The organism is Pseudomonas sp. GW821-FHT09C09 (assembly GCF_059418105.1).
Genome location: NZ_JBWKPF010000008.1, coordinates 170,804 through 284,625, shown reverse-complemented (window position 1 = coordinate 284,625; position 113,822 = coordinate 170,804). Strand labels below are relative to the sequence as shown.

The window sequence follows — 113,822 nt, the reverse complement described above, 5'->3', positions numbered from 1 at the left end:
CGGAGTCCGGTGCATTCCCGTTCAGCGGCTGGCTGAAGGAATACATGGAAGGCGGCAAGGACTTCACCGCATTCAGCAAAGTCGCGGTCGAGCACCTGCAAAAACTGATGGAAGAGTCGAACCTGTCAGTCGGCGGCCATGTGCTGTTCGCCCACTACCAGCAAGGCATGACCGATTACCTGGCCATCGCCCTGCTGCACCACAGCGAAGGCGTGGCGGTAACCGATCAACTGGACGTGACCCCGTCGCGCCACCTGGACCTCGGCCAGTTGCACCTGGCGGCGCGGATCAACGTCTCCGAGTGGCAGAACAACAAGCAGTCCAAGCAGTACATCTCGTTCATCAAGGGCAAGAACGGCAAGAAGGTCTCGGAATACTTCCGCGACTTCATCGGCTGCCAGGAAGGCGTCGACGGACCGGGCGAGACCCGCACGCTGCTCAAGGCCTTCAGCGACTTCGTCGAGAGCGAAGACCTGCCGGAAGATTCCGCCCGCGAGAAGACCAAGACCCTGGTCGACTACGCCAGCAGCCAGGCCAAGCTCGGCGAGCCAATGGGCCTGGAAGAACTGTCGGAGCTGATCGATGAAGAACGCCCGAAGGCCTTCTACGATCACATCCGCAACAAGGATTACGGCCTGTCGCCGGAAATCCCGGCGGACAAGCGCACGCTCAACCAGTTCCGCCGCTTCACCGGCCGCGCCGAAGGCCTGTCGATCAGCTTCGAAGCGCACCTGCTGGGCTCGAAGATCGAATACGACGAAGAAGCCGGCACGCTGGTCATCAAAGGCCTGCCGACCTCGCTCACCGATCAGTTGAAGCGTCGCACCTGATGCTCGGCAATGTGCTGAAGAAGGTTGCACTGGTTCTACTGGTGGTCGTGGTCTATCAGAACTGGGGCAAGATCGAGCGGGTGTTCAACCCGTCGCAGATGGCGTCCGAGCAGGTCCGCGCCAACGCCAAGGTCGTGTTGTACACCACGGACTGGTGCGGCTACTGCAAGCAGACCAAACGCTTTCTCGATCAGAAAGGCATTCCGTTCAAGGAATTCGACATCGAGAAGGACGCCGAGGCGCGCAAGGCCTACGAAGCGCTGGGCGGGCGCGGGATCCCGCTGATCGACGTCAATGGCACGTTGATTCGCGGATTTGATCCGGACGACATTCTCGCCGCACTGAAATGAACGAGGGAGCCAGTCGGCTCCCTCAGTTGTTTCAGCGCTTCTCGATCCGGAAACCGAAACGCGGGAAGTGCACATGCACCACGCCACCGCGTTCGTCTTCACGGCGCAGGATCAGCTCTTCGCGACCTGCAAATACCAGCTCTCCGGCAACCGGATCAACGCCATAGTCAGTGGCCGCGATCACGACTTGTTGGCCCGCTTCAAACCCGTTCGGATCGACAAATACTTCTTGCGGCAACGCCGCCGGGGTCGAACTGCGCGCAACTTCCAGCGCTTCTTCCGACGTCATCGCACTCGCCGCACCATGGCCGAAGCCCAGCACCCGCCCAAGCCACGCAGACACCGCCGGATAGTCATCCACCAGCGGCGCCGTCACATGCGTAGCCTTGAGGAACCACAGCGGATGCGCCATGGCGAAGTCGGCTATCGACGGCTCACCGAACAGGAAGTCACCGTCTTCACGCTGCAACTGCTGCTCCAGACGCGCCATGATGGTTGGCCAATTGTGCTTGGCCTGCTCGGCCGAAATTTTGGTCGCGCTGCCACCACTGAACAGTCCGGCACGATCAGCGAGGAAGGCCTTGATCGCTTCCGGCGGCAACTTGCCGAAACGCACCGCCACAGACTCCGGCTGAAACACCAGGCTCACTGCGTGCTGGAACACCACAGAATCGGCCCAGGCGGCGAAACTGGCGGCGATCATTTCCTGACCTTCCGGGAAGAACGAAGGCTGGGCCTTTTCCTGCTCGAGACGACGGGCGATCAGCGCGGTATCGCAATAGATATCGGCACCGATCTGCAGCACCGGGGTCTTGCGGTAGCCGCCGGTCAGGGCGGTCAGATCCGGTTTTGGCATCACCGGCGAAATGTGCACCGAACGCCAGGACAAGCCCTTGAAACCCAACAACAGCCGGGCCTTTTCGGCAAAGGGAGAGGTCGGGTAATGATGGAGGATCAACTCGGACATGCTCGGCTCCGCCGCACAGGAAGTGAACCCGCAGCTTAGCGCGCAATTCGTTCGCAGCCTACGGATCCGGCTGATGGGAACTGATCAGTCAGGTTAATAAAGCACTCGAGAGTTTTCGAAAAAAACCGTCTCAGCCGAAACCGAGATGGTTTTCCCAGTGCAATGGCCTTACATCCGGTCATCGAAGTGATCTCGCAGGAACTCGTAAAAGCGAAACGCTTTGAACGACCTCCATACGAGGCTCAGAGTACGCAGCAAAAGCTTCATACGTTTTGGCCTCCGGTTGGGGGCCAAACCTCCAGCGTGCTTACCGGACCACGTACGCCTTCGGAATACACGCCAATGTATCCAATGAGGCGGCCGGTTGTGATCCCCCTGAAAAATCATTCCGGCACGGGAGCAACCCCATGTCAGAGGGCATGAAACCGTTACGTCGATCAGCCAGACCTCAAAAGCTGCATTGGCATGCGAGCGGACGAATAGTAATCGGATTGCTATACCGTCATTTAAACAAATGAGCTCAAAATCGCATTCTCTGGAATGGGTGTTTCAAGGCTTGCCTGGTGACGTAAAGACGAATACTCTTGGTCTGCGCCAGTGTATCCAGTGAGATGCTAAACCCCGGCCGCAAACCGAGGTTTACAGAAAAAACCGCCTACAAGGGCGGTTTTTTCTTGCCTGTCGTTTATGCAACGTGTCGCCTCTACGGAAGGGATATCTACAAGGCTTGAGGGCTTATTCAGTCCGGCCGATAAGACGCCACCAGACACTCCTTCGCACTCTTTCTGAGTTTCTTGATCAACCGTTCCTGGCGCAACGCATCACTCTTGTCGCGGCACAGCTCGGTATAGACCAGCGCCATCGCCGGGCTCGAGAGAAAGAACCGTGCACCTTTACCGCTTTGATGTTTGGCAAAGCGGCGCACGGGATCATCGCTGATCCCGCAGTACAGCGAACCGTTGGCGGCGCGAACGAGGTAGACGAACCAGGACTTGCTCACTGGAACGTCGGCTTCGGGAGGATTTTCGCTGAGGCTGGTCACGGGGCAATTCAGGCGCAAGGGAAACAGGCGGCGATCTTATCAGCGACTCGCCTGAAATGCCTTCAGCCCTTTCAGCGCCTGGGTGCGGACGGCGTTGCGCACCAGCGGCGTCCAGCCCAGCAGCAGGCCCTTGAAGCCCAGTGCCTGACGAGACCAGCGCCACAGGTCGAAGTGGTCGTGGTGTTCACAGATCTTGCCGTCGCGGAAGACGAAACGCGCCTGGATGTCGTTGATCACGACGTTGCCGGTCTGGCTGAACAGGTAGGTCGCCACCCAGTGGGCACCGCCGCTGCGCTCGTCGGCGCGGACGTTGTCGAAGGTCAGGGAGAAGTCCTTGGCCCGGGTGGTGAGCATGCGCCACATGTCGCCGGCATCGCGGCCGCGCAGCTCGCCGAAGGCCGGATCGCTGAACACCACGTCGTCGGTGTAGCAGGCGGCCATGGCCTCGGCGTCGAGGCGCTGGAAAGCCTGGTAGAAACGGGTGATCAGGGCGCTGTGGGCTTCTTCGCTCATGGGCAATCTCCAGGAAAGGTACAGATTGCCAGCACGATAATCCGCAAACGCCCGAAACACTATCGGCATTCGCATTCCGAATACCGACAGTGTCGTGCGCATCAGACCTTTTCGCTTTCGACCTGCACGTAAAGCGCACGCCCGGCACCGAGGCCGGCAAGGATCGCACCCGCCCCGACGATGCCGAAGATCCAGCCCACGGCGTTCCAGCCGCCGGTCCAGTCGTGCACCACGCCGACCGCGAACGGCCCCATGGACGCGAGGGTGTAGCCGAAGCCCTGGGACATGCTCGACAGGTTCGCCGCGACATGGGAGTCCCGCGAGCGCAACACGATCAGGGTCAGCGCCAGGCTGAACGTACCACCCTGCCCCAGGCCCAGCAGGATCGCCCAGCCCCAAAGGCCTTCAATCGGCGCGTAAAGGCAACCGAACAGTCCGCCGAGGGTCAGCGCCATCACCACCACGATCGCCAGTCGCTGATCCTTGCCGCGAGTGGCCAGCCACGGCGCCGCCAGCGAACTGGCGAGCTGGATGATCACCGAACCGGACAGCACCAGACCGGCCTGGGTCGGGGTTAATCCACGGCCGATCAGGATCGACGGTAACCAGCCGAACACGATGTAGGCCAGCGACGATTGCAGGCCCATGTACAAGGTCACCTGCCAGGCCAGCGGATCACGCAACAAGCCACGCACCCGATAGGCGACGTTGTGCGCGCCGTGTTTCTGGCCGATTTGTGGCAGCCAGAACACCGCCGCGACCAGCGCCGGAATCACCCAGAAGCCGAGGCCCATGGCCCAGCTGTGATCGAAGTGCTCGCTCAACGGCACGGTCGAACCCGCCGCCATGGCCGCGCCCAGGCACAGGGCCATGGTGTAGACACCAGTCATGGTGCCGGCGTGTTTGGCGAAGTCGCGCTTGACGATGCCCGGCAGCAGCACGCCGATGATGCCGATACTCGCGCCACCCAAGACACTGCCGGCAAACAGGCCGATTTCACCGAAGTTGCTGCGCAGGATGATGCCGCCAGCCAGTGTCAGCAGAATCCCCAGCACCACCCGCTCGGCACCGTAACGTCGCGCCAGCACCGGAGCCAGCGGAGCGAACAGACCAAGGCACAGCACCGGCAACGTCGTCAGCAACCCCGCCTGAGCGGCAGACAAGCCAAGGCTTTTCGACACTTCACTGAGCAGCGGCGCCATGCTCGACAGCGCCGGGCGCAGGTTCAACGCCACCAGAATCAGCCCCAGCAGCAACAGCCACGGGCGCCGCACCAGCGGATGACTTTGCTGCACCTGCTCGTCATCGGCCTCGGCATCAATCAGCAGTTCCTCCAGTTCGGCGGTGCGCTTGGGGGCGTTGGCGGTTTCAGGGCGGGACATGGTTTTCTCGGTTTCAGGGTTCATTGATCAGTTGCCTCGACAGGGCCTTGGCCCGTTCCGGATCGCGCTGTTCGACGGCTTCGAACAAGGCGATGTGCAAATCGAAGACTTCCTGTCGACGAGGGACGATGTTCAGGGTCTGGCGCAATTGCGCGCCGACGATGCTGGAAAAGTAGCGATACAGCTCGCTGAGGGTCGGGTTGTGCGCGGCATCTACCAGTCGGCGGTGAAACACCAGGTCACAGGCGATGTAGCTGTCGAGGTCACCGTGATAATGGCTGCCGGCAACGCCAAGCGCCTCGCGCAAACCGGCCAGATCCTCATCGGTGCGACGTAACGCCGCCAGGCCGATGGCCTCGACTTCAAGGATGTGCCGGGTTTCCCGGGCCTGATCCAGCGAGCACCTGGACAGCGCCTTGAGCGTGTCCATCGGATCGACCACCGCCCGCAGGTAACTGCCGTCGCCCTGGCGGATTTCGATCAGCCCGGAGAACGCCAATACCCGCATCGCCTCGCGCACGGTATTGCGGCTGATGCCGAGTTCGGCGCACAGCTCGGGCTCGGTCGGCAAACGCTGACCGACCTGCCAGGTGCCGTCGGTGATGCGCTGACGCAATTGATCCAGGGCCTGGTCGACCAGGGATCGCTTAATGAGTGGAGAAATTTCTGACATAGGATTCGCCCTTTCATCCAATCATGGGATGAATTTGCTGACAGAGTAGTCAGATTCTTCAAACAGGGCAATCGGTAAAATCCAGGCAAAAATAAACCCGGAACTGAGTCCGGGTTTATTTCAATGCCTGAATCGGATCAATGCAGAATCTGACTCAGGAACAACTTGGTCCGATCATTCTGCGGATTGTCGAAGAAGTCGTTCGGTGCCGCCTGCTCGACGATTTCGCCCTTGTCCATGAAGATCACGCGGTTGGCCACGGTGCGGGCGAAGCCCATTTCGTGGGTCACGCAGAGCATGGTCATGCCGTCTTCGGCCAGGCCTATCATGGTGTCGAGAACTTCTTTCACCATCTCCGGGTCGAGCGCCGAAGTCGGCTCGTCGAACAGCATGATTTTCGGTTTCATGCACAGCGCGCGGGCAATCGCCACACGCTGCTGCTGACCGCCGGACAGTTGCCCCGGGAACTTGTGCGCCTGCTCCGGAATGCGTACGCGTTCCAGGTAATGCATGGCGATTTCCTCGGCCTTGCGCTTGGGCATCTTGCGCACCCACATCGGCGCCAGGGTGCAGTTCTGCAGAATGGTCAGGTGCGGGAACAGGTTGAAGTGCTGGAACACCATGCCGACTTCACGACGGATCGCTTCGATCTGCTTGAGGTCGTTGGTCAGCTCCACGCCATCGACCACGATGCGGCCCTGCTGGTGTTCTTCCAGACGGTTCAGGCAGCGGATGGTGGTGGACTTGCCGGAACCCGACGGGCCGCACAGCACGATACGCTCGCCCTGTTTGACGTTGAGGTTGATGTCTTTCAGCACGTGGAACTGGCCGTACCACTTGTTCACGCCCTGCATCTGAATGATGCCTTCAGGGCCCACTGGCTTTTTGATTGCTTCGCTCATCGAAAAAACTCCTAACGCTTGTGGCCAGTGTCGAGCTTGCGTTCCAGATGCATGGAATAGCGCGACATACCAAAACAGAAAATCCAGAACACCAGGGCGGCGAACACGTAGCCTTCGGTGGCCATGCCCAGCCATTTCGGATCGGCAGCGGCTTGCTTGACGCTGTTGAGCAGGTCAAAGAGGCCGATGATGATCACCAGGCTGGTGTCCTTGAACAGCGCGATGAAGGTATTGACGATGCCGGGAATCACCAGCTTCAGGGCCTGCGGCAGAATCACCAGGCCCATGGCACGCCAGTAACCGAGGCCCATCGCGGCAGCGGCTTCGTACTGGCCTTTGGGGATCGCTTGCAGACCGCCGCGTACCACTTCGGCGACGTAGGCCGACTGGAACAGGATCACGCCGATCAGTGCCCGCAGCAGCTTGTCGAAGTTCATGCCTTCAGGCAGGAACAGCGGCAGCATCACCGAAGACATGAACAGCACGGTGATCAGCGGCACGCCGCGCCAGAACTCGATGAACGTAACGCAGACCACACGAATGGCCGGCATGTTCGAGCGTCGTCCCAGCGCCAGCATGATCCCCAGCGGCAACGCGCCGGCGATACCGACGGTGGCGATCACCAGGGTCAGCATCAGACCGCCCCACTGGCTGGTGGCAACGGCGCTCAGGCCGAACACGCCGCCATGCAGCAGGCACCAGGCAACGATCGGATAGATCACCAGGAAGCTCAGCCCGTACACCGCTTTGCGCGGCACACGTTTGATGAACAGCGGCGCCACGCCGATAACTGCCAGCCACACGGTCAGGTCCACGCGCCAGCGCAGATCCGCCGGGTAGTAGCCGTACATGAACTGGCCGAAACGCTGCTCGATGAACACCCAGCAGGCGCCCGCCTTGGTGCAGTCGGCGCGGGTGGTGCCAACCCAGTTGGCATCGAAGATCGCCCAACTGAGCAACGGCGGAATCACCAGGTAAATCAGGTAGAACGCAAACAGGGTCAGCAGGGTGTTGAGCCAGCTGGAGAACATATTCGCGCGGATCCACGCCATCGGGCCGAAGACCTTGGCCGGCGGTGGCATGTCAGGTTTGAAAGTATGAGTACTCATGCGCTATTCCTTACCGCTCGATCAGCGCAATGCGCTTGTTGTACCAGTTCATCAGCAGGGAAATGCTGATACTGATCGCCAGGTACACGCTCATGGTGATGGCAATGACTTCGATCGCCTGACCGGTCTGGTTCAGCACGGTGCCGGCGAACAGCGAAACCATTTCCGGGTACCCGATACCCGCCGCCAGCGAAGAGTTCTTCGCCAGGTTCAGGTATTGGCTGGTCAGCGGCGGAATGATCACGCGCAGCGCTTGCGGAATGATCACCTTGCGAAGGGTCGGGCCGTTGCGCAGGCCGAGGGAACGGGCCGCTTCGGTCTGGCCGTGGCTGACCGACTTGATCCCCGAACGCACGATCTCGGCGATGAACGCCGCGGTGTACACGGTCAGGGCCAGGGTCAGGGCCAGCAGTTCCGGGATCAATACCCAGCCGCCGACGAAGTTGAAGCCTTGCAGCTTCGGCATTTCCCAATGCAGCGGAGCGCCGAAGATCAGCGCGCACAGCGTCGGGATCACCAGGAACATCGCCAGGCCGACCCAGAACTTGTGGAACGGCTCGCCGGTTTCCTCGAAACGTTTGTTGGCCCAGCGGCTCATCAACACGATGGCAACGATAGCCACCACGACGCTGACAACGAACGCCCAGAAGCCGTCGGCCATTTGCGCGGCCGGCATGTTCAGGCCACGGCTGCTGACGAAGAAGGTGTCGCCGAAGTTGTGACTGTTGCGCGGCCCCGGCATGGTCAGGAACACCGCGAAATACCAGAACAGGATTTGCAGCAGCGGCGGAATGTTGCGGAAGACTTCCACATACACGGTCGCCAGTTTGCTGATGATCCAGTTCGGCGACAGCCGCGCCACACCGATGATGAAGCCCAGCAACGTTGCCAGGATCACGCCGATGAAGGTCACCAGCAAGGTGTTGAGCAGGCCGATCACGAACACGCGGGCATAGCTGTCCGCTTCGGTGTAGGAGATCAGGTGTTGAGCGATGCCGAACCCGGCACTGCGCTCCAGAAAGCTGAACCCGGACGTGATGCCCCGGTGCTGCAGGTTGGTCTGGGTGTTGTCGAACAGATACCAGCCCATGGCGACCACCGCCACGACGGTGATAATCTGGAATAGCCACGCACGCACACGCGGATCGCTGAGGCTGAACCTCTGCTTTGGTGCGCCGATTGAATTTTGCATGAAGTGCCCCGCAAGAAATGGAACAGAACATCACCCGGCGGTTGGCCCGCCGGGTGATAGAACCATTAGCGCACTGGTGGTGCGTACTGAATGCCGCCGTTGTTCCACAGCGCGTTCAGGCCACGGTCGATTTCCAGCGGAGTGCTCTTGCCGAGGTTTTTCTCGAAGATTTCGCCGTAGTTACCCACCTGGGAAACGATTTTCACCACCCAGTCCTTCGGCAGTTTCAGGTCCTTGCCGTACTCGCCGTCGCCACCCAGCAGACGGGCAACGTCCGGGTTCTTGGTGGATTTGGCTTCTTCGAGTACGTTTTTCGAAGTGATGCCGGCTTCTTCAGCGTTGAGCAGCGCGTAGCCGACCCAGCGAACGATGGCCAGCCACTCGTCGTCGCCGTTACGCACGACCGGGCCCAGCGGTTCCTTGGAAATGGTTTCCGGCAGAACCACGTAGTCCTTCGGCGAAGCCAGCTTGCTGCGCTGGGCGAACAGTTGGGACTTGTCGGAGGTCAGCACGTCGCAACGACCGGATTCCAGCGACTTGGCGCTTTCATCGGAGGTGTCGAAAGTGATCGGGGTGTACTTCAGGCCATTGGCGCGGAAGTAGTCGGAGACGTTCAGCTCGGTGGTGGTACCGGCTTGAATGCAGATGGTTGCGCCGTCGAGTTCCTTGGCACTTTTCACGCCCAGCTTGTTGTTGGCCAGGAAGCCCACGCCGTCGTAGTAAGTGATGAAGCCAGGGAATTTCAGGCCCATGCCCGCGTCACGGGAGCTGGTCATGGTGGTGTTGCGCGACAGGATGTCGATCTCGCCGGACTGCAGCGCGGTGAAGCGCTCCTTGGCGTTCAACTGACTGAACTTGACCTTGGTCGCATCGCCGAACACGGCAGCGGCCACGGCACGGCAGACGTCGGCGTCGATGCCGAGAATCTTGCCGGTCGAATCCGGTACGGAGAAGCCTGGCAGACCGTCGCTCACGCCACACTGCACGAAACCTTTCTTCTGTACCGCATCCAGGGTTGCACCCGCCTGAGCGAACCCGCTGACACCCAGTACTGCAGCAGCAGTCACGATCGCCAGCGTGGATTTCAACATCTTCATTCAAACCTCCAGTTTTGCTCTTGTTGTGTCGGAGCTTGAGTCCAGTCGCACCCTTTTGAGGCGTTGTTGACCCGTGTTGGCTTTTTATGGGGTCAACCGACGCAGGACCTTCGCTATGAGTCTAGTAGGAGAAAATCCACATCATGGACAACTCACTTCTCACCAGTCGGCCGAACGGGCGGTAGCCCTTTCACGTTCGCGAAGCCCGTTGCGGCCATTGGCGAACATCCATCACCGGATTCTTTGCTATCCCGTCGCCGGGCGTTCACTGATAGTGTTACCGCCAGGCGCGAGATCGATTGCACGACTACCTCATAGCAAAGCCCGTACCACACCGCTCGCTGAAGCGATTGAGCGACAGGTCAATAGCAAAACTTGTAGCCTTGCGACATCTTCTTAACGGATCAACCGGGCGCGCACCCCAATCACGCACTTAATGAGAGCGCCCGCACATTTTTGGAGCAGCCATGACCGAGCCCTTGATTCTTCAGCCTGTTAAGGCAGCCGACGCCTGCGTGATCTGGCTGCACGGCCTCGGCGCCGACCGCTATGACTTCCTGCCGGTGGCCGAGGCCTTGCAGGAAAGCCTGCTGAGCACGCGCTTCGTCCTGCCTCAGGCGCCGACCCGTCCGGTGACCATAAATGGCGGATATGCCATGCCGAGCTGGTACGACATCAAGGCCATGAGCCCGGCCCGGGCCATCGACCGCGATGAGCTGGAAGCATCCGCTGATCACGTCATCGAATTGATCGAACAACAGCGCGCCAGCGGAATAGACGCTTCGCGGATTTTCCTCGCCGGTTTTTCCCAGGGCGGCGCCGTGGTCTACCACACCGCTTTTCTGAAATGGCAGGGACCGCTGGGCGGCGTGCTGGCGTTGTCGACCTACGCGCCGACGTTCAGCGACGAACTGGAGCTGTCCGCCAGCCAGCAACGGATTCCGGCACTGGCGCTGCACGGCCAGTTCGACAACGTGGTGCAGAACTCCATGGGCCGCACGGCGTATGAGTATCTGAAGGCCCATGGTGTCACCGTGACATGGCAGGAATACCCAATGGAGCACGAAGTGTTACCCGAAGAAATTCGCGACATCGGCGTATGGCTGAGCGAACGTCTGCGCTGATCGTCCGGGGCTCGATTTTCCGGTGGTCGGGCCCCTTTGATCATCCCACTACGCCGCGCCCGTTTCTTGCATTACACTGGCCGGCGTACATTCCTTAACCAATTGATGAGATGACCGTGCTCAAAGCACTCAAGAAGATGTTCGGTAAAAGCGAGGCTGAGCAGCTCGCGCCCGCTCCCAGTGCGCCGTCGCACGCCCCCGGCCATCGCAGCGATGGCAAACAGGCCGACCGCCAGGCTCCCGTAGCCACACCGAAACGCGAACCGAAAACCGACCCTGTCGCCGCACCGGTCACTGAACCGGCCCGCAGCGAAGCACCAAAACCGGCCAGGCCACGCCGCGAACCGAAGCCCAAGGCGCCGGTCATTCCCTGGAAACTCGAAGATTTCGTCGTCGAGCCGCAGGAAGGCAAGACCCGTTTCCACGATTTCAAACTCGCCCCGGAACTGATGCACGCCATCCACGACCTGGGTTTCCCGTATTGCACGCCGATCCAGGCCCAGGTGCTGGGTTTCACCCTCGCCGGCAAAGACGCCATCGGCCGCGCCCAGACCGGTACCGGCAAGACCGCCGCGTTCCTGATCTCGATCATCACCCAGCTGTTGCAGACCCCGCCGCCGAAAGAGCGCTACATGGGCGAGCCTCGGGCGCTGATCATCGCACCGACCCGTGAGCTGGTGGTGCAGATCGCCAAGGACGCCGCCGACCTGACCAAGTACACCGGCCTCAACGTCATGACGTTCGTGGGCGGCATGGACTTCGACAAGCAGCTCAAGCACCTCGAAGCCCGCCACTGCGACATCCTCGTCGCGACCCCGGGCCGTCTGCTCGACTTCAACCAGCGCGGCGACGTGCACCTGGACATGGTTGAAGTGATGGTGCTGGACGAAGCCGACCGCATGCTCGATATGGGTTTCATCCCGCAGGTACGGCAGATCATTCGCCAGACCCCGCCGAAAAGCGAACGCCAGACCTTGCTGTTCTCCGCGACCTTCACCGATGACGTGATGAACCTCGCCAAGCAGTGGACCACCGATCCTGCGATCGTTGAAATCGAGGTCACCAACGTGGCCAACGAAAACGTCGAACAGCACATCTACGCGGTGGCCGGTGCCGACAAATACAAACTGCTCTTCAACCTGGTCAACGACAACGGCTGGGAGCGGGTCATCGTGTTCGCCAACCGCAAGGACGAAGTGCGGCGCATCGAAGAACGTCTGGTACGTGACGGCATCAACGCCGCGCAACTGTCCGGCGACGTGCCGCAGCACAAGCGGATCAAGACCCTGGAAGGCTTCCGCGAAGGCAGGATCCGCGTATTGGTCGCCACCGACGTGGCCGGTCGCGGCATCCACATTGACGGTATCAGCCACGTGATCAACTTCACTCTGCCGGAAGTGCCGGACGACTACGTGCACCGCATCGGCCGTACCGGTCGCGCGGGCGCCGATGGCGTGTCGATCAGCTTCGCCGGCGAAGACGACTCCTATCAGTTGCCGTCCATCGAAGAAAAACTCGGTCGCAAGATCAGCTGTGAAACCCCGCCGACCCATCTGTTGCGGGCAGTTGAGCGCAAGCGTCCTCAGTAAACGACGCCATAAAGAGAAGCGCAGCCGGCAACGGACTGCGCTTTTTTTTCGCCCGGATATTGTTCAACAAAACTAAAAGTCCATAATGGACAAATTAGTTTAGAAACAGTCTCCGGAGTCCGACATGTCCAGTACGCCGTACGTGATTGATCAAACCCAGGCCCGCGAGCTTCTGGCCCGGATCGATGTGCCGCAGATCCTGCGCAGGCTATTCCGCGATCTGGCGGCCGGACATGCGGTGCAACCGGCACAGCAACTGGTGGAGTTTCCCCGGGGCGCCGGGGACTTCATCAACTATCTGGGCGTACTGGCCGAGGACGGCGTGTACGGAGTCAAGACCTCGCCGTACATCGTCCGCGAACAAGGCCCGCTGGTGACGGCGTGGACACTGTTGATGTCGATGCAGACCGGCCAGCCATTGCTGCTCTGCGATGCCGGCGAACTGACCACCGCGCGCACGGCTGCAACCACAGCTGTCGCGGTCGATGCCCTGGCCCCTTCGAACGCAAAACGCCTGGCGATCATCGGCAGCGGCAAGGTTGCCCAGGCACACCTTCATTACGCCAAGACATTGCGCGACTGGCAGAGCATCAACGTGTACTCGCCCTCCTTGAGCGAAGACGGGGCAACCGCCAGCCTGCTGCAAGCCCTTGATCCGCGCGTGCAAATCACCGACAGCCGCGAAACCGCCATTGCCGACGCAGACGTGATCATGCTCTGCACCTCCTCCGCAGGACCTGTGATCGCCCCGGCAACCCTGAGCAAACCGGCACTGATCACCTCGATCAGCACCAATGCACCGCGCGCCCACGAAGTGCCGCCGCAGAGCCTCAACGACATGCAGGTGTTCTGCGACTATCGTCTGACCACACCGGGCTCGGCCGGTGAGATGCTGATCGCCGGCGAACAGCATGGATGGGACAACCACGCGATCATCGGTGACCTCGCGGACCTGCTCAGCGAAAAAGTGCAGCGTCCGGATTACAACCGTCACGTGTTCTTCCGCTCCATCGGCCTGGGCCTGGAAGACATCGCCCTGGCCAACGCCGTCTATCAATTGCAGCGCTGACATCGGAGATTTTCATGAGTCATGCAGATTTCATCATCATCGGCGGCGGGATTGCCGGCGCTTCCACCGGTTTCTGGCTGTCGCAGCACGGCAAGGTTGTTGTGCTGGAGCGCGAATCGCACCCGGCCTATCACTCCACCGGACGTTCCGCTGCGCTGTTCACCGCCGCTTATGGCACTCCACAGGTTCGGGCACTGACACAGGCCAGCCGGGCGTTTTTCGATCACCCGCCCAGTGGCTTCTGCGAACATCCGCTGCTGACCCCGCGCGGTGAAATGACCGTGGATTTCACCGGTGACGCCGCCGAACTGAACAATCAATACCTCAGCGCCAAAGCCACGGTGCCGGAGATGCAACTGCTCAGCGCGGAAGAAGCCTGCGTGCGATTGCCGATTCTGCGTCGGGAAAAGGTCCACGGCGCAATCTACGACCCGACCGCCAGCGACATCGACACCGACGCGCTGCACCAAGGCTATCTGCGCGGTATCCGTCGCAACAACGGGCAAGTCCTGACCGATTGCGAAGTGCTCGGGCTGAGCCGTGATGCCGACGGCATCTGGCAAGTACAGACCAACGGCCAGACCTTCAGCGCTCCTGTCGTGATCAACGCGGCAGGCGCCTGGGCCGACAAGATCGGCGCCCTCGCCGGTGCGCGGCCGCTGGGTCTGCAACCGAAACGCCGCGCCGCGTTCATCTTCGCCGGCCCCGAAAGCGTGGATATTCATCATTGGCCGATGCTGGTCAGCCTCGACGAATCGTTCTACATGAAGCCCGACGCCGGGATGTTCCTCGGCTCCCCGGCCAACGCCGACCCGGTCGAGCCCCACGACGTGCAGCCGGAAGAACTGGACATCGCCATGGGCATTTATCAGATCGAAGAGGCGACGACCCTGACCATCCGCCGCCCGACCCGCACCTGGGCCGGCCTGCGCAGTTTCGTCGCCGATGGCGATTTGCTGTCCGGGTTCGATCCGCAGGTGCCGGGGCTGTTCTGGGTCGCGGCCCAGGGCGGTTACGGCATCCAGACCTCGCCGGCGATGGGTCAGGCCAGTGCAGCACTGGTGCGCGGTGAGTCGTTGCCCGATCACCTCAAGCAGTTCGGCCTGAACGCCGCCATGCTCTCCCCTGCCCGCCTGTCCTGACCGCCCACCCGGATGACTCGCCCAACGGATTGCGGCACACTCGCAACGCCCCCGGACCACGGGGGCATTGACGTTGCCTGGAGCTCCACAGTTATGACCGCCCCCGAACAAACGCCCGAGCCGAATGACGCCGCGCTGGATAACTACCACGCCATCGCCGATGCCATCGCCACCCTGTTCTTTCCCCACGCCGAAGTGGTGCTGCATGACTTGCGCACACAGAAGGTCGACTACATCGCCAACAACCTGTCGAAACGGGTGATCGGTGATGAATCGTCACTGGAAGACATGCTCAGCGACGACGTCAGCGAACGGAACATCGGCCCGTACGAAAAGCTCAACTGGGACGGCCAGAAGATTCGCAGCCTGAGCACCGTGCTGCGCGACAGCGAAGGGCGTCCGCTGGCGGTGCTGTGCATCAACCTGAATATTTCACTGTTCGAGAACGCCAAGGCTGCGCTGGATCTGTTCCTCTCGCCGAGCAAACTGATTCCGCAACCGGACTCGCTGTTTCGCGATGACTGGCAGGAGCGCATCAACACTTTCCTGCACGCCTGGCTGCGCGAGCGGCAACTGAGCCTGAATCTGCTGACCCGCGATCACAAACGCGAACTGGTGCTGGCGCTGCACGCCGAGGGCGCGTTCAAGGGCAAGAGCGCCTCGAACTACGTGGCCAATGTGCTGAACATGGGGCGGGCGACGGTGTACAAGCATTTGAAGGAATTGAAGGGCTGAAGATTTGCGGTGAATGTTACGGCCTCATCGCTGGCAAGCCAGCTCCCACAATTTCAACGCCGTTCACAAAATATGTGTTCACCGTTGAACTTGTGGGAGCTGCGGTGCGACGACTCGACTTGCCAGCGATGGCGGACTATCAGTCGCCGTAGATGTCCGACTTGAAGTACTTCTCGGAGATCTTCTGATACTCGCCACTGGCGCGAATGCCGTCGATGGCGGTGTTCAACTGGCTGACCAGTTCGGTGTTGCCCTTGCGCACCGCGATCCCGGCGCCCTCGCCCACGTATTTCGGGTCTTTAAGCTCAGGCCCGACAAAGGCGTAACCCTTGCCGCGCGGCATCGACAGGAAATCGGTCAGCGGAATGGTGTCGGCGAAAATCGCGTCGAGACGCCCGGCCGCCAGGTCCATGTAGATTTCTTCGTTGTTGCCATAGCGCTTGACGTTGATGCCCTTGGGCTCGAACACCTCGGTGGCATAACGGTCGGTGGTGGTCGCACGCTGCACGCCGACGGTCTTGCCCTTGAGGCTGGCGTACTGGTCATCGACGGTCGCGCCTTCCTTCATCACCAGCCGCGACGAGGTGAAATAGTACTTGTGGGTGAAGTCCACGGACTTCTTGCGGTCTTCATTGATGGTCATGGACGACAGCGCCATGTCGATTTTCTTCACCTTCAGGGAAGGAATCAGACCGTCGAACTCGCCCTCGACCCACACACATTTGACCTGCATCTGCGCGCACAGGGCATTGCCGATGTCGTAGTCGAAACCGACGATTTCACCTTGGTCAGTCTTTGAGGCGAAGGGTGGATACGCCGCTTCGATACCGATGCGCAGGGTTTTCTCGGCGGCAAACACGCTGCTGCACGCCAACAGGCTCAGCGCCAGACCGGTGATGAGGGGGAGTTTCTTCATGTTCGTTCTCTCGCGGGTTGTTGTTGGTTTGGCAAGACGAAGAAGAGCAGCTGCAAGCGGCAAGCCTGGAGCTTCAAGCATGAGACTATTTTTGTACTTGGAAATCCATATTGGACTTTCATGTACAAATCGTCAATCGGGCAAAAGCCATCGGCACCAGCCAATGGTCGGCTGATGCACTAGAGGGGATAAAAGAAGATTTACTGCTTCCAGCGATCCGCCGCCGCATGATCGCTGTCACGACCTTCGACCCAGCGCGGGCCGTCGCTGGTGTTCTCTTTCTTCCAGAACGGCGCGCGGGTCTTCAGGTAATCCATGACAAAGGCACAGGCATCGAAAGCCGCCTGACGGTGGGCGCTGGCGGCGCCGACGAACACGATCGGTTCGCCCGGTTCCAGCGCGCCGATGCGGTGCAGCACTTCCAGCTTCAACAGTGGCCAGCGCTGTTCGGCCTCGACGGCGATCTTGCCCAGAGCCTTTTCGGTCATGCCCGGATAGTGTTCGAGGAACATTCCGGCGACATCAAGGCCGTCGTTGAAGTCGCGCACATAGCCGACAAAACTCACCACCGCGCCGACGCCGACATTGGCCGCGTGCATCGCGTTGACTTCAGCGCCGGGATCGAACGCGGTGGACTGCACACGAATCGCCATGCCTTAGCCTCCGGTCACGGTGGGGAAAAACGCCACTTCGTCGCCATCGACCACTGGCTCGTCGAGCTGGCACAGGTCTTCGTTGCGCGCGCACATCAGGTTCTGTTCGCTCAGCACCTCGGCGCCGTCACGTTTGGCGAGCAAGGCGCGTACGTCCTCCACAGTCGCGAATTCACCTTCGATCTTCACCGAATCCACGCCCAGCGCCTCGCGGTAACGGGCAAAAAACTTCACGGTCAGGTTCATGGCTGCTCCGCCTGGAAATGCCCGCTCTTGCCGCCGACTTTCTCCAGCAGGCGCACGCTTTCGATGGTCATGCCGCGATCCACGGCCTTGCACATGTCGTAGATCGTCAGCGCGGCGACGCTGGCGGCGGTCAGCGCTTCCATCTCGACGCCGGTCTGCCCGGACAGCTTGCAACGAGCCACGATGCGCACAGCGTCGTCGCCTTCAGCGCTGAGTTCGACCTTGACGCCGGTGAGCATCAGCGGATGGCACAGGGGAATCAGGTCACTGGTTTTCTTCGCCGCCTGAATGCCGGCGATGCGCGCCACGGCGAACACGTCGCCCTTGGGATGGCCGCCGCTGACGATCATCTGCAGGGTGTCGGGCAGCATGCGCACCAGCGCTTGGGCCGTCGCCTCGCGGAACGTCACGGCTTTTTCGGTGACGTCGACCATGTTGGCGCGACCTTGGGAATCGAGATGAGTCAGCACGGGGTTACTCCTGATCAGGAGCGTCGATTGTAAACCCGAGGGTCAGAATTGCGCACACAAAAAACCGGGCGACTTTGCAGTCGCCCGGTTCCTTTGGCGGGTTACAGATGGGATTCGGCGTATTCGGCCAGAATCGAGCGAGGCACCCCTTGCAGGGTGATGTGCACACCGTTGGGGAAATCCTTGAAACGTTCGGTCAGGTAGGTCAGCCCGGAACTGGTCGCGGACAGGTAAGGGGTATCGATCTGTGCCAGGTTGCCCAGGCACACCACTTTGGAACCGGCGCCGGCCCGGGTGATGATGGTTTTCATCTGGTGCGGCGTGAGGTTCTGGCATTCGTCGATCAGGATCAGGCTCTGCTGGAAGCTGCGACCGCGAATGTAGTTGAGCGATTTGAACTGCAACGGCACTTTGCTGAGGATGTAGTCGACGCTGCCATGGGTGTTTTCATCATCCATGTGCAAGGCTTCGAGGTTGTCGGTGATGGCGCCCAGCCAAGGCTCCATTTTTTCCGCTTCGGTGCCGGGCAGGAAGCCGATTTCCTGATCCAGGCCCTGCACGCTGCGGGTGGCGATGATGCGGCGATAACGCTTGCTGACCATGGTCTGCTCGATCGCAGCGGCCAGCGCCAGGATGGTCTTGCCGGAACCGGCGGCGCCGGACAGGTTGACCAGGTGAATGTCCGGGTCGAGCAAGGCGTACAGCGCCAGGCTCTGATAGATGTCACGCGGCTTGAGGCCCCAGGCTTCCTGATGCAACAACGGTTCCTGGTGCAGATCGAGGATCAGCAGACGGTCCTCTTCAATCTCCTTGATCCAGCCGACAAAGCCCTGCTCATCGATGATGAACTCGTTGATGTGCACGGCCGGCAGGTTGTCGATCAGTTGCACCTGGTGCCAGGTGCGGCCATGGTCCTGACGGGTTTCGACCTTGCTCACGCGGTCCCAGAAGGAGCCGGTCATGTTGTGGTAGCCGTTGGGCAGCAGGGACACGTCATCGACCAGTTGGTCGGTGCTGTAGTCCTCGGCGTCGATCCCGCAGGCCCGCGCCTTGAGGCGCATGTTGATGTCTTTGGTGACCAGCACCACCGGTTTCTTCGGATCGCGGGTGTGCAGGTCGATCAACTGATTGATGATTTTGTTGTCGTTCAGGTGCTCGGGCAGAATCAGGTTCGACTCTGCCTGTTTGCTCATCAGAATTGACAGCAACCCTTTAGGCCCGCCCTTTCCGCGCTGGATCGGCACCCCTTGCTCGACGTCTTCGGGCGAGGCATCGCCCAACGTCTTGTCGATCAGCCGGATGGCCTGACGGCATTCGGCGGCCACGCTGTGATGCCCGCTCTTGAGCTTGTCCAGCTCTTCAAGCACGGTCATCGGGATCGCGACGTGGTGTTCTTCGAAATTCAGCAGGGCGTTTGGATCGTGAATCAGTACGTTGGTATCGAGTACATAAAGGATTGGCTGGTTGGAGGAAGGGCTACGTCCGTGATCATCCATACTCGGTCACCTTTGTGGGAGCCATTCGACGCAATACCTGGGCGGTGCTGCGCCTCGAAGTGACTGCCGAATCCACCTGCGAAGCTTTTGTTCGGAATAGCAGGTGAATTGCACACAAAATGGGTCTTGGAAGACGCCACCTGTGTTGCAGGTTTCGGCGGTCTGACTTCGTAATACTCCAAAACCCGTGACAGAAAAAAGCACTTTGACGCTTTTTTGAAGTTTATTTTGCAAAGTGACGAAAAGCCCTTGGCGGACCGCCGCGCCCCCGTTAGAGTCGGAAGTCCGCCTGCATCGAATCCTGCAAAAAATTCACCCCAAGCCCAATGTTTACGGGCTCTTGCCGTTTGTCAGCGAAACGCGTCCTGACAATCTTCCCAGCCGATGCCGCTTTGCGCGGTCTGCGTGATCAGCCACGGCAACGCGGTCTTCACCGCGTCCTGCTTCATGTTGAAATTGATCACCCCATGCCGCCACAACAGCATCAGGGTCAGCACCCGCTGCGCGCTGGGATTGCCCTTGAGCTTGCCGGCGCCGTCCTGGGCATCGATGTCCCACAGCGCCACTTGCAGGCCCTGATTGCGCAAGAAACTGCCGGCATCACTGCGGCGCTGCCCCTCCGGTGGACGGAACAGCGGCACGTAGTTTTCCGGCAGCTTGCTCTTCACCAGATCGCTGCTGCGGCGCACCGACTCCTGCCAGTCCTGCCAGTGGCTGTGGGAGCGGAATTCCCAGCCCTGCACGCCCACGCAGAGTTTCGAGAATTCCGATTGCAGGTTATTCACCGAGCGATCCGCCAGCCGCGCCTGCACATCCTTGCCCAGCAAAAAGAAGGTGCCGCTCAGACTGGATTTGCGCAGATAGTCGGCGATCCAGTCGGTGTTGTCCGGCTGCAGGTTCGCGGCACTGTCGAAACTCAGCAGGAACAACCGGTCGTGCATCTCGTCGCCGTTGCGTTCGTAGTCACCGAAATGATCGACTTCGCTGGTGGTCTGCGGCGACAGCGCCGCCTTGCGCAGCAGTTCATCCAGATACTGCTGATGGAAGATCCGGCTCGGCTCGGCCCACTTCGTGTAATAGCTTTCCTCGCTGACCACGAACTTGGCTGCCTGCTCGCGCAGGGTCGGCAGGTCTTCGACGAGGAAGCAGAACGAGGCGTCCTGATCGCAGCTCTGCTGGGCGTAGTTGTAGCTGGTCAGCAACCGCTGCCACAGACGCTCGCGCAGGCTGTTGATCGCCTCCAGATTGACCGTGCGCAGCCCCAGACGCTGGGCCAGCGCGGCCTCATCCAGTGCTTCACTGCCCAGCAGGCCCCGGGCGAACATCAGGACTTCCGCCCGGGAGGCGACGTCGAACAGGGTCGGGTTGTCGAGTTTCTCCGGCCAGGTGCTGCGATCGAGCGTGGCAATATCACCCGGCGCCGCGACGGCCCCGAAGCTCAACAGCCACACGGTGAATAAAAGAACAATGCGCAAAGGGGTGTCTCCATAACAAAACCCGCGCGGCACTATAGCCGATCCGGCTGGCGAACCGCCGATCACCTATGGACCTGATAGCTGGAGTCATGCGCCCCAACCCCCTAGAATCGCCCCCACGATTAAAGGAGACGACTTCATGCTGATGGTGATTTCCCCCGCCAAGACCCTCGATTACGAAACACCGCCGGCGACCCAGCGCTTCACCCAGCCGCAATACCTCGACCATTCCCAGGAGCTGATCCAGCAGTTGCGCGAACTGAGCCCGGCGCAGATCAGCGAACTGATGCACGTTTCCGACAAGATCGGCGGCCTCAATGCCGCACGTTTCGGTAGCTGGACACCGGCGTTCACCCCGGCCAACGCCAAGCAGGCACTGCTGGCCTTCAAGGGCGACGTCTACACCGGGCTCGACGCCCAGAGCTTCAGCGAAGCCGATTTCGATTACGCGCAACAGCACCTGCGCATGCTCTCCGGCCTCTACGGTCTGCTGCGCCCGCTCGACCTGATGCAGCCGTATCGCCTGGAAATGGGCACCAAACTGGCCAACGCCCGGGGCAAGGACTTGTATGCGTTCTGGGGCACCCGCATCAGCGAATGGCTGAACGAAGCGCTGGCCGACCAGGGCGATGACGTGCTGCTGAACCTGGCCTCCAACGAGTATTTCTCGGCGGTCAAGCGTACGGCCCTGAACGCGCGGATCATCAACACCGAGTTCAAGGACCTGAAGAACGGCCAGTACAAGATCATCAGTTTCTACGCCAAGAAAGCCCGTGGCCTGATGAGCCGCTTCGTGATCCAGGAACGCATCAACGATCCGGCGGCCCTCAAACAGTTCGATGTACAGGGTTATCGCTTCAGCGCCGAGCAATCAAAACCGGACAATCTGGTGTTTCTGCGCGATCACGCACCCGAATAAAGCATGCCCATTGCACGACTCCTTATATAAAGAGTCGTGCACCTCGCACGACGTCAAAAAAACCTCCCTTCTTTTCGCCGACTTATTGGCGCCATAAAAACATCACCCTCATTTCTATCTTTTCTTTCACTCGACAGTTGTCATTTTTTTCAGTAGTGGCACCCAAATTTTTTCCGGGTAGTGGCACAAAACCATCTAACGCGATTATCTGCCTATTAATAAAGGGCGAAATGGAAAGTGCTATCAATATGAGAGCAGTGCCATCTTTCTCAATATTTCAAAAAATTTCAGATTTCACGATGAGCGGACAGGAACTATGTCCAAATGCATAGCTCATACCACCGGTAACGATTCTCGCCGAATATGTACGAGATAACTTACGCAGAGATCAAAACCATGTAACCAAGTTGTCACAGCAACTTGCCTGAATGGATAACAACTCTGGACAACTAGCGAAGGACAGGAGATACGCACCATCAATATCCCCTACAAGGCCAAGGCCGCGCCCTTATAAACGTGCTCGCCTGAGCACCCAACCGCCCGATCTACAGGCCTGCGCCTGACATCGGGCGCGCAATACGAGATTGCACAAGAGTCCTCTTGCCAGAGGATCCGCTGCATAACAGGGCATGTCACAACAATAAGGCCTGGTTGCGCACATCTTGAGTGCACTTATTTAGACACTCGAAACTTAGTATGCCTGCACACGGCATTGTGACGCCTGCAAGTCACACTTTCGAGTGCACTAAGACCGCTGAACACCATTAACTCCGGCCCTCTAACGGCCTGATATATACAGAGGTAATTGCGATGCGCATCAGCATATTTGGTTTGGGTTACGTCGGTGCAGTCTGTGCCGGTTGCCTGTCTGCACGGGGCCATGACGTGGTTGGCGTCGATGTTGCCAAAGACAAGATCGACATGATCAACGCTGGCAAATCCCCCATTGTCGAACCGGGCCTGGGCGAGTTGCTGGCGCAAGGGATCGAGACCGGTCGTCTGCGCGGTACGACCAACTTCGCCGAGGCGATTCGCGACACCGACCTGTCGATGATCTGCGTCGGCACGCCAAGCAAGAAGAACGGCGACCTGGAACTGAACTACATCGAAGCGGTGTGCCGCGAGATCGGTTTTGTCCTGCGTGAAAAATCCACCCGTCACACCATCGTCGTGCGCAGCACCGTGCTGCCGGGCACCGTGGCCAACGTGGTGATCCCGATCCTCGAAGACTGCTCCGGCAAGAAGGCCGGTGTCGATTTCGGCGTGGCGGTCAACCCTGAGTTCCTGCGCGAATCCACCGCAATCGCCGATTACGACCTGCCACCGATGACCGTCATCGGCGAGTTCGACAAGGCTTCGGGCGACGTTCTGCAATCGCTGTACGAAGAACTCGACGCGCCGATCATCCGCAAAGACATCGCCGTCGCCGAGATGATCAAGTACACCTGCAACGTCTGGCACGCGACCAAAGTGACCTTCGCCAACGAGATCGGCAACATCGCCAAAGCGGTGGGTGTCGATGGACGTGAAGTGATGGACGTGGTCTGCCAGGACAAGACCCTCAACCTGTCCCAGTACTACATGCGCCCGGGCTTTGCCTTCGGCGGCTCGTGCCTGCCGAAGGACGTGCGCGCCCTGACCTACCGCGCCGGTTCCCTGGACGTAGAAGCGCCGCTGCTCAACTCACTGATGCGCAGTAACGAATCGCAAGTGCAGAACGCCTTCGACATCGTTGAAAGCCACGACAAACGCAAAGTCGCCCTGCTCGGCCTGAGCTTCAAGGCCGGCACCGACGACCTGCGCGAAAGCCCGCTGGTGGAACTGGCCGAGATGCTGATCGGCAAGGGTTACGACCTGAGCATCTACGACAGCAACGTCCAGTACGCCCGTGTCCACGGCGCGAACAAGGATTACATCGAGTCGAAGATCCCCCACGTGTCGTCCCTGCTCAATGCGGATTTCGACTCGGTGATCGACAACTCCGACGTGATCATCCTCGGCAACCGCGACGAGAAGTTCCGCTCCCTGGCTCAACAGGCACCGCACGGCAAACAGGTCATCGACCTGGTCGGCTTCATGGCCAAGGCCACCGATGCCGGCACCCGCACCGAAGGGATCTGCTGGTAACGCAGCAGCAAGCCTCGAGCTTCAAGCCGCACGCCGCGAATCGGCGGGCGGCCTGAAGCCCCCATCACCTTCGGATGACGGTCATGTCCAAGCTCAAACATTTTTTTCTGCAATCCGCCGGCTGGCTTTTGTTTCTGAGCCTGCTGATGGGCCTGGCCCTGATGCTGCCCGAGTCCACGTTCGACTCCGAGTCGAAGGACTTCATTTTCCTGATTGGCGCCGTGGGTATCTGGCGCTACTCGATGGGTGCAACGCATTTCGTGCGCGGCATGATCTTTCTCTACATCGTCTACCCGCACCTGCGCCGCAAGGTTCGCAAGCTGGGCAAGGCGGCGGACCCGTCCCATGTGTTTCTGATGGTCACCAGTTTCCGCATCGACGCGTTGACCACCGCGCAGGTCTACAGCTCGGTGATCCGCGAAGCCATCGACTGCGAACTGCCGACCACCGTGGTCTGCTCCATCGTCGAAATGTCCGATGAACTGCTGGTCAAGGCGCTGTGGGCGCGGATGAATCCGCCGGACCGGGTCAAGCTCGACTTCGTGCGCATTCCCGGCACCGGCAAACGCGATGGCCTGGCCTACGGCTTCCGTGCGATCTCCCGTCACCTGCCGGACGACCGTGCCGTGGTGGCCGTGATCGACGGCGATACCGTGCTCGCCGAAGGCGTGGTGCGCAAGACCGTGCCGTGGTTCCAGATGTTCGGCAATGTCGGTGGCCTGACCACCAACGAATTCTGCGAAGTGCGCGGCGGCTACATCATGAGCGAGTGGCACAAGCTGCGCTTCGCCCAGCGCCACATCAACATGTGCTCGATGGCCCTGTCCAAGCGCGTGCTGACCATGACCGGCCGCATGTCGGTATTCCGCGCCTCGGTGGTGACCAACCCGGACTTCATCGCCGACGTCGAAAGCGACTCGCTGCAACACTGGCGTCTGGGCCGCTTCAAGTTCCTGACCGGCGACGACAAGTCGAGCTGGTTCAGCCTGATGCGCCTGGGCTACGACACCTTCTACGTGCCGGACGCCGCGATCAACACCGTTGAGCACCCGCCGGAAAAGAGCTTCATCAAGGCCAGTCGCAAACTGATGTTCCGCTGGTACGGCAACAATCTGCGGCAGAACTCGCGAGCGCTGGGCCTGGGTGTGAAACGCCTCGGCGCCTTTACTTCGGTGGTGCTGTTTGACCAGCGCGTATCGATGTGGACCTCGCTGCTGGGTCTGACCGTGGCGATCATCGCCAGCTTCAAATACGGCGGCGCGTTCATCCTCGCCTACCTGCTGTGGATCGGCATCACCCGCCTGATTCTGACGCTGCTGCTGTCGTGCTCCGGTCACCGCATCGGCCCGGCCTACCCGGTGATTCTCTATTACAACCAGATCGTCGGTGCGCTGGTGAAGATCTACGTGTTCTTCCGCCTCGACCAGCAATCCTGGACTCGCCAGCCCACTTCCCTGACCCGTGATCTCGCCAGCTTTCAACGTTGGTTCAACACCTGGTCGTCTCGGACCATGACCTTCTCCGCCGGCAGCATTTTCGTCGCCGTGCTGCTGATGATGGTCTGACCTGCCCCTCTTGAATTAACAAGGAAATCGCCCCCATGAATACCGCCGTCAACGTCAACGTAGTGCATGAATCCGAAGCCCAGCGTCAGCACGCCCGAGTGAAAATCCCGGCCAAGCTGCGGTTCTTCGGCCCTGACCGCGCACCGGTCGAAGCGCGGGTCATCGACCTGTCCGCCGGTGGTCTGGCGTTCAACGCCGGGCAACTGCCGCTGACCGTCGGCCAGGTGTACAAGGCGCGCCTGCAATTCGTCATCGACAACCTCGGCATCGCCATGGACGTTGAACTGCAAGTGCGTTCCTACGACCGCCAGACCGGCCGCGCCGGTTGCCAGTTCCAGAACCTTGAGCCGCAGGACATTTCCACCCTGCGCCACCTGATCACTTCGCATCTGGCCGGCGACATCGTCAGCATCGGCGAAGTGCTGGCGACCCTGCAGCGCGACAACTTCACCACGGCGCGCAAGGCCAAGGACAGCGGCCACGGCATGACCCCGTTCGGGCGTCTGAAAGCCGTGACCTTCAGCGCCGGCATTTTCGCGATCGGTCTTGTGGCGGCGGGTTTCGTTTTCAAATCGGTGTACAGCATGTACTTCGTCAGCCATGCCCAGGCCGGTCTGGTCAGCGTGCCGGGCATGAACATCACCATGCCCCGCGACGGCACCGTACAGAGCCTGGTGAAGTCCGACGGCGTTGCCGCCAAAGGCGCACCACTGGCGACGTTCAGCACCAGCATGCTCGACGTGCTCAAGGGCCATCTGGATGAAGATCAACTGCAACCGGCCAAGGTCGAGGAACTGTTCGGCAAGCAGATGACCGGCACCCTCACCTCGCCGTGCGATTGCACCGTGGCCCAGCAACTGGTGGCTGACGGTCAATACGCGAGCAAGGGCGACGTGATCTTCACCCTGGTACCGCGCAACACCCAGGCCACCGTCGATGCACGCTTCTCCTATCGCCAGTTCGGCGACGTGCGTCCGGGTACTCCGGTGAGCTTCCAGATCGCCGGCGAAGACAAGACCCGCACCGGCAAGATCATCAGCAGCACCAGCCTGAAAAGCGCCGACCTGTCCTCCGACATCCGCGTGCAGATCCAGCCGGACGAGCCGCTGGACAGCACCTTCGCCGGCCGCCCGGTGGAAGTGAACAGCGACCGCGGTCCGAACCTGAACTGGCTGATCGACAAAGCCATGGCTGCCGGTCTTTAAGTCGAGGACATGCCCGTGACGAGCCCTATCAGAATCCTGCCGGTCCCGCTGACGCTGGCCATGGCAATCGCTTTGGCCGGTTGCGCCGGCCTGCCCGACCAGCGTCTGGCCAACGAAGCGCTGAAGCGCGGCGACACCGCGACCGCCGCGCAAAACTACCGTGCGTTGGCCGATCTGGGTTACAGCGAAGCTCAGGTGGGTCTGGCCGACATCCAGGTCGACAGCCGCGACCCTGCGCAGATCAAACAGGCCGAGGCGACCTATCGCGCAGCGGCCGATGTGTCGCCGCGTGCCCAGGCCCGACTCGGCCGTTTGCTGGTGGCCAAGCCCGGCTCCACCGAGGCCGAGCATCACGAAGCCGAAACCCTGCTGAAGAAGGCCGCTGCCAACGGCGAAGGCAATACGCTGATCCCGCTGGCGATGCTGTACCTGCAATACCCGCACAGCTTCCCGAACATCAATGCCCAGCAGCAGATCGACCAGTGGCGCAAATCCGGTTACCCGGAAGCAGGTCTGGCGCAGGTGCTGCTGTATCGCACCCAGGGCACTTACGACCAGCATCTGGATGACGTGGAAAAGATCTGCAAGGCCGCGCTGCACACCACCGACATCTGCTACGTCGAACTGGCCACGGTCTATCAGAAACGTGCCCAGCCAGACCGGCAAGCCGAGCTGATCAAGCAAATGCAGGCCGGTTACAGCCGTGGCAGCGTCACGGCCCAGCGCGTGGACTCCGTTGCCCGTGTGCTCGCCGATTCGACCCTCGGCAAGACCGACGAAAAAACCGCGCAATCGCTGCTCGAACCGATCGCACCGGGCTACCCGGCCTCGTGGGTGACGCTGGCACAACTGCTCTACGACTTCCCGGAACTGGGCGATGTCGATCAGTTGATGAAGTACCTGGACAACGGCCGCGCCGCCGATCAGCCCCGCGCCGAGCTGTTGCTGGGCAAGCTCTACTACGAAGGCAAACTGGTGCCGGCCGACGCGAAAGTCGCCGAGGAACATTTCCAGAAAGCCGTCGGCCGCGAAGTCGCCGCCGACTACTACCTCGGCCAGATCTACCGCCGTGGCTACCTGGGCAAGGTCTATCCGCAGAAGGCTCTCGACCATCTGCTGACCGCTGCGCGCAACGGCCAGAACAGCGCCGACTTCGCCATCGCCCAACTGTTTTCCCAAGGCAAGGGCACTCAGCCAGACCCACTCAATGCCTACGTGTTCAGCCAATTGGCCAAGGCGCAAAACACCCCGCAAGCGGATGAACTGGCGACCACCCTCGCGGCGCAATTGCCCCCCGAGCGCCTGGCCGAAGCCCAGCGCCTGTTGCAACAGGAACAGGCCAGCCGTGGCGCCCTGAATCAGAACACGCTGCAACTGCACGCCCTGCAAGAAGAAGACGGCGAGGAAAAATTATGAAGTTGAATCCATTCGTGAAGGCCGGCATTGGCCTTACGTTCGCGCTGATCTGGTCTTGCCCGACACTGGCCGCGATCACTGAAACCAAGAACTTCGGCCTCGAAGTGAAAATCACCGGCCAGTCCGAAGACGACCGCGACCTCGGCACCGCGCCCGGCGGCGACGTCAACGGCGTCGGCCTCGACCTGCGTCCGTGGATCTACGGCGAAAGCGGCGCGTGGAGTGCCTATGCCATGGGCCAGGCCGTGACCTCGACCGACATCATCGAGACCGACACCCTGCAACAGTCCGACGGCGCCGAAACCACCGACAGCGGTGATCGCAAGACCAAGAAAAATTACCTGGCAATGCGCGAGTTCTGGGTCGGCTACAGTGGCCTGACGCCCTACCCCGGCGAGATTCTCAAGTTCGGTCGCCAGCGCCTGCGCAACGACGACGGCCAGTGGCGCGACACCAACATCGAAGCGCTGAACTGGACCTTCGACACCACTCTGTTGCGCGCCAACGCCGGTGTCGCCGAACGCTTCAGCGAATACCGCACCGACCTGAAAGAGCTGGCGCCGAAAGACAAGGATCGCCTGCACGCCTACGCCGATGCGGCGTATCAGTGGACACCGGGCAACTGGGTCGGCATTCGTGGCCATCACACCCACGATAACGGCAAACTCGATTACGCCGAGCCGGGCGTGCCCCGCGACACCCTCGACAAAACCCAGAACGGCGACATCAGCTGGCTCGGCCTGACCGCCGACAGCGACGCCTACAACTGGCGCAACACCAACACCGTCAACTATTGGGGCAGCATCACCGGCATGAGCGGTGACCGCGATACGGTCAACCCGCTGAATGCCGACGGTACCCGCCCGGCGCAGGCCAAGCGCAGCGAAGACATCAACGGCTGGGCCACCGACATCGGCGTGCGCCTGCGCCTCGATCCGCAGTGGCAGGTCGGTGCGGCCTATGCCCGTGCCAGCGCCGATTACCAACAGAACGGTCTGGAAAGCAACCGCTCCAACTACACCGGTACTCGCTCGCGGGTACACCGCTTCGGTGAAGCGTTCCGTGGCGAAATGAACAACATGCAGACCGCCACTTTGTTCGGTTCCTGGATGCTCAACGACCAGTACGACGCCAGCCTGATCTACCACAAGTTCTGGCGCGTGGACGGCAACAAGCCGGTGGGCAACAACGGCATCAACGCGGTGGAAAACAACACCGACGACGTGACCGGCGCAATCCTCTCCAGCACCTCGTTGCCACTGCAGGACGGCAACAAGGATCTGGGCCAGGAAATGGATCTGGTGGTCACCAAGTACTTCAAGCAAGGCCTGCTGCCGGCGGCGCTGAGCCAGTCGATCGACGAGCCTTCAGCGCTGGTGCGTTTCCGTGGCGGCGTGTTCAAGCCGGGTGACGCCTATGGCAGCCAGGTCGATTCGTACATGCACCGCGCGTTCATCGACGTGATCTGGCGCTTCTGATGCAAACCGCGAAGGGAGTGCCCGACATGAACAACCCAAGGAAAGGCTCGCTCAGCCTGTTGGCCGGCGCGATGCTGCTGGCCTCGACTGGCGCCTTCGCCACGGTCGAACCGGCGGCCCCTCAGCCAGACAAGCCGGTCACCATCGCCAAGGAGCTGCAACAGGCCAAGACCTACACCGTCAGCAGCGCGCCGACCGAGGCGCTGGAGCTGGCCAAGCCGAAACTGCCCGACCTCTCCGGCTTCACCGCCGAGGCCGCTGCCGCGAAGATCGTGCGCAGCAAACCGGGCAAGATCAGCGTGCGCCGGATGATGCAGGAAGACGCCCTGAAGGACTTTATCGGCGGTGACAACAAGATGGCCGAATGGGTGGTGCGTCAGCACGGCATCCCGCAGGCGATCTTCGTCGACGACGGTTACATGAACCTGAAAGAGCTGGCGCAGAAACTGCCCAAGCAGTACTTCAGCGAAACCTCGCCGGGCGTGTACCTGGCGAAATTGCCGATCGTCGTGGGCCGCAAAGGCATCCTCGAAATCGACGGCCAGACCCAGGAATTGCGCCTGTCCCAGGAGGCCGGTTCGTTCCTGGTCAACGACGGTCAACTGTTCGTGCGTGACACCAAAGTCACCGGCTGGCGCGAGAAGGACAACGGCCCGGCAACGTTCCGTTCGCCGAAGGAATTCCGCCCGTTCCTGCTGGCCTGGGGCGGCACCGAGACCTACATCGTCAACAGCAAGATGGCCAGTTTCGGCTACGCCAACAGTAAGTCCTACGGCGTGAGTATTTCCCAGTACACGCCGAACATGGCCAAGGTGCTCAAGCGTCCCGAGCCGACCGGCTGGATCGTCGGTTCTGAGTTCTCGGACATGTGGTACGGCTTCTACTGCTACGAGACCCGCGACTTCGTGGTCAAGGGCAATACCTACAAGGACAACATCGTCTACGGCATCGACCCCCACGACCGTTCCCACGGTCTGATCATTGCCGAGAACACCGTCCACGGTACCAAGAAGAAGCACGGGATCATCATTTCCCGTGAGGTGAACGACAGCTTCATCTTCAACAACAAGAGCTTCGACAACCACCTCTCCGGTCTGGTGATCGACCGTAACAGCGTGAACAACATCGTCGCCTACAACGAGATCTACAAGAACCACACCGACGGCATCACGCTTTACGAGTCCGCCGACAACCTGCTGTGGGGCAACAAGGTCATCAGCAACAAGCGCCACGGCATCCGCATTCGTAACAGCGTGAACATCCGCCTCTACGAAAACATCGCCATGGCCAACGGCCTGACCGGCGTCTACGGCCACATCAAGGACCTGACCGACACCGACCGCGACATCAAGCTCGACCCGTTCGACGCCCAGGTTTCGCTGATCGTGGTAGGCGGTGAACTGGCGGCCAATGGCAGCGGCCCGATGGCCATCGACTCGCCGCTGAGCGTCGAGTTGTACCGCGTGTCGATGCTGGCACCGACCAAATCCAGCGGCATCAGCTTCAACGGCGTGCTGGGTGATCGTCAGGATGAAATTCTCGACCTGCTGGTGCGCCAGCAGAAAGCCGTGCTGATCGACCCTGTCGAACGCCAGACCGAAATGCGGGACTGAGGATAATTTTATGCACCCACACCTGATCAAATTACTCAGCCTGTCGGCCCTGACCGTGGGCATTCTGGCGGCCAGCAACGGCGCCCGCGCGGATGAAGTCCAGGCACCGAAATTCACCGCCGAACCTTGCTGCAGCCTGTGTCCGGCCGCCCATGACGCGAAGAACTACACCACGCGTTATCAGCAGAACTTCACCACGCTGGTGCAAGCCCAGGGCGACTGGCTGTTCCGGACCCAGGAAGACCTGCGCACCGAGTTCAACACCACCCCGGCCGGCTACAAACGCCTGCAACAGTTGCACGATGCGTTCAAGGCCAAGGGCGTCGAACTGGTGATCGTCTACCAGCCGACCCGTGGCCTGGTGAACCGCAACAAGCTCAACCCGGCGGAAAAAGCCGCGTTCGATTACGAGAAAGCGCTGGGCAACTACAAGACCATGCTCGGCCGTTTTGCGCAGATGGGTTACGTGGTGCCGGACCTGTCGCCGCTGACCAACGAATCGCTGCCCGACACCCTGCCCGCCCACGATTTCTACTTCCGTGGTGACCAGCACTGGACGCCGTACGGTGCGCAGCGCACGGCGAAAATCGTCGCCGAGAAGGTCAAGCAGATCCCGGCCTTCGCCGACATTCCCAAGCGTGAGTTCGAGACCAAACGCTCCGGACGCATGGGCAAGACCGGCACCCTGCACAACATGGCCGGGCAGTTGTGCGGCACCAGTTACGCGATCCAGTACATGGACCAGTTCACCACCGAGCCGAAAGGCGAAGCTGGCGACGGCGATCTGTTCGGTGACTCCGGCAACCCGCAGATCACCCTTGTGGGTACCTCCCACAGCGGCAAAAATTACAACTTCGCCGGCTTCCTCGAAGAAGCCATCGGCGCCGATATTCTCAATGTCGCCTTCCCCGGCGGCGGTCTGGAAGGTTCGATGTTGCAGTACCTGGGCAGCGACGAATTCCAGAAGACGCCGCCGAAAATCCTCATCTGGGAGTTCTCGCCGCTGTATCGCCTCGACCAGGAAACCATCTATCGCCAGATGATGTCCCTGCTCGACAACGGCTGCGAAGGCAAAGACGCACAAATGTCCGCCAGCACCACGCTCAAGCCCGGCGGCAAACAGGAACTGCTGGTCAACAGCAAGAACCTGAACCTGCAGAACAGCGGCCATCAGGTCGACATCCGCTTCGCCGACCCCTCGGTGAAGAAACTGCAAGCCACCCTCTGGTACATGAACGGTCGCCACGAGGACATCAAGATCGAGAAACCGGAAACCTCCGACACCGACGGTCGTTTCGCCTTTGAGTTGCGCACGGACGAAGACTGGGCCTCGCAGAACCTGCTGGCGGTCGAAGTCCAGGGCCCGGATGCGGGCACCGCGCCACAGAAAGTCGAAGCGAAAATCTGCAAACGCAACGTATTCCCGGGTGCTGGGCAACAAACCGCTCAGGTCGGGCAATGAGGTCTGCCATGCGAAACCGAACGATCAAACACCTGCTTGCGCCTTCCCTGCTGACCCTGGCGATGTTCGCCGGGGCCACTCAGGCCGCCGCGCCACTGCGTCCGCCCCAGGGCTACTTCGCCGCCGTGGATAAATTCAAGACCGGCGACAAGAGCGAAGGCTGCGACGCGATGCCGGCGCCCTACACCGGGCCGCTGCAATTTCGCAGCAAATACGAAGGCTCGGACAAGGCCCGCGCCACGCTGAACGTGCAGTCGGAAAAGGCCTTCCGCGATACCACCAAAGACATCACCACCCTGGAACGCGGCACCGCCAAGCGGGTGATGCAGTACATGCGCGACGGTCGCCCGGAACAGTTGGATTGCACGCTGAACTGGCTGGCTACTTGGGCTCGGGCGGATGCATTGATGTCCAAAGACTTCAACCACACCGGCAAGTCGATGCGCAAATGGGCGCTGGGCAGCATGGCCTCTTCGTACATCCGCCTGAAATTCTCCGACTCCCATCCGCTGGCCCAGCACCAGCAGGAAGCGCAGTTGATCGAAGCCTGGTTCAGCAAGATGGCCGATCAGGTGGTCAGCGACTGGGACAACCTGCCGCTGGAAAAAACCAACAACCACTCGTACTGGGCAGCGTGGTCGGTGATGGCGACGTCCATCGCCACCAACCGCCGCGACCTGTTCGATTGGGCGGTCAAGGAATACAAGGTCGGCGTCAATCAGATCGACGCCGACGGCTACCTGCCGAACGAGCTCAAGCGCCAGCAACGCGCCCTCGCCTACCACAACTACGCCCTGCCGCCGCTGGCGATGATCGCCAGTTTCGCCCAGGTCAACGGTGTCGATCTGCGTCAGGAAAACAACGGCGCGCTGAAACGTCTGGGTGACCGGGTGCTGGCCGGCGTGAAAGATCCCGGGGACTTCGAGAAGAAGAACGGCAAGGAACAGGACATGACCGACCTGAAAGAGGACATGAAATTCGCCTGGCTTGAGCCGTTCTGCAGCCTCTACACCTGTTCGCCGGATGTGATCGAGAAGAAGCACGGGATGCAGCCGTTCAAGACGTTTCGCCTCGGCGGCGACCTGACCAAGGTCTACGACCCGTCCCACGAGAAAGGTAACAAGGGCAGTTAGTCGCAGATCGTTTCACCCCTCCAATTCCACGGGGGGTTTGGGGGGGCTTTGGCCCTTGACTGTTGGTTCAAACATGGAGAGATCGGGATGGTATTTTCATCCAACGTGTTCCTGTTTCTGTTCTTGCCGATCTTTCTCGGCTTGTACTACCTGAGCGGGCAACGCTATCGCAATTTGCTGCTGCTGATCGCCAGCTACGTGTTCTATGCGTGGTGGCGGGTGGACTTCCTGGCGCTGTTCGCCGGCGTCACCCTGTGGAACTACTGGATCGGCCTGAAAGTCGGCGCCGCCGGCGTGCGCACCAAACCGGCCCAGCGCTGGCTGCTGCTCGGCGTGGCGGTGGACCTGTGCATCCTCGGCTACTTCAAGTACGCCAACTTCGGCGTCGACAGCATCAACGCGATGATGACCTCGGTCGGTCTCGAGCCGTTCATCCTGACCCACGTGCTGCTGCCGATTGGTATCTCGTTCTACATCTTCGAGTCGATCAGCTACATCATCGACGTCTATCGCGGCGACACCCCGGCGACCCGCAACCTGATCGACTTCGCGGCGTTCGTGGCGATCTTCCCGCACCTGATCGCCGGTCCGGTCCTGCGTTTCCGTGACCTGGCCGACCAGTTCAACAACCGCACCCACACCCTCGACAAGTTCTCCGAGGGCTGCACGCGGTTCATGCAGGGTTTCATCAAGAAGGTGTTCATCGCCGATACCCTGGCCCTGGTTGCCGACCACTGTTTCGCCCTGCAAAACCCGACCACGGGCGATGCCTGGCTCGGCGCGCTGGCTTACACCGCGCAGCTGTATTTCGACTTCTCCGGTTACAGCGACATGGCCATCGGCCTGGGCCTGATGATGGGTTTCCGCTTCATGGAAAACTTCAAGCAGCCGTACATCAGCCAGTCGATCACCGAGTTCTGGCGTCGCTGGCACATCAGCCTGTCGACCTGGCTGCGTGACTACCTGTACATCACCCTCGGCGGTAACCGTAAAGGCACGCTGATGACCTATCGCAACCTGTTCCTGACCATGCTCCTCGGTGGTCTGTGGCACGGCGCGAACATCACTTACATCGTCTGGGGTGCATGGCACGGCATGTGGCTGGCGATCGAGAAAATGCTCGGCCTCAATACCTCGCCGCGCAGCCTTAACCCGATCCGCTGGGCGCTGACCTTTCTGCTGGTGGTCATGGGCTGGGTGATCTTCCGCGCCGAGAACCTGCACGTGGCCGGGCGCATGTACGGCGCGATGTTCAGCTTCGGCGACTGGTCGCTGTCGGAACTCAATCAGGCCAGCCTCACCGGTCTGCAGGTCGCAACCCTCATTGTGGCGTACGTGACCCTGGCGTTCTTCGGCCTGCGTGATCTGTACACCAATCAGCCTCCGGTCAAAACCAAACCTGCGGTCAACGTCGAGTCCGATGGCCCTGCCGCAGCAACCCCGGGCCTGATCAAGGCTGCCCCCGGCGAAAACCCGGCGAGCATCCACGAACCTGGCTACACCGTCGGCGTCGACGCCCAGGTGCAACCGGCGTACTGGACGGCGGACTGGTCGCGCTACGTGATGCGCGGGCTGATCCTGCTGCTGTTCATCGCCTCGATTCTAAAACTCTCGGCGCAAAGCTTCTCGCCGTTCCTTTACTTCCAGTTCTGAGGGATCTGACATGACCCGCTCATTACGCATCTTCTACATCGCGCTGTTTCTGGTGACCCTGCTGGTGCTCGGTCTGTGGTCGGTGCGCAGCTTCTTCGGCTTCAGCACCAATGCCGACGCGACGGTACTCAACGGCCGCTGGACCAAAGCCGTGGAAACCCACTACGACGATGAATTCCCGATCAAGCGTCTGGGCACCAACCTCTGGGCCGCGCTGGATTTCAAGCTGTTCAACGAAGGTCGTCCGGGCGTGGTGCTCGGTCGCGATCAGTGGTTGTACAGCGATGAGGAATTCAACCCGATCGTCAACGAAGAGCTGAACCTGCAAGGCAACTACGCGCTGGTCGAAGGCGTGCGCCAGACCCTGAAAGAGAAAGGCGTGAAACTGGTGATGGCGATCGTGCCGGCCAAGGTTCGCCTGTACCCGGAACACCTGGGTGAAGTGAAACCGGCGAGCATCCACGCCAACCTCTATCAGGACTTCCATGCCCGTGTCGCGGCCGACAAGATCCTCGCTCCCGACCTGCTCGGCCCGCTGCAAAAGGCCAAGCAGAACGGTCAGCAAGTGTTCCTGCGCACCGACACCCACTGGACCCCGGAAGGCGCGGAAATCGCCGCCAACACCCTGGCGAAAACCATCGCCGACAAGTTTCCGCTCAGCGGCGAGCCGCAGCGTTTCGTCACCACTGCGGCGGAGAAAGTCACGCACAAGGGCGACCTGCGTCTGTTCCTGCCGCTGGATCCGCTGTTCGAAAACCTGATGCCGGCCAAAGAGCCGCTGCAAAAGCGCAACACCGTGGCCGCCGCCGAGCAGCCTGCCGGTGACGACGCGCTGTTCGCCAACAGCGAAGTGCCGGTCGCGCTGATCGGCACCAGCTACAGCGCCAACCCAAACTGGAACTTCGTCGGTGCGCTCAAACAAGCGCTGCACAGCGACGTCGTGAATTACGCCGAGGACGGCCACGGCCCGATCCTGCCGATGCTCAGCTACCTGAAAAGCGATGACTTCAAGAACAGCCCGCCACAGGTGCTGATCTGGGAGTTTCCTGAACGATATCTGCCTGTGAACAACGAAATCGGCGACGCCGACCCGCAGTGGGTCGCAGAGCTTAAACAAGCCGGCGCGCGCCAACAAAACGTAGCGGTAAACACTAAATCCGAGACGCCCGATCGGGCGCAAAACTGAAAGAGAGGTACACCATGACTTTCACTACAACTCCTCGTCGTCTCGCCAAACGCATTGCTCTGGTCGCTGGCCTCAGCGTGCTGTCGGTCCAGGCCTTCGCCGGTGGTGACGCTGCGCTGTACGGCCCGACCGCACCGAAAGGCTCGACCTTCGTGCGGGTCTACAACGCCAGCAACGCTGAAGTCAGCGCCACCGTCGGCAGCACCAATCTGAGCGACGTCGCGCCGCTGGCCAGCAGCGACTTCAGTTTCATGCCGGGCGGTGACTACAGCGCCAAGGTCGGCAGCCAGACCCTGCCGGTGAAACTCGCCGGTGACCACTACTACACCCTGGTCAACAACGCTTCCGGCGCGCCGCAACTGATCGAAGAACCGCCGTTCAAGAACAAGCAGAAATCCCTGGTCCGCGTGCAGAACCTCAGCGACAAGCCGCTGACCCTGAAGACCGCCGACGGCAAGACCGACGTGGTGCCGAACGTGGCCGCCAAGGGCCGTGGCGAGCGTGAAATCAACCCGGTGAAAGTCAGCCTGGCGCTGTACGAGGGCGACAAGAAAGTCGGCGACGTGAAACCGGTCGCCCTGGAACGCGGTGAAGCCGCGGTGCTGTACGTCACCGGCAACGGCAGCAACCTGTCGCCAGTCTGGGTGAAGCGCCCGGTATCGACTCGCTAAGCACATGAAACCGGGCAGCCGTCGCTGCCCGGTACGGAATAACAACAAGAGTGAAACGACACAACGTTCGTGGCTCTGACCCAATCGATTTTATGGAGTAAACAATATGATTCCGGTGATCTTGTCAGGTGGTAGCGGTTCACGTCTTTGGCCGCTTTCGCGCAAGCAGTTTCCCAAGCAGTTCCTCGCCCTGACCGGCGAACACACACTGTTCCAGCAAACCCTCGAGCGTCTGGTGTTCGAAGGCATGGACACCCCGATCGTGGTCTGCAACAAGGATCACCGCTTCATCGTCAACGAACAGCTGAGCAACCGGAACCTGGAATGCCAGCGCATCCTGATGGAGCCGTTCGGCCGCAACACCGCGCCGGCGGTGGCGCTGACTGCGATGATGCTGGTCAATGAAGGTCGCGACGAACTGATGCTGGTGCTGCCGGCCGACCACGTTCTCGAAGACCAGAAAGCCTTGCAACGTGCGTTGGCCCTGGCCACCGTGGCGGCAGAAAACGGCGAGATGGTGTTGTTCGGCGTGCCGGCCACCAAACCGGAAACCGGTTATGGCTACATCAAATCCACCGGCGATTCACTTCTGCCGGAAGGCGTCAGCCGCGTCTCGCACTTCGTGGAAAAACCCGACGTCAAACGCGCCACCGAATACGTCGAGTCCGGCGGTTACTACTGGAACAGCGGCATGTTCCTGTTCCGTGCCAGCCGCTTCCTCGAAGAGCTGAAAAAACACGACCCGGACATCTACGACACCTGCCTGCTGACCCTGGAGCGCAGCACTCAGGACCCGGACACCATCACCTTCGACGAAGCCACCTTCGCCTGCTGCCCGGACAACTCCATCGACTATTCCGTGATGGAAAAGACCCAGCGCGCCTGCGTGGTGCCGCTGACCGCCGGCTGGAGCGATGTCGGCTGCTGGTCGTCGCTGTGGGAAGTCAACGAGAAGGACGCCAACGGCAACGTCAGCAAGGGCGACGTGGTGATCCAGGACAGCAAGAACTGCATGATCCACGGCAACGGCAAACTGGTGTCGGTGATCGGTCTGGAAAACATTGTCGTGGTCGAGACCAAGGACGCCATGATGATCGCCCACAAGGACAAGGTCCAAGGCGTCAAGCAGATGGTCAACACCCTCAACGAGCAGGGACGCAGCGAAACCCAGAACCACTGCGAGGTCTATCGTCCGTGGGGCTCCTACGACTCGGTGGACATGGGCGGGCGTTTCCAGGTCAAGCACATCTCGGTCAAACCGGGCGCGTGCCTGTCGCTGCAGATGCACCACCACCGCGCCGAACACTGGATCGTGGTCAGCGGCACCGCCGAAGTGACCTGCGATGAAAACGTGTTCCTGCTCTGCGAAAACCAGTCGACCTACATCCCGATCGCCTCGGTGCACCGTCTGCGCAACCCGGGCAAGATCCCGCTGGAAATCATCGAAGTGCAGTCGGGCTCGTACCTGGGTGAAGACGATATCGAGCGCTTCGAAGATATCTACGGTCGCTCCACCCCGATCGAACGCGGCGTGTCGGTGAAAACCATCGCGCAGTGATCGCTCTGTAATTAAAAGCCCCTGTCCAGCCTGCTGCGTCCCCTATCCGCAGTGGGTTGGGCGGGGGCTTTTTGGGCTTCAGCTGTACGACTGCTGCCGGGGTGCAGGAGACTTCGCTCGAGCCCCTCGTTTGACCGAGTGCCGATTACCGGCATAGGGCGTCGGCCCAACCAGCGCGATGAAGTCCTGACTCCTGTTCAGCGCCTGAACAACGACCGGAGTTTGCGCAGACAGCTCGGAAACCTTTTCGAAGATCTCCTCAGTTACATTGCTGGACACAGCCAGTTCGTCCTTGATCGCCTGTGTTCTGAATTCCAGCATGTCGATCACCGCTGGCGTTTGTTCGTAAGCTTCGCTCAGTGCTTCTGCATTCAATCCTTGCGAGGCACGGTAGAACTCAATTCCGGTTCTTATCAGGCCCGGCACCTCCGAACCCAGCTTGCCACCCACCTTGTCAATCGTTTTATCGACCGCCACTCTGGTGAGCCGGGCGCGTCCTTCTGGTGTACGTGGATCCGATGCCGCGAGTTCGAATCCTAGCGTTGCCAGACCCGGCCTCTTTTTCGGCTCGACGCTTTCGATGAAAGCCCTGGGATTCATTTCATTGCCTTTGAAATTGATCGCGCGATCCAGTTGAAAGGCGTCCACCACTCTGGACACAAGGCTGCCTGCTGCCATTGATGCAGCCTTTTCCCCGGCAACGGTACCCAATGTCGCACCAGCCGGACCAAACAGCCCGCCAATGGCGCCCCCTGCGACGGAGCCTGCCGCGCTGGCGCCGGCGCTGACTGCGGAACTGCCCAATTGCGTGATGACGCGTCTGCCCAGCCCCTGAAAACGTTGACGGGCATACAGGTGATTCATGATGGAGTTGCGGGTGTTCGCAACAGCCGATGACACTGCTGACAACAAGGCCTGCTGTTTGTCCACGCTGCTGTTCAATTCATCGGCTTCGGTTTTGCCTCCCCCGTCGCTGTCGAAAAAAGTGACCGGCGAATTGGCGACCATACGGTACAGATTGAGCCCGTCGATCATGCCTTTGGGGTCCGGATTCAACCAATGCTGCAACCACGGGATGTAGTAGCGCAGACCGAAAGAGTCGAGCCCGGTCGCATCACGCTCCTTGCCCGAGTAACGGATGTATTTGTAGCTGAATTCGCCGTCCTTCCAGGCACTGGTACCGTATGGGTGAAACGTTTCCCGGCTGATCACCGCACCGTCATCGGCGGTTTCCAGACTGCCCGAACCCAGGCGATCAACATGCTGGTATCGAAATTGAATGTCGGCGCCCCAGGGCGGCGGACTCTCCCAACGCAGTACCCGAGCATTGTCGGCAATGATGACCTGCAACCGTTCGCCGGAACCGTTGTCGGTTCGCAACTCCAGCCCGGGCAAATAGCGCACATCGGCAACCAGGGTTCGGGCATTGGTTAACAAAGAGCGGATCTTGCGTACCCGCTGACTGCTGCCATCGTAGAGATAGACCTCGTGGTCGTTGAGCCCGGAGGCACGCGCCACCGGGCTGACCGATTGCAGTTGGTTGCGCAGGTTCCAGCTCAGCACCCGCCCCGCTTCCAGCTCCAGCAGGTTGCCTCTGCGGTCGTAGGCCGCTTCGATTTGCGGATCGCCGGGAATGACGTCCGTGTAAGGCAAAGTGTGGTTGCTGTAACTCGCCGGTTGCAGTTTGCGCCCGTGGCTTTGTGGCCCGACATGAATCAGGTTGCGCAGGTTGCCGCCGGGATCATATTCGTAAGTCTGCTGATAGTTGCTGACCGCCGCCGGATCGATGCGCCCCATCGATTGCGGGCCCTGATTGACAGTACCCGCTTCCCAGCCGGACGCCTTGGTCAGCTGATAAAGGCTGTCGTAGACAAAGCGGCTGACCGGCTCGATGCGCTGGTTGGCGAAGTAACGTATCGGCAGCGTCCTGTCTTCGATACTCAGGACATTGCCCACCCTGTCGTATCCATAAATCAGGTGTTGCAGCCCGAGACCGTGAGCGTCTTCGGACCGAAGGCCCAACAGGCGATCGTCTTCGGGGCGATAGGTCCGGTTGGTGTGCACACCGTTGCCGGCAGTATGCTGCGTGACATTGCCTTGCGCGTTGTAGCGGATGTCAGTGACCAGGATCTGCTCAGGCTCCCCTTTCAACTGCAAACGGCGCTCGTGCAAGCGGCCATCGACGGTCAGCGCGAATGCATGTCGGTTGTCTCGGGCATCCGTCTGTTCCAGCACATCGCCCAGCGCACCATGGCGCCACTGCGATGTTGCACCGACGCCAGGCTCCAACAGCCGCTGACGATCCGCCTCCAGCTCCGGCCAGTGGGGTGTCAGCGGGTCCAGCGTGAAATGGCGGGTGTCCTCGGTGCATGGGCCGCTGATGGCAAACGCGTTGAAAAGCACGCTGCCGGCCGGATGATCATGACGAATCAGCTGACCGAACTGGTTTCGCGACTGATTCCCGCTGCCGGGATGACCGTAGGTCAGGCGCTCGACACAACGCCGAGGCTCGCCCGTTCCTTCTTCGAATATCGCGACGGGGCGCAGCAGATAGTCGTGCTCGATCTCGCGCTGTGTCTGACGGCTGTCCCAACTGAACACCGTTTGCGTGGCGAGCCCCTTCAACTCGATTTGCGTGCCGGCATCGACGCTGTCCGAACGTATGACCGAGGCGTCCAGTACAAACACCTGCGTCAGATTGGCCGGCGTCAGCGGGTCGCCGGCCTGTGACAGCCAAAGCCGCGGATCCCAGTGTTTCACCGCATTCCCTGCCGGATCGTGAAGCGTGCGGTTAATCCGGAGATCGACCGGGCCGCCCTCGACGGTTCGACAATAGTCGACCGTGCGAACCGGCAAGCCGCGCGGGTCGACCACAGACACCCTCGGCGTATTGATGTGCAAGCTCATGGAGCGCGCTCCCCCGCAACCGGCACTCGTTGTGACTCTGGCATCTGAGCAAGCTCAGCGCTATTTCGGCTACTGTCAGAAATTACAGTCACGACCAACGGCGCACTCGATCAATCCGCGAATGTCCATTCCCGCGCCCCTTCGGTAGGATGGTCATCACGAGTTCAAGGAGCGTTCGAACATGTTCATCGGCGTCTTGCTGGTCATCACCTGGCTGATCCTGCTGTTGCGCTACCCGGCCAAAGCCTTGCCGGTGTCCATGGCGGCCGCCGTCGGCCTCGGGCTGGTGGCAATGTGGGTGGTGTGGCTGGACAACCGCGAGATCAAGCAACTGGCGCGGCTCGAGTTGCGCATCACCTATGCACCTGAGCAGTGCCCGGCGGATCGTCCGCTGCAATTGAAGCTGAACAACGGCAACGACGTACCGCTGACCGAACTGCGCTGGCGCATCGCGGCGTACGCGCCGGGCGACACCGTGAATCTGGCCGACAATCAATACGCCGCCCCGCGCTATCGCGGCCCCGGTGAACTGCAGGCCGGTGGCAATTGGGAAGACTGCTTGCCGATGCCGCCACTGCGTCCCGGTTATCGCCCGCAAACCCTGGAGTTTCGCGCCGAGCGATTGCAGGGTAGTTTCTCCGACTGATCCCCTCTCCCACTCTTTTGCACAAGGAATGCGCCATGCCCGTTGCGTTGATTACCGGTTGTTCCAGCGGCATCGGCCGCGCCCTCGCCGAGGCCTTCAAAGGCGCCGGTTACGAGGTATGGGCCAGTGCGCGCAAGGCTGAAGATGTCGCGGCACTCGCCGCTGCCGGGTTCACGGCGGTGCAACTCGACGTCAATGACAACTCCGCGCTGGAACAACTCGCCGAGCGAATCAACCAGCAACACGGCGGCCTCGATGTGCTGATCAACAATGCCGGTTACGGCGCCATGGGGCCGCTGCTCGACGGCGGCGTTCCGGCCATGCAGCGCCAGTTCGAAACCAACGTGTTTTCGATTGTCGGCGTGACCCGCGCGCTATTCCCGGTGCTGCGCCGGGCGAAGGGCCTGGTGGTGAATGTCGGCAGCGTCTCCGGGGTGCTGGTCACGCCATTTGCCGGGGCCTATTGCGCATCGAAAGCGGCGGTGCATGCGTTGAGCGACGCATTGCGCATGGAACTGGCGCCGTTCGGGATTCGCGTGATGGAAGTGCAGCCGGGGGCAATTCAATCGAGCTTCGCCAAGAATGCCGGGCATGAGGCCGAGCAATTGATCAACGAACAATCGCCGTGGTTTCCATTGCGTGAAGGCATTCGGGCGCGGGCCAAGGCCTCACAAGACAAGCCGACACCGGCCAGCGAATTTGCCGCCGAGCTGCTCAAGGCTGTGCAGCAGAGCAAGCCACCACGACTGATCCGCATCGGCAATGGCAGCCGGGCGTTGCCGTTGCTGGCGACGCTGTTGCCGAAAGGGTTGTTGGAGTCGACGTTGATGAAGCGCTTCGGCTTGCGCGGGCAACTCTGAAACCGCGTCAGCCCCAACCTTTCATGAAATCAATGAACGCCCGCACCTTCAGCGGCAGGTGCCGGGTGTCCGGGTACAGTGCGTACACGCCTTGTTGAGCGAAACGGTAATCCGGCAACAAACGCTGTAACCGCCCGGCATCCAGGTCTTCCTGAATCAGCCACTGCGGCAGAATCGCCACGCCTTGCCCGGTCAGTGCAAAGGCACGCAGGGTCGCCGAGTTGTCGGCGACGATGGCGGTTGTGCCCGGTTTAGGCTGGTAGAAATGCTCGGTGCCGGCCGGGTCGGTGACCGTCATTTCCGGCACTCGCCCATGCCCTAGTGTCGGCATCGATTCCAGCACCGCCAGAATTTCTACCGGTGCAAAATTCTCGACCAGCCCCGGTGCCGCCACGGCAAACACCTCGAACGTCGACAACTGCACCGCCCGCAGATTGGAGTCGTGCATGCGGCCCAGGCGGATCGCCATGTCAAAGCGTTCGGAGATCAGATCGGCATGGGTCGAAGAGGTGGACAAGTGAATGTTCAGTTGCGGCTGCTGTTGTCGAAACACCTCCAGCGCCGGCACCACCTGAGCCAGCGCGAACTCCACGGTAGTGGTGATGCGCAGCGTGCCCTTGAGCTGCGAGTGTTCCGAACGGGCCTCTTCGATGGCCAGCCGCGCTTCGTCGAGGGTGCGCAGACAACGTCGGTAAAAACGTTCACCGGCATCGGTCAGGGCCAATTGTCGGGTGTTGCGGGTGAGCAAGGTGACGCCCAACTCTTCCTCCAGCCGCTTGAGGTTGAAGCTCACCACCGCCCGCGTCTGCCCCAGCGTATCGGCGGCTGCGGTCAGCGAGCCGGCCTCGACCACGGCTTTGAAGGTATCGAATCGATCCAGGCTGACCATGTTCCGCTCGTCCACTGTCAAAATAGTTTTGACAAACTAGCAGTCAAACCAGCGTATTTCTATCGCCGCCAGCGCCCTACCCTGCACGCTTCATCACAGGGAGCTGCCATGGCCTATCGCTCGAAAGTCGCGCTGGTGTATTTGCTGGGCTTCGCCCTCGATTTGCTGAACATGTTCGCCGCCAGCATCGCCTACCCCGACATCGCCGCGCAGTTGCACGCTTCGGTGACGCAACTGGCGTGGATCACCAACGCCTACATGCTCGGGCTGACGCTGATCATTCCGATGAGCGTGTGGCTGGCGGCACGGGTGGGCGAGCGACGGCTGATCCTCGGTTCACTGCTGGTGTTCGGGATCGCCTCCGGGCTCATCGCCCAGGCGAGTTCGATTGAAAGCCTGATCGGCTGGCGACTGCTGCAAGGACTCGGTGGCGGGTTGTTGCTGCCGGTTGGTCAGGCCTTGGCCTATCGAGAGTTTCCGGCAACACAGCGCGCGCACTTCACCGGTGTAGTTCTGCTGGTGGCGCTGATGGTGCCGGCCCTGTCGCCGGCGGCGGGCGGCTTGATCGTAGAAGCGTTGTCTTGGCGCTGGATTTTCTACCTGAACTTGCCGGTGGCGCTCGTGGCTTTCGGATTGGGCCTGCTGTGGCTGAAACCGGATCAGGCAAGCAGCGAACGCCCGACACTGGACGCACGTGGCCTGCTGCTGGCGGTGTCGGCCCTGAGTCTGTTGTTGATTGCTGTCAGTCTGGCGAGCGAATCCGCAACCCGATATATCGCGGGCGGTGTCCTGCTACTCTGCGCCCTGAGCCTGTGGATCTACCTGCGTGATGGCTGGAGTAAACCGGGTGCAGTTCTTGATCTGCAACTGATCAGGAACCCGTCACTGCGCCTGGCGATGCTGATCTATCTGTTCGTGCCCGGCATCTTCACCGGCACCAACATGATCGCCGTGTTGTACCTGCACGATCTCGGTTTCGGCGCAGCACAAACCGGAGCGCTGATGCTGTCCTGGGCGGCCGCCTCGGGCGTGGCGATCATGCTGGGCAAACGCAGCTTCAACCGGATCGGCCCCAAGCCATTGCTGATTGCCGGGATGCTGCTGCAATGCCTGGGCATTGTCGTGCTGATGCAGATCGACCACCCCGCCAGCGTCCCGTTGATTTTCGCCTACGCCCTGATGGGGCTGGGCGGCAGTCTGTGCAGCGTCACTGCGCAGACCCTGGCGTTTGTCGGCATCACGCCGGAAAAAATGGGCCACTCCAGCGCCCTGTGGAACATCAACCGTCAACTCGGCTTCTGCCTCGGCGCGGCGCTGCTCAGCTCATTGCTGGGCGCGTTGGGCGCCAACGGTTTCCAATACTGCTTTCTCGCCGCCGCGTTGCTGACGCTGTTGCCGATGGCCGCCGTGCTGCGTTTCGATTCAACGAAAGTGCTCGCACTGCTGAACTCACCTGCCCTTCAGGAACAATCCACATGACTGACTACACCGCCTATTTTGACGAAGTGATCCAGGCCCATGAGGCCATCGAACGATGGTTTGCCGTGAAGGAGGAAGAAGCTGCACTGGAACGATTGCTGGCGCGTTTTTCGCCACGGTTTTCCATGGTGACGCCGCTGGGGCGTGTGCTGGATTTCGAGGCCTTGCGTGCGCTGTTTCAAATGGCGGGCGGCAAAAAGAGCGGGTTCAGGATCGAGCTCGGCGAGCTTTGCGGGATTGCTCTGCACGAACGCGGTGCGACGGTGAGTTACCGCGAGCAACAGAGCGATGCGAGTGGGTTGCAAACGGATCGACGTTCAACCGTGGTGTTTGAAAAAAACGAATCCGGGCAGGTGATCTGGCGGCATTTGCACGAAACGTTTTGCCAGGGCTGACAACAAGCCGATCCGGCGAGGGAGCATGCTCCCTCGCCACAAGGATTACTCGACAGCGTCCTGCTTCACCACCACGGTGCAGGTGATCCCCGCCGCCAGCAGCACACCCTCCGGCACCACATCGATATGAATCCGCACCGGCACCCGTTGCGCCAGACGTACCCAGTTGAACGTCGGGTTCACATCGGCGATCAGCTCGCGGCTTTCCGGGTTGTCACGGTCGTAGATCCCTCGGGAAATACTTTCCACGTGGCCCTTGAGGACTTCGCCACTCATCAGTTGCATGTCGGCTTTGTCGCCAACCCGCACGTGAGGCAGTTTGGTCTCTTCGAAGAAGCCGTAGACCCAGAACGAGTTCATGTCGACCACGGCCATTTTCGCTTCGCCAATACGGGCGTAGTCGCCGCGATGGACGTTGAGGTTGGTCACATAACCATCCACCGCCGCCCGCACTTCAGTGCGTTTGAGGTTGAGTTCGGCGGCTTCCAGTTGCGCTTGGGCCTGTTGGTAATCGGCCAGTGCGGAGTCGGCGATATTGCTGGCGTCGTCGCGATTTTCCTTGGAGATCACCAGCGCGTCCATGTCGGCGCGGCGGTGGGCGTTGACCCTGCGCATCTCCCACGTGGCCTTGCGCGAAGCCACCAGCGACTGCGCCTGCTTCACCGCCAGGCGGTAATGCTCGGGGTCGATCTGCATCAGCAGATCACCTTTCTTCACCAACTGGTTGTCGCGTACCGGCACATCGACCACTTCACCGGTGACGTCGGCAGCGACGTTGATGATGTCGGCGCGGACCCGACCGTCGCGGGTCCACGGGGTGTTCATGTAGTGCTCCCACAACGTGCGGCCGATCCACAGCGCCAGGGCCAGCACCAGCAGGGTCGCGAGCAGGCTGAAAAACTTTTTCATCAGAACGTTCTCAACGGTAGACAGTCAGCGCCATCGCGCCGAACAGACAGGTAAACAGGCTCAAACGCAACAGCGCCGGGTGCCAGAAAAAGCGGTACAGATCGAACCCCGACAGAAACCGGTCCAGCGCCCAGGCCAATGCCGCGGCGACGAAAAACATCAGGGTCATGGTCGGCATGTACACGCCGTGGAAGGCGATTTCACGAGGCATGGGCAAGTCCTTCGGGCTTGGCGATGGCGTACGCAGCAAGGGGCGATTGCGGGTCGAGCAACGAGGTGCGGATGAAGTGCAGGTAGCTTTTCACCCGCCGCAGTGCGGAGGTATCGAAATGCGGCGCAAACGGCTCATCGGTGGCGGCGACACGGCTGATCGCGTGATCAACGGCGACCAGTGCGCGTTCCAGATTGCTCGCATTCGGTTGCAGGAACAGCCGCACCAGCGAACGCCCCATGACCCGGATTGCCTGACGCCACGGTTGCGATTCGGCATAGGCCGGGTGCACCGGCAGGATCGCCTGTTCCTTGCGCAGCTCGATGATCGCGTGACCGACCTCCAGCACCACGAACATCCAGCGCAGCAGGTTTTTCTGCACCTGCGGCTGACCGGCAGCCAGACCGTAAGCCTGATGCATCAGGTCGCGGGTACGGCTTTCGAAGCTCGACGCCAGGCCCTTGAGCTTGCCGCTGATCGCGTACACCACTTGCCCGCGCAGGTCCTGCTCCAGGCGCTGCCACAACCAGCGGCTGTTCGGCGGCAGAATGATCGCGCCCGCGGCCGCGCAAACCAGCATGCCCATGACCATGGCGATGTAGTCGTTGATGAAGGTGTAGGGGTTGTAGATCGTCAGGTTGTCCGGCACGGAACCGGTGCTGAAGAAGATCAGCAGACCCAGGCCGACACCGGCGTACTGCGGCCGCGAGGCGAGGAACGAGCCGAGCACGATCACCGGCGCGAGCATCACGCACAGCAACGGAAAACCATCGATCCACGGGAAGATGAAAAACATTTCGACGAAGCCGATCAACGCCCCGAGGAACGTGCCGCAGGCCATCTGGAACGCCATGCGTTTCGGGTTCGGCGTCGCCGCCGACAGGCCCACGGTGGCGGCGGCAATCAGGGTCATGGTCGCGCCGCTCGGCCACGCGGTGGCGACCCAGTAACTGCCGAGTACGACGAGGATGAACGTGGCACGAATCCCCGAAGCTGCTGCAGCCCACCAACTGGTCTGCGGGGTGAACGGCTCGTCCCAGCGCTCACGTTCGTGGCTGTGATCGGCCAGCGAGGCGTGGGTCTGTGCATAACCGTGCAGGTCATCGACGAAGCGATAGAGCAGTTCGTACGCGGTGTGAAAATCCAGCAGCTCAGCGTCGCTCGGCCCACTCTCCTGGAAGGCCGCCCGCAGACTGCGCACCCGCGCCGGCAAACCTTCCTTGTACGCCGTCAGCGCCGTCACCAGACGCGCCGCATCCGGGCTGGTCAGGGCACGACCACTGAAGCCGTCGAGCACTTCGGCCAGATCCTGCAGGCCCGGCTTGATCGCTGCCACGACATGCTCTTCGCCATTGACGCGCAGGCGCTCCAGTAACTGGTGCAAGGCGTTGAACCGGGTGGTGATGCCCATGAACTCGCTGTTCAGGCGACTGAGCCGACCGTTGCGTCGACGCATGTGCGGGTCTTCGAACACGGTCACGCTGCGCAGCCCTTCCAGCCCCACCGCTTCGGCGATGAAGCGCACGTTGCTGGCCTCGAACGACTCTGGTTTGCTGCGCCCGCGCAAGCCATCGGTGACGAACAATGCAAACACACCGAAGCGCTGATACAAGGCGTTGCGCATCGCAGCGCTGGCGGTTTGCGGCAGGATCGCGGCGCTGACCAGGGTCGAGCAGAGAATCCCCAGCGAGATCTCCAGCACCCGCCACACTGCCGCCATGAACGCGCCATCGGGGTGGGCAAGCGCCGGCAGGCCGACCATCGCTGCCGTGTACCCGGCCAGCACAAAACCGTAAGCGCGGAAGTTGCGGCAACGGGCGGCGCCGGCCGAGCAGATGCCGACCCAGATCGCCAGCGAACCGAGGAACAGTTCGGTGTTCTGGGCGAACAGCGAAATCAGCGTGACCATCATCGCCGACCCGGCCAGGGTGCCGAGGAAGCGATAGAAACTCTTGGCGAACACCTGGCCGCTCTGCGGCTGCATGACGATGAACACGGTGATCATCGCCGTGCGCGGTTGCGGCAACTCCAGACGCATCGCCAGCCACAGGGTCAGGAACGCGGCAATCAACACCTTGAAGATGTACACCCAGGTCACGCCGTCGCTGCGCGCCCAGTCGAAGAAACCCCGGCGCCATTCCAGGGAGTAGAGCCAGCGCAAAGGTGCGGGCAAGGGAGTCATTAAGGCTTGCTCAGTGGTTGAGGGCTTGAAGAAGGGCCGGGGTTTTCGGTGCGGCGGTCTGTTCGGCGGTCGGCACGTCTTTACCCGCACCAAGGCCACCGCCCAATGCCGTCACCAGTTCCGCATGGGCACTCAAGCGCGCGGCCTGCACCTGCTGCTGAACCTGTTGCTGCTTGAACAGCAGGGTCTGGGCGTTGAGCACGTTGAGGTAATCGGTGAGGCCGCGCTGGTAGGCGATCATCGCGATGTCGTAAGTCTTTTGCGCGGTGGCCACGGACTCGGCGGCGAAGGTCTGCTGCTTGTCCATCGACTCGCGGCGGATCAACTGGTCGGAGATGTTCTTCAGCGCATTGACCAGGGTCTGGTTGTAATGCGCGACGGCGATGTCATAACCCGCCGAGGCTTCACCGAGTTCGGCACGCAGTCGCCCGCCGTCGAAGATCGGCAGCGAGATCGCCGGCCCGACGTTGTAGTTGAGCTTCTTGCCGGTCAAAAACTCCAGCGCCCCGCCACCGGTGGCCATATAGCCGAGGCTGCCGACCAGATCGACGTTGGGGTAGAAACCGGCATGCGCGACATCAATCCCGCGTGCCTGGGCCGCCACTTGCCAGCGACTGGCGACCACGTCCGGACGCTGGCCGAGCAATTCAGCGGGCAACGCCGACGGCAGTTTCAGTGGCGCACCGAGGGACAGGGTCGGACGCTGCAATTGCGCACCGGCGCCTGGGCCTTTGCCGGCCAGTGCCGCGATCTGGTTGCGGCTCAGGGCGATTTCTTCGTCCAGCGCATCCAGTTGCCGATGGGTTTCCGGCAGCGGGGTTTCGGCCTGGCTGACTTCGAAGTGCGTGCCGATCCCGCCGTTCAGGCGTTTCTGCGCCAGTTCGAGAATCTGCTGTTGCTGCTTGAGCGTCGCCGCGACGATGTCGCGCTGGGCGTAATGCAGCGACAGTTCGATGTAGGCGCGCACGATGTTGTTCTGCAACTCGAGCTGCGCCTGCCGCGCCTCGGCAGCGCTCATGTGCGCCAGATCGACGGCACGCTCGGTGCTGTTGCTTTCACGGCCCCAGAGGTCGAGGGCGTAACTGAAACCCAGTGCGGCGTTGTTGTCCCAGGTGGTGCTGTTGGCCAGCTCACCGGGGCCGTAGAACTGGTCGGTCGGCCAGTTGTGACGCTTGAGGGTCGACTCGCCATTGATCTGCAACGACTCGGCGGCTTCGGCGACACCGGCCATGGACCGGGCCTGACGCACTCGCGCGGCGGCCATGGCCATAGTCGGGCTGCCTTGCACGGCCAGGTCGATCCAGCGATTGAGTTGCGGGTCGCCGTAGGCTTGCCACCATTGAGCGGTGGGCCAGTTTGCGTCACGGGCGGCGTGGGCGATGGCCTCGTCGGTGGCCAGTTCATTGGCGTCCAGAGCCTTGCCCTGCGGGGCAATCCCTCCGGTTCCGATGCAGCCGCTGAGACCTAACGAAATAGCCAGAACACTGAGCGGCAAAAGCGCTCTGTTGATGCGACGCGGCACTGCTGCGAATTCCTGAGGTGGGGGATGTTTCGAGGTGGGCGCAATTCTAGGGGGCGCCCTGAACGGCGATAAGCTGGGTTTTCTGCGAATCTTTGTTACGGTTAACGAGATAATCCCTTGGTCGGGGGTCTCAGCCCCTGAAACTTCGTGTCACAATTTGCCATCTCCCTTGAGAGCACCCCATGGACACTTTGCAAAACATGCGCGCCTTCAGTTGTGTGGCCGAAGCGGGCAGCTTCACCGCCGCCGCCGTGCAACTCGACACCACCACCGCCAACGTCTCGCGCGCGGTCTCCAACCTTGAGGCCCACCTGCAAACCCGCCTGCTGAACCGCACGACCCGGCGCATCGCGCTCACAGAGGCCGGCAAGCGCTACCTGCTGCGCTGCGAGCAGATCCTCGCCTACGTCGAAGAGGCCGAAGCCGAAGCCAGCGAAGCCCACGCGCGCCCGGCCGGTCAGTTGAAAGTGCACACCATGACCGGCATCGGCCAGCACTTCGTGATCGACGCCATCGCCCGCTACCGCAAGACCCACCCGGACGTGACCTTCGACCTGACCATGGCCAACCGCGTGCCGGACCTGCTGGACGAAGGCTACGACGTGTCCATCGTCCTCGCCCGCGAACTGCCGGATTCGGGTTTCGTCTCGCAACGCCTGGGCATCACCTACAGCATCGTCTGCGCCTCCCCGGCCTACGTGAAAGCCAACGGCTGCGCGCAAAAACCCAGCGACCTGCTGAACCACGCCTGCCTGCGCCTGGTGAGCCCGGTGATCCCCCTGGAAAAATGGGCCTTCGATGGCCCGGAAGGCCAGGAAATGGTCACCATCAACAGCTCACCCTTCCTGGTGAACTCCGCCGACGCGATGAAAACCGCGATCACCAGCGGGATGGGTGTCGGTGTATTGCCGGTGTACGCCGCGATTGAAGGCTTGCGCAACGGCTCGCTGGTGCGGGTGATGCCGAACTACCGCTCACAGGAACTGAACCTGTATGCGATCTACCCGTCACGGCAGTATCTGGATGCGAAGATCAAGACCTGGGTCGAGTATCTGCGTGGGTCGTTGCCGGAGATTCTGGCGGGGCATCAGGCGGAACTGGCGGCTTATGAGATGAGTGGGAGTCTGGCGGGGGTGCGGGTGGCGAATTAATAAATGTATAGAAGTCAAATGGCGTACTTCGGATCAAAAAAACTTCTATGATGCAAGCCTTAATAACTACACGATCTAAAATACTGTCAAAACTGACAGTGGTCGTTTCAGGGCAGAACGTGAAAACTGTCTCCTCGAAACATAAACCCACTGTTAAGGAAAATGACATGAAAAGAAGTGCAAGCGGGACATTCAATTTAAAGTTCCACAATAACTTTAAATTCCCCACCTATAACGGAATCGTATTTTTTTTCTATAACACGCCCCCCAACATGGTTCTACTGAGCGAAGAGGACCTTAATCAGACCGAATCAAACTCCATCGGACTCACGCTCTCAAAAGCCATTCCCGTGGGCAGGCACGAAATCCATCCCGGCAACCAATTCCTAAAAACTCTACCCGACTTTTTCGAAAAGTACGAAGACGCAAATGGCGAAGTTATTGTAAGGGAGAAATATCCCGCAAAAAATAACGCAGGTTATATTGTCGTTAAAGAAGTCGACGCTGACGCCGGTATTTTAGTCGCAGACATCAGCTTCACGATCGAATCAAAGTCTACGGGCGAAACCTATCAAGCCTCTGGCAAAATTGACGTGCAGGGCTGGACAGTTCCGTAATTACATAATTGCCGACCCACTCGCCAGCCGTTCAGAAGAAGTATCCAAATCTTTCCGAATGGCTGGTGAGACTTTACGTAAATGCACTCTCGCAGAACGCGGCCGAAGAATGTTAGCTTGCTTGGCAATAAAGCCCCGAAGCCGAGCCCATAGCGATGAAAAAAACAGTCCTGGCCTTCAGCCGCATCACCCCCCCCATGATCGAACGCCTGCAACAGGACTTCGACGTCATCGTCCCCAACCCGAAAAACGGCGACATCAACGCCCAGTTCAACGAAGCCCTGCCCCACGCCCACGGCCTGATCGGCGTCGGTCGCAAACTCGGCAAGGCCCAACTGGAAAACGCCGCGAAACTTGAAGTGGTCTCCAGCGTCTCCGTCGGTTACGACAACTACGACCTCGCCTACTTCAACGAACGCGGGATCATGCTCACCAACACCCCGGACGTGCTGACCGAAAGCACCGCCGACCTGGCCTTCGCCCTGATCATGAGCAGCGCCCGCCGCGTCGCCGAACTGGACGCCTGGACCAAGGCCGGCCAGTGGCAGGCCAGCGTCGGCGCACCACTGTTCGGTTGCGACGTGCACGGCAAGACCCTGGGCATCGTGGGCATGGGCAACATCGGCGCCGCCGTCGCCCGTCGCGGACGCTTCGGCTTCAACATGCCGATCCTCTACAGCGGCAACAGCCGCAAGACCGAACTGGAACAGGAACTCGGCGCGCAATTTCGCAGCCTTGACCAACTGCTGGCCGAAGCCGATTTCGTCTGTCTGGTGGTCCCACTCAGCGACAAGACCCGCCACCTGATCAGCCATCGCGAACTGGCACTGATGAAGCCCGAGGCAATTCTGGTGAACATCTCTCGTGGCCCGGTAGTCGATGAACCAGCACTGATCGAAGCCCTGCAAAACAACCGCATTCGCGGCGCCGGCCTTGACGTCTACGAGAAAGAACCGCTGGCCGAATCACCGCTGTTCCAGCTGAAAAACGCTGTGACCTTGCCGCACATTGGTTCGGCCACGAATGAAACCCGTGAGGCCATGGCCAATCGGGCGCTGTCCAATCTGCGCAGCGCCCTGCTTGGCGAGCGGCCGCAGGATCTGGTCAATCCGCAAGTCTGGAAAGGCTGATAAAAAAGGGGCAGACGTCGCCAGACGTCTGCCCCTTTACCGCCAGAACAGTCAGGCCAGTTTGCCGTGACTCGGCAATAGCGGCGCCTTGGGTTTGCGAAACACCAGCACATTGCCCAGCATCACCAGCACCAACCCCGCCAATGCCGGCGCCGTCCATTGATAACCTTCGGCAAACGCCGAAACGTTCAACGCCACCACCGGGAACAGCACCGTGCAATAGGCTGCGCGCTCCGGCCCCATGCGACCGACCAGCGTCAGGTACGCGGTGAAACCGATTACCGAGCCGGGAATGACCAGGTACAGCAGCGCGCCGATGTAGCGCGACGTCCACTCCATCTCGAACGGAATGCCTTTGACCAGACACCACACCGACAGCATCGCTGCGCCGTAGGCCATGCCCCAGGCGTTGGTGGTCAGCGGTTTGAGGCCGGCCTTCTGTTGCAGGCTCGACAACATGTTGCCAGCCGAGAAGCACAGGGTGCCGCAGAGCGCCAGGCCGAGGCCGAGCAGGGTTTGGGGAGTGGCGTGATGCCCAGCCAGTTCCGGCCAGAACAACAGGCCCAGGCCAAACAGCCCCAGCGCTCCGCCCATCAACACATTGCGCGCGATGCGCTGGCCGAAGAACACCCGCGCATTCAGCGCGTTCCACAAGGTCGCGGTGGAAAACACCACCGCCACCAGACCGCTCGGGATCCATTGGCTGGCGGTCAGGAAACACATGAAGTTGACGCAGAACAGGCACAAACCCTGCGCCACGCAGATCAGATGGCCGCGCCGGTTCATCGGTTGCAGTCGGCGGCTGAGCAGCAACAGCGCAAACAGCACCAGCGCGGCGAGGCCGAAGCGATAGACGATCGACACAGGAATCGCGACCACGCCCAGTTGCCACTTAAGAGCGATCCAGGTGGTGCCCCAGATCAGTACAGTCAACAAATACAACGACAGGTTCATGGCAGACACTCCTTGATTGGGTTTCAGTGTCCGCCCCAGCCATCTTCCAGCGCTTGCATAAACTTGCGCTTTTATCGGGCCGCAGGCTGGCAGCGCAAAATCTACGGAGTAGGATGCAAGGCGTTGAAGAGAACCGACTGACCATGGCCGCCATCGATACCCTGCAAGTCTTTCAAGCGTTGAACAGCTCGCCGAACGCACGTCTTGTGCACAGTGCCGAGTTGGGCGACGGCTTGTCTGCCGCTTTGTGGACCAACCACCACGATGCGCAGGATTATGAAGCGCCGAGCCATCACACCCTGTCCTGCTACATCGCCGGCGGCACCGGCACATTCCGTCGCGATCAACCCGGGCAGAAAGGCGGGCCGGACAAGCTCTGTATCCTGCCGGCCGATCACGAATCGGGTTGGGTGATCAACGGCGATATTCGTCTGGCCCACCTGTATTTCAGCGCCGAACAATTTGCCCTGGGGTGCGTCACGCTGCTGGATCGCGAGCCCCGGGAAATGCAGTTGCGCGAACAGACTTTTCTCGAAGATCCGCAACAGGCCCAGCGGTTTCGCCAGTTGCTCACCTTGAACTGGGACGAGCCTGCCGAGCGCTTGCTGACCAGCAGCCTGGCCCACGAATTGATCAGCCATACCTTGCTCAGCCAGGTCGGCGTGCGTGAGGGCTTGCGTCTCAAGGGTGGTTTGGCACCGCACCAGCGCCGGCAATTGGTGGAGTTCATCGACAGTCAACTGGCCGAGCCGATCAGCCTCGGGCAACTGGCGGGGTTGTGTGCGTTGTCGGAATACCACTTTGCGCGGATGTTCCGGGTGAGCTTCGGCTTGCCGCCGCATCAGTATGTGCTGGCGCGGCGCCTGAGCCGGGCACGGGAGTTGTTGCGCGGGACTGCGTTGCCGTTGGGGGAAATTGCCCTGGCGTGCGGGTTTGCCAGTGCCAGTCACTTCACCAACCGCTTTCGCCAGGTGCTGGGTGGAACGCCCGGCGAGTATCGCCAGGCGTTTTTGCGCTGATCAGAACTCCAGCGTGCTCGACAACGAAATCTGCCGCGAATCGCCCATCGACACGAAGAACCGGCTCGCCGCCGAGGTGTAGTAGGTGCGGTCGAACAGATTCTTCACGTTGAGCTGGAACTTGACCTTCTGCCCTTCCACTTTGGTGTCGTAGGTGGCAAACGCATCGGCCACGGTGTAGCTCGGCAGTTCGAAATCATTCACTGCGTTACCCGCCCGCTCACCGACATACCGCGCGCCCGCGCCGACCCGAAGTTGATCGCCACCGATCACGCTGCCGAAGTCGTAGACCGCCGACAGCGAGCCGGTGTTCTTCGCCACGTTTTGCAGCTTGTTGCCTTTGTAGTCCGGATCTTCCGTGACCTCGGCGTCGGTGTAGGCGTAGCTGCCGATCATGCTCCAGCGGTCGCTGAGCTGGCCGGTCAGGTCCAATTCCAGACCACGGGAACGCACTTCACCGGCGGCACTGTAAATCGTGGTCGGGCCTTCGGCATTGGCCACCAGCACGTTGCGTTTCTTGATGTCGAACAAAGCGATGTTGCCGGTAACGCGGCCCGGAATATCGAGGCGCGCACCCAGCTCCCAGGACTTGGCTTCTTCCGGCGCGATGCTGCCGTCGAGCACGGTACTGCTGCCGCTCAACGGGGCGATGGTCGAGTTCGGCTTGAACGACTCGGTGTAGCTGCCGTAGAACGACAACGCGTCGGTGTAGCGATACACGAGACCGGCGCGCGGCACCCATTTCTGCCCGTTGCTGTCGGTGTTGGCCTTGAACGGTACGCCTTTGCCGGCGTACTGGTCGTATTCCTGGAAGCGCCCGCCGGCCACCAGAATCCACTGGTCGTTGAGGTAGATCGAGTCCTGCAGGAACACCGAGTCGCTGCGCAGCAGATCGGTCTGCGCACTGTCTGCCGGGCTGACGGTGGAGCCGGCAACTTCACGACCGTACACCGGGTTGACGTAACTGAAGGTGCTCAGGCTTTTCTGGCGGATCAGGTCGGCGCGGTAGATCTTGCGGTATTCGTCGTCGACGCCGAACACCAGGTCATGTTGCATGCCCAGCACGTTGACCTTGCCTTCGAGGCTGGCGGTGGTGAAACGGTCGGTACTGATCGCGCCCTGGGTGCCGTCCATGCTGCGGGTCAGGGTGCCTTTTTTGGTGTCGATGGCGGTCACGCGGACCTGGCTGGCGTCGTAGGTTTCGCGATTCCAGCTGTAGCCGAAATGGGCTTTCCAGTCGTCGTTGAGTTCGTGGTCGGCCTCGAAGTGGTAGAGATCCGAGCGCCCTTCCATGTCGTTGAATTTCTCGTCCAGACGTTCGTTGCGCGAGATGTCCAGCGGATGGTTGGTGCGCGGATCGATCAGGGTTCCACGATCGAATGGGGTCAGGAATTCGCGGTGCTCGTAAGCGAACAACAGCTTGGTGCGCTCGCCGTACCAGGCCAGCGACGGCGCGATCAGGCTCTCACGGTGGGTACCGAAGTTGCGCCAGTAATCTTCGTCTTCGTGATCCAGCACCATGCGATAGGCCAGGCCGGAATCACCCAGCGCACCGGTACTGTCGAACGAGCCGCCGCTACCGTTCTTGCCATCGCCGTAGGTCGAGCCGCGCAGCGTCAGGGCGTTGTACTGGGTCAGTTCAGGCTTCTTGCTGACCATGTTGACCACGCCGCCCGGGTCCTGAATCCCGTACAGCAGCGAGGCCGGGCCCTTGAGCACTTCGACGCGATCCACGGTGGCGTTCATGCCACGGCCCTGCACCACCGGCATGCCGTCGCGCATGATCGAACCGTTGCGGTTGTCGCCGAAGCCCCGGGTCATCACCGAATCCTGGGTGCTGCCCAGCGTGTTGCCCTGGGTGATACCGCTGACGTTGGCCAATGCATCATCGAGATTGCGCGGTGCCTGGTCGCGAATGACCTGGGCCGGGATCACGTTGACGGTCTGCGGGATTTCCTGAAGCGAAGCCGAGGAACGCATCACCGAACTGGTTTCCGGCGGCTGGTAACTCATCGGTTGGTCGATGACCGAGGTGATGTTCGTCGCGCCGAGGTTCAGCGCACCTGCGGTCGGTTGTGGTTCGAGGGCCAGGGTATGGCTGTCGGTGCGGCGGAAGGTCAGGCCGGAACCGCTGAGCAATCGTTGCAGTGCCTGTTCGGCACTCATCTGCCCGCTGACCGCCGGTGCATTGAGGCCGTAAGGCGCTTCGACGGTGTAGACCACGCTCTGGCCGGTCACGCGACTGAAATCGCTCAAAGCCTGCGGCAGCGGTTTGGCAGCCAGGGAAAAACTGAACTGTTTCTGTGGCTGGCTGCTGTTGCTTTCAGCGGCCTGCGCCACGCTCATCGGCAGCAATGCCAACGCCGCAAAACCCAGCGCCGAGGCGCCGAACCACTGTTTGACCGAACCCGATTTTGCCCTGGACTTCATTGCTCATGACCTGTGTAGAACCGCAACGGATGCGAATGACTCGCAGTTTCAGTCACTACACGGATGGCGTCGGGATTTACCTCACCACAAATCTGAAAATATTTTCAGCGCAGGATAATCAGCTTGCCCAACACCTGATGCTGCTCGAATCCCAGAACCCCTTGCAGCGAATTCAACACCGCTTGCGGATCCTTGCTGGGGAAACTCCCGCTGACCTTGCGCGCGCCCAGTTCGTCATTGAGCAACACGATGCGCCCCGGGTAATACCGCCGCAGATCCTGCACCACATCGGCCAGTGTCGACTTGTAGTAAGTCAGCCAGCCCTGACGCCAGGCCAGTTGCGCCTCGCTGTCCACGGTGTGCAGTTTTTGCGCTGAACCTTCGCCATACGCCACCTGCTGACCGGCGGTGAGAATCTGTTGTTCGGCATCCCGCGTTGCCGTCACACCGACGCGCCCGGACAGCACAGTGACTTGTGCGCCGTGAGGTTGCAGGCGCACTTCAAACTGCGTGCCCAACACTCGCGCCTGGCCCTTCTCGGCCTCGACCACAAATGGATCGCCCGTATGAGTCACGCTGAAAAATCCGGCACCGCGGCGCAATTGCACATGTCGCTCGCCGTGACTGAAATCCACGGCGATAGCGCTGTCGGCGTCCAATGTCACTTGCGATTGATCGGCGAGGGTCACCGTGCGGATCTCACCCGGTGCCGAAACATAGTCAGCGCCCAGATCTTCAATCCAGCGCTGCGGCTGCCAACCGGTGCCGAGGCTGATCATCAACAACAGACAGGCCGCCATCGCCAGCGCTCCGGCCCAGCGCCGGACCTGCGGACGGCGCGGCCGATCCATCGCATTCAAATAGCCCTGCAAGGCGAACGCCTCTTCATCGGCCAGTGTGCGGGCCGGCCCTTCGCTCAATTCCCAGATGACTTGCGCCTGGGCGTAAGCCTCGGCGTGGGCGGGATCGGCATGCAGCCATTGGCTGAAGGTCAGTTGATCGCCGGTGCTGGGGCGGTCATGCAACAGGCTCAGCCAGGCAAAAGCCGCCTGTTCCTGAGCAGGCGTCGGCGTGACGCGGTCGGTGTGATTCACGGTGCTTTCCCTGGCAGGCGTGGCGCGGGTTCGCGCAGGCTGGCCTTGCAGGCCTCGAGGGCGCGCATCATATGTTTTTCCACAGCGCTTTGGGACAGGCCCATGGCTTTGGCGATCTCGGCGTACTTGCGCCCGTGGATGCGATTGAGCAAAAAGATCTGCCGCGTGCGCTCGGGCAAGGCGCGCAACGCCGCCTCGACGTGGCGCAGATCGTTGCCCGCTTCGAGCGCGGCTTGCGGTTCGCTGGCGCTGCTGTCCGGCTCATCCGGCTGCCAGCCTTCATTGACCCGCACTCGCGTGCCTTCACTGCGAAGATGGTCGATGGCGATGTTGCCGGCGCAACGCAACAGGTAGGTGCTGAGCTCTTCGACCTGCACCAGCGGCCGGCGCCAGAAACGCAAGAACAGATCCTGTACCAGGTCCGCCGCGGTTGCCCGGCAGCCGACGCGGCGGTTCACCAGGGCTTCCATTTGCGAACGCTGGGACAGAAACACCTGCAGAAAATGCGCACGGGCGCCGTGGGGTTCGTCGTCGCGGGACTCGGGGGGATGGCTGATCAGCATGTCAGTTCAAGAACCCTGCGACAGAGAGCGGCAGCGGGCCGGTCATTGCCTGCGCTAAACACTCGTTCATGCGTAACCCAGCCCACGGGCAGCGCCGGAGATGGTCGCCAGAATCACACTCGGCACCAGCAGACCGACCCACGCCGACCACGCGCTGCGACAGGCGAAACACCAGAGCACCGCCACCAGATAGACCAGGAACGAGACGGTCATGCCGGTGACGACCGCTTCGGCACGGTTCAGCGGCAACCAGAGGGTCAGCGTGACACTGGCCAGCGCCGCGACCAGATAGCCGCCAAACACCGCCGCGAGCACCCGCGACGTGATGGCCAGACGATAGGACATGGGGAGTGCGGCGAGTTTGGCTTTCATGTTTCGGCCCTGAAACGGTTAACGCCCGGCCAACGAGCCGAGACGACAGATGAGCGATATTAATGATAAATATTCTCATACGCAAAAGAGTCTGATTGCCGGCATGCACTCGCAGCCCTACAATGCGAACCATTCTTGTTCTCTCACACATCCGCATGCGCCCGGAGTGATGCCGTTGTCGTCCGCCCACCCTGTCGAATCGCTGTATCAGGCCCATCACAGCTGGCTCACCGGCTGGCTGCGGCGCAAACTCGGCTGCCCGGACAGCGCCGCCGATCTGGCCCAGGACACCTTCATCCGGGTGCTGACTGCTCGCGAACCGCCGGTGATCATCGAGCCGCGTGCATTCCTCACCACATTGGCCAAACGCGTGCTGTTCAACCATTACCGTCGCCAGGATCTGGAGCGCGCCTACCTCGACACCCTCGCGCAGATGCCGGAAGTGGTCGCGCCTTCGGAAGAAGAGAAAGCGATCATCCTGCAAACCCTGATGGAGCTGGACCAATTGCTCGACGGTCTGCCGCGCGTGGTCAAGCGTGCATTTCTGCTGGCACAGGTCGACGGCCTGACCTATCCGCAGATCGCCGCTGAGCTGGGCATCTCCGTGGCCACGGTCAAACGTCATCTGAACAAGGCAGCGATGCGCTGCTACTTCGCCCTGTGAACCCGCCGATGGATTTTTCATCGCAGGTCGCCGAGCAAGCGGTTCACTGGCTGCTGGAGATGCAGCAGGGCCCGTTGAATCCGCGCCAGCAACAAGCCTGGCAACAATGGATCGACGCCCACAGCGAACACCGCCGCGCCTGGGAACACATGCAGCGAGTCAATTCGCGGTTGCGTGGATTGTCGTCGCCACTGGCCCATGCCGCGTTGAACGCGCCGAAGTCCGGCAGCCGGCGTCAGGCGCTGAAGTTGCTGCTGATTCTCGGCGCTGGCTCGGCGGTCACCTGGGGAATGCGCGAGCACAATCCATTGCCATCGCTGCTGGCCGATTACCGCAGCCCGATCGGTCAGCGCCGCAAGATCTCGCTCGGCGCCGGCGGACAGTTGCAGCTCAACACCGCAAGTGCGGCGGATGTCCGGGGCGACGGTCTGATCCGCCTGCTCGAAGGCGAAATGCTGCTGACCGCCACTCAATCCTTCGAAGTGCAAACCGCCCAAGGCCTGCTGAAAACCCAAGGGGCACGGATCAATGTGCGGCAGTTTGCCGACCGCACGCAGGTTGCATTGTTTGAAGGTCGGGTCGAGTTGAGCACACAGGGTCGCGCACCGATGTTGCTGCCGGTCGCCCGGCAATTGATTTTCAGCGCTAACTCCATCGGTGAAGCCAAACCGCTGGACGCCAACAGCGGTGCCTGGGCCGACGGCATGCTGGTGGCCGCGCACATGCGCCTGGGTGACTTCCTCGACGAACTCGGCCGCTATCGTCACGGGCAGCTCAATTGCGATGCAAAAGTCGCAGACTTGCTGATCTCCGGGACGTATCCACTGGACGACAGCGAGCGGATTCTCGATCTGCTGGAAATCAGCCTGCCGGTGAAAGTTAAGCGCTTTACCCGTTACTGGGTGACGGTCGAAGCCAAGGTTTGATCCATCGCAAAAAATAAATGAGCCGTTTTTCAGATCTGGCGTGACAGAGAAGGAAAGCCCCCTTGATTCAACCTTCTCAGGACCGTCCTCCATGCACCCCACTCGCCTCACGCCGCTGGCCCGAACCCTGCGCAACCTTGTCCTCGGCGCCAGCCTGAGCTTCAGCGCCCTGCCCCTTGCTCAGGCCGACGACACCAAGGCTTACCACATTGCCCCGTCGTCGCTGGAAAACGCCCTCAACCAGTTCGGCCGTGAAGCCGGCGTGCTGATTTCCTTTGGCTCGCAGGTCACCAGCGGTGTGCAAAGCCGTGGCCTGGAAGGCAGCTACACAGCGGAACAAGGTTTGAACGCGCTGCTTGAAGGCACTGGTCTGCAAGCTCGCGCCGAAGGTGGCAATGCTTTCAGCCTGCAGCCGTCGAGCGATACGGCGCTGGAGCTGGACACCTCGAAAGTGGTCGGCGACTGGCTGGGTGAAGCCGCGCAGGTCAACGTCTTCGAACACCCCGGTGCCCGTGACGTAATCCGCCGCGAAGAATTCGAACGCCAGGGCGCGACCCAGGCCCGAGACGTGCTCAATCGCATCCCCGGGGTCAATGCCCCGGAAAACAACGGCACCGGCAGCCACGACATGGCGCTGAACTTCGGCATTCGCGGCCTCAACCCGCGCCTGGCTGCACGCTCGACGGTGTTGATGGACGGCATTCCGGTGCCGTTCGCGCCTTACGGTCAGCCGCAGTTGTCCTTCGCGCCGATCAGCATGGGCAACATGGACGCGGTGGACGTGGTGCGCGGTGGAGGCGCCGTGCGTTACGGCCCGCAGAACGTCGGCGGCGTGGTCAACTTCGTGACCCGGGCGATTCCGGACGAGCCGACCGTCAAGGGCGGCTTCCAGACTGAAACCAGCCCATCGTCCAGCCATGACGGCTTCAAGACCAGCGCCAACCTGCTGGCCGGCGGCACCAACGAGAACGGACTGGGCGGTGCGCTGCTGTACTCCGGCACCCGAGGTGGCGACTGGCGCGAACACAGCGACACGGAAATCGACGACCTGATCCTCAAGGGCAAATACCAGCTCGACGAAGCCAACAGCTTCAACGCCATGGCCCAGTATTACGAAGGCAAGGCCGACATGCCCGGCGGTCTGAATGTCGCCGACTACGATGCCGATCCGTATCAGTCGACCCGCCCGAAAGACCAGTTCTGGGGTCGTCGCACGATGTTCAATTTCGGTTACCGCTATCAGGAAGATCGCCGCGAATTCACCGCCAACACCTTCTTCACCAAGACCCTGCGCAGCGGTTATCTGGATCAGGGCACGTTCCTGTCGCTGTCGCCGCGCGAATACTGGGTTCGCGGTCTGGAAACCCGTTTCGCTCAAGGTTTCGACCTCGGCCCGACCAGCCATGAAGTCGGCGTCGGCTATCGCTACATCAATGAGGCCGGCCACGAGTTGCGCTATCGCACCCCGATTGCCAGCAACGAATACCCGACCACCAACAGCCGCAACGACCGCGACACCCGTGGAGGCACCGAGGCCAACGCGTTCTTCGTCGATGACCGGATCGACATCGGCAAGTGGACGATCACGCCGGGTGTGCGCTACGAGATGATCGAATCGCAGCAGACCAACAACCTGACCAACGTCAAATACAAGGGCGACTACAACACCGCCCTGCCGGCGTTGAACGTGCTGTATCACCTGACCGACACCTGGAACCTGTACGCCAACACCGAAGGTTCGTTCGGCAGCGTGCAATACAGCCAGATGCCCAACCGCGTGAGCAGCGGCGAAGTGAAACCGGAGAAGGCCCGCACCTGGGAACTCGGCACCCGCTACGACAACGGTGCGCTGCGCGCGGAAATCGGCGCGTTCCTGATCAACTTCGACAACCAGTACGAAAGCAACCAGACCAATGATTCGGTGATCGCCCGTGGCGAGACCCGCCATCAAGGCATCGAGACCAGCGTCAATTACGCGCTGGATGACTTGAGCCCGGCACTGGCCGGCTTCGATGTCTACGCCACTTACGCCTATGTCGACGCGACCATCCGCGAAGACGGCCCGAACAAGGGCAATCGTGTGCCGTTCTCGTCGAAACACAAAGGCACAATCGGCGTCGGTTACACCGAAGGGCCGTGGAAACTGAACCTGGACAGCAGCTTCCAGAGCGACCAGTTCGCCGACAATGCCAACACCTCGAAAGAAAGCGCCGACGGCAGCACCGGCAAGATCCCCGGCTACATGCTGTTCAGCAGCCGCGCCGGGTATGACTTCGGCCCGCAGCTGTCGGACCTGAACGTGGCAGTGGGAGTGAAAAACATCTTCAACACCCAGTACTTCACCCGCTCGTTCGATGACAACAACAAGGGCAAATACGTGGGTGAGCCGCGCACAGTGTATGTGCAGACATCCGTTGCCTTCTGAAAACAACATGCACCTTGCCCTCTCCCCAAGGGAGAGGGGTTTCAAACCCGCCACAAACAAAAACGGGCCTGCAATTGCAGGCCCGTTCTCATTGGGTGACTTATAAAATCAGCGCATCAACTGTTGATCGCTGCCTGTTCGTTTTCCAGAAATTCTTCCTCCAGCAACCGGTCATTCGCCTTTCTTTCGAACGGCACCACAGCGGCTCGCGGTTTGCCCCGCAGTTTGCCAAACAGGTGCTCCAGCGCGTGCTCCAGTTTTTCGGCTGCACCATCGATCGCCAGCTCCAGCGAATCGGCTTTGTGGGTGACGGAAATCGGTTGATGGCCTTTTGGCCGCGCTTCCAGCTGGCAGCGCAAGTCATGGGGACCCGGTTTGTCACCGTTCTCGTCGCTCAAATGGACTTCGACACGGGTCAGGTCTTCCTCATAACGGTCGAGCGTGCTCTCAATTGTGGTTCGTACCCACTCCTCCAGTCGTTTGCTGCTTTGAATATGGTTGTCGCTGTTGACTTGGATTTGCATAGTTCATCCCTTATTTCAGCTAGCTCGCAAGAGGCCTTGAACAGGATTTCGTGACCTCTTGATTACAACAATCGGCCCGCTTGACGAACATTTCAACCCCTGAAAAAAGATAAATATTCATACGCAAAAAAAGCCGGACAACCGAGTGAAGCGCTGGTAAGGTCGGGAGTTGGGTCGCCCCGCCACCCTGAAAAATCTGCTCACAATTGGCCATCACCCAACGGGTGCAGGCTGCGGAAAATCCCCGCCTCTTCCACCAGCCAGTCATGCACCGCGCGTACGCCCGGATGGCTCAAGGCCCCCGGCGCATAGAGCAAGACATAGCGCTTGTGATTGGGCACCGAAATCCCGAACGGCACGATCAATGTCCCCCGCTCCAGCTCATCGTTGAGCAGCGTGCGCCGGGCAATCGCCACGCCCATGCCGGCAATCGCCGCTTCAATGGTCAGGTGATTGCGGTTGAACGTGTGCCCGCGCCGCACATCGGCGCCCTCAAAACCGACAGCGTTGAGATAGAACTCCCACTCCGCGTACTCATAACTGCCGCGCCAGGCCGTGATGTCGTGCAACAGCGGGAAATGCACCAGATCCGCCGGCCCGTGCAGCGGCGGGCGCCCCCGCAGCAGGCCCGGCGCGCACACCGGGAAAATCTGCTCGTCGAGCAAGGCTGTGGATAACAGGCCCGGATAACTGCCGTCGTTCAAGTCGATGGCCAGGTCGAAATCACCTTCATGCAACGGAACGCTGCTGTCCTCAGCCACCAGCCGCAGCTGGATGTCCGGGTAACGCTGTTGCAGGCGCGGCAGACGCGGAGTCAGCCATTTGCTGAGAAACGATGGAATCGAACGGACTCGCAGAATTCCGCTGATCATCCCCGCATCGAGACGACGCAACTCCGCATCGATGCTGCCGTAAGCCTCGTTGACCGTAATCGCCAGTCGCTGCCCTTCCGCGCTCAGCTCCACACCCCGTGCGCGACGGTGAAACAGGCGAAAGCCCAGGCGCTCTTCCAGTTGTCGGATTTGTTGGCTGACCGCTCCCGGCGTGATGTGCAGTTCTTCGGCACAACGGGTGAACGACAGGTGCCGCGCGGCACAGGAAAACACCTGCAGCCAGACGTAAGTCTGGGCATGCAATTGACGGCTCATGGTTTAGTCCTGCTAAAGGCTTACTTAGGAAGTTTCGTTAGTCACGCTGAAGCGAGGTAGGCAGTATCGCCGACATTGCGCTTGTCCTACAAAAAATGGCGGCGATTCCTACTCCATTGCTTGTAAGGCTTTAGCATGGCTATCAGTGTTTTCGATCTATTCAAAGTCGGCATCGGTCCGTCCAGTTCCCACACCGTCGGCCCGATGCGCGCCGCCGCGACCTTCGCCCAGGCCCTGATCGACCAGCATTTGCTGCTGGATGTGAAGCGGGTGGAAATCCGTTTGTATGGCTCGCTCTCGGCTACCGGCGTCGGTCACGCCACCGACCGCGCAACGGTCATGGGCCTGATGGGCGAATGGCCGGACAGCATCGATCCATCGACCATCGACCCGCGCATCCAGCAACTGCGGGAAACCGGCCAACTCTGCCTGGCCGGGCAGCGAAACATTGCCTTCAACTGGCAACACGATCTCCTGCTGCTGGACGAGAGCCTGCCCTACCACCCCAACGCCATGTCGCTGACAGCCTTTGGCGAATCTGCCGAGCTGTTCACGCAAACGTACTACTCGGTCGGCGGCGGTTTCATCATCGAAGCGGCCGAAGCCGAATCCGGCGTAGCACCGGCAGGTGACGTCGAATTGCCCTACGACTTTTCCAGCGCCGTCGAACTGCTGGCGCTGTGCAAGCAGCACAACCTGCGGGTTTCCGAACTGATGATGGCCAACGAACGGGCCTGGCGCAGCGATGCCGAGATCCGTCAGGGCCTGCTGCACATCTGGTCGGTTATGCGCGAGTGCGTCGAGCAGGGCCTGCGCCACGAAGGCGTCCTGCCCGGTGGTCTGAATGTTCCGCGTCGTGCGGCGAAATTGCACCGCAGTCTGCTGGAAATCGGCAAGCCGAACGTCATCAGTTCGACCCTGTCGGCAATGGAGTGGGTCAACCTGTTCGCCCTCGCCGTCAACGAAGAAAACGCCGCCGGCGGGCGCATGGTCACCGCGCCGACCAACGGTGCGGCCGGGATCATTCCCGCCGTCCTGCACTACTACATGAAATTCAATCCCGACGCGTCCGACGATGACGTGGTCGCGTTCTTTCTGGGCGCCGCTGCCGTCGGCATCCTGTGCAAGAAAAACGCCTCGATCTCCGGCGCCGAAGTCGGTTGCCAGGGCGAAGTCGGCTCCGCTTGTGCGATGGCCGCTGCGGGCCTCGCCGATGTTCTGGGAGCCACGCCGGAGCAACTGGAAAACGCCGCCGAAATCGGCCTGGAACACAACCTCGGCCTGACCTGCGATCCGGTCGGCGGCCTCGTGCAGGTGCCCTGCATCGAGCGCAACGCCATCGCTGCGGTGAAGGCGATCAACGCTACGCAAATGGCCCTGCGCGGCGACGGCAAACACTTCATTTCCCTCGACCGGGTAATCCGCACCATGCGCGATACCGGCGCCGACATGCATGACAAATACAAAGAGACTTCACGGGGCGGCCTGGCCGTGAGCTGGGTGGAGTGCTGAGGAGCGCTCCCTGACCGCCTGTAACACGTGAGCCCGAGCAAGAATAATAACGAGGCAAAAACGATGACCGATGTACGTACACCTGCTGCCGAAAATCCTGCTGTAGACCGCACACGAAATAACGAAACCGCCCACAAGGGCTGGAGCAAATTCGACACCACCTGGATGCTCGGCCTGTACGGCACGGCCATAGGTGCCGGCACCTTGTTCCTGCCGATCAACGCCGGTGTCGGCGGCTTCTGGCCGTTGCTGATCCTGGCGTTGTTGGCGTTCCCGATGACCTTCTTCGCGCACCGGGGCCTGACCCGCTTCGTGCTGTCGGGCCGCTCCGGTGACATCACCGAAGTGGTGGAAGAACACTTCGGCATCGGCGCCGGCAAACTGATCACGCTGCTGTATTTCTTCGCGATCTTCCCGATCCTGCTGGTGTACAGCGTGGCGCTGACCAACACCCTGAGCAGCTTCCTCGAACATCAGCTGCACATCGCTCCGCCGCCGCGCGCGGTGTTGTCGCTGGCGTTGATCCTCGGTCTGATGGCCATCGTGCGTTGCGGTCAAAGCGTGATCGTCAAAGCCATGAGCGTGCTGGTGTATCCGTTCGTCGCCGCGTTGTTGTTGCTCGGTCTCAGCCTGATCCCGAACTGGAACGGCGCATTCTTCGCCAGTGCTCAAGAACCAATGGAAATGTCGGTGTTCCTCAAGACCCTGTGGCTGGCGATCCCGGTGATGGTGTTTTCGTTCAACCATTCGCCGATCATTTCCGCCTTCGCCGTCGAGCAGAAACAGCGCTACGGCGACCAGGCCGAACGCAAGAGCAGCGGCATCCTCGCCATGGCCCACGGCATGATGGTGGTGACGGTGATGTTCTTCTGCTTCAGCTGTGTGCTGGCGCTGTCGCCAGCCGACCTGGCAGCGGCCAAGGCGCAGAACATTTCGATCCTGTCGTACCTGGCCAACCACTTCCAGACGCCGGTCATCGCCTACGCCGCGCCGCTGATTGCGCTGGTGGCAATCACCAAATCCTTCCTCGGCCACTACATCGGCGCCAGCGAAGGCTTCCAGGGCATGATCGTCAAAAGCCTGCGCGGCCGGGGCCGGGTGATGTCGGCGAGCTGGCTGAACCGTGCGACTGCGCTGTTCATGATCCTCAGCTGCTGGGCCGTGGCGACGTTCAACCCGAGCATCCTCGGCATGATCGAAACCCTCGGAGGGCCGGTGATTGCCTGCCTGTTGTTCCTGATGCCGATGTACGCGATCCGCCGCGTGCCAGCCTTGCGCCAGTATTCGGGCCAGGTGTCCAACGTGTTCGTGGTGCTGATCGGCCTGATTGCACTGTCGGCGATCATCTACTCGGTTCTGCCCTGAAACGGGCCGTAAACGAAGAAGGCGAGCCATGGGCTCGCCTTCTTTTTGGCCGGTTATGTTGTTCGACAATATTCCCGGCATGTCCCTTGCTACATCGCTGAGGAGACAGGACCACGGAAGGGCCGACGGTCAGGTTTGGCGAACCAACCCGATCAAGGCCGGTCAACAACTGCACGTTCAATCAGGCGGTGACGCATCATGGACAATCCTTTTCAGATCATTACCGATGCCTTCGCGCCGGACTATCAGATCAACCTGAGCATTCAGGGCCTCGACGGCAGCATCATGCTGACCCTTTCCAACGGCGGCCGGATCGTCGCCAAACGAATGATCAGCGCCGAACAGCGCAACGACCCCAAACGCCTGAAACGGCTGGTGCAAAGCATTCAGTTCGGCATCGCCATCGAACAAGGCCACAGCGCCATGGCGATCCTCGAAGCCATGACCCGCGGCGACGGGCTCACCCCGCCGCCGCAGCGGAACAAGGGCCAGCATCGGCCCTCGATCGGTCTTTAAAGCTCGCCCTTCTCGATCTCCGGGTGTTCACCGGAACCCGCACCGAGCTTGCGCTGCGGCTTCTCGATTTTCACCGAAGGGAATTGCGACGAGGCGTAGCGCACCACCAGGATCGAGAACGCCAGCAGCAGAATCCCGCCGCACAGGTAGATGATGCCCATGTCCGGCGGGTTGTGGTGCGAGACGTTGGAGATCAGCAGGCGCGTCAGAGCGGTGATCGCCACATAGATCAGGAAGCGCACCGGCATGTGGTTGGTCTTGAAGTAAATCCCGACCATCGCTCCCAGTTCGAGATAGATGAACAGCAACAGAATGTCATCGATCTTGATGTGCCCTTCCTCGAGCATCCCGAGAAATTCCATCACCGCCGCCCAGGCGGTCACCGCACCAATGGCGAACAGGGCCAGGTAGTGGAAGGTCTCGACGAACAGGTTGCCCAGGGACTCGGCCAGTTGATGCACGTTTTGCCGCAGTTTCTCGGCCCAGTTGATTTTCACGATGAAGGTTCCTTAGCCCGGTTCGAGCGGATGTTGCGTGCTGGACGTGACGGTTATTGCGCACGTACACGGATGCATGCAGAAAAGAGGCCACGCCATCATGGCGAGGCGCCGCAAAACCTGCGCCGTGGCGTTTGGTCGCACCTGCGCGGCGCAATCGGACTGACAAACTCCGAATCCGGTCTACATTAAAAAGCCACTACCCAAAGCGCAGGGATTCGCTTATCCTTTTCGCTGTATATAGATACAGTAGTCGCAAAGACAACTTAATGTGAAGGCATGTGAGGTGGTGAATGGCCGTCGAAGTGGTATACCGCAGCAGCCGAGATCTGGAGCGCTTGTTCATGGATAAAGCCGAAGCTGACCGTCATGACAAAATGCTCGAACTGGCCGAACTGTTGGCCGAAGTGCTGGAAAAAGCCGTTCCTTCGTTGAGCGAGCAGCAAGTGGAAGAAGTCGGGATCTACATGGCGAAGAACCGCGATGTGTTTGCCCGGGCGTTCAAGAGCCAGCCTGATGCCCTGTCGGAGCTGATCAACGCACCGGCCGCACCGGTTGTAGCGACCGAGACGGCGGACGCAGCCGAACCTGCAGAAGCCCCGGCCAAACCCGCCAAGGCGGCGAAGGCTGCAAAGTAAGCGACACTTGAATTGAATAGCCCCTGAGTTGAAAGACTCAGGGGCTTTTTCATGTCCGGGGAAAACTCAGCGGTACAACACCTTCTCCGCCAGCTCGTCTGCCACCCGCGCCGGTGAACGTTTTTCCGCTTGGGCGTGGGCGAAGACTTCCGTCAGCCGCGAACTGATCTTCGACAGATGCGCGGTGATAGTCGTCAGCTCTTCGCCCCGATGCTTGAGGGAAACGTAGATCAGCCCACCGGCATTGATCACGTAATCCGGCGCATACAGGATGCCACGCCGCTCCAGTTGATCGGCCACATCCAGATGCGTCAGTTGATTGTTGGCCGAGCCTGCCACCGCCGAGCAGCGCAACTGGGTGACGGTGTGGCTGTTGAGCACACCGCCCAGGCCGCACGGTGCGAGGATGTCGCACGGTGTGCTGAGCAAGGCGTCATTGGCAATCGGATGAGCATTGAGCTGTTCCATCGCCAGTTGCACCTTGCCGTGATCGATGTCGCTGACCAACAGTTCGGCGCCCGCCGCGTGCAGCTGTTCAGCGAGGGCATAACCAACATTGCCGAGTCCCTGAATCGCCACGCGCAAACCTTCGAGGTTGTCGCTGCCCAGCCTTGCCATGGCCGTGGCGCGGATGCCGGTGAACACGCCCATTGCCGCGTGCGGCGCCGGGTCGCCGGCGGACGTGGTGCTGGTGACATGCTGGGTCTGCTGGGCGATGCAGTCCATGTCCGCCACCGAAGTGCCGCTGTCGATGGCGGTGATGTAGCGGCCGTCGAGTTGATCGATGCAACGACCGAATGCTTCAAACAGCGCACCACGATTTTCCACATGGGCCGGCCGCACGATCACGGCCACCCCGCCGCCCTGGGCCAGACCGGCCAGCGCCGCTTTATAGCTCATGCCTTGGGCCAAGCGTATGGCGTCCGCGACAGCGGATTCATCGTTCGGATAGGCAAGATAACGACACCCGCCCAGGGCTGGCCCGAGGCGACTGTTATGGATGGCAATGACCGCCTTCAATCCGGAGACCGGATCAACGCTAAGGTGCAGCGATTCCAGGCGAGTGCTTTGCATGAGAGCGAACATCGGCAGGCTCCCGAATCACTTCTGGTAGTCGCCAGTATAGGCTTGCGCCCAAAAATTGCTGAAGCGCACAGGAATAAGGCCCTGCAGCGACCGATGCGTTGCGGCATAACCCGATGGCAGAGCGGCGCGGTACTGGACGAATGCAAGAGACGGGGCTAAAACGAGGCATTCTCCGGAGATTTTGATGAGTCCGCGCCAACGTTTTTTCGAATGCCTGCACCGTTCACCGCCTGCGCTGCTGGAGGCAGCGTTGTGGATGGCCGCCGAGCACGATAAGCACGTCGATCCCGATGCGCTGTTGCAGGATTTCATCGAGCTGCAGCAACGGGTCAGCTTTGGCTTGCCGTTGTTGCCGGTCAGCGAGCTGGCGCAACCGCTGCTCCGGCGCATGGTCGAGCTGGGCTTCGCGCAGGATGATTTTGCGCCAGTGCGCCCGCAGGCTGCTCTGCTGAACAAGGTGTTACAGACCCGCCGCGGTCAACCACTGGCCCTGGCGCTGATTGCTCTGGAACTGGCCCGAGGCCTGGAAATTCCGCTGGTGGGCGTGAACTTCCCCGGGCATTTCCTGCTGAAGGTTCCCGGCGCCGATCACCTGCTCGATCCGTGCGGTGGACGACGCCTGTATCCGAACGATTGCCGCGAACTGCTGCATCGCCAATATGGCCACCAGATGCAACTCAAGGCCGACCACCTGCTGACCGCCACCCCGCTGCAAATGCTACAGCGCCTGTCGCGCAACCTGCGCCAGTTGCATCTGACCCACGATGACTACATCGCGGCGCTGATCGATGCCGAACGCGTGCTCGAACTGGGCAATGCCAGCGTCGCTGATTACCTGGCCCGAGCCAGCCTGTATCAGCGCCTGGACTGCCCGAACGCCGAACGCTTCGACCTGGAACACGCGCTACTGCTCAGTGACGACCCGATTCAGCGGCTTCGCCTGACGGAACGGTTGGGGCATTTGCCACCCAATTCGGTTGTGCACTGACCGGCGAACGCACCTGAATGATCAACAACGCCGCGATCACTGCCGGAATCGCGCAGCAGAAGAAAATCTGCTCCACCGGAATGTGCATCGCCAGCAGCAGGCTGCCGAACAGCGGCCCGAGAATCGAACCGAACCGCCCTACTCCCAACGCCCAACCGGTGCCGGTGGCGCGCACGTGGGCCGGATAGAAATTGCTGGCGAAAGCATTCAGCGTCAGTTGCCCGCCGATGATGCAGAACCCCGCCGCAAACACACAGGCCACCAGATAACGCGGATTGTCGTGATTCAGGCCCAACAGAATCGTGCACAGCGCTGCACCGGCCAACACACCGGACAGCAGACGCACTTTGCTTTTCAAACGGTCGGCGAACCACGCCATGCAGATCGCGCCCAGCGTACCGGCGAACAGGAACATCGACGTCACCAGGTTCGCTTCATTGAGCTTCAGGCCACTTTCCAGCAACAACGACGGCAGCCAGCTGATCATGAAATACAGCAGGATCAGGCTGACGAAAAAGGTCGACCAGATCAGCAAGGTCGGGCGTGCGTAACCATTGCGGAACAATTCAACCACGGTCAGTTTGCTGCCCTGCTCCCGCTCGTTTTGTTCGACCGATGCGGCGGGTGGTTGCCAGTCCGGCAGCATTCGCGCGGTGACCTTGCGCAGGCGCGCATACGGTGGCGCATCGCGCAGCAGACGCGGCAAGGACTCCGGCAGCATCCACCAGAGAAACGGAAACAGCAGCAACGGCGTGACACCGCCGGCGAGGAATACCGCCTGCCAGCCGAACCGGTCGATGAACCCGGCCGCGACAAAACCGCCCGCCGCCCCGCCGAACGAGAAGCCGCAGGCCGCCAGCGTCACCATCAGCGTACGCAGGCGTGGCGGTGAATATTCCGACATCAACGCCATGGCGCTGGGCATTGCACCGCCCATGCCGATGCCGCAGATGAAACGCGCGATCATCAAGGTATTCAGGGAATCGGCGAACACCATCAGCACGGTGAGGCTGGCATAGATCAGTACACAGGCGAGCAGAATCCGCCGTACGCCGAAGCGGTCGGCCAGCGGCGTCACGGCCAGCGAGCCGAGGGTCAGGCCCAGCAGGTTGGCGCTGAACACCGGGCCGAACGCCGATTTCTCCAGGCCCCAGTCCTGCGCCAGCGCCGGGACCACGTAACCGAGCACCTGGGCGTCATAGCCGTCGGTGACCAGCAGCAAGGCGAGAAGAATCAGGAGCAACCACTGAAAGCGGGACACAGGACGGGCGTCGAGTGCCGCCCGGAAGCTGGCAATCTGGTTATGCATCGCAAGGTACCTGTTTTGTTTTTATGATTTTTTGCGGGTAACCGGAATGGCTCCCGTGCGTTGCACGGGAGCCATCAATTGCTACTTCGGCGTGTCCGGCTGGTTCGCCGGATGCGCCGCAATGAACGCCGGATGTTCGGCCGCCAGTGCCGCCACCCGACGAATCCGTGGGTAGGCCTCAAGCGAAACATTGAAACGCTCGGCCGCGTACAGCTGCGGAATCAGGTACACATCAGCCACGCACGGCCACTCGCCGAAACAGAAGCCGCTGTCGCCGATCAACTGCTCGACCGTTGCCAGCCCCTGACCGATCCAGTGAGCGATCCACTCGTTGACCTGCGGTTCGTCATGGCCCAGACCGCGCAGGCGATTGAGCACGCTGACGTTGTGCAGCGGATGCACATCGCAGCCAATCACCGCCGCCACGCCGCGCACCTGCGCACGGGCAACGAGGTCTTCGGGCAGCAACGGCACCTGTGGATAACGTTCCTCCAGGTACTCGATGATCGCCGGCGACTGAATCAGCAACTTGCCGTCGTCAGTACGCAGCGCTGGCACACGGCCCTGGGGATTGATCGCCAGATACGCCGGTTGTCGATGTTCGCCACCGGGCGGTGCGATCAGGTTGACCGGCAGCGCCTGATAGTCGAGGCCCTTGAGCGCCAGCGCGATCCGCACCCGGTACGACGAGGTGGAACGGTAATAGGTATAGAGATCCATGAGCCGCTCCTGTCAGCGTGCCGCCAGCACGGTGCCACGGCAATCGCCGAAACCGATGGAGGCAAAACCGTCGCGGGCGCAGCGAGCGCGCAGGATGATTTCGTCGCCGTCTTCAAGGAACTTGCGCACTTCACCGGACGCCAGTTCGATCGGCTTTTTGCCGCCCTCGGTGATTTCCAGCAGGCTGCCGAACTGACCGTTTTCAGGGCCGGACAGAGTGCCCGAACCGAACAGGTCACCGGCCTGCAACTGGCAGCCGTTGACGCTGTGGTGCGCGACCATTTGCGCGACGGTCCAGTACATGTAGCGGGTGTTGCTCAGGGTCAGGCGATGGGCCGGCAGGTTCTGCTCGCGCATTTTCTCGGTGAGCAGCAGCACTTCCAGCTCGATGTCGAAACCACCGCCATCCTGATCGCGCTTGTCGAGCAGGTACGGCAGCGGCTGCGGGTCGCCTTGCGGACGCGCCGGTTGCGCGGTGCGGAATGGCGCCAGCGCTTCGGCGGTCACCACCCATGGCGAAACGCTGGTGATGAAGCTCTTGGACAGGAACGGCCCGAGCGGCTGGTATTCCCAGGCCTGGATATCACGGGCCGACCAGTCGTTGAGCAGGCAGAAACCGGCAATGTGTTCGGCGGCATCACCGATGGCAATCGGCTCACCCATCTCGTTGCCCTGACCGATCCAGATCCCCAGTTCCAGTTCATAGTCCAGCCGCGCACATGGGCCGAAGGTCGGCTCGGTCGCACCCGCCGGCAGGGTCTGGCCTTTCGGACGGCGCACGTCGGCACCGGAAGCACGCACGGTGGACGCACGACCGTGGTAGCCGATCGGCACGTGTTTGTAGTTCGGCAGCAGCGGGTTGTCCGGGCGGAACAGTTTGCCGACGTTCTGCGCGTGCTCGATGCCGACGTAAAAGTCGGTGTAGTCACTGATGCGTGCCGGCAGGTGCAACTGGCAATCGGCGGCCAGCGGCAGCAGTTTCGCGCCCTGGGCTTCAATGTTGCCGCGATGGGTACTGCCCTCGCTGAACAGTTCCAGCAGACGCTCGCGCAGGGCAACGCGAGCGTCGCGGCCGAGTTCGAAGAAGGCGTTCAACTGACCGCCGTGCATGGCTTCGACTGCGCTGCGCGCAACGCCGTCGAACAGCCCGGCCTCCAGCGCAACCTGCAGATCGAAGATGTGTTCGCCAATCGCAACGCCCGCGCGCGGTGCCGAACCGTCGATGCTGAACACGCCCAGCGGCAGGTTCTGCAACGGGAAATCGGTGTGGCCGTTGGCCGAAGCGACCCAACTGCGGGTGATGGAATTCTGAGTCATGGGTTATCTCCGGGTCGGGTCGAACGTGGCGGGCAGCGTGGCCCAGCAGGCATCGTAAGTGGATTGCAGTTGCGGGCAGTCGAGGGCGAAGCGGCTTGGGCGCAGCACCTGGCTGGTCTCGAACATGAAGGCCATGGTGTTGTCGATCTTCGCCGGTTTGAGGTCCGCGTTGATGGCTTTGGTACAGGTCTCGCCGTCCGGGCCGTGGGCGCTCATGCAACTGTGCAGCGATGCGCCGCCGGGCACGAAACCTTCGGCCTTGGCGTCGTACTCGCCCTGGATCAGGCCCATGAATTCGTTCATCAGGTTGCGGTGGAACCACGGCGGACGGAAGGTGTTCTCGGCCACCATCCAGCGAGGCGGGAAGATCACGAAATCGAGATTGGCCAGACCGTGGACGCTGGTCGGCGAGGTCAGCACAGTGAAGATCGACGGGTCCGGGTGATCGAAACTGACGGTGCCGATGGTATTGAAGCGGCGCAGGTCATATTTGTACGGCACGTTGTTGCCGTGCCAGGCGACCACGTTCAGCGGCGAGTGATTGAGTTCGGTGCCCCACAACTGGCCGAGGAATTTCTGCACCAGGGTGGTCGGTTGTTGCAGGTTTTCGTAGGCGGCGACCGGGGTCAGGAAGTCCCGCGGATTGGCCAGGCCGTTGCTGCCGATCGGTCCCAGATCCGGCAGGCGCAGCGGCGCGCCATGGTTCTCGGCGACGTAACCGCGCGCTTGCGGGTCGAGCAGTTCGACGCGGAATTTCAGGCCCCGTGGCAAAACGACGATTTCCAGCGGCGCCACTTCCAGCACGCCGAGCTCGGTGGCGATACGCAGACGGCCCAGTTGCGGCACCAGCAGCAATTCACCGTCGGCGTTGAAGAAAACGCGCTCCATCGAACGGTTGGCGCAGTAGTGGTAGATGCTGATACCGGCCGGTTTTTCGGCGCCGGAGTTGGCCGCCATGCTCACCAGACCGTCGACGAAATCAGTCGGCTCGGCCGGGATCTCCAGCGGGTTCCAGCGCAGGCGATTGGGGGTCACTTCGCCCAACGGGCCGCCCGCCAGTTGCCGCTCCAGTTTGACGAATGCCGGGTGATTGGCCGACGGCTGGATCCGGTACATCCAGGTGCGCCGCGCTTCGCTGCGGGTCATGGTGAACGCGGTGCCGGAGAACAGTTCGGTGTACAGACCGTACGGGGCTTTCTGCGGGGAGTTCTGGCCGACGGGCAGTGCGCCGGGCAATGCTTCGGAGCTGAATTCGTTGCCGAAACCGGACTGGTAAGCCAGGGCTGAATCGAGGTTCATGGAGCCTCCTGAACAGGGAGTCGGCATGGCCGGACGCTCTGGATCAGAGGTCTTGGCACGCCGGGGTTATTTTTATCGTAATTCAATTACGCATAACGTAATTTGCTCGCTATCCAGCGTCAAGCTATAAAGACGCCCATTCGTTCCGGGACACGGCAGCACCATGGAAAAAACCAGCGACAGCAACGGCAAACAGAAAGTCCGCTCCGCCGAAGTCGGCACCGACATCCTCAAGGCCCTGGCCGAGTTGTCGCCGTCCACTTCGCTGTCGCGTCTGGCCGAACATGTGCAAATGCCGGCGAGCAAGGTTCACCGCTATCTGCAGGCCTTGATCGCCAGTGGTTTCGCCGAACAGAACACCGCCACCAACCACTACGGCCTCGGCCGTGAAGCGCTGCGGGTGGGCCTGGCCGCACTCAACAGTATGGACGTACTGAAAGTCGCCGCCCTGCCGCTGGCCGAACTGCGCGACGAACTCAACGAAACCTGTTTCCTGGCGGTGTGGGGCAATCAGGGCGCGACCGTAGTGCACATCGAGCCGGCGGTGCGCGCGGTGACCGTGGTGACGCAAGTGGGTTCGGTGCTGCCACTGCTCAGTTCTTCGACAGGCCTCGTGTTCGGCGCCTATCTGCCGCACCGGGAAACCGACGAATTGCGCGAACAGGAAATCGCCAGCGGCGGCCATCCGCTGGCGGACGAAAAAGCTTATGCAGCGTTGTGCGAACAGATCCGCGAACGCGGTCTGCATCATGTGCACGGATTGCTGATGCCCGGTGTCGATGCCCTCTCGGCACCAGTGTTCAACGCCCTCGGGCAGGTCGCGGCGGTATTGACCATCGTCGGCCCGACGTCGCTGTTCCACGCCGACGAAAACGGCCCGGCGGCCCAGCGGTTGCTGGCGGCGACGCGGGCCGTGAGTTGGCGGATGGGGTATCAACCCGCCTGATGGATTGAATGATCAGCCGACAATGTGGGTCCTGCTGTCCGCAATCGCATGGGGAGAAACCGCCGCGGTGATGTAACCGATCCCGACCGGCACGCCGGTCGCGGTCGATACGATGTCCGCAATATCCTTGACCCGCGACAACGCGTCCACCGCCGAAACCGATCCACCAACACCCGCGATCACACCGACATACAGGAGAATGGAACTTCTCCAGGCCGAGGCGAGATGATTCCTGCCTGCGTCGTCATCCCCCAGGCTGTAGGCAACGATGCCTTGAACAATCGACTGTGTGATCCGTACGATACTGGCGACCAGCCCCACTGGCGGGACAAACAGCGAGACGATATCCACCGCCAGCTCCGTGACCACCAGCACCGTGTTCCAGAAACGTTCGGCAGGCGTGGTCGTTTGATGATCGACATCGCTGAGCACCCGCGAAATCATGCTGTCGAACTCGAACTTGAAATGAGTCACGGCGTAACTGTTGTTCAATGCAGGTGCAGGGAGGGCGTTTGCAGTCTGCTGACAACGCGTGACGAAATTCTGCACGACAGCTCGGTGCTCCAGCGTTGCCAGTGCAATGACGTGATTGCCCAGGCTGCCGCCCTTGAGCCCCAGCGTCAGCGATTCGAGCGGGCGAAAGCTCAAACCGTCCGGCGCCTTGGGAATGTAGACCAGCAGTTGCAACTTCCCCGCCACACGGCGTCCGAACGTGTAGGCACCCTCGATGCGCCGACCTTCAAGGGCCAGCGTATAGATACCTTCCTGCGGGGTGGTTCCGGTCAAAAACGGAACCAGCGTGTGAGGGCGGTCATGATCCAGCCCTTCAATCAATCCCGCCAGCCAATTGAACTGCTCGGAGGACAGGGAGCCCTGCATCTTTTGGGTCAATGCAGCCTTGAGCATTTCGTTTTGCTTGACCTTGCAGAAGAGCTTCGCCTTCAGGCTCTGCTTCGGGGAGTTGGCGAAATGGTCAACCAGATGCCACTCATACGCCATGGCCGGTTTCAGGCTGATCAAGGATCCCACAACACTCGCATTCAGGGCTCCCAGTGAAGCACCATTTCCGGAGGAAAATGCCACCTGACCATCGCTCGGCCAGAGCTGCCATTGAATGAACAGTTGGGTGAGCGTCATCCAGTCTTGTCCACGCACCTTGACGTTCACTTGGTCAGGATCGATCAGGGGGTGTTTCGGGTCAGACCGTCGCAGATGACTGTTCAGCCTTTCCATCACCAGGTCTCGCGAAAACGACACCATCGTGGGGATATTCAGCTCATCTTTTGACACTTCGTAGATCGCCTTGAACTCCGTATTCAGCCGGGTGAGCAGCTCACGATCCTGTGCCGCCGCGTTCCGGTACCAGACGGGTGTGGCCACTTTTTCCTCTGCGACTTCCCAGTCGATGATCCTGTGGACGGCCCCCATCAGCGGGCCATCATCCAGCCCTTGAGCCCACTGCACCAATGTCACGCCCTCCCACCACCATGGCTGGAATACCGGGCCCGGTTCGCTGAAGGAAAGGTAGTATTTCTCGAATTCCGCACGATCTTCACTGAATGCCTGACCGATCAGGAAGTCACGGTCACGCGGCTCGAATCCCCAGGCAATGAACTGTCGCTTCAGTGCCGTCAGATCGGTGAACTCGAACCACTGCTGCCCTGTCGGGGCGCCGGGTGCATACAGGACATGCCTCGAGCGATCAGGCTCTGCGCCTCTCGCACGAAAGGCAAGCATGTCCTTGAACGGTTTGTAGTAACGCCGGAAAGCAACACCCGAAGCCTCCATTCCCGGGTCCCCAAGCAAATACCGCTGCACCATATCCTGCGCCTGCGGGCTGATGTGTTTTTGCAGGATCGCGGCGAAGTTACTGACGGCAATCTGCTGCGCCAGCACTTCACGCATGGCTTCTCTGACCGACGCCCGTCCAAAGCGGTCATTGCGTTCATTGGCGTATTGCACCCGCAGATCAAACTGGCGGATGGCGCGTTCGATATTGGACGCGGTCAGTCGCGGGTTGTTGTGAAACGCCTCGAACTTGATCGAGTACGCAGCCCCCTCGTCATGCACGCCGTACATGAACAGCTGGGTCAGGTTTTTACGCTCGATATGCTCGATACGCCGGTTGCCCATCCGCAGCGAATGTTGCACCGTCACCCAGACCGCATCAGGGTTCACGCGTTGGGTATCGCCTGCGGAAATATGAGTTTCGACGACACCGCGCACATACTCCTGGAATGAAGACACCCCGCCCATGGACTCATGCAATGCCACCTGACTTCTGAACAATCCCTTTTCCATCGAGGCGAAAACTTCCTGATGGGTGGCGGGAGCATCCTTGAGCCATTGCGGCCGATTTTTTTTGTTCATCAAGACCAGGAGGTGGGCAATGCGTCCCCTGGCGACATCGATCACTGTCTGCTGACGATGCACCGATTCGATGGAATGAATGACGGCCTGCAGATCCACGCCGGTTTTTTCCAGTTGGCGAAGGTGCCAGGTGACGTCTCTTTGCTGCTTTTCAAGCAACTGGGCCGTGAGGGTGTGAAAGAGTTCTCCCTGAATGTTCAGGTAACGGATGTCCGGAACATGCCTGACCTGAGCGGCGTCTTCCAGGGCAACACCCTTGAGCAGTTGCAGCCGGCTGTCCGGGTTGCTCAGGCGCTGCTCCAGAACACGCTGCATCATGGTCGATGTACGGAATGTTTCCAGGCCGTTCACGTGAGTGAAAAGAACGACCCAATCGTCCTCGCCCGGTACCAATTCAGAAACCGATCGACCATTGAGGTAAGTGACAAAGCAACCGGTCAGCGTCGCGAATCGGCCGTTTTCCAGTTGCAGAGAAACGCTGTAGGCCGGCGTCATGGATGCGCCCCTTATGAAGACGGCAAAACTTTCCTCTACTTCCGGCCGCACGCCTTGCAACTGCACTGTCGCACTCAATTCCTGCCAGAACAGCGCTGCACAGGCATCCTGCAGCTGGCGGCTGCGCGACGGCAGCTTGCGCCCCTTGTCATCCTTGCCCGAAGAAGCGGCCCAGTATTGCGCCAGCAAGGGCGGGTACTTTTGTGCCAGCGAGCCCAACACATTGCCGATCACCGAGCCGACGGCAACCACATCCAGACCCTGGATCAGATCCTCTTCATCCGTGGAGTCGCGCCAGTCGTAGACGCCGTATTGGCTGGCGTCATACACAGGTGCCCGGCCCAGCGCCAGGCACTGCATGAATACTTCCATGACCAGCCCGGTCGGTTGCGGATTGACGATTTCCTGACTTCGGGCCGTGATGTAGGTCTTGCTGATGTAAATGTCCGGCAGCAATCTCTGAAGTTCTTTTAACACCACATCCTGCAAAAGCGATTTGAACGAAGGCAACCCTCCCAGCATGCGTTCAAACTCTACAAAACCCTGATCAACCTTACTCAGACCTGTTTCAAACGAAATCTTTTCCATGGCACTCATAAACAAACTCCGCAAATACACTTTACAATCAGGCAATACAACATCACCCGAACCGTGCAATTAACGTAGCTTGAAAAGCACCAACACAAACACCCACCACATTTTACGAAGTATTAAAAACTTCCGACTCTCAACATGCCCCACGAACTTATTAACTGGCAATCAACTGCACAACCCCAGCATTCTCGCAAGCGCCACGGCATGCGTCCGACGTTCCACGCCCAACTTGGCGTGAATTCGCCGGACATGAGTTTTAACCGTATGCAACGAGATGAACAACTTGTCCGCTATTTGTTGATTGGAGCTTCCCGAAGCAATCAACTCCAGAACCTGAGATTCTCGCAAACTCAATGAACTTCCATCGCCACTTTTATCAGAAAGTTTCTTTTCCTGTGCCCAATCAACCCAGGCATCCGACACTTGTTCTTCAAACTTCAGCAACAGTCGCGACAAATTGAAATGGCTGGCCAATGTCCGGCCTCTTTCAAAATACTGTCGGGCCGATTCCCGTGCATCGAGCAACGAAGCCACCTCACCCATTGCCAGTAACAGCTCGGCTTCAAGAACTATCATCCGATTGGCTTGAGCCTGTTCGAACAGGCACTGCAGACGCGCCATGGGTTGCAGTGCCAAGTGCAACCGGGTCTCGGCCAGAATCAGCAAACACTCGATGCGTGGGACAAGCTCCAGCGTCGCCGGCGGTGCCTGTCGTGCGTGGGGGCCACGATAGTGCCGAAGTACCCGAGCCAAGGCCTCCCGGGCCCGTTCTGGCCGCCCTTGTTGCAACCAGAATTCGCTGCTGACCTGCAACAGGACGCCGCGATAAACCGTGTCCGGAATCTGTCGCTGCTGCATCAACCGTTCAGCATCGCGCAGGCGCATGAAAGCCTGTGGGTAATCGCCCTGATCGGCGGCCAGTTGCGCCTGTCCGAGAAAGCCGTAAAGCACCCGTTTGTCAAAGCTGCGCAGACAGTCGTCGAGCCCCTGCTGAAAGTGCTCGGCCGCTCGTTCCTGTTGCCCCATGCTCAGCGCCAGTCGCCCTCGACGCAGGGCAATGCGCCCCAGCAGCGGCGTCGGTCGCTCGACGGACGAGCCGAGCATTTCGCAAAGGCTGGCCAGCAGTTCTTCGGCTCGGGCCGACGCCCCTCGCTGTTCCAGCAATTGGGCGTGATCAAGTTCCAGCAATGCCTCGAACAGCAATGAACCCTCTGCCCGGGCCAGGCAAAGGGCTTCACGATTGATCGAATGCGCCAGCTCCAGATCGCCACACAGCAAAGCCTGCTGTGTACGCCCCGAGAGACACAGCAGGCGCGCTGTCCAGGCCTTCGGCGACAGATCGCTCAACGCTTGCTCAAAGTGATCCCGCGCCTCGTCCATCCGTCCTTGCAGGTGCAACAGCCAGCCTTGCTGAGCCTGCCAGCGGGCGATCAATTGCCGTTGCTGGCCAGCCGACGGTGGCGGCAAAAAACGCGACAGTTGCCCGATGCAATCCGCCGCCTGGGCAAAGCGCCCGGCGAACAGCAACGCAGCCGTGACCAAGCCGACCAGTTGCGCCGAACCCAGCAACAGTTCCTCGCCGTGTTGTTCATAAAGACGTAGCAACAGCGCGACCGTCTGTTCCTCGAACAGATGCTCGAAACTGAAATGCTGTAGCAGACTCACCGCGACCTCGTACTCTTCGGCCAGCAACGCCTGCTCGAAGGCGCATTTCCAATGCTGCCCGGCAGCAAACCACTGACAGGCCCGGCGATGCCAGGAGCGCCCGGCAGGCCAAGGTTCGTCACGCATCAAACGCGACAGTGGAGCACATACCTGCAACCAGTCCGGAGATCCATGCCAGGGTTCGATAAAGCATCCCAGGGTTTGCAGACTGCGCATCCATTGCGCCCCGTCCCCGGCACCGAACAGGTGATCGCACAGGCTGGCATTGAAGCGCGGCAAATGCGCCAGCACCCGCCAGGCTTCGGCCAGCTCCGGGCTCAGGCCGCTGAACAGTTCGTGTTGCAGATAATCGAGCAAGGTGTCCATGCGTTGCTGCGGCAAGGTCCTCTGCGACCAGTCGCATTTTTGCATCATCAGCATCCGTACCCCGGCGCACCAGCCGCCGCTGCGCTGATGGATGCGAGCAGCGATGCTATCGGCCTGGGCTGGCGGCAAGTGACGCAACACTTGGGCAATTTCATCCCTGTTCAGCGCCAGCGCCGCGCCTTCACATTCGTACAGTGCGTCATCCAGCAGCAGGCGCGGCCAGTTGCAGGGTGGACGCCGCCGCGTACCGATCCACCACGTCAGGGCCGGGCTACTGATCGCCAGCATCCGGTCGAGCAATGCATCCAGCGCAGCTTCCGGACTCCGGCAGTAATCGTCGATCAACACCCAGGTAGCCGAAGATCGTCGCGCCAGTTCATAAAGCAGCGAAGCCTCGTCCGAGGCAGTCAGTCCCATCGAACGCGCAAGCCGTTCGCAAAACTCGCCGACGCTCAAGGACGCCCCTGCCAGCGGCAACCAGCAGACGGTGCAATTGACCGGAGCCTGCAGCAGGCACTCGGTGAGCAGCGCGGTTTTACCGCTGCCGGCCGGCGCGCAGATCAGTTTGACCCGAGCCGCCGAGTCGAGCAGTGCCTCGTAAAGGCGCGGGCGTGGCAGATGATGGGGAGACAGTCTCGGGAGAAAATCCGGTCTATCCAGACAGGGTGTCATGGCGGTCATCGGGTGCGCCTTTTTATCGTTGTACGCTCACCCTAGCCCTCTCCCCGACGCTTGTTGACGAGTATTCAGTACGCTGATCGCAGCCCATAAAAAAGGCGACCACCCGGTCGCCTTTTGTCTTGCCGGTGTATCGAAAACCCTAGCGCACGCCCTCGGCACGCAAGGCTGAAGGGGTGAAGTCGGCGACCTTGGCTTCGAAGCCGAATTCGAAACTGTGCTTCTCTTCGTTCTTCATCCCAAGGGCGATGTAGCGACCGGCGATGATGTCGTAGAGCGCTTCCAGCGTGTAGGCCTGAGCCTGGTGATCGTAGTAGTACTGGGCATGCCCCTCGGCCACCCGCCACAGCTGCCCGCGACCATCGTAGTGATCAACCAGTGCCACCTGCCAGCTGTCCTCGTCGATGTACATATGGCGCTTGGCGTAGATGTGTCGCTCGCTCGGCTTGACCGTACCGATCACTTCCCAGACGCGATGCAATTCATAGCGGGTCAGGTCCTGATTGATGTGCCCGGCCTTGACGATGTCGTCGTACTTGAGCTTCGGCGAATCGAGCTTGTAGCTGTTGTACGGAATGTACATTTCCTTCTTGCCGATCAACTTCCAGTCGTAACGATCCGGCGCGCCGGAGAACATGTCGAAGTTGTCCGAAGTCCGCAGGCCATCCGCCGCAGTGCCAGGCCCGTCATACGCCACCTGCGGCGCACGGCGAACCCGACGCTGGCCGGCGTTGTAGATCCACGCCAGACGCGGTTCTTTCACCTGGTCGAGGGTTTCGTGCACCAGCAACACGTTGCCGGCCAGGCGTGCGGGAGCGGTCACCGACTGTTTGAAGAAGGTCAGCACGTTGGCCGCCTGCTGCGGGTCCAGATCCTTCATCAACTGCGGCACGGCGATTTCTTCTTCGAAGCGGATCGGCGTGTAGCTGCCATTGGTCTGCGGTGTCACCTGGGTGATGATCCGCCGCAGATTGCCGCCGTGATAACGGGTGATGTGGTTCCACAACACCTCGACGCCGCTCTTTGGAATCGGGAAGGCGTAGTAGCGATTGCCGGTGAAGTTGGCCAGGCCGTTGCCGTCGTTGATTGTGGTCACGTTCAACGCGCTGCGCTTGGCCGATTCGTAGATTTCCGGCGGCACGGCGACGGTGCGGTGGGTCGGGTAGACCGGAATCCTGTAGGTTTCCGGGTAGCGTTTGAACATCGCCACCTGCCCCTCGGAGAGTTTGCCCTTGTACTGGTCGACATTGGCGGCTGTGATGGTGAACAGCGGTTTTTCATTGGCGAACGGGTCGGCGAGAAAGCCCTTGCTGTCCACCGCCCCGGCGTTTTTTGGAATGCCGCCGGTCCAGGCTGGAATCGAGCCATCGGCGTTACCGGCCTTCTCGGCGCCGAGCGGCGTCAGGCTGGTGCCGAGCTTGTCGGCCTCTTGCGGCGACACCGCCGCGATCACGTTGGCGGCCAGCAGACTCAAGGCCAGGACACCGCATTGCAGAATCATTTTGCGCATGGATTTCATCCTTCTCGGGCAGATCAGAAGTTCACGCCGAAGCTCAGGGCCACGAAGTCACGGTCGGTGAGGACGTTGTAATCGCCGCCAAAAAAATCGGTGTAACTGAGGCTGGCGGTGTAGGTGTTGCGGTAGTCGGCATCGACCCCGACGCTGATGGCCTTGGCGCCCTCGTTGAACAACCCGTTGGGGCCATAACCGGAAACGTCGTGGGACCAGGACAGGTTGGGCTTGAGGTTGATCCCGCCGATCACATTGGCGTAATCGAGGATGGCCCGGGCGCGATAACCCCAGGAAGTCGACGTGACGAAACCACCGGTGTCACCGCCGAAACCGTACTGGCCGTACACCGAGTCGCGGCCGTAACGCAGCTTGCTGCGCGACTCCAGCCCACCGACCCGCACCACCGCCGCCTCGCCGACCACGGTCAGGCGTTCGGCACCCAGCACCTGATCGAAGAAGTGCGTGAGGGTGCTCTGCAGTTGCGTCACTTCCTTGCGCCGGTAGCCTTTGTTGTCGGCGCCCGGGGAAGTGGTCAGTGGCGACGCAGCACCGCCGGCAATCGGATTGAGCAGTGCCAGCGTCAAGTCGTTGGTGTTGACCTGCACCGGGGCATTGGGCCGGTAGCTGAGCTCGCCGGTCCACGCCGTGCCGGTAGGCAGGGTGGTGGCGAAACTTGCACCATACAGACGGATGTCTTCCGGGTATTCGAGGTAGTACTGACCGCGCCCGAGCATCACGCTTTGCGCCAGGCCGGAACCGCTGCCGGGGGCCAGGCGGTTGGCGGTGCTGACCATCCCCGGCAGTGCCGACAGGGTCGACAGCCCGGCTGTGGTGGTGCCGACCGTCGGCGTGCGGCTGTGGTAATTCATGAAGTACAGGCCATATTCGGTATCGTCGCCGAGCCAGCGCAACGCCGTCCCCCACTGCCCGGAGTCCCGCGCATCGCGATCACCGCCACGAGGCACGACCACGCCTTCGCGAGTGACCTGGATGGGTTGCCCGAAGGCAGCAGCCAATGGCGCCAGCGGCGCAATCGCCGGGCTGCCTACGGTGTAACCGTTGTTGCAACCATCCGCCGCCACGTCGACACCGAAGAAGGTCCCGCAGTTGTCGAGAACGGTCTGGTCCCACTCCAGCTGATAGAAGCCTTCGACCGAGAGCTTGTCAGTCAGGCTTTGCGAGCCGAACAGCATGTTCACCGGTATCAGGCCTTCCTTGATCTCGGCACCGGGCCGGCGGAACGCCGAGACGTCGATCGGGTTGATGCTGTTGATCGAGTTGCCGATGAAGGTACTTTCGCCCCAGCTCACCACCTGCTTGCCGGCGCGCACGGTGCCCGGCAGATCGGCGATGGAGTAGTTGTGATAGACGAACGCGTCGAGAATCTGCCCGCCGGAAGACTTGGCGCCTTCCTTGCGGCCCTTGTCGCTGATCGGTTTGAATTCGCGGTCTTCATCCTTGAGTTCGAAGTCGTACCAATACTTGCCACGCACGAACACACCGGTGTCGCCGTACTTCAATTCAAGATCGTGGATGCCCTTGAAGATCTTGGAAAAGGTCTCGCCCTTCTTGAAGTTCAAGCGCCCGTCATCACCGGTCGAAGACTGGCCCGTGCCGCCATTGACCGTACCGACCAGCGACTTGTCCGCATCGCGCATGCCCCAGCTCGCGCCGACCGACAGCGACGAGTCGAACGTGCCTTCGATTTCGCCGATGTTGAAATCCACGGCATGGGCCTGGGCCCAGCAACCCAAGGCCACCGCAGCGGCCAGCGCCTGCGGTTTGAAGATGGCGCGCATTGTTGTTTTTGTCATGCGTCTTCCCCGGTGAGTGACAGAAGGCCCCACCCTACTGCCGCCACACGGGGACGATAAGCGCACCAAGGAGGTATTCGCGCTGTCGCTCTAAAGGATGAACCCCCGCCTGGGACGGGGCCTGCCGCAGAACATGAACCGGCTGGATAACCCACGATCAATAAAACGGATGATGCCCGGCTCGGGGCGCCCCACTGTTACATGCCCCGTAACAGTGCATGTCCGGAATCGCTATTTTTCCTTTGGCCTCAGGCGCTTATTCTGAACGGGCTTTCACGGCGGACCGCCACGAAGCAAAAAGTCCGCGACCGAGTCGTCGGCAACCGATTTCTGATGGATTGAAGCGTTTTTCGCTCCATCGCCCAGGTGTTCACTGACGTTGATTTGTAGCTCCTTGATCCAACGTCTTACCTTGGCCGCTGCGTTTGCAGCGGCCTTTTTTATGCGTGCGAAAAAGATCACATCGTTCACTCATGGCAGATTCCGAAAAGCTTGTCAGATATTTCCATTTTAAAACGGGAAATACCTATTCTTTTTAATACCCGCTCAAATTTCATACAGTTTAATTCGCCATCAACTACAGCCTAATCAGAATCAAGCCAAGACGTCTTGCTGTAACTTAATGCCATGCAAACGCTTGCCGGCACTAAGATTTTTGCGCCGACTTATTACAAACCTGCTTATTCAAAGGATATGAATATGGCAAACCCTCCATCAGGAAGATTGGAAATAGGTATTAACGACGCCGTCCATATACGAGGCATTGCACCACGCGACACGTTCATTATACCGCCATCCCATTCGCCCAGAATTCCTCACGGCAGCGGGATGTTTGGACATGGGCACGTCATGCAAATGACCGCCCATTCCGTTCAAATGATCACCCACGCCATGCAATCAAATATCAGTGTTCTGGAAAGTGAATATCAAACTCGCACGACTCAATTACCACAAACAATTGAACATGAATTAGCGACGATTCGGCAGGAGGGCTCCAATCACTATCTACCTCCCACGCAAGCGGTTATTCGCGAACTGGACATTCGCAACAGGTTGATTGCGCACAAGACGGCGGTACTTCAGCAACAAAGCGCCATCGCTAACCAGTTCTTCGGCAGTGACCCTGCCAATAAAACGCTGGCCGAGTTTATCCAAAAGGCTTCGCAGATGGAGCCGCAGATCAAGCCTTATGGCATAGCCATACAAGCTTGGACCGTTTCGTATCGCGCGGCTCATGAAGTGAGGCTGCTGTCCCAGACCATCGACATTCTGAGTCGACAGAACACCAACTACTACACCTGGCTTGCCGCTTCCCAAGCCAACGACCGGGAGCTGGCCAGGCAAACAGCCGAACGAGCCCGAATCGCTGCCGAGCAACACCGTCAGCAAGCACTCGCAGAGGCAGCACGGCAGCAAAAGGAACAAGAGGAAATCCAGGCCCGTGAAGAGGCGCGCCTTGCAGCGCTGGCTGAAGCGCAAAGGCTTGCTGCTGAGCAGGCGCAAATCACCGCCGAAGCCATCGCACAGCAGATTGCTGCCGAGCAGGCACGTCTGCAAGCGGAAAACGCCCCGGACGGACAATCTCCAGTTTTTGCCAATGCCGGATCAATGGCCGCATTCGGCCCCACCTTTACCGGGCCGCTTGGCGTCTTTGGCAACAACCCGGCAACTACGCTGGCACTCAGAACGTCGCTGCGAACGGCGGTGTCCCTGGCGCTGACGGGCATCTCCACAGCGGTTGCGCCGGTGATCGTCGGATTCGCTGCTTTGCTCGCCCCTTCGAAACTGGGTAACAGCGACCTGTATTCGGCCAGCGTTCCGCTGTCAGACCTTGCACCGGATCTGAATGCAGATCTTCAAAACCTGGCAGCCGTCGGGGGAACAGTCAATCTGCCGGTCACGCTGGGCTCGTCGACGATGGGCGACAAAGTCGAATTTGTCGTAGTAACGATGGACGGAGCGACAGTCCCCGCCCATGTTCCCGTGAGAGCCGCTCGCTTCGACGCCAGTAAAAACGTCTACGTTTCCACCGCCAGCGACACCAAAGGTCCCACGCTGACCTGGACGCCGTTGGTACAGCCACAAGACACCTCCACCAACCTGCCGCTGGCCGATACCGATCCTCCGGTCTACGACGGTGCTGAAGTTGTTCCAGACGAAGGACGGATCGATCCGTTTCCCGAGCTGGATCGGTATGGGTTTGGCGGGTTTATCACGGTCTTTCCGATTGAGTCGGGAATACCGCCGTTGTATGTGGTTTTCAGCAGTCCCTATGAGGGAGGCGTTGAAGGTGGCGAGCACAGCGGCCGCGCGTTTAACCCCGAGAAAACCGGTGGACCAATTCTTGATTTGGAATGGTCCCCTGTAACTGCAACATCAGAAGGAGCAAGCACTGTGAGACTACACATCTCAAGATTTCCTGAGTCGGCCGCCAATAAGGTAATGATTGATCGCTTGGAAAAAATCATCAGCGGAGAGATTGAGATAACGGATACAGACAAGCGCTTCTACACTCATGAGTTGAGAGAGCTAGAAAGATTCAGAGCCTTGGGATATGGAGATAACGAACGACCTGATCCGAACTCTCCTGTGTGGAACAATGTTCACACAGCAACGCTGGAGGACTTCAAACTCAAAGACGATGCTTCGCTGCTGTACACACCTGAAGCGCTGGCCGCCGACGCAGAACAAGTAGAGCGCGAATACCAAAGGTTGTTGAAGGAGATGTGGAAATGAATACTGTCGAACAAATCGTAAAAAACGAGTCCCTTGATGACATCGTTGCAGTGTTCGCTTTGATCAAAGCAAATCCACATCTGGACAGGATGATCAGACTCTACAACCGCGACATCCTCAAAGAGTATGGCGCACTCGAAAACGCCTACTCCCGCCTCTTCGCCGCCGGGGTACTTGCTCTCGGAGAGCACGGCCTGGCGATCAAAGGCCCGAACTGGTCCCCTCCAAAATTCATGATCGAAAACAGATACACCTGATCGGCAAATCGGCCACCAGGCTCTCACCTGGTGGCCGCTCGGGTTACAACGAATACTTCTGCAGATTCGCCATCATTTCTTTGAGCGCCTCGATGTTGTCCTTCGGATGCGCCGCCCCTTCGAAATCACAGATCTGCTGCCAGTGTGCCGCCACATCTTCCGGCGAGAACCCTACGCGAGGATCGAACCCGGCCCCCAGGCTGCGTTCCCAGCGCACCTTGCCCATCCAGCCGCCGCCGACTTCGAACAGGCCCGAAGTTTCCTGGCACTGCTCGCTGGCCAGGTACACCACCAGCGGGCTGACCAGTTCCGGTTTGAGTTGTTCGAACACTTGCGGCGGGATCAAGCCTTCGGTCATGCGGGTGCCGCCGGTGGGGGCAATGGCGTTGACCAGGATGTTGTTCTTGCGGCCTTCGATGGCCAGGGTGCGGGTCAGGCCGTAGAGACCGAGTTTGGCCATGCCGTAGTTGGACTGGCCGAAGTTGCCGTAAATGCCAGAGGTCGATGCGGTGAAGATCACCCGCCCATAGTTTTGCTCGCGCAGATGCGGCCATGCGGCGCGGGTCACTTTGTAGGCGCCTTCGACGTGAACGCGGTAGACCAGATCCCAGTCGGCGTCCTCCATCTTGTGGAAGGTCTTGTCGCGCAGGATGCCGGCATTGTTCACAACCACATCGACGCGACCGAACACGTCGAGGGCGTTCTGCACCAGTTTGTCGCCGTCGGTCACCGAGTCATGGTTGGCTTCGGCAATGCCGCCGGCCTCGCGGATTTCCGCCACCACGCGGTCGGCGGCCGAAGCGTTGGCGCCTTCGCCCTGGGTCGAGCCGCCGAGGTCGTTGACCAGCACTTTGGCGCCCTGTTTGGCGAACAGCAAAGCATGAGCGCGCCCCAGGCCACCACCGGCTCCGGTGACGATCACGACTTTATCTTCGAAACGCACAGACTCATTCATCGAGGCAACTCCAGCAGGCCTGAGGGACAGTGTCCCCGAGTGTCAGGCACGACGCGTTCGGTCACAACGAACACGGCTGGGGCTGAATGGTGCGCGATAAGGCTGGGGGATGATGAAACCGTGCAGAGGCGCAACGCGCCCCCGCCCTGCGATCAGGAGCACGCCACCTTGCGCGGCGGCAGCACGAAGTGATCACGAAATTCCAGGTAATGCTTGAGCACCTGCACCGGCGCTTCGCTTTGCGGGTAATGACCGATGCCGGGCAACAGCACGGTGTCCGCGTCGGGGATCAACTCGCGATAACGCTCGACCATGTGTGCGCCGGAGATCGGATCGACTTCGCCATCGATCACCCGCAACGGCACCTCGCCGCGCTGCATCGCTGCGACCCAGCGATCACGCTGCACCCGGCGTTCCGGAATGTAGGTGATCAACTTGTGCATGATGCGCGGCCCGCGATTGCATTCGACCAGGCTCCAGAAGTCGTCCATTTCACTTTCACTGGGCCGGGTGTCCGGGCCGAAGATCTGCCGGAAGCTTTTCACCAGTGCATCGCGGGTAAACGCGCGGCCGATCATCCAGCCCAGCGGGCTGAGCAACAGCTTTTGCGCCAGCAGTGGCCGATGGGTTTCCGGGAACAGACCACCGTTGAGGAACACACAACTGGCGACTTCGATCTTCTCTTCGTAATGCCGGGCCAGCAGCTCCTGGGCAACGCTGTCGCCGTAGTCATGGGCAAGGAGATGCACCGGTTGCTCGACCTGAAGATGCGCGAGCAGGGCTTGTTGCAGATCGGCTTGCTCCAGCAGGCTGTAGGTGTGGTTCAACGGTTTGGCCGAGTCGCCGAAGCCGAGCATGTCGCAGGCGATCACCCGAAAGCGCTGGGCCAGCGGCTGCCACAGGTAATGCCAGTCCCAACTGGCCGTCGGGAAGCCGTGGATCAGCAGCAACGGTTCGCCCTGCCCGGCCGTCCAGTAACGGATCGGCTGGCCACGAAAGACAAACGACTGGCTGCGTTTGCGCCAGGCACTCAGAGGAATCTCGGCGAGAGGCATTAGAGTTTATACCCCGGATCTTGTTTATCGAGTTTGCGCAGCAGCGCCGGCCAGGCCAGCGCGCCGCCCATGCCTTGGGCACTTTTGGTGACGCCGGCGATCATCGCCTTGGCGCCCGCCAGAATCTGCGGTTCGATGGCGATCAATTCGGCACCGCCGGTCTGCGCCATGACCTGGATGTCGCACGCGCGCTGGAAGGTAAACATCATCAGGAACGTGTCCGCGATGGTGCCGCCACAGGTCAGCAGACCGTGGTTGTGCAGCATCAGGAAATTGTTGTCGCCCAAGTCGGCCTGCAACCGGGCCTTCTCTTCGTGGTTGAGTGCTACACCTTCATAGGCGTGAAAGGCCAGGCTCGACAGCACGAACAACGATTGCTGACTGATCGGCAGCACGCCCTGCTTCTGCGCCGACACGGCGACACCGGAAGCGGTGTGGGTGTGCAGCACGCAGGCCACGTCATGGCGCACTTCGTGGACGGCACTGTGAATGGTGTAGCCGGCAGGATTGATTTCGTAGGGGCTGTCCATGAGCTTGTTGCCGGCCTGGTCGACCTTCACCAGGCTGGACGCGGTGATCTCATGGAACATCATCCCGAACGGATTGATCAGGAAATCTTCGGTGCCAGGCACCTTGGCCGAGATGTGGGTGAAGATCAGATCGTCCCAGCCATGCAGGGCGACCAGTCGATAGCAGGCGGCGAGATCGACCCGGGTCTGCCACTCCGCAGCACTGACCTGATCTTTGACATTCAAGGAAGAAGGGACGGGGGCTACGCTCACTGTATGCACCTCTGTTTTTGTTTTTTTCGGCAGGTGTCAGCAGTCTAGTCAGCCCCGGGGGTTCGCGTAGTTGCATTGGCAGCCAGCTTGATGACTGAGCGAGTCAGCTGCGCAAACCGCTTGGATCCATGTCAAAGCAACGACGCCAACAAAGGTGCGGCGAACAGATTGAGCAACCCGGTGAGCACCATCACCAGCCCCGCCACCGAGCCTTCTTCACCACCCACTTCATGGGCGCGACTGACGCCCGCACCATGGGCGCCCACGCCAAACAACGCGCCCCGAGCCAGGGCACTGCGCAGTGGCAGCCACTTGAGCAGCACCCCGCCCAGCATGGCGCCGAACACCCCGGTGAACATCACGAACACCGCCGTCAGCTCAGGTACGCCACCCAGATCCTGCGCCAGCGGCATGGCAAACGGCGTGGTGATCGAGCGCGGCACCAGCGACAACGTGACCGAACTGTCCAGCGCCAAAGCCCTGGCCAGACCGAACGAGGTGGCAATCGATGCGGCACTGCCGGCCAGCATGCCCAGCAGCAACGCCGACCAGTGCCGCACCAGCAAACGTCGCTGTTGCCAGATCGGCACCGCAAACGCGACGGTGACCGGCCCGAGCACCAGCATCAGCCAATGGGTGTTGCTGGAGTATTCCGCATAAGCGGTATGTAACGGCACGGCAAGGGCGAGCAACAAGGCAGGGACCAGAATCAGTGGCGACAGCACATAACGCCCGGTACGGCGATACAGCCAGCGACTGAACAGGTAGGCCAGCAAGGTGAACGCCAGCCAGAACATCGGCATCAGTTCAAGCTTCATGGGACCGCCTCAGGCGCACGGCCAGCTCAACGGTGAACGCCGTCACCAGCATCACCATCAGCGTACTGGCGGCGATCACCAGCAGGATCCGCCAGCCGTCGTCACGCAACAAGGCGCCGTAATCCAGCAGACTCATCAGCGCCGGAATGAAGAACAGCAGCATCTCGGCCATCAACAGTCCCGCGCCCATTTGCAACGCCGCCGGTTTGACCATGCCGAACGCGAAAGCCAGCAGCAACAGTGCCATGCCGATCACACCGCCGGGGATCGGCCAGGCCAGCCAAGCGGCCAATTGGCAGCCGAGCAGGTAGAGACCGAGCAGCACGGCCAGTTCGGCCAGCAGGCGAGAGAGATATTTGAGGGTCGAGGCTTTCATCGGTGGGCTCCTTTCAGGTGCCTATTTTACGAAGCTGACTGCCATCTCCGAAGCGAATTGTTAGACTCAAAGCCATTCCAATCCGGAATCAGGCCATGGAATTCAAACAGCTCAAAAGCTTCGTCGAAGTCATGCATCAGGGCGGTTTCACCCAAGCGGCGAAAACCCTGCACATCAGTCAATCCGCCGTGAGCAAGCAGATCGCCCAGCTCGAACAGAGCCTCGGCACCCCGCTGCTCGATCGCCTGGGTTCGCAATTACGCCTGACCGCCGCCGGCAGCGTGGTGCTGCAACGGGCCGAAGGCATGCTGCGCCTGCGCGATGAATTGCTCACCGAACTGGATGATCTCAGTCATCTGGCGCGCGGCGAGTTACGCCTAGGATTGCCCTTGCTGGGCAGCGATGCGCTGTTCGCCGGGCTGTTCGCCGAATACCGACGGCGCTACCCGAACATCAGCGTGCAATTGCTCGAAGGCGGCAGCCGCAATGTCGAACAGGCGGTGCTGAGCGGGGAACTGGAGCTGGGCGGCAGTCTGCTGCCGAAAGATCCTCAGTTCGACTTCCAGCCGTTCTGCGATGAGCCGCTCGATGCGCTGCTGCCGGTGGATCACCCATTGGCGACGAAAGGTGAAATCGGTCTGGAGGAGCTGGCCGACACGCCGTTCCTGCTGTATCAGCGCAGTTTCGTGCTCAACGATCGTTTGCTTCAGGCGTGCCAGCAGATGGGCTTCACCCCGAAGGAGGGTGGCCGTAGCGGTCAGGCGGATTTTCTCGCGGCACTGGTGGCCGCCGGGCAAGGCGTCGTGCTGCTGCCCAGCGTGGTGGCCCGCGGGCTGGTGCGGCCAGGCGTGGTGCGCCTGACCTTGAACGCACCGGACTACCTGCGCTGGGACATCGCCTTCATCTGGCGCCGGGGCGCCTATCTGTCGAAGGCGGCGCAGGCCTGGCTCGCACTGCTGCGCGAGCGCAGAATCAGCCTTTGAGCGTGGCGATCAACTGCTCGATCCAAGGCTCCGCGTCGGTTTCCGGGGTGACGCTTTCGCTGGCGTCGATGCGCAGCATGTCCTGCACTTCACGCACGCCCAGCTCGCCGAACAATTCACGCATCTGCTCACCACCGCCGCAGAACGTGTCGCCGTAACTGGCGTCGCCCAAGGCGATCACAGCGCCAGGCAAACCGCGCCAGGCCGCCGGCAACTGGTCGCGAATGCTCGAGTAGAGTGGTTGCAGGTTGTCCGGCAACTCGCCCATGCCGGTGGTCGAAGTTACTGCGAGCAAGGCCTCGGGGCCAAAGTTCTGGAGATCGGCGAGGCTGGCGCGCGAGTTGTAGAAGGTTTCAAAACCGGCGGCTTTCAGCAGGCTTTGCGCGTGGCGAGCGACTTCTTCGGCGGTGCCGTACACCGAGCCGGAGAGGATGGCGACTTTCATCAATCTGATCCTGAAACTGAAAAAAAGAGCGGCGATAGTAACAGCCACCGGCGCAATGTTGCGATTGGCTCTCGATAAGCGCTGATGGCCAGTAGACAGCGCTGATTGATCTTCTAGAATGCCTGCCACCGACAACCTTGAAAGGATTCAAAGATGATCAATGCCAGCCTGCTGCAAATGGTGATCAACGCGTCGAATGACGGAATCGTGGTAGCCGAGCGAGAAGGCAAGGAAGACAACATCCTGATTTATGTGAACCCGGCTTTTGAACGCCTGACGGGCTACACCAGCGAGGAAATCCTCTATCAGGATTGCCGTTTTCTGCAGGCCGGAGACCGGAACCAGGAAAATCTGCCACTGATTCGCGAAGCTTTGCGCAATAACGGTTCGTGTCGGGAAATCATCCGAAACTACCGCAAGGACGGCACGCCGTTCTGGAACGAACTGTCGCTGTCGACGGTAAAAAACGCTGATGATGGACAGACTTACTTCGTCGGTGTGCAAAAGGACGTGACCGTGCAGGTCAAGGCACAGCAACGGGTTGCGCAGCTGGAGGCCCAGGTCGCGGCTCTCGAAGCAGAACTGGCGGCCCTGAAAGCGACGAACGGCGCAAACAAAACTGCGAACTAAGTGTCATTAACTACAATCACCAATGACTTTGTAATTATTTATTTCGAGCTAGCCATGCAACGCGACGCCCTCCTGACCCAGGATGAGCTGGATTTCATCCAGACCATGCAACACAACCCGCAGCTCAATGTGCGGGATGCGACGTCGAGCCTGCTGGTCAATGGTGGTTCGCAGATCCGTGATCTGCTCACGCGCCTGGCGGCCCATGAGCAAGTCACCATCCAGGCCAACTTCGAAAACCAGCAGATGACCTTTCCGCTGCATCTGGTGGAAGACGAATTCCATGCCCTGCATTTGCGTCTGGGTGTGCCAAGCATCTATGAAGACGGACCGATGGTTCGCCCGTGGCGTCTGGCCCTTGAAGAACCGGTCGCTCTGGAGAATGCCAAGGGCCAGCCGGGCATGTTGTGGGTTTACGAGGTTTCGCATAAAGGCGTGCTGCTGGAAGTGCGCAACAAGACCAAGCCACCGAAGCATTTCGCCCTGTGGTTCAGCCCTTCAGGCTATGAGCGGATTTCCCTGCGCGGCACCTTCGAACGGGAAACCGAAAGCGGTTTCTACGCCTACGACCTGAGCCAGAGCGACGCTGACGAAACCGAGCGGTTGCGCCAGTTCATCCTTCAGCAACATCGCCTGACCCACCCTGCCCTGCACACCTGAGCCTCAGGTATCCAGCGTCCCCGCGAGAAACTGGTTCAGACGCTGGCGCATGGTTGACCCTTCATTGCCCAGACAGCCCACCGATGATCCGGCCAGGATGTCATGCGCCAGATCCGACGCATCGCCCGCCAGCATCAGCTGACAATCCAGGCTCAGGGCCAGGCGGTTCAGACGCCGGGGCAATTCGGCAGTCGGGGCGTGATTGGAAAACAGCACCAGCGCCTGGGGTTTGATCTTTTCACAAACCAGTGTCAGCTCATCGAACGGCTGGCCGGTAGTCAACACCCGAACGCCTGCATCGTTGCCACTGAGAAACAGTGCCGCCACCAGCAGTTCAAGCTCACGGCATTGCCCGGCCAGGGCACTGACAATCACCTTGCGCGGATGAGAGCCACGCAACACAACGATGCGCTGCAGTACCCGCGCCCTCAGGAAACCGTCGAGGAACAGCCACTCGCTGGTTTGCCCGAATGCATCCTGTCGCTGCAACAGCTGCAGCCACAGCGGCATCAGGATGTCCTGGAACACCACAGGCAGGGTGTAGGAAGAGAAAATCTGGCCGTAGACCCGATCCAGTTCCTGATCATCGAATGAACTGACCGCCCGCTGAACCTGCTCCTGCCATTGCAGGTAATCGGCCTGCACCAGATCATCGGGAATGATGTGCGCCAACGCCTTCATCGGCTCGGTCTTAGCCAGAATCCTGCCGACCTTGCTCACCGACACACCACGATCGATCCAGTCGACGATACTGCGAACGCGCTCGATATCGGTCATCGAATACAACCGGTGCCCACTTTCGGTGCGTGTCGGCTGGATCAGACCATAACGCCGCTCCCAAGCACGCAGCGTGACCGGGTTCACGCCGGTCAGACGCGCCACCTCGCGTATGGGGAAAAGCTCTTCGCGCTCAAGCGCAACTGAGGCCTGCGAGGCAAGGCGAACGTCAGTAATGACAGGCATGTGTGCGGACACGTCCTTGTTGTCGTTGTTAGCAAAGTTGGATCCCATTCTACTCTGGATGCCCCTTGTCGGTTCAAGCGATGAAATGGGACGAAAGTCTCTGGTTTCGTCACAATAATCGGGAATAATCCTTGCTTGTCGAAAAGCGCAGCCCTCTACCCCGGCGCTGCGTCAGGCGAAACTCCTACCCGGAGCAACGCAAATGCAATACGGAGATACACAATGTCTACTTCCCCCGTCACGCTGATGGTTGCCCGTCGCGTCGCCGATGGCCGTTATCAGGACCTGATCGCCTGGCTGCGCGAAGGCGAACAACTGGCCACCGATTTCCCCGGTTATCTCGGTTCCGGCGTCCTGGCTCCGCCTCCCGGCGACAATGAGTTCCAGATCATTTTCCGCTTTGTCGACGAACAGACCCTGCATGCCTGGGAGCACTCTGCATCGCGCACCGCGTGGCTGTCCCGTGGCAGTGATCTGTTCGCCCATCCGAAGGAACATCGGGTCAGCGGCATCGAAGGCTGGTTCGGCGCAGCAGGCGTCCGCCCACCGCGCTGGAAACAGGCCGTAGCCATCTGGCTGGCGTTCTTCCCGGTGTCGCTGCTGTTCAACTTCGTGCTGGGCCCGCTGCTCGGTGAAATGAGCCTGTTGCCCCGCGTATTCATCAGCACGCTGTGCCTGACACCGTTGATGGTCTATTTCTTCATCCCGCTGTCGACGCGTCTGCTGGCCGGCTGGCTCAACAGCGCCCCGGCCCGTCCATTGCCCGGTGCGGCATCCGCGCAAAATCGCTGAAACCATCGCTCGCGTCGCTGTTATAGTTTTTGCTCAGACCTCGACGCGAGCCAATCATGACCTCCTTTGCAGCCCCCATTCTCATCACTGGCGCCGGCCAGCGTGTCGGGCTGCATTGCGCGCAGCGGCTGCTGGAAGACGGCCACCGGGTCATTTTCACCTACCGCAGCGAACGTCCCGGTGTGAAAACGTTAAGGGATCTGGGGGCCATCGGCGTATTCGCGGATTTTTCCAGCGAGGCCACGATCCTCGCTTTCATCGCTGAACTGAAGATCCACACCGACAGCCTGCGAGCCATCGTGCACAACGCTTCCGAATGGCTGGCGGAAAACGGCGACGGTGAAGCCGAAGCCTTCACCCGCATGTTCAACATCCACATGCTGGCGCCGTACCTGATCAACCTGCATTGCGCCGATCTGCTGCAACGTTCGAGCCCCGCCGACATCATCCACATCAGCGACGACGTCACGCGCAAGGGCAGCAGCAAACACATCGGCTATTGCGCCAGCAAGGCCGGGCTCGACAGTCTCACGCTGTCCTTCGCCGCGCGCTATGCGCCGTCAATCAAGGTCAACGGCATCGCACCGGCCCTGCTATTGTTCAATCCCGACGACGACGCGGCATACCGCGCCAAGGCGCTGGCCAAGTCCGCGCTGGGCATCGAGCCGGGCAGCGAAGTGATCTATCAGAGCCTGCGTTATCTGCTCGACAACCCTTATGTCACCGGCACCACCCTGACCGTCAACGGCGGGCGGCACGTCAAGTAAAACGCCCCCGCGAGGATGCTCCATGACCCGTTCCCTGCCCGAAAACTACCGCGAGATCCTCATCGGCCTCGGTGAAGATCCCGACCGTGAAGGCTTGCTCGACACACCGGTGCGCGCGGCCAAGGCCATGCAGTATTTGTGTCACGGCTATGAACAGAGCGTCGACGAGATCGTCAATGGTGCGCTGTTCGCTTCCGACAGCGACGAGATGATCATCGTCGCCGACATCGAGCTGTATTCGTTGTGCGAACATCACCTGCTGCCCTTCATCGGCAAGGCCCATGTGGCTTATATTCCGACAGGCAAGGTACTGGGACTGTCGAAGATCGCACGGCTGGTGGACATGTTCGCCCGCCGCCTGCAGATCCAGGAAAACCTCACCCGGCAGATCGCCGAGGCGGTCCAGCAAGTCACCGATGCCGCCGGTGTCGCGGTGGTCATCGAAGCCCGGCACATGTGCATGATGATGCGCGGTGTCGAGAAACAGAATTCGACCATGAACACCTCGGTCATGCTTGGCGCCTTCCGCGAGTCGAGCAACACCCGCCAGGAGTTCCTGCAATTGATTGGACGGAGTAAGTAAATGCCACAACTTCAACCGGGAATGGCGCGCATCCGGGTCAAGGATCTGCGCCTGCGCACCTTTATCGGGATCAACGAGGACGAGATCCTCAACAAGCAGGATGTGCTGATCAACCTGACCATCCTGTACGCCGCGCAGGAAGCGGTGCGTGACAACGACATCGACCACGCGCTGAACTACCGCACCATCACCAAGGCGATCATCGCCCATGTGGAGGGCAACCGCTTCGCGCTGCTCGAGCGCCTGACCCAGGAATTGCTGGATCTGGTGATGGCCAACGAATCGGTGCTGTACGCCGAGGTCGAAGTCGACAAGCCGCACGCGTTGCGTTTTGCCGAGTCGGTGTCGATCACCCTCGCCGCCAGCCGCTGAGTGCGTCTGGCGCTCCGGGCGTCAGACTTTTATCATCCGCGCCACGATTTGACTGCACAGAGCCCATCATGACCGAGCAACAACGCCTCGAACTCGAAGCCGCCGCCTTCCGCCGGCTGGTCGCCCACCTGGACAGCCGCAAGGATGTGCAGAACATCGACCTGATGAACCTCTCCGGGTTCTGCCGCAACTGCCTGTCCAAGTGGTACAAGGCCGCCGCCGACGAGCGCCAGATCGAGGTCAGCCTCGACGACGCCCGGGAAGTGGTTTACGGCATGCCGTACGCCGAGTGGAAAGCCCAATATCAGCAAGAGGCCAGCGCCGAACAACAAGCGGCGTTCGCCAAAGGAAAACCCAATGAGTGATCTGAACACCCTGCGCGCCAGCCTCAAGAGCGGCGAACACGTTTTTGCCGACACCCTGGCGTTCATCGCCGCCGGTTACGACTACCAGCCTCAGGCGTTCAACAATGGCGGCGTGGAAAACGCAGCCGGGCAGAACGAAGGTTCGTGCAAGACTTTGGGTCTGGCGCTGCTGGAAGGCTTGAGCGATGAAGAAGCGCTGCTGGCGTTCGGCGAACATTACCGTTCGGTTGTGGCAACGCCTGAAGGCAGCGATCACGGCAATATCCGTGCGCTGATCCAGCACGGTCTGGCCGGTGTGAAGTTCGAAGCGCAGCCGCTGACCCGCCGCTGATTCCGAGCGAATCGCAGGTACAAAAAAACCGGCCAATTGGCCGGTTTTTTTATGTCTGCGATCTTAGAACGAAGCGTTCTGCAGATCGTCCAGGTAACGCTCGGTGTCCAGTGCCGCCATGCAGCCGGCGCCGGCCGAGGTGATGGCCTGACGGTAAACGTGGTCGGCCACGTCACCGGCAGCGAAGATGCCTTCGACGCTGGTCGCAGTGGCGTTGCCTTCACGGCCGCCCTGAACCACCAGGTAGCCGTCCTTCAGCTCCAGCTGACCTTCGAACAGCGAGGTGTTCGGGGTGTGGCCGATCGCGATGAACACGCCGTCGACCTTGATTTCGTCGAAGCTGCCGTCGTTGTTCTTCAGACGCGCACCGGTCACGCCCATGTTGTCGCCCAGTACTTCGTCCAGGGTCGCGTTCAGTTTCAGCTCGATCTTGCCTTCGGCCACACGGGCGTTGAGCTTGTCGATCAGGATCTTCTCGGCGCGGAAGGTTTCGCGACGGTGGATCAGGGTGACCTTGCTGGCGATGTTGGCCAGGTACAGGGCTTCTTCGACAGCGGTGTTGCCGCCACCGACCACGGCCACCGGTTTGTTGCGATAGAAGAAACCGTCGCAGGTCGCGCAGGCCGAAACGCCTTTGCCCATGAACGCTTCTTCCGACGGCAGGCCCAGGTAACGAGCGCTGGCACCGGTGGCGATGATCAGGGCGTCGCAGGTGTAGGTGCCGCTGTCGCCGGTCAGGCTGTACGGTTTGGAAGCGAAGTCCACGGCGTTGATGTGATCGAAGACGATCTCGGTTTCAAAACGCTCGGCGTGCTCGCGCATGCGTTCCATCAGCACCGGACCGGTCAGGCCGTGGACGTCGCCCGGCCAGTTGTCGACTTCGGTGGTGGTGGTCAGTTGACCGCCGGCCTGCATGCCGGTGATCAGCAGCGGCTTGAGGTTGGCACGGGCAGCGTAGACAGCAGCGCTGTAACCGGCAGGGCCGGAACCGAGAATGATCACTCGCGAATGACGGACTTCAGACATGAACCTGTCTCCTGTTGACCGGCCGATACATCAGGCGCGGACGCCGGACTGCCGGCGAGAATAAAAAAGGACTGTGGATAACCTTGGGGAAGGCGTGAGCTCGACAGTCCTGTAAAAAGTTGGGTGCAGCGTATCGAGGGGGGCAAGATTAAGGAAATACGGTTTAACAATCCAGCTCATAGGTGGTCTCTATGCCGACACACTGACGAGATGGACGTCTTTGTTACAGTGAATGTCGATCCCGCTGCCGCGCTTTCACAGCTTATGCAAAGCCGGTAAGGTCGGCGCGTTTTCCCTTGCTCGGAGCACCCTATGCCCGCCCCTGTTCTCTCCGGCCCGCAATACCTGCGCGAAGGCCTGAAACTGGTCCTCAGTCCTGGCCTGCGTCTGTTCGTGCTGCTGCCGCTGGCGATCAACCTGGTGCTGTTCGTCGGATTGATCTATTTCGCCGGCCACCAGTTCAGCCTGTGGGTCGATTCCCTGATGCCGTCGCTCCCGGACTGGCTGAGCTTTCTGAGCTACATCCTGTGGCCGCTGTTCGTGGTGCTGGTGGCGTTGATGGTGTTCTTCACTTTCACCATGCTCGCCAACGTGATCGCCGCGCCGTTCAACGGCTTTCTCGCGGAGAAAGTCGAAGTCGTGGTGCGTGGCACCGACGATTTCCCGGCCTTCAGCTGGGGCGAACTGATTGCGATGATCCCGCGCACCCTGGCCCGGGAAATGCGCAAACTGGGCTACTTCCTGCCCCGGGCCATCGGCCTGTTCATCCTGTCGTTCATCCCGATGGTGAACATTATCGCCGCGCCGCTGTGGCTGCTGTTCGGTGTGTGGATGATGGCGATCCAGTACATCGACTACCCGGCAGACAACCACAAACTGGGCTGGAACGAGATGCTCGCCTGGCTGCGCCAGAAACGCTGGCAGAGCATGAGCTTCGGCGGGATCGTTTACCTGGCGCTGCTGATCCCGGTGGTGAACATCCTGATGATGCCGGCGGCCGTGGCTGGCGCTACGTTGTTCTGGGTGCGTGAGCGCGGGGCCGAAAATCTTGTGACACAACGCTGAGCGCACGTCACAAATCCATCATCCGAACGTCACAAGCACGACATGGCCTCAGCCGACACTGAGGCCATGACGACAGCTCTACACATCACCCTGATCAGCGAAACCTTCCCACCGGAAATCAACGGCGTGGCCAATACCCTTGGCCGCTTGTGCGACGGCTTGCGCGCGCGCGGGCATCGGGTGGAACTGGTGCGGCCGCGTCAGGGTGACGATCCGCAGCGCACTGAGGACGATGCGCTGCTGTTGTGCCGGGGCTGGCCGCTGCCGGGTTATCCGGGGTTGCAGTGGGGTCAGTCGTCGATGCACAAATTGTTGCGCCGCTGGACACGCCAGCGCCCCGACGTACTGTACATCGCCACCGAAGGTCCGCTCGGGTTGTCGGCACTGCGCGCGGCACGTCGCCTCGGCATCGCCGTGGTCAGCGGCTTCCACACCAATTTCCAGCAGTACACCAACCAGTACGGTCTCGGTCTGCTGACGCGTTTGCTGACTCATTATCTGCGCTGGTTCCACAATCGTTCGGCACTGACCCTGGTGCCGAGCGTCAGCCAGCGCCTGGAACTGGAACGGCGGCATTTCGATCGTCTGGCGCTGCTGTCCCGAGGCGTCGACAGTCAGTTGTTCCACCCGACCAAACGCCTTAACGCCTTGCGTGAACAATGGGGATTGAGCGAGCAGGACATCGCCGTGATTCACGTAGGACGCCTGGCGCCCGAGAAGAACCTTGGCCTGCTCAAGCGCTGCTTCGAAAAGCTCGCCAGTGCTTATCCACAGCGCAATCTGAAACTGATCATCGTCGGTGACGGGCCGCAACGGGTGGCACTGGAAAAGGAATTGCCCGAGGCGATTTTCTGCGGCTCGCAACGTGGCGAAGCATTGGCGGCGCACTACGCGTCCGGCGATCTGTTCCTGTTTCCGAGCATGACCGAGACCTTCGGTAACGTCGTGCTGGAAGCACTGGCGTCAGGTCTTGGCGTGGTGGCCTACGATCAGGCAGCGGCTGCGCAGCATATTCGCCACGGCTACAACGGCGTGCTGGCAATGCCGGGGGATGAAGAGGCGTTTTGCGATGCAGCGCAGTGGCTGCTGGAAGAGGATGAAACCTTGCGCTGCGTCAGATTGAACGCCCGCCAACATGCCAGTCGTCAAGGCTGGGCGGCGATCATCGAGCAGTTTGAACACCATTTGCAGGGAGCTTGCCGCGACCTGCGCGACAAGCCCCCCACGTCGATCAAACCAGCGTCATCAACGCCTCACGGCTGAACGGCAAAATGTCCTGCTCGCGGCCTTCGCGCACTTTCTGCGCCCAGTCCGGATCCACCAGCAGCGCACGACCTACCGCCACCAGATCGAACTCGTCATTGTTCAGACGCTCCAGCAGCTTTTCCAGACTGGCCGGTTGCGCCACCTTGTCGGTGTTGACCATGAATTGCAGGAACTCGCCATCGAGGCCGACGCTGCCGACGGTGATGGTCGGTTTGCCGGTCAACTTGCGGGTCCAGCCCGCCAGGTTCAGTTCGGAACCGTCGAATTCCGGCTCCCAGAAACGGCGCGTCGAGCAGTGGAAAATATCCACGCCAGCGTCGGACAACGGCTTGAGGAACTCGCCCAGCGCCTCCGGGGTTTGCACCAGACGGGCGGTGTAGTCCTGCTGTTTCCACTGCGAGAAGCGGAAGATGATCGGGAAACCCTCGCCCACTGCAGCACGCACGGCCTGGATCAGCTCGATGGCGAATCGCGAACGGTTGGCCAGGCTGCCGCCGTATTCGTCGGTGCGCTGGTTGCTGCCTTCCCAGAAGAACTGGTCGATCAGGTAACCGTGGGCGCCGTGGATTTCCACGCCGTCCATGCCGATGCTCTGGGCATCTTTGGCGGCCTGGGCGAAGGCCGCGATCACGTCTTGGATATCCTGCTTGGTCATGCCGTGCACCACGACCTGACCGTCCTTGAGTTTCTCGGTCGGGCCATACCCCGGCACGCTGGCATCCGGCTCGGTGCCGATGCGGCGAACGCTGCCGACGTGCCACAGTTGCGGAACAATCTTGCCGCCTTCGGCGTGCACCGCGTCGACGACTTTTTTCCAGCCGGCCAGTGCCGCTTCGCCGAAGAACTGCGGCACATTCGGGTAACCGTTGGAGGCCAGGTGGCCGACGGTGGTGCCCTCGGTGATGATCAGGCCGACACCGGCCGCCGCACGACGACGGTAGTACTCGATCACTTTGGAATTGGGTACGCCGCCCGGAGAGAACGAACGGGTCATCGGCGCCATGACCACGCGGGTCGGCAGTTCGAGGGCACCGAGCTGGAACGGTTTGAACAAGGCTTGAACAGGCATGGGAGGCTCCACGAAAAATTGATCGACGGGCATTGAATTCATATGACGGCGATAATATGCGGAGTTCCAACAGTGTCATAGCACTATTGATCTGAATGATTAAGGGTCAAAAGGCAGGCAAAAAAAATCGCAGCTCGATGGCTGCGATTTTCGCGTTTCAGCTCAGGGCTTTTTCAATCGCCGTGATCACCGAAGGATCATCCGGCGCCGTGCGCGGCGAGAAGCGGGCCAGTACACGACCGTCCTTGCCGAGCAGGAATTTCTCGAAATTCCAGGTGATGTCGCCGGGAAATTCGGCACCCTCGCCCGCCAGCAGACGGTAGAGCTGATGGCGATCGTGGCCGTTGACTTCGAGCTTCTTCGACAACGGAAAACTCACGCCATAGTTGAGGCTGCAGAATTCCTGGATCTCCTGCTCGCTGCCCGGTTCCTGGCCGGCAAACTGGTTGCACGGCAGGCCCAGCACGCTGAAGCCTTTGCCCTTGTATTGCTGATAGAGGTTTTCCAGCGCCGCGTACTGTGGGGTCAAGCCGCATTTGGAGGCGACGTTGACCACCAGCACGACTTGGCCCTTGAAGGGTGCCAGTGGTAGCTCCTGACCATTCAGGGCTGTCAACTTAAGGTCGTGAAAAGCACTCATGACGAACTCCAGATTCCCGTGTTCTACTCGAAACAGCCACTTGGCGAGACGACCAAGGACAGCCGCGGACTAAAAAGGCGCCCTCGGGCGCCTCTCCAGTTCTCTGAGCTTAGCGCAGAAAATCAGTGGTGATGGCCACCTTCGCCATGGACGTGACCATGAGCGACTTCTTCCTGGCTGGCGTCACGGATGGCAACGACCTTCACTTTGAAGTTCAGGCGCTGACCGGCCAGCGGGTGGTTGCCGTCGACGGTCACGTCGTCGCCGTCCAGATCACGGATGGTGACGATCTGCATCTGGCCGTCCGGCGCCGAAGCGTGGAACTGCATGCCGACTTCCAGCTCGTCGACACCTTCGAACATGCTGCGGCTCAGGGTGCTGACCAGTTCGGCCGAGTACTCGCCGTAGGCATCTTCCGGCTCGACGGAAACTTCCAGCTCGTTGCCGACTTCCTTGCCTTCCAGGGCTTTTTCCAGACCCGGGATGATGTTGCCTGCGCCATGCAGGTAAACCAGCGGAGCGCCGCCGGCGGAGCTGTCGATGACCTCACCAGCGTCGTTGGTCAGGGTATAGTCGATGGAGACAGCCTTATTGGCGGCGATCAGCATGGGGCGAGACCTTTTGCATAAGAATATAGAAAGGCCAAGTTTAGCGAAGCAATCGCTCGAAAGCGAACACAACCCTGACAAACGGGATTCGACGATCACAGGCTTCCATCAGGACGAGGACGGTCACTGGGTGGCCGAGCTTTCCTGCGGCCACACCCAGCACCTGCGTCACCAGCCGCCGTGGCAGTCGCGGGCATGGGTGCTGGACGCAACGCAACGTATTGAAAAAATAGGCCAACCCTTTGCTTGCGGTTGGTGCGCTCAAGGCGCGGTTAGCGCTAACCTTGACGCCTGAAAAACCGGTGGAAGGCCAGCCATAGGCCCACGCCCTTGCCATGCACCCTTAGAGAATCCGCATGCAAACTTTTTTTATCGCGCCCACCGATTTTGGTGTGGGTCTGACCTCCATCAGCCTCGGGCTGGTGCGGACGCTGGAACGGGCCGGACTGAAAGTCGGCTTCTTCAAACCGATTGCCCAGCCGCATCCGGGTGACACCGGCCCTGAGCGCTCCACCGAACTGGTGGCCCGCACCCACGGCCTGAAACCGCCGCAGCCGCTGGGTCTGGCTCACGTCGAGCGGATGCTCGGCGACGGTCAGCTCGATGAATTGCTCGAAGAAATCATCGCGCTCTACCAGCAGGCTGCCGTCGGCAAGGACGTGCTGGTCGTCGAAGGCATGGTGCCGACCCGCAGCGCCAGCTATGCCGCGCGGGTCAACCTGCACCTGGCCAAGAGCCTGGACGCCGAGGTGATTCTGGTCTCGGCGCCGGAAAACGAAGTGCTCACCGAACTGTCCGGCCGCGTCGAGTTGCAGGCGCAACTGTTCGGCGGCCCGAAAGACCCGAAAGTCCTCGGCGTGATCCTCAACAAGGTCAAGACCGACGAGAGCATGGATGCCTTCGCCGCGCGCCTGAAAGAACATTCGCCCTTGCTGCGCAGCGGTGATTTCCGTCTGCTCGGCTGCATTCCGTTCCAGCCGGAACTCAACGCCCCGCGCACCCGCGACGTCGCCGACCTGATGGGCGCCCAGGTGCTCAACGCCGGCGACTACGAAACCCGGCGCATGACCAGGACCATCATTTGTGCGCGCACCATGCGCAACACCGTGGACCTGCTCAAGCCCGGCGTGCTGGTGGTAACCCCCGGCGATCGCGACGACATCATCCTCGCCGTCAGCCTCGCCGCGATCAACGGCGTACCGCTGGCCGGCCTGCTGCTGACCAGCGACACCCTGCCGGATCCGCGCATCATGGACCTGTGCCGTGGGGCATTGCAGGCTGGCTTGCCGGTGTTGTCGGTGAGCACCGGCTCCTACGACACCGCCAACCTGCTCAACGGCCTGAACAAGGAAATCCCCGTCGATGACCGCGAACGCGCGGAGATCATCACCGACTTCGTCGCCAGTCATCTGGATGCCAAGTGGCTGCATCAGCGCTGTGGTACGCCGCGAGAAATGCGCCTGTCTCCAGCGGTGTTCCGCTATCAATTGATTCAACGCGCCCAGGCCGCCAACAAGCGCATCGTCCTGCCTGAAGGCAGCGAACCGTTCACCGTGCAAGCGGCGGCGATCTGTCAGGAACGCGGCATTGCCCGTTGCGTGTTGCTGGCCAAACCGGCGGACGTCGAAGCCGTCGCCCGGGCCCAGGGCATCGTGTTGCCGCCGGGGCTGGAAATCCTCGATCCGGATCTGATCCGCGAGCGCTACGTCGAACCGATGGTCGCCCTGCGCAAGAGCAAAAGCCTCAACGCGCCGATGGCCGAGCAGCAACTGGAAGACACCGTTGTGATCGGCACCATGATGCTGGCGCTGGATGAGGTCGACGGACTGGTTTCCGGTGTCATCAACACCACCGCCAACACCATCCGCCCGGCCCTGCAATTGATCAAGACAGCGCCAGGCTGCACGCTGGTGTCGTCGGTGTTCTTCATGCTGTTCCCCGAAGAGGTGCTGGTCTACGGCGACTGCGTCATGAACCCGCACCCGAGCGCTAGCGAACTGGCAGAGATCGCCCTGCAAAGCGCCGACTCGGCCGCCGCGTTCGGCATCACTCCGCGCGTGGCGATGATCAGCTACTCCAGCGGTGAATCCGCCACCGGCGAGGAAGTCGAGAAAGTTCGCGAAGCCACCCTGCTCGCCCACGAACAACAGCACTCGCTGCTGATCGACGGGCCGTTGCAGTACGACGCCGCCGCCAACGAAACCGTGGCCCGGCAACTGGCGCCGAACAGCCAGGTGGCCGGCCGCGCCACGGTATTCGTGTTCCCCGACCTGAACACCGGCAACACCACTCACAAAGCCGTGCAGCGCAGCGCCGACTGCGTGAGCCTCGGCCCGATGCTGCAAGGCCTGCGCAAACCGGTGAACGATCTGCCGCGCGGCGCGCAGGTCGACGACATCGTCTACACCATCGCCCTGACTGCGATTCAGGCTGCCAACCGACCTCTGGATATCTGACCCGATGCTGGCTTTTCTCCCTGCGCCCCTGCGCGGCGTGATCGCCGCGCTGCTGTTGGCGCTGAACACGATCCTGCTGTGCTCGTTCCTGTTTCTGGTCGCACTGATCAAAGTGCTGCCGTTCGACCTCGCACGCCGCGCCTCGCGCTGGCTGATGAGCCACACCCACGAAGCCTGGATCAGCAACAACAAAGGCTGGATGAACCTGGTACGTCGTACCCGCTGGCACCTCAGCGGCCTGCAAGGTCTGGACTATCAGCACTCGTACCTGATCACCAGCAACCACCAGAGCTGGGTCGACATTCTGGTACTGCAATACGTACTCAACCGGCGCATCCAGCCGCTGAAGTTCTTCCTCAAACAGGAACTGATCTGGGTGCCGGTGATCGGTCTGGCGTGGTGGACGCTGGGCTTTCCGTTCATGAAGCGCTATTCGAAAGCCTATCTGGAAAAACACCCGGAAAAGAAAGGCAAGGACCTGGAAACCACCCGCAAGACCTGCGCGAAATTCCGCGACAACCCGGTGGGCATCTTCAACTTCGTCGAAGGCACACGCTTCACCGAAGGCAAGCACGCGCAGCAGCAATCACCGTTCAAATACCTGCTCAAACCCAAGGCCGGCGGCATCGCATTCGTGCTGGATGCAATGGGCGAACAGCTGGAATCAATCGTCAACGTGACCATCCACTATCCAGGCGGACGTCCCGGCTTCTGGGACCTGCTGTGCGGTAACGTGCGAGACGTGGTGGTGCATTTTGAAGAACTGAAAATCCCGCCGCAGTTCATCGGCAAGAACTACGACCAGGACGGCGAATACCGCCTGCAGTTTCAAGGCTGGATCAACCAGCTGTGGCAGGACAAGGATGCGCTGCTGGAGCAGATGCATCGCGAGTATCCGAACCAACGCTGATTACCCTGAGGGAGCCCCGACAGAACAGGCTGGCCGTCAGGCCGCCATCGCCAGCAGGCTGACTCCCACGGGAAAGCAAAAGCAGTTCGCCTCTCGCTTCCCACCACTCAACACAATGAGCGTTAGCTCGAGTACCGCTTTTGACGTACCGGCCCCTTCGGCAGGCTGAGTGGAGGGATTCATCCGGGGGTGGGCGCGTAGCGCCGTTTGGCGAAGCCAAACACATCGAGAGGAGGTGCAGCGAAGCAAACCGTAGGCGATGCCCCCGGATGAATCCCGTAACGAAGGAACACCGAGCCAAAGCGAGGTGCCGAACGCCGGGGCCCAGACCTTTGGTTACTTTGGGGCGTTTGCCAAAGTGACTCGCCGTAAGGGCGAAACCGCCAGCCGCAACACCCGAAGAAACGGATATTCACCCCAAACAACCCAAAAAAAAGCCCGCCGATGATCACTCATCGACGGGCTTTTTATTGGCAGCTAACGCTTAAATCGCACCACGCTTGCGCAGAAGATCCAGCACTTGCTTGACGCCTTCTTCCAGCGACAACGACTGGGTATCGATCACCAGATCAGCATCCAGCGGCACGTCATACGGGAACGACTCACCCGGAATATTATCGCCACCCGCAGCGTACAACCCTTGCGGATCACGCTCGGCGCAAACAGTCGGCGAAGCCTGGACATAAACCGTCAGCAGACGCTCTTTGCCGATCAGATCTTTCGCTTGTTCACGACCTTCAGCACTCGGCGCCACAAACGCAGCAAGCGTCAGCAGACCCGCTTCGTTGAACTGACGCGCCACATGCGCGGCACGACGCCAGTTCTCGGTGCGACCGGCGCGATCCTGCGGCAGACCTTTATTGAGGTCGTGACGCAGGTTCTGGCCATCGAGTACAAACACCGCACGTCCCATGTCGAACAGCTTGCGCTCGACCGCGTACGCCAGCGTGCTCTTGCCAGCGCCGGACAGGCCGCTGAACAGCACGGTGGCCGGTTGCTGACCGAAACGCTGAGCGCGCTCGGTAGTCGCTACATGGGCCAGTTTGCCGTGATGGGTGGCAGTGCCATGAGCCAGCGGCTGGGCGACGATCATGCCGGCGCCGACGGTGCCGTTGGTCAAACGGTCGATGACGATGAACGCGCCGGTGGTGCGGTTGCTGTCGTAACCGTCGAGGGCGATCGGCGCATCGAGCGCGATCTTCACCTTGCCGATTTCGTTGAGCTGCAACGCGCTCGCCGGGCCTTCTTCGAGAGTGTTGACGTCGACCTTGTTGACGATGCTGGCGATGGAGCCCGGCACGTAACTGGTGGCGCGTTTGATGTCGTATTTCTTGCCCGGCAGCATCGGCTCTTCAGCCATCCACACCAGCATCGCTTCGAAACTGTCGGTCACCGGCGGAACATTGTCGGCGTGTACCAGCAGGTCACCACGGGAGATGTCGATCTCGTCTTCCATGGTCAGCGTCACCGCCTGACCCGGGCCGGCATGCTCCAGCTCACCTTCGAAGGTGACGATGGATTTCACGCGGCTGCTCTTGCCCGACGGCAGGACCACGACTTCGTCGCCTTTCTTGACGATGCCGCTGGCCAGGGTGCCGGCGAATCCGCGGAAGTTCAGGTTCGGACGGTTGACGTACTGCACCGGGAAACGCAGATCGGTGAAGTTGCGGTCGCCCGCCACTTCCACGGTCTCGAGGATTTCCATCAGCGACTGGCCGGTGTACCACGGCGAGCGCTCGGATTTGTTCACCACGTTGTCGCCTTTCAGGGCAGACATCGGCACGAAGTGCATGCTGGTCGGCTTCATCTTCAAGCCTTCGGCGAACTTCAGGTAGTCGGCCTTGATCGACTCGAACACGCCCTGATCGAAGCCCTTCAGGTCCATCTTGTTGATGGCGACGACGATGTGCTTGATGCCCAGCAGGGAGGCGATGAAGCTGTGGCGACGGGTCTGGGTCTGCACGCCGTAACGGGCGTCGACCAGGATGATCGCCAGGTCACAGGTGGAGGCACCGGTGGCCATGTTGCGGGTGTACTGCTCATGGCCGGGGGTGTCGGCGATGATGAATTTGCGCTTGGCGGTGGAGAAATAGCGGTAGGCGACATCGATGGTGATGCCCTGCTCACGCTCGGCCTGCAGGCCGTCGACCAGCAATGCCAGGTCGATGTCGTCACCGGTGGTGCCGACTTTCTTCGAATCGCGGGTGATGGCTTCGAGGTGATCTTCGTAGATCATCTTCGAGTCGTGCAGCAGGCGCCCGATCAGGGTGCTCTTGCCGTCATCGACGTTACCGCAGGTCAAAAAGCGCAGCAGCTCTTTACGTTCGTGCTGGCCCAGGTAGGCGAGGATGTCCTCGCTGATCAAATCAGATGCGTGCGACATGACAGCCCCTTAGAAATAGCCTTGACGTTTCTTGTCTTCCATCGAGCCTGCGCCATCGTGGTCGATGACGCGGCCCTGGCGCTCGGAAGTTCGCGTCAGGAGCATTTCCTGAATGATGTCCGTCAGGCTTTCGGCCTCGGACTCCACCGCGCCCGTCAACGGGTAGCAGCCAAGGGTACGGAAACGCACTTTCTTTTTGACGATGCGCGCCTTGTCCTCGTCGGACAGGTGCTCGAGGATGCGCTCGTCGTCGATCATGATCAGCGTGCCGTTCTTCTCGATCACTTCGCGTTCGGCAGCGAAGTACAGCGGCACGATCGGGATGCCTTCGAGGTAGATGTACTGCCAGATGTCCAACTCGGTCCAGTTCGACAACGGGAACACACGGATGGATTCGCCCTTGTTGACCTTGCCGTTGTAGACGTTCCACAGCTCCGGACGCTGGTTCTTCGGATCCCAGCGGTGCTTGCTGTCGCGGAACGAGTAGACGCGCTCCTTGGCGCGGGACTTCTCTTCATCGCGACGGGCACCGCCGAACGCGGCGTCGAAACCATGCTTGTCGAGTGCCTGCTTCAGGCCCTCGGTCTTCATGATGTCAGTGTGTTTGGCGCTGCCGTGGGTAAACGGGTTGATGCCCTGCGCAACGCCATCCGGGTTGACGTGGGTGATCAGGTCCAGGCCCAGCTCTTCGACCATCTTGTCGCGGAACTTGTACATCTCCTGGAATTTCCAGCGGGTGTCGACGTGCATCACCGGAAACGGCAGTTTGCCCGGGAAGAACGCCTTGCGTGCCAGATGCAGCATCACGGCGGAGTCTTTACCGATGGAGTACAGCATCACCGGGTTGTCGAACTCGGCGGCCACCT

At 60.7% G+C, this 113,822-nt stretch carries 104 protein-coding genes and 1 pseudogene (2 of these 105 running past the window's edge); 53 read left to right on the top strand and 52 right to left on the bottom strand.

All coding sequences use genetic code 11. The annotated features are described in order from the left end of the window. Together yejK and AC07NR_RS24275 are read left to right on the top strand one after the other, a co-directional pair. Positions 1 to 830: the 3' portion of a nucleoid-associated protein YejK gene (yejK, locus tag AC07NR_RS24280; protein WP_248738235.1), read on the top strand. It extends 175 nt beyond the left edge of the window; the window shows 830 of its 1,005 coding nt (coding positions 176-1,005); its start codon lies beyond the left edge, outside the window; the stop codon is at positions 828 to 830. Next, positions 830 to 1,180: a glutaredoxin family protein gene (locus AC07NR_RS24275; protein ID WP_085729721.1), complete on the top strand. Its 351-nt coding sequence runs from the start codon at positions 830 to 832 to the stop codon at positions 1,178 to 1,180. Before yejK ends, AC07NR_RS24275 begins: the two co-directional genes overlap by 1 nt. Positions 1,181 to 1,211: 31 nt before the next feature. Here the strand turns inward: AC07NR_RS24275 and AC07NR_RS24270 are convergent, their stop codons facing one another. The 9 genes from AC07NR_RS24270 to AC07NR_RS24230 all read right to left on the bottom strand — a co-directional run bounded on the left by AC07NR_RS24270 (position 1,212) and on the right by AC07NR_RS24230 (position 10,057). Continuing rightward, positions 1,212 to 2,147, bottom strand: coding sequence for a glutathione S-transferase family protein (locus AC07NR_RS24270; RefSeq protein WP_248738237.1), 936 nt, complete (start codon positions 2,145 to 2,147; stop codon positions 1,212 to 1,214). A gap of 739 nt (positions 2,148 to 2,886) precedes the next feature. Further along, a complete protein-coding gene (locus tag AC07NR_RS24265) occupies positions 2,887 to 3,189 on the bottom strand; it encodes a GIY-YIG nuclease family protein (protein ID WP_248738238.1) in 303 nt (100 codons plus the stop codon). A 39-nt stretch (positions 3,190 to 3,228) separates the two neighbouring features. Beyond that, complete coding sequence (locus AC07NR_RS24260; protein WP_248738239.1) at positions 3,229 to 3,702, bottom strand: nuclear transport factor 2 family protein; 474 nt, start codon at positions 3,700 to 3,702, stop codon at positions 3,229 to 3,231. A gap of 101 nt (positions 3,703 to 3,803) precedes the next feature. Further along, positions 3,804 to 5,108, bottom strand: a complete 1,305-nt coding sequence (locus tag AC07NR_RS24255) for a CynX/NimT family MFS transporter (protein WP_495079637.1) — start codon at positions 5,106 to 5,108, stop codon at positions 3,804 to 3,806. Continuing rightward, complete coding sequence (locus tag AC07NR_RS24250) at positions 5,098 to 5,757, bottom strand: FadR/GntR family transcriptional regulator (protein WP_423204958.1); 660 nt, start codon at positions 5,755 to 5,757, stop codon at positions 5,098 to 5,100. The genes AC07NR_RS24255 and AC07NR_RS24250 overlap by 11 nt, the downstream gene beginning before the upstream one ends. A 137-nt stretch (positions 5,758 to 5,894) precedes the next feature. Beyond that, the gene (locus AC07NR_RS24245) at positions 5,895 to 6,659 is read right to left on the bottom strand and encodes an amino acid ABC transporter ATP-binding protein (RefSeq protein ID WP_003221897.1); all 765 of its coding nucleotides are present in this window, start codon (positions 6,657 to 6,659) and stop codon (positions 5,895 to 5,897) included. Between the two features lie 11 nt (positions 6,660 to 6,670). Next, positions 6,671 to 7,768, bottom strand: a complete 1,098-nt coding sequence (locus AC07NR_RS24240) for an amino acid ABC transporter permease (RefSeq protein ID WP_085729716.1) — start codon at positions 7,766 to 7,768, stop codon at positions 6,671 to 6,673. Positions 7,769 to 7,778: 10 nt separating this feature from the next. Then, the gene (locus tag AC07NR_RS24235; RefSeq protein ID WP_248738244.1) at positions 7,779 to 8,960 is read right to left on the bottom strand and encodes an amino acid ABC transporter permease; all 1,182 of its coding nucleotides are present in this window, start codon (positions 8,958 to 8,960) and stop codon (positions 7,779 to 7,781) included. A 65-nt stretch (positions 8,961 to 9,025) separates the two neighbouring features. Next, complete coding sequence (locus tag AC07NR_RS24230; RefSeq protein WP_085711685.1) at positions 9,026 to 10,057, bottom strand: amino acid ABC transporter substrate-binding protein; 1,032 nt, start codon at positions 10,055 to 10,057, stop codon at positions 9,026 to 9,028. Between the two features lie 467 nt (positions 10,058 to 10,524). On the opposite strand from AC07NR_RS24230, the gene AC07NR_RS24225 reads away from it, so the two are divergent. From AC07NR_RS24225 to AC07NR_RS24205, 5 genes are all read left to right on the top strand, one after another. Next, complete coding sequence (locus AC07NR_RS24225; protein ID WP_085711686.1) at positions 10,525 to 11,181, top strand: alpha/beta hydrolase; 657 nt, start codon at positions 10,525 to 10,527, stop codon at positions 11,179 to 11,181. Between the two features lie 110 nt (positions 11,182 to 11,291). Further along, positions 11,292 to 12,770: an ATP-dependent RNA helicase RhlB gene (rhlB, locus tag AC07NR_RS24220; RefSeq protein WP_423204957.1), complete on the top strand. Its 1,479-nt coding sequence runs from the start codon at positions 11,292 to 11,294 to the stop codon at positions 12,768 to 12,770. A gap of 124 nt (positions 12,771 to 12,894) precedes the next feature. Then, the gene (locus AC07NR_RS24215) at positions 12,895 to 13,839 is read left to right on the top strand and encodes an ornithine cyclodeaminase family protein (protein WP_248738245.1); all 945 of its coding nucleotides are present in this window, start codon (positions 12,895 to 12,897) and stop codon (positions 13,837 to 13,839) included. Positions 13,840 to 13,853: 14 nt separating this feature from the next. Next, positions 13,854 to 14,981 (top strand): NAD(P)/FAD-dependent oxidoreductase, encoded by a 1,128-nt coding sequence (locus AC07NR_RS24210; RefSeq protein WP_495079636.1) that lies wholly within the window; start codon positions 13,854 to 13,856, stop codon positions 14,979 to 14,981. A gap of 93 nt (positions 14,982 to 15,074) precedes the next feature. Continuing rightward, a complete protein-coding gene (locus tag AC07NR_RS24205) occupies positions 15,075 to 15,716 on the top strand; it encodes a helix-turn-helix transcriptional regulator (protein ID WP_085711690.1) in 642 nt (213 codons plus the stop codon). A 139-nt stretch (positions 15,717 to 15,855) separates the two neighbouring features. Here AC07NR_RS24205 and AC07NR_RS24200 read toward each other — a convergent pair whose 3' ends face one another. The 6 genes from AC07NR_RS24200 to AC07NR_RS24175 form a co-directional block, all read right to left on the bottom strand. Then, positions 15,856 to 16,632: an ABC transporter substrate-binding protein gene (locus AC07NR_RS24200; protein WP_085711691.1), complete on the bottom strand. Its 777-nt coding sequence runs from the start codon at positions 16,630 to 16,632 to the stop codon at positions 15,856 to 15,858. Between the two features lie 200 nt (positions 16,633 to 16,832). Then, positions 16,833 to 17,285, bottom strand: coding sequence for a molybdopterin synthase catalytic subunit MoaE (gene moaE, locus AC07NR_RS24195; protein WP_085711692.1), 453 nt, complete (start codon positions 17,283 to 17,285; stop codon positions 16,833 to 16,835). Between the two features lie 3 nt (positions 17,286 to 17,288). Beyond that, positions 17,289 to 17,531 (bottom strand): molybdopterin converting factor subunit 1, encoded by a 243-nt coding sequence (gene moaD, locus AC07NR_RS24190; protein WP_248738247.1) that lies wholly within the window; start codon positions 17,529 to 17,531, stop codon positions 17,289 to 17,291. Then, positions 17,528 to 18,001 (bottom strand): cyclic pyranopterin monophosphate synthase MoaC, encoded by a 474-nt coding sequence (gene moaC, locus AC07NR_RS24185; protein WP_007957321.1) that lies wholly within the window; start codon positions 17,999 to 18,001, stop codon positions 17,528 to 17,530. The genes moaD and moaC overlap by 4 nt, the downstream gene beginning before the upstream one ends. Positions 18,002 to 18,102: 101 nt before the next feature. Beyond that, positions 18,103 to 19,497 carry a PhoH family protein gene (locus AC07NR_RS24180; protein WP_085711694.1) on the bottom strand — a complete coding sequence of 465 codons (1,395 nt, stop codon included), beginning with the start codon at positions 19,495 to 19,497 and terminating at the stop codon, positions 18,103 to 18,105. Positions 19,498 to 19,847: 350 nt separating this feature from the next. Further along, positions 19,848 to 20,972 carry a polysaccharide deacetylase family protein gene (locus AC07NR_RS24175; RefSeq protein ID WP_495079635.1) on the bottom strand — a complete coding sequence of 375 codons (1,125 nt, stop codon included), beginning with the start codon at positions 20,970 to 20,972 and terminating at the stop codon, positions 19,848 to 19,850. 139 nt (positions 20,973 to 21,111) lie between these two features. Between AC07NR_RS24175 and yaaA the strand changes: the two genes are divergently transcribed. The 13 genes from yaaA (at position 21,112) to AC07NR_RS24110 (ending at position 38,958) form a co-directional block, all read left to right on the top strand. After that, a complete protein-coding gene (gene yaaA / locus AC07NR_RS24170; RefSeq protein WP_248738249.1) occupies positions 21,112 to 21,891 on the top strand; it encodes a peroxide stress protein YaaA in 780 nt (259 codons plus the stop codon). Positions 21,892 to 22,701: 810 nt separating this feature from the next. Further along, on the top strand, positions 22,702 to 24,018 hold the full coding sequence (locus tag AC07NR_RS24165; protein WP_085711697.1) for a nucleotide sugar dehydrogenase: 1,317 nt from the start codon (positions 22,702 to 22,704) through the stop codon (positions 24,016 to 24,018). Positions 24,019 to 24,101: 83 nt separating this feature from the next. Further along, positions 24,102 to 25,583: a mannuronan synthase gene (gene alg8 / locus AC07NR_RS24160; protein ID WP_162803455.1), complete on the top strand. Its 1,482-nt coding sequence runs from the start codon at positions 24,102 to 24,104 to the stop codon at positions 25,581 to 25,583. A gap of 35 nt (positions 25,584 to 25,618) precedes the next feature. Continuing rightward, positions 25,619 to 26,788: a PilZ domain-containing protein gene (locus AC07NR_RS24155; RefSeq protein ID WP_495079634.1), complete on the top strand. Its 1,170-nt coding sequence runs from the start codon at positions 25,619 to 25,621 to the stop codon at positions 26,786 to 26,788. 9 nt (positions 26,789 to 26,797) lie between these two features. Beyond that, positions 26,798 to 28,204, top strand: a complete 1,407-nt coding sequence (gene algK / locus AC07NR_RS24150; protein WP_495079633.1) for an alginate biosynthesis TPR repeat lipoprotein AlgK — start codon at positions 26,798 to 26,800, stop codon at positions 28,202 to 28,204. After that, positions 28,201 to 29,682, top strand: a complete 1,482-nt coding sequence (locus tag AC07NR_RS24145) for an alginate export family protein (RefSeq protein WP_495079632.1) — start codon at positions 28,201 to 28,203, stop codon at positions 29,680 to 29,682. Before algK ends, AC07NR_RS24145 begins: the two co-directional genes overlap by 4 nt. A 26-nt stretch (positions 29,683 to 29,708) precedes the next feature. Next, positions 29,709 to 31,295 (top strand): mannuronan 5-epimerase AlgG, encoded by a 1,587-nt coding sequence (gene algG / locus AC07NR_RS24140; RefSeq protein ID WP_495079631.1) that lies wholly within the window; start codon positions 29,709 to 29,711, stop codon positions 31,293 to 31,295. A 10-nt stretch (positions 31,296 to 31,305) separates the two neighbouring features. Then, on the top strand, positions 31,306 to 32,757 hold the full coding sequence (locus AC07NR_RS24135) for an alginate O-acetyltransferase (RefSeq protein ID WP_248738252.1): 1,452 nt from the start codon (positions 31,306 to 31,308) through the stop codon (positions 32,755 to 32,757). Between the two features lie 8 nt (positions 32,758 to 32,765). Then, positions 32,766 to 33,890: a mannuronate-specific alginate lyase gene (locus AC07NR_RS24130; RefSeq protein WP_495079630.1), complete on the top strand. Its 1,125-nt coding sequence runs from the start codon at positions 32,766 to 32,768 to the stop codon at positions 33,888 to 33,890. Positions 33,891 to 33,977: 87 nt separating this feature from the next. Beyond that, complete coding sequence (locus AC07NR_RS24125; protein WP_495079629.1) at positions 33,978 to 35,543, top strand: MBOAT family O-acyltransferase; 1,566 nt, start codon at positions 33,978 to 33,980, stop codon at positions 35,541 to 35,543. 10 nt (positions 35,544 to 35,553) lie between these two features. Next, entirely contained in the window at positions 35,554 to 36,729 is a 1,176-nt protein-coding gene (locus AC07NR_RS24120; protein ID WP_495079628.1) for an alginate O-acetyltransferase, read from the top strand. Positions 36,730 to 36,743: 14 nt separating this feature from the next. After that, positions 36,744 to 37,400, top strand: a complete 657-nt coding sequence (locus AC07NR_RS24115; protein WP_085711707.1) for an alginate O-acetyltransferase AlgF — start codon at positions 36,744 to 36,746, stop codon at positions 37,398 to 37,400. A 106-nt stretch (positions 37,401 to 37,506) separates the two neighbouring features. Then, on the top strand, positions 37,507 to 38,958 hold the full coding sequence (locus AC07NR_RS24110) for a mannose-1-phosphate guanylyltransferase/mannose-6-phosphate isomerase (RefSeq protein WP_134825554.1): 1,452 nt from the start codon (positions 37,507 to 37,509) through the stop codon (positions 38,956 to 38,958). A 78-nt stretch (positions 38,959 to 39,036) separates the two neighbouring features. On the opposite strand, the gene AC07NR_RS24105 is transcribed toward AC07NR_RS24110, so the two are convergent. Continuing rightward, positions 39,037 to 41,865: an RHS repeat domain-containing protein gene (locus AC07NR_RS24105; protein ID WP_495079627.1), complete on the bottom strand. Its 2,829-nt coding sequence runs from the start codon at positions 41,863 to 41,865 to the stop codon at positions 39,037 to 39,039. A 181-nt stretch (positions 41,866 to 42,046) separates the two neighbouring features. Between AC07NR_RS24105 and AC07NR_RS24100 the strand changes: the two genes are divergently transcribed. Then, a complete protein-coding gene (locus AC07NR_RS24100) occupies positions 42,047 to 42,511 on the top strand; it encodes a multidrug transporter (RefSeq protein WP_248738256.1) in 465 nt (154 codons plus the stop codon). A gap of 35 nt (positions 42,512 to 42,546) precedes the next feature. Then, entirely contained in the window at positions 42,547 to 43,371 is an 825-nt protein-coding gene (locus tag AC07NR_RS24095) for an SDR family oxidoreductase (protein WP_495079626.1), read from the top strand. Positions 43,372 to 43,378: 7 nt separating this feature from the next. Here AC07NR_RS24095 and AC07NR_RS24090 read toward each other — a convergent pair whose 3' ends face one another. Continuing rightward, positions 43,379 to 44,260 (bottom strand): LysR family transcriptional regulator, encoded by an 882-nt coding sequence (locus tag AC07NR_RS24090; protein WP_495079625.1) that lies wholly within the window; start codon positions 44,258 to 44,260, stop codon positions 43,379 to 43,381. Between the two features lie 108 nt (positions 44,261 to 44,368). Between AC07NR_RS24090 and AC07NR_RS24085 the strand changes: the two genes are divergently transcribed. Then, positions 44,369 to 45,739, top strand: a complete 1,371-nt coding sequence (locus tag AC07NR_RS24085; protein WP_495079624.1) for an MFS transporter — start codon at positions 44,369 to 44,371, stop codon at positions 45,737 to 45,739. After that, on the top strand, positions 45,736 to 46,134 hold the full coding sequence (locus AC07NR_RS24080) for a DUF4440 domain-containing protein (RefSeq protein ID WP_248738260.1): 399 nt from the start codon (positions 45,736 to 45,738) through the stop codon (positions 46,132 to 46,134). Before AC07NR_RS24085 ends, AC07NR_RS24080 begins: the two co-directional genes overlap by 4 nt. A 45-nt stretch (positions 46,135 to 46,179) precedes the next feature. Here the strand turns inward: AC07NR_RS24080 and AC07NR_RS24075 are convergent, their stop codons facing one another. The 4 genes from AC07NR_RS24075 to AC07NR_RS24060 are packed head-to-tail and all read right to left on the bottom strand — an operon-like array spanning position 46,180 to position 50,958. After that, positions 46,180 to 47,043, bottom strand: coding sequence for an efflux RND transporter periplasmic adaptor subunit (locus AC07NR_RS24075; RefSeq protein WP_495079623.1), 864 nt, complete (start codon positions 47,041 to 47,043; stop codon positions 46,180 to 46,182). Between the two features lie 10 nt (positions 47,044 to 47,053). After that, complete coding sequence (locus tag AC07NR_RS24070; RefSeq protein WP_003221811.1) at positions 47,054 to 47,254, bottom strand: DUF1656 domain-containing protein; 201 nt, start codon at positions 47,252 to 47,254, stop codon at positions 47,054 to 47,056. Further along, a complete protein-coding gene (locus AC07NR_RS24065) occupies positions 47,244 to 49,436 on the bottom strand; it encodes an FUSC family protein (RefSeq protein WP_495079622.1) in 2,193 nt (730 codons plus the stop codon). Before AC07NR_RS24065 ends, AC07NR_RS24070 begins: the two co-directional genes overlap by 11 nt. Positions 49,437 to 49,446: 10 nt before the next feature. Then, positions 49,447 to 50,958 carry an efflux transporter outer membrane subunit gene (locus AC07NR_RS24060; RefSeq protein WP_495079621.1) on the bottom strand — a complete coding sequence of 504 codons (1,512 nt, stop codon included), beginning with the start codon at positions 50,956 to 50,958 and terminating at the stop codon, positions 49,447 to 49,449. Between the two features lie 182 nt (positions 50,959 to 51,140). Between AC07NR_RS24060 and AC07NR_RS24055 the strand changes: the two genes are divergently transcribed. The 3 genes from AC07NR_RS24055 to AC07NR_RS24045 all read left to right on the top strand — a co-directional run bounded on the left by AC07NR_RS24055 (position 51,141) and on the right by AC07NR_RS24045 (position 53,856). Continuing rightward, positions 51,141 to 52,109, top strand: a complete 969-nt coding sequence (locus tag AC07NR_RS24055) for a LysR family transcriptional regulator (RefSeq protein ID WP_085711718.1) — start codon at positions 51,141 to 51,143, stop codon at positions 52,107 to 52,109. A gap of 167 nt (positions 52,110 to 52,276) precedes the next feature. Continuing rightward, positions 52,277 to 52,726, top strand: coding sequence for a hypothetical protein (locus tag AC07NR_RS24050; protein ID WP_495079620.1), 450 nt, complete (start codon positions 52,277 to 52,279; stop codon positions 52,724 to 52,726). A gap of 155 nt (positions 52,727 to 52,881) precedes the next feature. Next, on the top strand, positions 52,882 to 53,856 hold the full coding sequence (locus AC07NR_RS24045) for a 2-hydroxyacid dehydrogenase (RefSeq protein ID WP_248738264.1): 975 nt from the start codon (positions 52,882 to 52,884) through the stop codon (positions 53,854 to 53,856). A 51-nt stretch (positions 53,857 to 53,907) separates the two neighbouring features. Here the strand turns inward: AC07NR_RS24045 and AC07NR_RS24040 are convergent, their stop codons facing one another. Next, positions 53,908 to 54,810, bottom strand: a complete 903-nt coding sequence (locus AC07NR_RS24040; protein ID WP_495079619.1) for a DMT family transporter — start codon at positions 54,808 to 54,810, stop codon at positions 53,908 to 53,910. Positions 54,811 to 54,953: 143 nt separating this feature from the next. Between AC07NR_RS24040 and AC07NR_RS24035 the strand changes: the two genes are divergently transcribed. Then, complete coding sequence (locus tag AC07NR_RS24035; protein ID WP_134825541.1) at positions 54,954 to 55,829, top strand: AraC family transcriptional regulator; 876 nt, start codon at positions 54,954 to 54,956, stop codon at positions 55,827 to 55,829. On the opposite strand, the gene AC07NR_RS24030 is transcribed toward AC07NR_RS24035, so the two are convergent. The 4 genes from AC07NR_RS24030 to AC07NR_RS24015 form a co-directional block, all read right to left on the bottom strand. Further along, on the bottom strand, positions 55,830 to 58,259 hold the full coding sequence (locus AC07NR_RS24030) for a TonB-dependent siderophore receptor (RefSeq protein WP_495079618.1): 2,430 nt from the start codon (positions 58,257 to 58,259) through the stop codon (positions 55,830 to 55,832). A 104-nt stretch (positions 58,260 to 58,363) separates the two neighbouring features. After that, on the bottom strand, positions 58,364 to 59,353 hold the full coding sequence (locus tag AC07NR_RS24025) for a FecR family protein (protein ID WP_495079617.1): 990 nt from the start codon (positions 59,351 to 59,353) through the stop codon (positions 58,364 to 58,366). Then, entirely contained in the window at positions 59,350 to 59,916 is a 567-nt protein-coding gene (locus AC07NR_RS24020) for an RNA polymerase sigma factor (RefSeq protein WP_119426751.1), read from the bottom strand. Before AC07NR_RS24020 ends, AC07NR_RS24025 begins: the two co-directional genes overlap by 4 nt. 66 nt (positions 59,917 to 59,982) lie before the next feature. Beyond that, positions 59,983 to 60,288, bottom strand: a complete 306-nt coding sequence (locus AC07NR_RS24015; RefSeq protein WP_495079616.1) for a DUF3649 domain-containing protein — start codon at positions 60,286 to 60,288, stop codon at positions 59,983 to 59,985. A 175-nt stretch (positions 60,289 to 60,463) separates the two neighbouring features. On the opposite strand from AC07NR_RS24015, the gene AC07NR_RS24010 reads away from it, so the two are divergent. The 3 genes from AC07NR_RS24010 (at position 60,464) to fecA (ending at position 64,303) form a co-directional block, all read left to right on the top strand. After that, positions 60,464 to 60,952, top strand: coding sequence for a sigma-70 family RNA polymerase sigma factor (locus AC07NR_RS24010; RefSeq protein WP_495079615.1), 489 nt, complete (start codon positions 60,464 to 60,466; stop codon positions 60,950 to 60,952). Beyond that, positions 60,949 to 61,878 (top strand): DUF4880 domain-containing protein, encoded by a 930-nt coding sequence (locus AC07NR_RS24005; RefSeq protein ID WP_495079614.1) that lies wholly within the window; start codon positions 60,949 to 60,951, stop codon positions 61,876 to 61,878. Before AC07NR_RS24010 ends, AC07NR_RS24005 begins: the two co-directional genes overlap by 4 nt. 91 nt (positions 61,879 to 61,969) lie before the next feature. Continuing rightward, positions 61,970 to 64,303: a TonB-dependent Fe(3+) dicitrate receptor FecA gene (fecA, locus tag AC07NR_RS24000; protein ID WP_495079613.1), complete on the top strand. Its 2,334-nt coding sequence runs from the start codon at positions 61,970 to 61,972 to the stop codon at positions 64,301 to 64,303. Positions 64,304 to 64,419: 116 nt separating this feature from the next. Here the strand turns inward: fecA and AC07NR_RS23995 are convergent, their stop codons facing one another. Beyond that, the gene (locus tag AC07NR_RS23995; protein WP_495079612.1) at positions 64,420 to 64,827 is read right to left on the bottom strand and encodes an HPF/RaiA family ribosome-associated protein; all 408 of its coding nucleotides are present in this window, start codon (positions 64,825 to 64,827) and stop codon (positions 64,420 to 64,422) included. Positions 64,828 to 65,027: 200 nt separating this feature from the next. Beyond that, the gene (locus AC07NR_RS23990) at positions 65,028 to 65,975 is read right to left on the bottom strand and encodes a LysR substrate-binding domain-containing protein (RefSeq protein ID WP_495079611.1); all 948 of its coding nucleotides are present in this window, start codon (positions 65,973 to 65,975) and stop codon (positions 65,028 to 65,030) included. 135 nt (positions 65,976 to 66,110) lie between these two features. Here AC07NR_RS23990 and AC07NR_RS23985 point away from each other — a divergent pair, with 135 nt between their 5' ends. From AC07NR_RS23985 to AC07NR_RS23975, 3 genes are all read left to right on the top strand, one after another. After that, the gene (locus AC07NR_RS23985) at positions 66,111 to 67,487 is read left to right on the top strand and encodes an L-serine ammonia-lyase (protein WP_085711732.1); all 1,377 of its coding nucleotides are present in this window, start codon (positions 66,111 to 66,113) and stop codon (positions 67,485 to 67,487) included. A gap of 63 nt (positions 67,488 to 67,550) precedes the next feature. Next, positions 67,551 to 68,852 carry an HAAAP family serine/threonine permease gene (locus AC07NR_RS23980; RefSeq protein WP_495079610.1) on the top strand — a complete coding sequence of 434 codons (1,302 nt, stop codon included), beginning with the start codon at positions 67,551 to 67,553 and terminating at the stop codon, positions 68,850 to 68,852. 198 nt (positions 68,853 to 69,050) lie between these two features. Then, entirely contained in the window at positions 69,051 to 69,368 is a 318-nt protein-coding gene (locus AC07NR_RS23975) for a DUF3509 domain-containing protein (RefSeq protein WP_305836801.1), read from the top strand. On the opposite strand, the gene AC07NR_RS23970 is transcribed toward AC07NR_RS23975, so the two are convergent. Further along, positions 69,365 to 69,865 (bottom strand): phosphate-starvation-inducible protein PsiE, encoded by a 501-nt coding sequence (locus AC07NR_RS23970; RefSeq protein ID WP_003221775.1) that lies wholly within the window; start codon positions 69,863 to 69,865, stop codon positions 69,365 to 69,367. The two genes, AC07NR_RS23975 and AC07NR_RS23970, sit on opposite strands and share 4 nt — an antisense overlap. Before the next feature lie 293 nt (positions 69,866 to 70,158). On the opposite strand from AC07NR_RS23970, the pseudogene AC07NR_RS23965 reads away from it, so the two are divergent. After that, positions 70,159 to 70,416 (top strand): annotated as a pseudogene (locus AC07NR_RS23965) (YebG family protein); the annotation flags it as partial. 153 nt (positions 70,417 to 70,569) lie between these two features. Here the strand turns inward: AC07NR_RS23965 and AC07NR_RS23960 are convergent. Next, the gene (locus tag AC07NR_RS23960) at positions 70,570 to 71,589 is read right to left on the bottom strand and encodes a Glu/Leu/Phe/Val dehydrogenase family protein (protein WP_085711736.1); all 1,020 of its coding nucleotides are present in this window, start codon (positions 71,587 to 71,589) and stop codon (positions 70,570 to 70,572) included. A 184-nt stretch (positions 71,590 to 71,773) separates the two neighbouring features. Between AC07NR_RS23960 and AC07NR_RS23955 the strand changes: the two genes are divergently transcribed. Further along, positions 71,774 to 72,577 (top strand): SirB1 family protein, encoded by an 804-nt coding sequence (locus AC07NR_RS23955; RefSeq protein WP_085711737.1) that lies wholly within the window; start codon positions 71,774 to 71,776, stop codon positions 72,575 to 72,577. Here AC07NR_RS23955 and AC07NR_RS23950 read toward each other — a convergent pair. The 4 genes from AC07NR_RS23950 to hmgA form a co-directional block, all read right to left on the bottom strand. Continuing rightward, positions 72,501 to 73,886, bottom strand: a complete 1,386-nt coding sequence (locus AC07NR_RS23950) for an MFS transporter (RefSeq protein WP_495079609.1) — start codon at positions 73,884 to 73,886, stop codon at positions 72,501 to 72,503. The two genes, AC07NR_RS23955 and AC07NR_RS23950, sit on opposite strands and share 77 nt — an antisense overlap. Before the next feature lie 81 nt (positions 73,887 to 73,967). Beyond that, positions 73,968 to 74,606, bottom strand: coding sequence for a maleylacetoacetate isomerase (gene maiA / locus AC07NR_RS23945; RefSeq protein ID WP_102619468.1), 639 nt, complete (start codon positions 74,604 to 74,606; stop codon positions 73,968 to 73,970). A gap of 12 nt (positions 74,607 to 74,618) precedes the next feature. Next, entirely contained in the window at positions 74,619 to 75,923 is a 1,305-nt protein-coding gene (gene fahA, locus AC07NR_RS23940) for a fumarylacetoacetase (RefSeq protein ID WP_495079608.1), read from the bottom strand. Positions 75,924 to 75,926: 3 nt separating this feature from the next. Further along, entirely contained in the window at positions 75,927 to 77,222 is a 1,296-nt protein-coding gene (hmgA, locus tag AC07NR_RS23935) for a homogentisate 1,2-dioxygenase (RefSeq protein WP_495079607.1), read from the bottom strand. 163 nt (positions 77,223 to 77,385) lie between these two features. Between hmgA and AC07NR_RS23930 the strand changes: the two genes are divergently transcribed. Then, positions 77,386 to 78,168, top strand: a complete 783-nt coding sequence (locus AC07NR_RS23930) for an IclR family transcriptional regulator (protein WP_495079606.1) — start codon at positions 77,386 to 77,388, stop codon at positions 78,166 to 78,168. A gap of 12 nt (positions 78,169 to 78,180) precedes the next feature. Here the strand turns inward: AC07NR_RS23930 and AC07NR_RS23925 are convergent, their stop codons facing one another. From AC07NR_RS23925 to AC07NR_RS23905, 5 genes are all read right to left on the bottom strand, one after another. Next, on the bottom strand, positions 78,181 to 81,630 hold the full coding sequence (locus AC07NR_RS23925; RefSeq protein WP_495079605.1) for a dermonecrotic toxin domain-containing protein: 3,450 nt from the start codon (positions 81,628 to 81,630) through the stop codon (positions 78,181 to 78,183). Between the two features lie 162 nt (positions 81,631 to 81,792). After that, complete coding sequence (locus AC07NR_RS23920; protein ID WP_495079604.1) at positions 81,793 to 84,339, bottom strand: LuxR C-terminal-related transcriptional regulator; 2,547 nt, start codon at positions 84,337 to 84,339, stop codon at positions 81,793 to 81,795. A 139-nt stretch (positions 84,340 to 84,478) separates the two neighbouring features. Then, on the bottom strand, positions 84,479 to 85,846 hold the full coding sequence (locus AC07NR_RS23915) for a DUF1329 domain-containing protein (protein WP_495079603.1): 1,368 nt from the start codon (positions 85,844 to 85,846) through the stop codon (positions 84,479 to 84,481). A 23-nt stretch (positions 85,847 to 85,869) separates the two neighbouring features. Next, positions 85,870 to 87,663 (bottom strand): DUF1302 domain-containing protein, encoded by a 1,794-nt coding sequence (locus tag AC07NR_RS23910; RefSeq protein WP_265812292.1) that lies wholly within the window; start codon positions 87,661 to 87,663, stop codon positions 85,870 to 85,872. Between the two features lie 273 nt (positions 87,664 to 87,936). Beyond that, positions 87,937 to 88,134, bottom strand: coding sequence for a hypothetical protein (locus AC07NR_RS23905; RefSeq protein ID WP_495079602.1), 198 nt, complete (start codon positions 88,132 to 88,134; stop codon positions 87,937 to 87,939). 378 nt (positions 88,135 to 88,512) lie between these two features. Between AC07NR_RS23905 and AC07NR_RS23900 the strand changes: the two genes are divergently transcribed. Next, positions 88,513 to 90,399, top strand: a complete 1,887-nt coding sequence (locus AC07NR_RS23900) for an S-type pyocin domain-containing protein (RefSeq protein ID WP_495079601.1) — start codon at positions 88,513 to 88,515, stop codon at positions 90,397 to 90,399. Continuing rightward, positions 90,396 to 90,656 (top strand): hypothetical protein, encoded by a 261-nt coding sequence (locus tag AC07NR_RS23895; protein ID WP_007957240.1) that lies wholly within the window; start codon positions 90,396 to 90,398, stop codon positions 90,654 to 90,656. Before AC07NR_RS23900 ends, AC07NR_RS23895 begins: the two co-directional genes overlap by 4 nt. A gap of 43 nt (positions 90,657 to 90,699) precedes the next feature. Here AC07NR_RS23895 and AC07NR_RS23890 read toward each other — a convergent pair whose 3' ends face one another. The 5 genes from AC07NR_RS23890 to AC07NR_RS23870 all read right to left on the bottom strand — a co-directional run bounded on the left by AC07NR_RS23890 (position 90,700) and on the right by AC07NR_RS23870 (position 94,642). Next, positions 90,700 to 91,611 (bottom strand): SDR family oxidoreductase, encoded by a 912-nt coding sequence (locus AC07NR_RS23890; protein ID WP_085729653.1) that lies wholly within the window; start codon positions 91,609 to 91,611, stop codon positions 90,700 to 90,702. 152 nt (positions 91,612 to 91,763) lie between these two features. After that, positions 91,764 to 92,666, bottom strand: coding sequence for an alpha/beta fold hydrolase (locus tag AC07NR_RS23885; protein ID WP_265812294.1), 903 nt, complete (start codon positions 92,664 to 92,666; stop codon positions 91,764 to 91,766). After that, positions 92,666 to 93,448 (bottom strand): class II aldolase/adducin family protein, encoded by a 783-nt coding sequence (locus tag AC07NR_RS23880; protein WP_248738285.1) that lies wholly within the window; start codon positions 93,446 to 93,448, stop codon positions 92,666 to 92,668. Before AC07NR_RS23880 ends, AC07NR_RS23885 begins: the two co-directional genes overlap by 1 nt. A gap of 131 nt (positions 93,449 to 93,579) precedes the next feature. Further along, positions 93,580 to 94,266, bottom strand: coding sequence for an LrgB family protein (locus AC07NR_RS23875; RefSeq protein WP_096819057.1), 687 nt, complete (start codon positions 94,264 to 94,266; stop codon positions 93,580 to 93,582). Then, complete coding sequence (locus tag AC07NR_RS23870) at positions 94,256 to 94,642, bottom strand: CidA/LrgA family protein (RefSeq protein WP_495079600.1); 387 nt, start codon at positions 94,640 to 94,642, stop codon at positions 94,256 to 94,258. Before AC07NR_RS23870 ends, AC07NR_RS23875 begins: the two co-directional genes overlap by 11 nt. Positions 94,643 to 94,737: 95 nt before the next feature. Between AC07NR_RS23870 and AC07NR_RS23865 the strand changes: the two genes are divergently transcribed. Continuing rightward, a complete protein-coding gene (locus tag AC07NR_RS23865; RefSeq protein ID WP_495079599.1) occupies positions 94,738 to 95,625 on the top strand; it encodes a LysR family transcriptional regulator in 888 nt (295 codons plus the stop codon). On the opposite strand, the gene AC07NR_RS23860 is transcribed toward AC07NR_RS23865, so the two are convergent. After that, positions 95,615 to 96,070, bottom strand: coding sequence for a flavodoxin (locus tag AC07NR_RS23860; RefSeq protein ID WP_495079598.1), 456 nt, complete (start codon positions 96,068 to 96,070; stop codon positions 95,615 to 95,617). The two genes, AC07NR_RS23865 and AC07NR_RS23860, sit on opposite strands and share 11 nt — an antisense overlap. A gap of 153 nt (positions 96,071 to 96,223) precedes the next feature. Here AC07NR_RS23860 and AC07NR_RS23855 point away from each other — a divergent pair, with 153 nt between their 5' ends. Together AC07NR_RS23855 and AC07NR_RS23850 are read left to right on the top strand one after the other, a co-directional pair. Beyond that, the gene (locus AC07NR_RS23855; protein WP_134825516.1) at positions 96,224 to 96,700 is read left to right on the top strand and encodes a PAS domain-containing protein; all 477 of its coding nucleotides are present in this window, start codon (positions 96,224 to 96,226) and stop codon (positions 96,698 to 96,700) included. Between the two features lie 54 nt (positions 96,701 to 96,754). Continuing rightward, positions 96,755 to 97,360, top strand: coding sequence for a hypothetical protein (locus tag AC07NR_RS23850; RefSeq protein WP_495079597.1), 606 nt, complete (start codon positions 96,755 to 96,757; stop codon positions 97,358 to 97,360). Between the two features lie 3 nt (positions 97,361 to 97,363). On the opposite strand, the gene AC07NR_RS23845 is transcribed toward AC07NR_RS23850, so the two are convergent. After that, positions 97,364 to 98,323 carry a MerR family transcriptional regulator gene (locus tag AC07NR_RS23845; protein WP_495079596.1) on the bottom strand — a complete coding sequence of 320 codons (960 nt, stop codon included), beginning with the start codon at positions 98,321 to 98,323 and terminating at the stop codon, positions 97,364 to 97,366. A gap of 222 nt (positions 98,324 to 98,545) precedes the next feature. On the opposite strand from AC07NR_RS23845, the gene AC07NR_RS23840 reads away from it, so the two are divergent. From AC07NR_RS23840 to AC07NR_RS23815, 6 genes are all read left to right on the top strand, one after another. Next, the gene (locus AC07NR_RS23840) at positions 98,546 to 99,115 is read left to right on the top strand and encodes an antibiotic biosynthesis monooxygenase (protein WP_248738291.1); all 570 of its coding nucleotides are present in this window, start codon (positions 98,546 to 98,548) and stop codon (positions 99,113 to 99,115) included. Between the two features lie 56 nt (positions 99,116 to 99,171). Further along, positions 99,172 to 99,882 (top strand): dihydromonapterin reductase, encoded by a 711-nt coding sequence (gene folM / locus AC07NR_RS23835; protein WP_248738292.1) that lies wholly within the window; start codon positions 99,172 to 99,174, stop codon positions 99,880 to 99,882. A 22-nt stretch (positions 99,883 to 99,904) separates the two neighbouring features. Continuing rightward, on the top strand, positions 99,905 to 100,465 hold the full coding sequence (gene folE, locus AC07NR_RS23830; RefSeq protein ID WP_085711759.1) for a GTP cyclohydrolase I FolE: 561 nt from the start codon (positions 99,905 to 99,907) through the stop codon (positions 100,463 to 100,465). Further along, positions 100,466 to 100,837: a dihydroneopterin triphosphate 2'-epimerase gene (gene folX / locus AC07NR_RS23825; RefSeq protein WP_007957207.1), complete on the top strand. Its 372-nt coding sequence runs from the start codon at positions 100,466 to 100,468 to the stop codon at positions 100,835 to 100,837. Positions 100,838 to 100,905: 68 nt separating this feature from the next. Further along, a complete protein-coding gene (locus AC07NR_RS23820) occupies positions 100,906 to 101,202 on the top strand; it encodes a DUF1244 domain-containing protein (protein ID WP_085711760.1) in 297 nt (98 codons plus the stop codon). Further along, entirely contained in the window at positions 101,195 to 101,533 is a 339-nt protein-coding gene (locus tag AC07NR_RS23815) for a HopJ type III effector protein (RefSeq protein ID WP_495079595.1), read from the top strand. The genes AC07NR_RS23820 and AC07NR_RS23815 overlap by 8 nt, the downstream gene beginning before the upstream one ends. Positions 101,534 to 101,596: 63 nt before the next feature. Here the strand turns inward: AC07NR_RS23815 and trxB are convergent, their stop codons facing one another. Beyond that, complete coding sequence (gene trxB / locus AC07NR_RS23810) at positions 101,597 to 102,559, bottom strand: thioredoxin-disulfide reductase (RefSeq protein ID WP_085711762.1); 963 nt, start codon at positions 102,557 to 102,559, stop codon at positions 101,597 to 101,599. A gap of 312 nt (positions 102,560 to 102,871) precedes the next feature. Between trxB and cysZ the strand changes: the two genes are divergently transcribed. Together cysZ and AC07NR_RS23800 are read left to right on the top strand one after the other, a co-directional pair. Further along, a complete protein-coding gene (cysZ, locus tag AC07NR_RS23805) occupies positions 102,872 to 103,624 on the top strand; it encodes a sulfate transporter CysZ (protein WP_114881439.1) in 753 nt (250 codons plus the stop codon). A gap of 42 nt (positions 103,625 to 103,666) precedes the next feature. Beyond that, positions 103,667 to 104,887 carry a glycosyltransferase family 4 protein gene (locus AC07NR_RS23800; RefSeq protein WP_495079594.1) on the top strand — a complete coding sequence of 407 codons (1,221 nt, stop codon included), beginning with the start codon at positions 103,667 to 103,669 and terminating at the stop codon, positions 104,885 to 104,887. Here the strand turns inward: AC07NR_RS23800 and AC07NR_RS23795 are convergent. The 3 genes from AC07NR_RS23795 to AC07NR_RS23785 all read right to left on the bottom strand — a co-directional run bounded on the left by AC07NR_RS23795 (position 104,856) and on the right by AC07NR_RS23785 (position 107,207). After that, entirely contained in the window at positions 104,856 to 105,959 is a 1,104-nt protein-coding gene (locus AC07NR_RS23795; protein WP_248738295.1) for an NADH:flavin oxidoreductase, read from the bottom strand. The two genes, AC07NR_RS23800 and AC07NR_RS23795, sit on opposite strands and share 32 nt — an antisense overlap. A 157-nt stretch (positions 105,960 to 106,116) precedes the next feature. Beyond that, positions 106,117 to 106,599: a glutathione peroxidase gene (locus tag AC07NR_RS23790; protein WP_248738296.1), complete on the bottom strand. Its 483-nt coding sequence runs from the start codon at positions 106,597 to 106,599 to the stop codon at positions 106,117 to 106,119. A 122-nt stretch (positions 106,600 to 106,721) separates the two neighbouring features. Continuing rightward, entirely contained in the window at positions 106,722 to 107,207 is a 486-nt protein-coding gene (locus AC07NR_RS23785) for an FKBP-type peptidyl-prolyl cis-trans isomerase (RefSeq protein WP_085711766.1), read from the bottom strand. On the opposite strand from AC07NR_RS23785, the gene AC07NR_RS23780 reads away from it, so the two are divergent. The 3 genes from AC07NR_RS23780 (at position 107,176) to yihG (ending at position 110,573) form a co-directional block, all read left to right on the top strand. Then, positions 107,176 to 107,502, top strand: coding sequence for a DUF3565 domain-containing protein (locus tag AC07NR_RS23780; RefSeq protein ID WP_085711877.1), 327 nt, complete (start codon positions 107,176 to 107,178; stop codon positions 107,500 to 107,502). The two genes, AC07NR_RS23785 and AC07NR_RS23780, sit on opposite strands and share 32 nt — an antisense overlap. Before the next feature lie 61 nt (positions 107,503 to 107,563). After that, positions 107,564 to 109,663, top strand: a complete 2,100-nt coding sequence (gene pta, locus AC07NR_RS23775; protein ID WP_114881436.1) for a phosphate acetyltransferase — start codon at positions 107,564 to 107,566, stop codon at positions 109,661 to 109,663. A 4-nt stretch (positions 109,664 to 109,667) separates the two neighbouring features. Next, the gene (yihG, locus tag AC07NR_RS23770) at positions 109,668 to 110,573 is read left to right on the top strand and encodes a 1-acylglycerol-3-phosphate O-acyltransferase, YihG family (protein ID WP_495079593.1); all 906 of its coding nucleotides are present in this window, start codon (positions 109,668 to 109,670) and stop codon (positions 110,571 to 110,573) included. A gap of 484 nt (positions 110,574 to 111,057) precedes the next feature. On the opposite strand, the gene cysN is transcribed toward yihG, so the two are convergent. Both cysN and cysD read right to left on the bottom strand, forming a co-directional pair. Continuing rightward, a complete protein-coding gene (gene cysN / locus AC07NR_RS23765) occupies positions 111,058 to 112,956 on the bottom strand; it encodes a sulfate adenylyltransferase subunit CysN (protein WP_085711769.1) in 1,899 nt (632 codons plus the stop codon). A gap of 9 nt (positions 112,957 to 112,965) precedes the next feature. Beyond that, a protein-coding gene (gene cysD / locus AC07NR_RS23760; RefSeq protein ID WP_007953546.1) for a sulfate adenylyltransferase subunit CysD crosses the window boundary here: on the bottom strand, positions 112,966 to 113,822 show its 3' portion. It continues 61 nt past the right edge of the window; the window shows 857 of its 918 coding nt (coding positions 62-918); its start codon lies beyond the right edge, outside the window; its stop codon occupies positions 112,966 to 112,968.

Excerpts from the sequence above, each read along its gene's own strand:
- hmgA (WP_495079607.1), bottom strand. The coding sequence starts at position 77,222 with ATGAACCTCGATTCAGCCCTGGCTTACCAGTCCGGTTTCGGCAACGAA.
- AC07NR_RS23840 (WP_248738291.1), top strand. The coding sequence starts at position 98,546 with ATGTCTACTTCCCCCGTCACGCTGATGGTTGCCCGTCGCGTCGCCGAT.
- AC07NR_RS23845 (WP_495079596.1), bottom strand. The coding sequence starts at position 98,323 with ATGCCTGTCATTACTGACGTTCGCCTTGCCTCGCAGGCCTCAGTTGCG.
- AC07NR_RS24205 (WP_085711690.1), top strand. The coding sequence starts at position 15,075 with ATGACCGCCCCCGAACAAACGCCCGAGCCGAATGACGCCGCGCTGGAT.
- AC07NR_RS23820 (WP_085711760.1), top strand. The coding sequence starts at position 100,906 with ATGACCGAGCAACAACGCCTCGAACTCGAAGCCGCCGCCTTCCGCCGG.
- AC07NR_RS24270 (WP_248738237.1), bottom strand. The coding sequence starts at position 2,147 with ATGTCCGAGTTGATCCTCCATCATTACCCGACCTCTCCCTTTGCCGAA.
- AC07NR_RS24085 (WP_495079624.1), top strand. The coding sequence starts at position 44,369 with ATGGCCTATCGCTCGAAAGTCGCGCTGGTGTATTTGCTGGGCTTCGCC.
- folX (WP_007957207.1), top strand. The coding sequence starts at position 100,466 with ATGCCACAACTTCAACCGGGAATGGCGCGCATCCGGGTCAAGGATCTG.
- yaaA (WP_248738249.1), top strand. The coding sequence starts at position 21,112 with ATGCTGATGGTGATTTCCCCCGCCAAGACCCTCGATTACGAAACACCG.
- AC07NR_RS24155 (WP_495079634.1), top strand. The coding sequence starts at position 25,619 with ATGAATACCGCCGTCAACGTCAACGTAGTGCATGAATCCGAAGCCCAG.
- pta (WP_114881436.1), top strand. The coding sequence starts at position 107,564 with ATGCAAACTTTTTTTATCGCGCCCACCGATTTTGGTGTGGGTCTGACC.
- AC07NR_RS24180 (WP_085711694.1), bottom strand. The coding sequence starts at position 19,497 with ATGGATGATCACGGACGTAGCCCTTCCTCCAACCAGCCAATCCTTTAT.
- AC07NR_RS24210 (WP_495079636.1), top strand. The coding sequence starts at position 13,854 with ATGAGTCATGCAGATTTCATCATCATCGGCGGCGGGATTGCCGGCGCT.
- AC07NR_RS24090 (WP_495079625.1), bottom strand. The coding sequence starts at position 44,260 with ATGGTCAGCCTGGATCGATTCGATACCTTCAAAGCCGTGGTCGAGGCC.
- AC07NR_RS24105 (WP_495079627.1), bottom strand. The coding sequence starts at position 41,865 with ATGAGCTTGCACATCAATACGCCGAGGGTGTCTGTGGTCGACCCGCGC.
- algG (WP_495079631.1), top strand. The coding sequence starts at position 29,709 with ATGAACAACCCAAGGAAAGGCTCGCTCAGCCTGTTGGCCGGCGCGATG.
- AC07NR_RS23960 (WP_085711736.1), bottom strand. The coding sequence starts at position 71,589 with ATGTTCGCTCTCATGCAAAGCACTCGCCTGGAATCGCTGCACCTTAGC.
- algK (WP_495079633.1), top strand. The coding sequence starts at position 26,798 with ATGCCCGTGACGAGCCCTATCAGAATCCTGCCGGTCCCGCTGACGCTG.
- AC07NR_RS24110 (WP_134825554.1), top strand. The coding sequence starts at position 37,507 with ATGATTCCGGTGATCTTGTCAGGTGGTAGCGGTTCACGTCTTTGGCCG.
- AC07NR_RS23855 (WP_134825516.1), top strand. The coding sequence starts at position 96,224 with ATGATCAATGCCAGCCTGCTGCAAATGGTGATCAACGCGTCGAATGAC.
- AC07NR_RS24080 (WP_248738260.1), top strand. The coding sequence starts at position 45,736 with ATGACTGACTACACCGCCTATTTTGACGAAGTGATCCAGGCCCATGAG.
- rhlB (WP_423204957.1), top strand. The coding sequence starts at position 11,292 with ATGACCGTGCTCAAAGCACTCAAGAAGATGTTCGGTAAAAGCGAGGCT.
- AC07NR_RS24055 (WP_085711718.1), top strand. The coding sequence starts at position 51,141 with ATGGACACTTTGCAAAACATGCGCGCCTTCAGTTGTGTGGCCGAAGCG.
- AC07NR_RS24050 (WP_495079620.1), top strand. The coding sequence starts at position 52,277 with ATGAAAAGAAGTGCAAGCGGGACATTCAATTTAAAGTTCCACAATAAC.
- AC07NR_RS23955 (WP_085711737.1), top strand. The coding sequence starts at position 71,774 with ATGAGTCCGCGCCAACGTTTTTTCGAATGCCTGCACCGTTCACCGCCT.
- AC07NR_RS24115 (WP_085711707.1), top strand. The coding sequence starts at position 36,744 with ATGACTTTCACTACAACTCCTCGTCGTCTCGCCAAACGCATTGCTCTG.
- AC07NR_RS23875 (WP_096819057.1), bottom strand. The coding sequence starts at position 94,266 with ATGAAGCTTGAACTGATGCCGATGTTCTGGCTGGCGTTCACCTTGCTG.
- trxB (WP_085711762.1), bottom strand. The coding sequence starts at position 102,559 with ATGTCTGAAGTCCGTCATTCGCGAGTGATCATTCTCGGTTCCGGCCCT.
- AC07NR_RS24120 (WP_495079628.1), top strand. The coding sequence starts at position 35,554 with ATGACCCGCTCATTACGCATCTTCTACATCGCGCTGTTTCTGGTGACC.
- AC07NR_RS23915 (WP_495079603.1), bottom strand. The coding sequence starts at position 85,846 with ATGCGCAAAATGATTCTGCAATGCGGTGTCCTGGCCTTGAGTCTGCTG.
- AC07NR_RS23990 (WP_495079611.1), bottom strand. The coding sequence starts at position 65,975 with ATGAGCCGTCAATTGCATGCCCAGACTTACGTCTGGCTGCAGGTGTTT.
- AC07NR_RS24070 (WP_003221811.1), bottom strand. The coding sequence starts at position 47,254 with ATGCCTCGTGAAATCGCCTTCCACGGCGTGTACATGCCGACCATGACC.
- AC07NR_RS24165 (WP_085711697.1), top strand. The coding sequence starts at position 22,702 with ATGCGCATCAGCATATTTGGTTTGGGTTACGTCGGTGCAGTCTGTGCC.
- AC07NR_RS23975 (WP_305836801.1), top strand. The coding sequence starts at position 69,051 with ATGGACAATCCTTTTCAGATCATTACCGATGCCTTCGCGCCGGACTAT.
- AC07NR_RS24245 (WP_003221897.1), bottom strand. The coding sequence starts at position 6,659 with ATGAGCGAAGCAATCAAAAAGCCAGTGGGCCCTGAAGGCATCATTCAG.
- AC07NR_RS24145 (WP_495079632.1), top strand. The coding sequence starts at position 28,201 with ATGAAGTTGAATCCATTCGTGAAGGCCGGCATTGGCCTTACGTTCGCG.
- AC07NR_RS23925 (WP_495079605.1), bottom strand. The coding sequence starts at position 81,630 with ATGAGTGCCATGGAAAAGATTTCGTTTGAAACAGGTCTGAGTAAGGTT.
- AC07NR_RS24095 (WP_495079626.1), top strand. The coding sequence starts at position 42,547 with ATGCCCGTTGCGTTGATTACCGGTTGTTCCAGCGGCATCGGCCGCGCC.
- AC07NR_RS24275 (WP_085729721.1), top strand. The coding sequence starts at position 830 with ATGCTCGGCAATGTGCTGAAGAAGGTTGCACTGGTTCTACTGGTGGTC.
- AC07NR_RS24030 (WP_495079618.1), bottom strand. The coding sequence starts at position 58,259 with ATGAAGTCCAGGGCAAAATCGGGTTCGGTCAAACAGTGGTTCGGCGCC.
- AC07NR_RS24135 (WP_248738252.1), top strand. The coding sequence starts at position 31,306 with ATGCACCCACACCTGATCAAATTACTCAGCCTGTCGGCCCTGACCGTG.
- AC07NR_RS23895 (WP_007957240.1), top strand. The coding sequence starts at position 90,396 with ATGAATACTGTCGAACAAATCGTAAAAAACGAGTCCCTTGATGACATC.
- fahA (WP_495079608.1), bottom strand. The coding sequence starts at position 75,923 with ATGACTCAGAATTCCATCACCCGCAGTTGGGTCGCTTCGGCCAACGGC.
- folE (WP_085711759.1), top strand. The coding sequence starts at position 99,905 with ATGACCCGTTCCCTGCCCGAAAACTACCGCGAGATCCTCATCGGCCTC.
- AC07NR_RS24225 (WP_085711686.1), top strand. The coding sequence starts at position 10,525 with ATGACCGAGCCCTTGATTCTTCAGCCTGTTAAGGCAGCCGACGCCTGC.
- AC07NR_RS24230 (WP_085711685.1), bottom strand. The coding sequence starts at position 10,057 with ATGAAGATGTTGAAATCCACGCTGGCGATCGTGACTGCTGCTGCAGTA.
- AC07NR_RS23885 (WP_265812294.1), bottom strand. The coding sequence starts at position 92,666 with ATGCCTCTCGCCGAGATTCCTCTGAGTGCCTGGCGCAAACGCAGCCAG.
- AC07NR_RS24015 (WP_495079616.1), bottom strand. The coding sequence starts at position 60,288 with ATGAAAGCCAAACTCGCCGCACTCCCCATGTCCTATCGTCTGGCCATC.
- AC07NR_RS24130 (WP_495079630.1), top strand. The coding sequence starts at position 32,766 with ATGCGAAACCGAACGATCAAACACCTGCTTGCGCCTTCCCTGCTGACC.
- yihG (WP_495079593.1), top strand. The coding sequence starts at position 109,668 with ATGCTGGCTTTTCTCCCTGCGCCCCTGCGCGGCGTGATCGCCGCGCTG.
- AC07NR_RS24260 (WP_248738239.1), bottom strand. The coding sequence starts at position 3,702 with ATGAGCGAAGAAGCCCACAGCGCCCTGATCACCCGTTTCTACCAGGCT.
- AC07NR_RS23865 (WP_495079599.1), top strand. The coding sequence starts at position 94,738 with ATGGAATTCAAACAGCTCAAAAGCTTCGTCGAAGTCATGCATCAGGGC.
- AC07NR_RS23930 (WP_495079606.1), top strand. The coding sequence starts at position 77,386 with ATGGAAAAAACCAGCGACAGCAACGGCAAACAGAAAGTCCGCTCCGCC.
- AC07NR_RS23920 (WP_495079604.1), bottom strand. The coding sequence starts at position 84,339 with ATGACCGCCATGACACCCTGTCTGGATAGACCGGATTTTCTCCCGAGA.
- AC07NR_RS24035 (WP_134825541.1), top strand. The coding sequence starts at position 54,954 with ATGGCCGCCATCGATACCCTGCAAGTCTTTCAAGCGTTGAACAGCTCG.
- AC07NR_RS23870 (WP_495079600.1), bottom strand. The coding sequence starts at position 94,642 with ATGAAAGCCTCGACCCTCAAATATCTCTCTCGCCTGCTGGCCGAACTG.
- AC07NR_RS23815 (WP_495079595.1), top strand. The coding sequence starts at position 101,195 with ATGAGTGATCTGAACACCCTGCGCGCCAGCCTCAAGAGCGGCGAACAC.
- AC07NR_RS23950 (WP_495079609.1), bottom strand. The coding sequence starts at position 73,886 with ATGCATAACCAGATTGCCAGCTTCCGGGCGGCACTCGACGCCCGTCCT.
- AC07NR_RS23900 (WP_495079601.1), top strand. The coding sequence starts at position 88,513 with ATGCAAATGACCGCCCATTCCGTTCAAATGATCACCCACGCCATGCAA.
- AC07NR_RS23785 (WP_085711766.1), bottom strand. The coding sequence starts at position 107,207 with ATGCTGATCGCCGCCAATAAGGCTGTCTCCATCGACTATACCCTGACC.
- AC07NR_RS23780 (WP_085711877.1), top strand. The coding sequence starts at position 107,176 with ATGGAGACAGCCTTATTGGCGGCGATCAGCATGGGGCGAGACCTTTTG.
- AC07NR_RS24100 (WP_248738256.1), top strand. The coding sequence starts at position 42,047 with ATGTTCATCGGCGTCTTGCTGGTCATCACCTGGCTGATCCTGCTGTTG.
- AC07NR_RS24200 (WP_085711691.1), bottom strand. The coding sequence starts at position 16,632 with ATGAAGAAACTCCCCCTCATCACCGGTCTGGCGCTGAGCCTGTTGGCG.
- maiA (WP_102619468.1), bottom strand. The coding sequence starts at position 74,606 with ATGGATCTCTATACCTATTACCGTTCCACCTCGTCGTACCGGGTGCGG.
- AC07NR_RS23860 (WP_495079598.1), bottom strand. The coding sequence starts at position 96,070 with ATGAAAGTCGCCATCCTCTCCGGCTCGGTGTACGGCACCGCCGAAGAA.
- AC07NR_RS23795 (WP_248738295.1), bottom strand. The coding sequence starts at position 105,959 with ATGCCTGTTCAAGCCTTGTTCAAACCGTTCCAGCTCGGTGCCCTCGAA.
- cysN (WP_085711769.1), bottom strand. The coding sequence starts at position 112,956 with ATGTCGCACGCATCTGATTTGATCAGCGAGGACATCCTCGCCTACCTG.
- AC07NR_RS24255 (WP_495079637.1), bottom strand. The coding sequence starts at position 5,108 with ATGAACCCTGAAACCGAGAAAACCATGTCCCGCCCTGAAACCGCCAAC.
- AC07NR_RS24240 (WP_085729716.1), bottom strand. The coding sequence starts at position 7,768 with ATGAGTACTCATACTTTCAAACCTGACATGCCACCGCCGGCCAAGGTC.
- AC07NR_RS24045 (WP_248738264.1), top strand. The coding sequence starts at position 52,882 with ATGAAAAAAACAGTCCTGGCCTTCAGCCGCATCACCCCCCCCATGATC.
- AC07NR_RS24065 (WP_495079622.1), bottom strand. The coding sequence starts at position 49,436 with ATGACTCCCTTGCCCGCACCTTTGCGCTGGCTCTACTCCCTGGAATGG.
- AC07NR_RS24125 (WP_495079629.1), top strand. The coding sequence starts at position 33,978 with ATGGTATTTTCATCCAACGTGTTCCTGTTTCTGTTCTTGCCGATCTTT.
- alg8 (WP_162803455.1), top strand. The coding sequence starts at position 24,102 with ATGTCCAAGCTCAAACATTTTTTTCTGCAATCCGCCGGCTGGCTTTTG.
- AC07NR_RS24235 (WP_248738244.1), bottom strand. The coding sequence starts at position 8,960 with ATGCAAAATTCAATCGGCGCACCAAAGCAGAGGTTCAGCCTCAGCGAT.
- cysZ (WP_114881439.1), top strand. The coding sequence starts at position 102,872 with ATGCCCGCCCCTGTTCTCTCCGGCCCGCAATACCTGCGCGAAGGCCTG.
- AC07NR_RS23910 (WP_265812292.1), bottom strand. The coding sequence starts at position 87,663 with ATGACAAAAACAACAATGCGCGCCATCTTCAAACCGCAGGCGCTGGCC.
- AC07NR_RS23985 (WP_085711732.1), top strand. The coding sequence starts at position 66,111 with ATGGCTATCAGTGTTTTCGATCTATTCAAAGTCGGCATCGGTCCGTCC.
- AC07NR_RS23980 (WP_495079610.1), top strand. The coding sequence starts at position 67,551 with ATGACCGATGTACGTACACCTGCTGCCGAAAATCCTGCTGTAGACCGC.
- moaD (WP_248738247.1), bottom strand. The coding sequence starts at position 17,531 with ATGAACCTGACCGTGAAGTTTTTTGCCCGTTACCGCGAGGCGCTGGGC.
- AC07NR_RS24040 (WP_495079619.1), bottom strand. The coding sequence starts at position 54,810 with ATGAACCTGTCGTTGTATTTGTTGACTGTACTGATCTGGGGCACCACC.
- folM (WP_248738292.1), top strand. The coding sequence starts at position 99,172 with ATGACCTCCTTTGCAGCCCCCATTCTCATCACTGGCGCCGGCCAGCGT.
- moaE (WP_085711692.1), bottom strand. The coding sequence starts at position 17,285 with ATGGCGATTCGTGTGCAGTCCACCGCGTTCGATCCCGGCGCTGAAGTC.
- AC07NR_RS23800 (WP_495079594.1), top strand. The coding sequence starts at position 103,667 with ATGGCCTCAGCCGACACTGAGGCCATGACGACAGCTCTACACATCACC.
- AC07NR_RS23790 (WP_248738296.1), bottom strand. The coding sequence starts at position 106,599 with ATGAGTGCTTTTCACGACCTTAAGTTGACAGCCCTGAATGGTCAGGAG.
- AC07NR_RS23890 (WP_085729653.1), bottom strand. The coding sequence starts at position 91,611 with ATGAATGAGTCTGTGCGTTTCGAAGATAAAGTCGTGATCGTCACCGGA.
- AC07NR_RS23850 (WP_495079597.1), top strand. The coding sequence starts at position 96,755 with ATGCAACGCGACGCCCTCCTGACCCAGGATGAGCTGGATTTCATCCAG.
- AC07NR_RS24215 (WP_248738245.1), top strand. The coding sequence starts at position 12,895 with ATGTCCAGTACGCCGTACGTGATTGATCAAACCCAGGCCCGCGAGCTT.
- fecA (WP_495079613.1), top strand. The coding sequence starts at position 61,970 with ATGCACCCCACTCGCCTCACGCCGCTGGCCCGAACCCTGCGCAACCTT.
- AC07NR_RS24250 (WP_423204958.1), bottom strand. The coding sequence starts at position 5,757 with ATGTCAGAAATTTCTCCACTCATTAAGCGATCCCTGGTCGACCAGGCC.
- AC07NR_RS24020 (WP_119426751.1), bottom strand. The coding sequence starts at position 59,916 with ATGCTGATCAGCCATCCCCCCGAGTCCCGCGACGACGAACCCCACGGC.
- AC07NR_RS23995 (WP_495079612.1), bottom strand. The coding sequence starts at position 64,827 with ATGCAAATCCAAGTCAACAGCGACAACCATATTCAAAGCAGCAAACGA.
- AC07NR_RS24075 (WP_495079623.1), bottom strand. The coding sequence starts at position 47,043 with ATGAAAAAGTTTTTCAGCCTGCTCGCGACCCTGCTGGTGCTGGCCCTG.